At 74.6% G+C, this 113,063-nt stretch carries 103 protein-coding genes and 1 riboswitch (2 of these 104 cut by a window edge); of the genes, 73 read left to right on the forward strand and 30 right to left on the reverse strand.

Annotated features, from left to right (window positions below; genetic code table 11):
- The 5 genes from ACVMYR_RS25935 to ACVMYR_RS25955 all read left to right on the forward strand — a co-directional run.
- Window positions 1–1,332: the end of a helix-turn-helix transcriptional regulator gene (locus tag ACVMYR_RS25935; protein WP_457122996.1), read on the forward strand. Its footprint begins 1,590 nt before the window's first position; the window shows 1,332 of its 2,922 coding nt (coding positions 1,591–2,922); its start codon lies off the left edge, out of view; it ends in the stop codon at window positions 1,330–1,332.
- 135 nt (window positions 1,333–1,467) lie between these two features.
- Complete coding sequence (locus tag ACVMYR_RS25940; RefSeq protein WP_043968872.1) at window positions 1,468–2,238, forward strand: DUF5995 family protein; 771 nt, start codon at window positions 1,468–1,470, stop codon at window positions 2,236–2,238.
- 102 nt (window positions 2,239–2,340) lie between these two features.
- Entirely contained in the window at window positions 2,341–3,090 is a 750-nt protein-coding gene (locus ACVMYR_RS25945; RefSeq protein WP_198956764.1) for a phosphotransferase enzyme family protein, read from the forward strand.
- Window positions 3,091–3,183: 93 nt separating this feature from the next.
- Window positions 3,184–5,232: an amino acid transporter gene (locus tag ACVMYR_RS25950; protein ID WP_457122997.1), complete on the forward strand. Its 2,049-nt coding sequence runs from the start codon at window positions 3,184–3,186 to the stop codon at window positions 5,230–5,232.
- Window positions 5,233–5,419: 187 nt separating this feature from the next.
- Window positions 5,420–6,982, forward strand: coding sequence for a right-handed parallel beta-helix repeat-containing protein (locus tag ACVMYR_RS25955; RefSeq protein WP_077940044.1), 1,563 nt, complete (start codon window positions 5,420–5,422; stop codon window positions 6,980–6,982).
- Between the two features lie 170 nt (window positions 6,983–7,152).
- Here ACVMYR_RS25955 and ACVMYR_RS25960 read toward each other — a convergent pair whose 3' ends face one another.
- The 5 genes from ACVMYR_RS25960 to ACVMYR_RS25980 all read right to left on the reverse strand — a co-directional run bounded on the left by ACVMYR_RS25960 (window position 7,153) and on the right by ACVMYR_RS25980 (window position 11,480).
- Window positions 7,153–7,362 (reverse strand): hypothetical protein, encoded by a 210-nt coding sequence (locus ACVMYR_RS25960; protein WP_043968875.1) that lies wholly within the window; start codon window positions 7,360–7,362, stop codon window positions 7,153–7,155.
- Window positions 7,363–7,566: 204 nt separating this feature from the next.
- Window positions 7,567–8,316, reverse strand: a complete 750-nt coding sequence (locus ACVMYR_RS25965) for a helix-hairpin-helix domain-containing protein (RefSeq protein ID WP_431894723.1) — start codon at window positions 8,314–8,316, stop codon at window positions 7,567–7,569.
- 542 nt (window positions 8,317–8,858) lie between these two features.
- Complete coding sequence (locus ACVMYR_RS25970; protein WP_077940047.1) at window positions 8,859–10,208, reverse strand: FAD-dependent oxidoreductase; 1,350 nt, start codon at window positions 10,206–10,208, stop codon at window positions 8,859–8,861.
- A gap of 17 nt (window positions 10,209–10,225) precedes the next feature.
- Entirely contained in the window at window positions 10,226–10,576 is a 351-nt protein-coding gene (locus tag ACVMYR_RS25975) for a TcmI family type II polyketide cyclase (protein ID WP_043968878.1), read from the reverse strand.
- A 94-nt stretch (window positions 10,577–10,670) separates the two neighbouring features.
- Window positions 10,671–11,480: an AfsR/SARP family transcriptional regulator gene (locus ACVMYR_RS25980; protein WP_091280556.1), complete on the reverse strand. Its 810-nt coding sequence runs from the start codon at window positions 11,478–11,480 to the stop codon at window positions 10,671–10,673.
- A gap of 422 nt (window positions 11,481–11,902) precedes the next feature.
- Between ACVMYR_RS25980 and ACVMYR_RS25985 the strand changes: the two genes are divergently transcribed.
- From ACVMYR_RS25985 to ACVMYR_RS26015, 7 genes are all read left to right on the forward strand, one after another.
- Window positions 11,903–12,235, forward strand: a complete 333-nt coding sequence (locus ACVMYR_RS25985) for a TcmI family type II polyketide cyclase (RefSeq protein ID WP_353901828.1) — start codon at window positions 11,903–11,905, stop codon at window positions 12,233–12,235.
- A 121-nt stretch (window positions 12,236–12,356) separates the two neighbouring features.
- Window positions 12,357–13,085 (forward strand): SRPBCC family protein, encoded by a 729-nt coding sequence (locus ACVMYR_RS25990; protein ID WP_457122998.1) that lies wholly within the window; start codon window positions 12,357–12,359, stop codon window positions 13,083–13,085.
- A complete protein-coding gene (locus ACVMYR_RS25995) occupies window positions 13,078–13,509 on the forward strand; it encodes a cupin domain-containing protein (protein WP_077940052.1) in 432 nt (143 codons plus the stop codon). Before ACVMYR_RS25990 ends, ACVMYR_RS25995 begins: the two co-directional genes overlap by 8 nt.
- Window positions 13,506–14,834: a beta-ketoacyl-[acyl-carrier-protein] synthase family protein gene (locus tag ACVMYR_RS26000; protein ID WP_457122999.1), complete on the forward strand. Its 1,329-nt coding sequence runs from the start codon at window positions 13,506–13,508 to the stop codon at window positions 14,832–14,834. The genes ACVMYR_RS25995 and ACVMYR_RS26000 overlap by 4 nt, the downstream gene beginning before the upstream one ends.
- Window positions 14,831–16,120: a beta-ketoacyl synthase N-terminal-like domain-containing protein gene (locus ACVMYR_RS26005; RefSeq protein WP_457123000.1), complete on the forward strand. Its 1,290-nt coding sequence runs from the start codon at window positions 14,831–14,833 to the stop codon at window positions 16,118–16,120. Before ACVMYR_RS26000 ends, ACVMYR_RS26005 begins: the two co-directional genes overlap by 4 nt.
- A complete protein-coding gene (locus ACVMYR_RS26010; RefSeq protein WP_077940055.1) occupies window positions 16,117–16,434 on the forward strand; it encodes an antibiotic biosynthesis monooxygenase family protein in 318 nt (105 codons plus the stop codon). Before ACVMYR_RS26005 ends, ACVMYR_RS26010 begins: the two co-directional genes overlap by 4 nt.
- Window positions 16,435–16,836: 402 nt before the next feature.
- The gene (locus tag ACVMYR_RS26015; RefSeq protein ID WP_457123036.1) at window positions 16,837–18,231 is read left to right on the forward strand and encodes a class I adenylate-forming enzyme family protein; all 1,395 of its coding nucleotides are present in this window, start codon (window positions 16,837–16,839) and stop codon (window positions 18,229–18,231) included.
- A gap of 50 nt (window positions 18,232–18,281) precedes the next feature.
- On the opposite strand, the gene ACVMYR_RS26020 is transcribed toward ACVMYR_RS26015, so the two are convergent.
- Entirely contained in the window at window positions 18,282–18,947 is a 666-nt protein-coding gene (locus tag ACVMYR_RS26020; protein ID WP_431894617.1) for a 4'-phosphopantetheinyl transferase family protein, read from the reverse strand.
- Between the two features lie 15 nt (window positions 18,948–18,962).
- Between ACVMYR_RS26020 and ACVMYR_RS26025 the strand changes: the two genes are divergently transcribed.
- The 14 genes from ACVMYR_RS26025 (at window position 18,963) to ACVMYR_RS26090 (ending at window position 31,849) form a co-directional block, all read left to right on the forward strand.
- A complete protein-coding gene (locus ACVMYR_RS26025; protein WP_043968887.1) occupies window positions 18,963–19,229 on the forward strand; it encodes an acyl carrier protein in 267 nt (88 codons plus the stop codon).
- The gene (locus tag ACVMYR_RS26030; RefSeq protein ID WP_043968888.1) at window positions 19,229–19,474 is read left to right on the forward strand and encodes a hypothetical protein; all 246 of its coding nucleotides are present in this window, start codon (window positions 19,229–19,231) and stop codon (window positions 19,472–19,474) included. The genes ACVMYR_RS26025 and ACVMYR_RS26030 overlap by 1 nt, the downstream gene beginning before the upstream one ends.
- Window positions 19,467–20,561: a beta-ketoacyl-[acyl-carrier-protein] synthase family protein gene (locus tag ACVMYR_RS26035; RefSeq protein WP_457123001.1), complete on the forward strand. Its 1,095-nt coding sequence runs from the start codon at window positions 19,467–19,469 to the stop codon at window positions 20,559–20,561. The genes ACVMYR_RS26030 and ACVMYR_RS26035 overlap by 8 nt, the downstream gene beginning before the upstream one ends.
- 38 nt (window positions 20,562–20,599) lie before the next feature.
- Entirely contained in the window at window positions 20,600–21,142 is a 543-nt protein-coding gene (locus ACVMYR_RS26040) for a beta-ketoacyl synthase chain length factor (RefSeq protein ID WP_077940065.1), read from the forward strand.
- Window positions 21,139–22,755, forward strand: a complete 1,617-nt coding sequence (locus ACVMYR_RS26045; RefSeq protein ID WP_457123002.1) for a class I adenylate-forming enzyme family protein — start codon at window positions 21,139–21,141, stop codon at window positions 22,753–22,755. Before ACVMYR_RS26040 ends, ACVMYR_RS26045 begins: the two co-directional genes overlap by 4 nt.
- The gene (locus ACVMYR_RS26050) at window positions 22,752–24,020 is read left to right on the forward strand and encodes a beta-ketoacyl-[acyl-carrier-protein] synthase family protein (protein WP_077940059.1); all 1,269 of its coding nucleotides are present in this window, start codon (window positions 22,752–22,754) and stop codon (window positions 24,018–24,020) included. The genes ACVMYR_RS26045 and ACVMYR_RS26050 overlap by 4 nt, the downstream gene beginning before the upstream one ends.
- A gap of 59 nt (window positions 24,021–24,079) precedes the next feature.
- Window positions 24,080–25,195: a 4-hydroxyphenylpyruvate dioxygenase gene (gene hppD / locus ACVMYR_RS26055; RefSeq protein WP_457123003.1), complete on the forward strand. Its 1,116-nt coding sequence runs from the start codon at window positions 24,080–24,082 to the stop codon at window positions 25,193–25,195.
- Window positions 25,192–26,121, forward strand: coding sequence for a phytanoyl-CoA dioxygenase family protein (locus ACVMYR_RS26060; RefSeq protein WP_357751859.1), 930 nt, complete (start codon window positions 25,192–25,194; stop codon window positions 26,119–26,121). The genes hppD and ACVMYR_RS26060 overlap by 4 nt, the downstream gene beginning before the upstream one ends.
- A 2-nt stretch (window positions 26,122–26,123) precedes the next feature.
- Window positions 26,124–26,921 (forward strand): DUF3050 domain-containing protein, encoded by a 798-nt coding sequence (locus tag ACVMYR_RS26065; protein WP_431894605.1) that lies wholly within the window; start codon window positions 26,124–26,126, stop codon window positions 26,919–26,921.
- A complete protein-coding gene (locus ACVMYR_RS26070) occupies window positions 26,918–27,889 on the forward strand; it encodes a thiamine pyrophosphate-dependent dehydrogenase E1 component subunit alpha (protein WP_457123004.1) in 972 nt (323 codons plus the stop codon). The genes ACVMYR_RS26065 and ACVMYR_RS26070 overlap by 4 nt, the downstream gene beginning before the upstream one ends.
- On the forward strand, window positions 27,889–28,860 hold the full coding sequence (locus ACVMYR_RS26075; RefSeq protein ID WP_043968898.1) for an alpha-ketoacid dehydrogenase subunit beta: 972 nt from the start codon (window positions 27,889–27,891) through the stop codon (window positions 28,858–28,860). Before ACVMYR_RS26070 ends, ACVMYR_RS26075 begins: the two co-directional genes overlap by 1 nt.
- A complete protein-coding gene (locus tag ACVMYR_RS26080) occupies window positions 28,860–30,218 on the forward strand; it encodes an ATP-grasp domain-containing protein (RefSeq protein ID WP_176734229.1) in 1,359 nt (452 codons plus the stop codon). Before ACVMYR_RS26075 ends, ACVMYR_RS26080 begins: the two co-directional genes overlap by 1 nt.
- A gap of 115 nt (window positions 30,219–30,333) precedes the next feature.
- On the forward strand, window positions 30,334–30,927 hold the full coding sequence (locus tag ACVMYR_RS26085) for a TetR/AcrR family transcriptional regulator (RefSeq protein WP_077940063.1): 594 nt from the start codon (window positions 30,334–30,336) through the stop codon (window positions 30,925–30,927).
- An 85-nt stretch (window positions 30,928–31,012) separates the two neighbouring features.
- A complete protein-coding gene (locus ACVMYR_RS26090; protein WP_457123005.1) occupies window positions 31,013–31,849 on the forward strand; it encodes a TlpA family protein disulfide reductase in 837 nt (278 codons plus the stop codon).
- 25 nt (window positions 31,850–31,874) lie between these two features.
- On the opposite strand, the gene ACVMYR_RS26095 is transcribed toward ACVMYR_RS26090, so the two are convergent.
- The 4 genes from ACVMYR_RS26095 to ACVMYR_RS26110 all read right to left on the reverse strand — a co-directional run bounded on the left by ACVMYR_RS26095 (window position 31,875) and on the right by ACVMYR_RS26110 (window position 36,843).
- Entirely contained in the window at window positions 31,875–32,564 is a 690-nt protein-coding gene (locus ACVMYR_RS26095) for an SGNH/GDSL hydrolase family protein (protein WP_457123006.1), read from the reverse strand.
- 40 nt (window positions 32,565–32,604) lie between these two features.
- Window positions 32,605–33,651 (reverse strand): exo-alpha-sialidase, encoded by a 1,047-nt coding sequence (locus tag ACVMYR_RS26100; protein ID WP_457123007.1) that lies wholly within the window; start codon window positions 33,649–33,651, stop codon window positions 32,605–32,607.
- A gap of 211 nt (window positions 33,652–33,862) precedes the next feature.
- On the reverse strand, window positions 33,863–35,134 hold the full coding sequence (locus ACVMYR_RS26105; protein ID WP_457123008.1) for an MFS transporter: 1,272 nt from the start codon (window positions 35,132–35,134) through the stop codon (window positions 33,863–33,865).
- Window positions 35,135–35,241: 107 nt separating this feature from the next.
- Window positions 35,242–36,843 (reverse strand): AMP-binding protein, encoded by a 1,602-nt coding sequence (locus tag ACVMYR_RS26110; protein WP_457123009.1) that lies wholly within the window; start codon window positions 36,841–36,843, stop codon window positions 35,242–35,244.
- Window positions 36,844–37,223: 380 nt separating this feature from the next.
- Between ACVMYR_RS26110 and ACVMYR_RS26115 the strand changes: the two genes are divergently transcribed.
- The 6 genes from ACVMYR_RS26115 (at window position 37,224) to ACVMYR_RS26140 (ending at window position 43,639) form a co-directional block, all read left to right on the forward strand.
- Window positions 37,224–38,495 (forward strand): SGNH/GDSL hydrolase family protein, encoded by a 1,272-nt coding sequence (locus ACVMYR_RS26115; protein WP_077940077.1) that lies wholly within the window; start codon window positions 37,224–37,226, stop codon window positions 38,493–38,495.
- Between the two features lie 69 nt (window positions 38,496–38,564).
- Entirely contained in the window at window positions 38,565–39,782 is a 1,218-nt protein-coding gene (locus ACVMYR_RS26120; RefSeq protein ID WP_077940070.1) for a cytochrome P450, read from the forward strand.
- A gap of 13 nt (window positions 39,783–39,795) precedes the next feature.
- Window positions 39,796–40,803, forward strand: coding sequence for an alpha/beta hydrolase (locus tag ACVMYR_RS26125; protein ID WP_077940071.1), 1,008 nt, complete (start codon window positions 39,796–39,798; stop codon window positions 40,801–40,803).
- Entirely contained in the window at window positions 40,796–41,950 is a 1,155-nt protein-coding gene (locus tag ACVMYR_RS26130; protein ID WP_457123010.1) for an alpha-hydroxy acid oxidase, read from the forward strand. Before ACVMYR_RS26125 ends, ACVMYR_RS26130 begins: the two co-directional genes overlap by 8 nt.
- A complete protein-coding gene (locus ACVMYR_RS26135) occupies window positions 41,899–43,317 on the forward strand; it encodes an aminotransferase-like domain-containing protein (protein WP_457123011.1) in 1,419 nt (472 codons plus the stop codon). Before ACVMYR_RS26130 ends, ACVMYR_RS26135 begins: the two co-directional genes overlap by 52 nt.
- A gap of 61 nt (window positions 43,318–43,378) precedes the next feature.
- Window positions 43,379–43,639, forward strand: coding sequence for a hypothetical protein (locus ACVMYR_RS26140; RefSeq protein ID WP_043968905.1), 261 nt, complete (start codon window positions 43,379–43,381; stop codon window positions 43,637–43,639).
- 130 nt (window positions 43,640–43,769) lie between these two features.
- On the opposite strand, the gene ACVMYR_RS26145 is transcribed toward ACVMYR_RS26140, so the two are convergent.
- Entirely contained in the window at window positions 43,770–45,209 is a 1,440-nt protein-coding gene (locus ACVMYR_RS26145; protein WP_043968906.1) for a glycine hydroxymethyltransferase, read from the reverse strand.
- Window positions 45,210–45,227: 18 nt separating this feature from the next.
- Window positions 45,228–45,317: riboswitch (ZMP/ZTP riboswitch) on the reverse strand.
- Window positions 45,318–45,401: 84 nt separating this feature from the next.
- Here ACVMYR_RS26145 and ACVMYR_RS26150 point away from each other — a divergent pair.
- The gene (locus ACVMYR_RS26150) at window positions 45,402–46,250 is read left to right on the forward strand and encodes a metallophosphoesterase family protein (protein ID WP_396788636.1); all 849 of its coding nucleotides are present in this window, start codon (window positions 45,402–45,404) and stop codon (window positions 46,248–46,250) included.
- Window positions 46,251–46,326: 76 nt separating this feature from the next.
- On the opposite strand, the gene ACVMYR_RS26155 is transcribed toward ACVMYR_RS26150, so the two are convergent.
- The 5 genes from ACVMYR_RS26155 to ACVMYR_RS26175 all read right to left on the reverse strand — a co-directional run bounded on the left by ACVMYR_RS26155 (window position 46,327) and on the right by ACVMYR_RS26175 (window position 52,381).
- The gene (locus tag ACVMYR_RS26155; protein WP_077940074.1) at window positions 46,327–46,827 is read right to left on the reverse strand and encodes a hemerythrin domain-containing protein; all 501 of its coding nucleotides are present in this window, start codon (window positions 46,825–46,827) and stop codon (window positions 46,327–46,329) included.
- A 197-nt stretch (window positions 46,828–47,024) separates the two neighbouring features.
- Window positions 47,025–48,509 carry a S8 family peptidase gene (locus ACVMYR_RS26160; protein ID WP_431897998.1) on the reverse strand — a complete coding sequence of 495 codons (1,485 nt, stop codon included), beginning with the start codon at window positions 48,507–48,509 and terminating at the stop codon, window positions 47,025–47,027.
- Window positions 48,510–48,643: 134 nt separating this feature from the next.
- On the reverse strand, window positions 48,644–49,507 hold the full coding sequence (locus tag ACVMYR_RS26165; protein WP_077940080.1) for an NAD(P)H-hydrate dehydratase: 864 nt from the start codon (window positions 49,505–49,507) through the stop codon (window positions 48,644–48,646).
- Entirely contained in the window at window positions 49,491–50,222 is a 732-nt protein-coding gene (locus ACVMYR_RS26170) for a histidine phosphatase family protein (protein WP_457123012.1), read from the reverse strand. Before ACVMYR_RS26170 ends, ACVMYR_RS26165 begins: the two co-directional genes overlap by 17 nt.
- A gap of 50 nt (window positions 50,223–50,272) precedes the next feature.
- Window positions 50,273–52,381: an acyltransferase family protein gene (locus ACVMYR_RS26175; RefSeq protein WP_457123013.1), complete on the reverse strand. Its 2,109-nt coding sequence runs from the start codon at window positions 52,379–52,381 to the stop codon at window positions 50,273–50,275.
- A gap of 170 nt (window positions 52,382–52,551) precedes the next feature.
- On the opposite strand from ACVMYR_RS26175, the gene ACVMYR_RS26180 reads away from it, so the two are divergent.
- The 4 genes from ACVMYR_RS26180 to ACVMYR_RS26195 all read left to right on the forward strand — a co-directional run bounded on the left by ACVMYR_RS26180 (window position 52,552) and on the right by ACVMYR_RS26195 (window position 55,224).
- Window positions 52,552–52,782 carry a hypothetical protein gene (locus tag ACVMYR_RS26180; protein ID WP_043969572.1) on the forward strand — a complete coding sequence of 77 codons (231 nt, stop codon included), beginning with the start codon at window positions 52,552–52,554 and terminating at the stop codon, window positions 52,780–52,782.
- A gap of 171 nt (window positions 52,783–52,953) precedes the next feature.
- Window positions 52,954–53,280 carry a hypothetical protein gene (locus tag ACVMYR_RS26185; protein ID WP_077940086.1) on the forward strand — a complete coding sequence of 109 codons (327 nt, stop codon included), beginning with the start codon at window positions 52,954–52,956 and terminating at the stop codon, window positions 53,278–53,280.
- 68 nt (window positions 53,281–53,348) lie between these two features.
- Window positions 53,349–54,170 carry an SAM-dependent methyltransferase gene (locus ACVMYR_RS26190; protein WP_457123014.1) on the forward strand — a complete coding sequence of 274 codons (822 nt, stop codon included), beginning with the start codon at window positions 53,349–53,351 and terminating at the stop codon, window positions 54,168–54,170.
- Window positions 54,171–54,252: 82 nt separating this feature from the next.
- The gene (locus tag ACVMYR_RS26195; protein WP_396788403.1) at window positions 54,253–55,224 is read left to right on the forward strand and encodes a DNA polymerase domain-containing protein; all 972 of its coding nucleotides are present in this window, start codon (window positions 54,253–54,255) and stop codon (window positions 55,222–55,224) included.
- A 7-nt stretch (window positions 55,225–55,231) separates the two neighbouring features.
- Here the strand turns inward: ACVMYR_RS26195 and ACVMYR_RS26200 are convergent, their stop codons facing one another.
- Window positions 55,232–55,666, reverse strand: a complete 435-nt coding sequence (locus ACVMYR_RS26200; protein WP_228986267.1) for an Lrp/AsnC family transcriptional regulator — start codon at window positions 55,664–55,666, stop codon at window positions 55,232–55,234.
- Between the two features lie 144 nt (window positions 55,667–55,810).
- On the opposite strand from ACVMYR_RS26200, the gene pdhA reads away from it, so the two are divergent.
- The 5 genes from pdhA to ACVMYR_RS26225 all read left to right on the forward strand — a co-directional run bounded on the left by pdhA (window position 55,811) and on the right by ACVMYR_RS26225 (window position 62,887).
- Entirely contained in the window at window positions 55,811–57,037 is a 1,227-nt protein-coding gene (gene pdhA / locus ACVMYR_RS26205) for a pyruvate dehydrogenase (acetyl-transferring) E1 component subunit alpha (protein WP_077940087.1), read from the forward strand.
- Window positions 57,037–58,053 (forward strand): alpha-ketoacid dehydrogenase subunit beta, encoded by a 1,017-nt coding sequence (locus ACVMYR_RS26210; protein WP_043968913.1) that lies wholly within the window; start codon window positions 57,037–57,039, stop codon window positions 58,051–58,053. The genes pdhA and ACVMYR_RS26210 overlap by 1 nt, the downstream gene beginning before the upstream one ends.
- Entirely contained in the window at window positions 58,050–59,459 is a 1,410-nt protein-coding gene (locus ACVMYR_RS26215; protein ID WP_457123015.1) for a dihydrolipoamide acetyltransferase family protein, read from the forward strand. The genes ACVMYR_RS26210 and ACVMYR_RS26215 overlap by 4 nt, the downstream gene beginning before the upstream one ends.
- Before the next feature lie 276 nt (window positions 59,460–59,735).
- Window positions 59,736–61,415 carry a right-handed parallel beta-helix repeat-containing protein gene (locus ACVMYR_RS26220; RefSeq protein ID WP_457123016.1) on the forward strand — a complete coding sequence of 560 codons (1,680 nt, stop codon included), beginning with the start codon at window positions 59,736–59,738 and terminating at the stop codon, window positions 61,413–61,415.
- A 197-nt stretch (window positions 61,416–61,612) separates the two neighbouring features.
- On the forward strand, window positions 61,613–62,887 hold the full coding sequence (locus tag ACVMYR_RS26225; protein WP_353901859.1) for a L,D-transpeptidase: 1,275 nt from the start codon (window positions 61,613–61,615) through the stop codon (window positions 62,885–62,887).
- A 164-nt stretch (window positions 62,888–63,051) separates the two neighbouring features.
- Here ACVMYR_RS26225 and ACVMYR_RS26230 read toward each other — a convergent pair whose 3' ends face one another.
- Entirely contained in the window at window positions 63,052–64,071 is a 1,020-nt protein-coding gene (locus ACVMYR_RS26230) for an SMP-30/gluconolactonase/LRE family protein (RefSeq protein ID WP_457123017.1), read from the reverse strand.
- 189 nt (window positions 64,072–64,260) lie between these two features.
- Between ACVMYR_RS26230 and ACVMYR_RS26235 the strand changes: the two genes are divergently transcribed.
- On the forward strand, window positions 64,261–64,698 hold the full coding sequence (locus ACVMYR_RS26235) for an STAS domain-containing protein (protein WP_396788399.1): 438 nt from the start codon (window positions 64,261–64,263) through the stop codon (window positions 64,696–64,698).
- Between the two features lie 91 nt (window positions 64,699–64,789).
- Here the strand turns inward: ACVMYR_RS26235 and ACVMYR_RS26240 are convergent, their stop codons facing one another.
- Both ACVMYR_RS26240 and ACVMYR_RS26245 read right to left on the reverse strand, forming a co-directional pair.
- On the reverse strand, window positions 64,790–65,158 hold the full coding sequence (locus ACVMYR_RS26240; RefSeq protein ID WP_077940096.1) for an FKBP-type peptidyl-prolyl cis-trans isomerase: 369 nt from the start codon (window positions 65,156–65,158) through the stop codon (window positions 64,790–64,792).
- Between the two features lie 236 nt (window positions 65,159–65,394).
- On the reverse strand, window positions 65,395–65,970 hold the full coding sequence (locus ACVMYR_RS26245; RefSeq protein ID WP_396788398.1) for a hypothetical protein: 576 nt from the start codon (window positions 65,968–65,970) through the stop codon (window positions 65,395–65,397).
- A gap of 216 nt (window positions 65,971–66,186) precedes the next feature.
- Between ACVMYR_RS26245 and ACVMYR_RS26250 the strand changes: the two genes are divergently transcribed.
- Window positions 66,187–66,885 (forward strand): CBS domain-containing protein, encoded by a 699-nt coding sequence (locus tag ACVMYR_RS26250; RefSeq protein ID WP_077940092.1) that lies wholly within the window; start codon window positions 66,187–66,189, stop codon window positions 66,883–66,885.
- Between the two features lie 23 nt (window positions 66,886–66,908).
- Here ACVMYR_RS26250 and ACVMYR_RS26255 read toward each other — a convergent pair whose 3' ends face one another.
- Complete coding sequence (locus ACVMYR_RS26255; RefSeq protein ID WP_457123018.1) at window positions 66,909–68,033, reverse strand: DICT sensory domain-containing protein; 1,125 nt, start codon at window positions 68,031–68,033, stop codon at window positions 66,909–66,911.
- A gap of 191 nt (window positions 68,034–68,224) precedes the next feature.
- On the opposite strand from ACVMYR_RS26255, the gene ACVMYR_RS26260 reads away from it, so the two are divergent.
- Window positions 68,225–69,118, forward strand: coding sequence for a DUF2726 domain-containing protein (locus ACVMYR_RS26260; RefSeq protein ID WP_457123019.1), 894 nt, complete (start codon window positions 68,225–68,227; stop codon window positions 69,116–69,118).
- Between the two features lie 276 nt (window positions 69,119–69,394).
- Window positions 69,395–70,681 (forward strand): hypothetical protein, encoded by a 1,287-nt coding sequence (locus tag ACVMYR_RS26265; protein WP_229405387.1) that lies wholly within the window; start codon window positions 69,395–69,397, stop codon window positions 70,679–70,681.
- A gap of 213 nt (window positions 70,682–70,894) precedes the next feature.
- Here ACVMYR_RS26265 and ACVMYR_RS26270 read toward each other — a convergent pair whose 3' ends face one another.
- Complete coding sequence (locus ACVMYR_RS26270; protein WP_077940094.1) at window positions 70,895–71,242, reverse strand: histone-like nucleoid-structuring protein Lsr2; 348 nt, start codon at window positions 71,240–71,242, stop codon at window positions 70,895–70,897.
- A gap of 267 nt (window positions 71,243–71,509) precedes the next feature.
- Here ACVMYR_RS26270 and lon point away from each other — a divergent pair, with 267 nt between their 5' ends.
- A complete protein-coding gene (gene lon, locus ACVMYR_RS26275; protein ID WP_077940095.1) occupies window positions 71,510–73,840 on the forward strand; it encodes an endopeptidase La in 2,331 nt (776 codons plus the stop codon).
- Window positions 73,841–73,966: 126 nt separating this feature from the next.
- Here the strand turns inward: lon and ACVMYR_RS26280 are convergent, their stop codons facing one another.
- Window positions 73,967–74,476 (reverse strand): MarR family winged helix-turn-helix transcriptional regulator, encoded by a 510-nt coding sequence (locus ACVMYR_RS26280; protein WP_396788395.1) that lies wholly within the window; start codon window positions 74,474–74,476, stop codon window positions 73,967–73,969.
- Between the two features lie 110 nt (window positions 74,477–74,586).
- Here ACVMYR_RS26280 and ACVMYR_RS26285 point away from each other — a divergent pair, with 110 nt between their 5' ends.
- The gene (locus ACVMYR_RS26285; RefSeq protein ID WP_077940101.1) at window positions 74,587–74,958 is read left to right on the forward strand and encodes a DoxX family protein; all 372 of its coding nucleotides are present in this window, start codon (window positions 74,587–74,589) and stop codon (window positions 74,956–74,958) included.
- A gap of 49 nt (window positions 74,959–75,007) precedes the next feature.
- On the opposite strand, the gene ACVMYR_RS26290 is transcribed toward ACVMYR_RS26285, so the two are convergent.
- Complete coding sequence (locus ACVMYR_RS26290) at window positions 75,008–76,732, reverse strand: DEAD/DEAH box helicase (RefSeq protein WP_077940102.1); 1,725 nt, start codon at window positions 76,730–76,732, stop codon at window positions 75,008–75,010.
- A gap of 124 nt (window positions 76,733–76,856) precedes the next feature.
- On the opposite strand from ACVMYR_RS26290, the gene ACVMYR_RS26295 reads away from it, so the two are divergent.
- The 5 genes from ACVMYR_RS26295 to ACVMYR_RS26315 all read left to right on the forward strand — a co-directional run bounded on the left by ACVMYR_RS26295 (window position 76,857) and on the right by ACVMYR_RS26315 (window position 83,137).
- The gene (locus ACVMYR_RS26295) at window positions 76,857–77,378 is read left to right on the forward strand and encodes a 2'-5' RNA ligase family protein (protein ID WP_077940103.1); all 522 of its coding nucleotides are present in this window, start codon (window positions 76,857–76,859) and stop codon (window positions 77,376–77,378) included.
- Between the two features lie 171 nt (window positions 77,379–77,549).
- Window positions 77,550–79,784: a glycoside hydrolase family 9 protein gene (locus ACVMYR_RS26300; RefSeq protein ID WP_457123020.1), complete on the forward strand. Its 2,235-nt coding sequence runs from the start codon at window positions 77,550–77,552 to the stop codon at window positions 79,782–79,784.
- A 421-nt stretch (window positions 79,785–80,205) separates the two neighbouring features.
- Entirely contained in the window at window positions 80,206–81,171 is a 966-nt protein-coding gene (locus ACVMYR_RS26305; protein WP_077940105.1) for a DUF5715 family protein, read from the forward strand.
- 3 nt (window positions 81,172–81,174) lie between these two features.
- A complete protein-coding gene (locus ACVMYR_RS26310) occupies window positions 81,175–82,776 on the forward strand; it encodes an asparagine synthetase B family protein (protein ID WP_457123021.1) in 1,602 nt (533 codons plus the stop codon).
- 127 nt (window positions 82,777–82,903) lie between these two features.
- The gene (locus ACVMYR_RS26315) at window positions 82,904–83,137 is read left to right on the forward strand and encodes a DUF6289 family protein (RefSeq protein ID WP_077940107.1); all 234 of its coding nucleotides are present in this window, start codon (window positions 82,904–82,906) and stop codon (window positions 83,135–83,137) included.
- 49 nt (window positions 83,138–83,186) lie between these two features.
- Here the strand turns inward: ACVMYR_RS26315 and ACVMYR_RS26320 are convergent, their stop codons facing one another.
- Together ACVMYR_RS26320 and ACVMYR_RS26325 are read right to left on the reverse strand one after the other, a co-directional pair.
- Window positions 83,187–86,207, reverse strand: coding sequence for a carbohydrate binding domain-containing protein (locus ACVMYR_RS26320; RefSeq protein ID WP_457123022.1), 3,021 nt, complete (start codon window positions 86,205–86,207; stop codon window positions 83,187–83,189).
- A 238-nt stretch (window positions 86,208–86,445) separates the two neighbouring features.
- Window positions 86,446–87,711 (reverse strand): SLC13 family permease, encoded by a 1,266-nt coding sequence (locus tag ACVMYR_RS26325; RefSeq protein WP_431897703.1) that lies wholly within the window; start codon window positions 87,709–87,711, stop codon window positions 86,446–86,448.
- Window positions 87,712–87,861: 150 nt separating this feature from the next.
- Here ACVMYR_RS26325 and ACVMYR_RS26330 point away from each other — a divergent pair, with 150 nt between their 5' ends.
- Window positions 87,862–88,863 carry a linear amide C-N hydrolase gene (locus tag ACVMYR_RS26330; protein ID WP_431897705.1) on the forward strand — a complete coding sequence of 334 codons (1,002 nt, stop codon included), beginning with the start codon at window positions 87,862–87,864 and terminating at the stop codon, window positions 88,861–88,863.
- 136 nt (window positions 88,864–88,999) lie between these two features.
- Here the strand turns inward: ACVMYR_RS26330 and ACVMYR_RS26335 are convergent, their stop codons facing one another.
- Window positions 89,000–90,031 carry a hypothetical protein gene (locus ACVMYR_RS26335; protein ID WP_077940116.1) on the reverse strand — a complete coding sequence of 344 codons (1,032 nt, stop codon included), beginning with the start codon at window positions 90,029–90,031 and terminating at the stop codon, window positions 89,000–89,002.
- A 273-nt stretch (window positions 90,032–90,304) separates the two neighbouring features.
- On the opposite strand from ACVMYR_RS26335, the gene ACVMYR_RS26340 reads away from it, so the two are divergent.
- The 4 genes from ACVMYR_RS26340 (at window position 90,305) to ACVMYR_RS26355 (ending at window position 95,611) form a co-directional block, all read left to right on the forward strand.
- Entirely contained in the window at window positions 90,305–91,534 is a 1,230-nt protein-coding gene (locus tag ACVMYR_RS26340) for a sensor histidine kinase (protein WP_396793251.1), read from the forward strand.
- Window positions 91,531–92,196, forward strand: coding sequence for a response regulator (locus ACVMYR_RS26345; RefSeq protein WP_077940118.1), 666 nt, complete (start codon window positions 91,531–91,533; stop codon window positions 92,194–92,196). Before ACVMYR_RS26340 ends, ACVMYR_RS26345 begins: the two co-directional genes overlap by 4 nt.
- A 149-nt stretch (window positions 92,197–92,345) precedes the next feature.
- Entirely contained in the window at window positions 92,346–93,134 is a 789-nt protein-coding gene (locus ACVMYR_RS26350; RefSeq protein ID WP_091280760.1) for an ABC transporter ATP-binding protein, read from the forward strand.
- Window positions 93,131–95,611, forward strand: a complete 2,481-nt coding sequence (locus tag ACVMYR_RS26355) for an ABC transporter permease (protein ID WP_457123023.1) — start codon at window positions 93,131–93,133, stop codon at window positions 95,609–95,611. Before ACVMYR_RS26350 ends, ACVMYR_RS26355 begins: the two co-directional genes overlap by 4 nt.
- A gap of 3 nt (window positions 95,612–95,614) precedes the next feature.
- Here the strand turns inward: ACVMYR_RS26355 and ACVMYR_RS26360 are convergent, their stop codons facing one another.
- Together ACVMYR_RS26360 and ACVMYR_RS26365 are read right to left on the reverse strand one after the other, a co-directional pair.
- Window positions 95,615–96,877: a nucleotide sugar dehydrogenase gene (locus ACVMYR_RS26360; protein ID WP_043968941.1), complete on the reverse strand. Its 1,263-nt coding sequence runs from the start codon at window positions 96,875–96,877 to the stop codon at window positions 95,615–95,617.
- A gap of 141 nt (window positions 96,878–97,018) precedes the next feature.
- Window positions 97,019–98,416: a serine/threonine-protein kinase gene (locus ACVMYR_RS26365; RefSeq protein ID WP_457123024.1), complete on the reverse strand. Its 1,398-nt coding sequence runs from the start codon at window positions 98,414–98,416 to the stop codon at window positions 97,019–97,021.
- 425 nt (window positions 98,417–98,841) lie between these two features.
- Between ACVMYR_RS26365 and ACVMYR_RS26370 the strand changes: the two genes are divergently transcribed.
- The 12 genes from ACVMYR_RS26370 to ACVMYR_RS26425 all read left to right on the forward strand — a co-directional run bounded on the left by ACVMYR_RS26370 (window position 98,842) and on the right by ACVMYR_RS26425 (window position 108,598).
- Window positions 98,842–98,976 carry a hypothetical protein gene (locus ACVMYR_RS26370; protein ID WP_457123025.1) on the forward strand — a complete coding sequence of 45 codons (135 nt, stop codon included), beginning with the start codon at window positions 98,842–98,844 and terminating at the stop codon, window positions 98,974–98,976.
- A complete protein-coding gene (locus ACVMYR_RS26375) occupies window positions 98,966–99,595 on the forward strand; it encodes an RNA polymerase sigma factor (RefSeq protein WP_043968943.1) in 630 nt (209 codons plus the stop codon). Before ACVMYR_RS26370 ends, ACVMYR_RS26375 begins: the two co-directional genes overlap by 11 nt.
- Window positions 99,596–99,610: 15 nt before the next feature.
- Entirely contained in the window at window positions 99,611–100,429 is an 819-nt protein-coding gene (locus ACVMYR_RS26380) for a hypothetical protein (RefSeq protein ID WP_457123026.1), read from the forward strand.
- Window positions 100,430–100,554: 125 nt separating this feature from the next.
- The gene (gene egtA / locus ACVMYR_RS26385; protein WP_457123027.1) at window positions 100,555–101,790 is read left to right on the forward strand and encodes an ergothioneine biosynthesis glutamate--cysteine ligase EgtA; all 1,236 of its coding nucleotides are present in this window, start codon (window positions 100,555–100,557) and stop codon (window positions 101,788–101,790) included.
- Window positions 101,787–103,118 carry an ergothioneine biosynthesis protein EgtB gene (egtB, locus tag ACVMYR_RS26390; protein ID WP_457123028.1) on the forward strand — a complete coding sequence of 444 codons (1,332 nt, stop codon included), beginning with the start codon at window positions 101,787–101,789 and terminating at the stop codon, window positions 103,116–103,118. The genes egtA and egtB overlap by 4 nt, the downstream gene beginning before the upstream one ends.
- 31 nt (window positions 103,119–103,149) lie before the next feature.
- Window positions 103,150–103,899, forward strand: coding sequence for an ergothioneine biosynthesis protein EgtC (gene egtC, locus ACVMYR_RS26395; RefSeq protein WP_077940133.1), 750 nt, complete (start codon window positions 103,150–103,152; stop codon window positions 103,897–103,899).
- 55 nt (window positions 103,900–103,954) lie between these two features.
- Window positions 103,955–104,920: an L-histidine N(alpha)-methyltransferase gene (gene egtD / locus ACVMYR_RS26400; protein ID WP_077940134.1), complete on the forward strand. Its 966-nt coding sequence runs from the start codon at window positions 103,955–103,957 to the stop codon at window positions 104,918–104,920.
- A 230-nt stretch (window positions 104,921–105,150) separates the two neighbouring features.
- Entirely contained in the window at window positions 105,151–105,735 is a 585-nt protein-coding gene (locus ACVMYR_RS26405) for a TMEM165/GDT1 family protein (protein WP_077940135.1), read from the forward strand.
- A gap of 68 nt (window positions 105,736–105,803) precedes the next feature.
- The gene (locus tag ACVMYR_RS26410) at window positions 105,804–106,244 is read left to right on the forward strand and encodes a DUF1622 domain-containing protein (protein ID WP_077940136.1); all 441 of its coding nucleotides are present in this window, start codon (window positions 105,804–105,806) and stop codon (window positions 106,242–106,244) included.
- A complete protein-coding gene (locus ACVMYR_RS26415) occupies window positions 106,241–106,546 on the forward strand; it encodes a hypothetical protein (protein WP_091280427.1) in 306 nt (101 codons plus the stop codon). The genes ACVMYR_RS26410 and ACVMYR_RS26415 overlap by 4 nt, the downstream gene beginning before the upstream one ends.
- A gap of 41 nt (window positions 106,547–106,587) precedes the next feature.
- The gene (locus ACVMYR_RS26420; protein ID WP_077940137.1) at window positions 106,588–106,794 is read left to right on the forward strand and encodes a hypothetical protein; all 207 of its coding nucleotides are present in this window, start codon (window positions 106,588–106,590) and stop codon (window positions 106,792–106,794) included.
- A gap of 328 nt (window positions 106,795–107,122) precedes the next feature.
- Window positions 107,123–108,598: a polysaccharide biosynthesis tyrosine autokinase gene (locus tag ACVMYR_RS26425; protein WP_077940138.1), complete on the forward strand. Its 1,476-nt coding sequence runs from the start codon at window positions 107,123–107,125 to the stop codon at window positions 108,596–108,598.
- Here ACVMYR_RS26425 and ACVMYR_RS26430 read toward each other — a convergent pair.
- Window positions 108,579–109,133 carry an arsenate reductase/protein-tyrosine-phosphatase family protein gene (locus tag ACVMYR_RS26430; RefSeq protein WP_077940139.1) on the reverse strand — a complete coding sequence of 185 codons (555 nt, stop codon included), beginning with the start codon at window positions 109,131–109,133 and terminating at the stop codon, window positions 108,579–108,581. The two genes, ACVMYR_RS26425 and ACVMYR_RS26430, sit on opposite strands and share 20 nt — an antisense overlap.
- A 114-nt stretch (window positions 109,134–109,247) precedes the next feature.
- On the opposite strand from ACVMYR_RS26430, the gene ACVMYR_RS26435 reads away from it, so the two are divergent.
- The 3 genes from ACVMYR_RS26435 to ACVMYR_RS26445 all read left to right on the forward strand — a co-directional run.
- Complete coding sequence (locus tag ACVMYR_RS26435; RefSeq protein WP_091280410.1) at window positions 109,248–110,507, forward strand: glycosyltransferase family 4 protein; 1,260 nt, start codon at window positions 109,248–109,250, stop codon at window positions 110,505–110,507.
- Between the two features lie 87 nt (window positions 110,508–110,594).
- Entirely contained in the window at window positions 110,595–112,382 is a 1,788-nt protein-coding gene (locus ACVMYR_RS26440) for a DUF4012 domain-containing protein (protein WP_457123029.1), read from the forward strand.
- Between the two features lie 16 nt (window positions 112,383–112,398).
- On the forward strand, window positions 112,399–113,063 hold the 5' portion of the coding sequence (locus ACVMYR_RS26445) for a hypothetical protein (RefSeq protein WP_077940142.1). Its footprint extends 19 nt past the window's final position; the window shows 665 of its 684 coding nt (coding positions 1–665); it begins with the start codon at window positions 112,399–112,401; its stop codon lies off the right edge, out of view.

Below are 113,063 nucleotides of genomic sequence, written 5' to 3' on the forward strand. Positions count from 1 at the left end.
CGGGAGGCCCTGGAGCTGGCCGCGCAGGTGGAGGGGTCCGTCTCCGAGGTGGTGCTGGCCAGCATGGCGCTGGGCTTCAGCGAGGCCTACCTGGAGGACCCGGACGCCGGGCTGGCCGTCATGCGGGAGGCCCTCGACACCGCCGAGCGGGCCGGCCGGCCCGAGGACGTGGCCTGCGCGTACCTGCACCTGGCGGAGCTGCTGACCGGGCCGCTGAACATCCTTGAGGAGGGGGTGGTGGTGGCCCGCCGGGGCGCCGAGCGGGTCGCCGAGCTGGGGCTGGGCCGCACGTACGAGACCCGGCTGCTGGCCATCGCCACGAACGGGCTGTTCCGGGTGGGGCAGTGGGCGGAGGCGGAGAAGGTGGTCGCGGCGGCGCTGCGGCACCGCCCGTCCGGCGCGGACGCCGTCGAGCTGCTGCTGGCCCGCTGTCGGCTCTGGGTCGGGTACGGCGACATCGTCGCCGCCGACCGCGACCTGGAGGCCGTGGCCACCGTGCTGGCCGGCGGCGGCGCCCGGCACGTCATCCCGCTGCTGACCCTGCGCGCCGGGCTGGCCATGTGGCAGGGCCGGCACGACCTGGCCCGGCAGGCGGTGCAGCGCGGCCTCACCGAGGTCCGCTCCGACGACGTCGGCATCCTTGCCGCCCTGGTCTGGCACGGGCTGCGCGCCGAGGCCGAGGCGCACGCCGCCCGCGCCAGCGTCGACACCACGGCGGTGCGCCGGCTACGCGAGGTGGCCGAGCGGGTGGCCCGCAAGAGCGAGCACGCCGCCCGGCCGGTGCGCGACGTCGTCGACGGGTTCCTGGCGCTGTGCGAGGCCGAGGTCAGCCGCCTCGACGGCAGCGACCCGCAGCTGTGGGCCCGGTCGGTGACCGAGTGGGACCGCCGCCACCACCCCTACCCGGCGGCGTACTCGCGGCTGCGGCAGGCCGAGGCGCTGCTGGCCCGCCGCAGCCGCACGGCCACCGCCGGCAAGCTGCTGCGCGAGGCGTACCAGGTGGCGCAGGGGCTCGGCGCGGAACCGCTGAGCACCGAGATCCGCACCCTGGCGACCCGGGCCCGGGTGACGCTGGAGGACCGGGGCGCGACGGCCGAGGGGCGGTCCGTGGCCGGCGACGAGCCGTCCGGCGACGAGCTGACGATGCTGACGGCCCGGGAACGGGAGGTGCTCGCCGCCGTGGCCGAGGGCCTGACCAACAAGGAGATCGGCCAGCGGCTGTTCATCAGCGAACGCACCATCGGCGTGCACGTGTCGCACATCTTCGACAAGCTCCAGGTGCGCACCCGCGTGCAGGCCAGCGCGATCTTCCTGCGTAACCGTCCGGATTAGATCCTCCACGACGTACGCCCGTCGCCCGCTTATACGTCGTTCTACTGATCCGCCGCACGGACCACGGCTGAGAGGCTGTGCCCCGACGCCGCGGCACGGGAATGGCGCGGCGCGCAGGGGGGAGGACGAATGGGGATGGGCGAACCGGTCTGGGGCCCGGTGCACCAGGACATCGTGGGACTGCTCGCCGACCACCCGGCGGACGTGCCGGCGGTGGTCGACCACCTCACCAAGCTCCAGGACCTGCTGGTGCGGCTGCCCCCGCTGGAGCGCAGCTGCCCCCTGGCGGACTTCAACGAGCTGTACCTGACCATCACCACCAGCGTGCTGAACGGCCTGTACGACGACCGCTTCGCCGACCCGGTCTTCCTGGCCCGGCTCGACGTGGAGTTCGCCGCCCGCTACTTCGACGCGCTGCGCTACTGGACGGAGTCCAGCCCGGCCACCCCCCGGGCCTGGGCCTGCCTGTTCCGGCGGATGCGCGGCCCGGACGCCCGGCCGCTGCCGTCGGCCGCCGCCGGCGTGAACGCCCACATCAACTTCGATCTGCCGTTCGCGCTGGTGACCACGTTCGACAGCCTGGAGTCCGAGCCGGTCGACGGCACCGACCAGCACCGCGACTACCTGGAGATCAATCAGATCTTCGCCGAGCGGATCCCGGAGCTGCGACGCGGCTACCTGGACAACTGGCAGCTCATGATCGACATGCTCAACGGCGACATCGACGACTGGTACCAGGGCGAACTGGTCGAGTACACCCGCAACGTGGCCTGGCGCAACGCCCAGAAGATCTGGCGCTGCCGGCACGATCCGGAGGCCCGCGAGTGTGAGCGCGTACGGCTGGACGACAACGCCGCCGCGCTCGGTCGGCTGCTGCTCTCGCCCCTCGGGGCGTTCCTGCAGTAGCCGGGTACGGGGGGTCCCCGCGCTACCGGGGGGGAAGCGCGGGGACACCCCCTGTCCCGTAACGAGGTGGTGCACCGGCGGGCCGGCCGGCAGGATGGCGGGGTGAGCCACCACGAGGAGCCGCTGCCCGGCAACGCCACCGCCGGGGTGGTGCGGGTGGGTGACACCGTCCGCCGGCCGGCCGGCCCGTGGACCGACACCGTCGACGCCCTGCTGGCCCACCTGCACGACGCGGGGTTTCCCGGCGCGCCCCGCCCGCTGGGTCGCGACGACCGGGGCCGCCAGGTGCTGGAGTACGTGCCCGGCGCGGCCGGCGACGTCACCGGCACGTACACCCCGGGGGAGCTGGCCGGGATCGGGGCGCTCCTGGCCGACCTGCACCGCGCGGTGGCCGGCTTCGTGCCGCCGCAGCCGGCGGGGTGGCAGCGGGTGATCCCGCCGGACCGCGAGGATCTCGTCTGCCACCACGATGCCGCGCCGTGGAACCTGATCCGCTCGCCCCGGGGCTGGGTCCTGATCGACTGGGACTGTGCCGGGCCCGGGTCGCGGCCGTGGGAGCTGGCGTACGCGGCGCAGAGCATGGCCGGGATGCGGGCGGACCGGCCGGTGCCCGAGTCGGCGGCGCGGCTGCGGGCCCTCGTCGACGGCTACGGCCTCGACGGCCCGGAGCGGGCCGAGCTGCCCCGGATGCTCGGTCGACGGGCCCGCGCCATGTGTGACCTGCTCGAGGCCGGTGCCCGGGAGGGCCGGCAGCCGTGGGCGCGGATCTGGGTGGACGACGGACCCTACTGGCGGGCCACCGCCGACTACCTCGACGCCCACGTGGCCGCCTGGTCCGCCGCGCTGAGCTGACCGGCCACGGGCCAGCCTGACCTTCCTCGCCGTTCGGCCGGAGCGGGCGTCGGGTTGCGCCTACGGTCGGTGCAGGGCGTGGAGGGGGCGCGCATGGCGCAGCGGCGGGACGGCGGGCAGCCGAGGCGGACCCGGGGCCACCGGCGTGCGGCGGCCCCGGGCGACCCGGTGGTGGTCCCGGCCTGCGTCGACCGGGCGACCCGCCCCCGGCAGCCCGCCGGCCGGTTCGGCCGCTGGCTGTTCCAGCACCGGGTGCCGCCGGTCGGTCCGGAGACCGGGGAGGCCCAGGGCCGGGCGCACCCCTGGTGGCAGGTGATGTGCCTGACCGGGGTGGACTACTTCTCCACCCTGTCGTACCTGCCCGGCATCGCCGCGCTGGCGGCCGGGGCGCTCTCCCCGGTGGCGACGTTGCTGATCGTGGCGCTGACCCTGTTCGGGATGCTGCCGATGTACCGGCGGGTGGCCCGGGAGAGCCCGCACGGGCAGGGCTCGGTGGCGATGCTGGAGCGGCTGTTGCCGTTCTGGCGGGGCAAGGTCTTCGTCCTCGTCCTGCTCGGCTTCGTGGCCACCTCGTGGATCATCACGATCACGCTGTCCGCCGCCGACGCCACCGTCCACCTGCTGGAGAACCCGTACCTGCCGGCGTCGTTCCCGCGCGGCACCCTCGCCGCGGTGGCGGTGACCGTGGTGCTGCTGCTGGTCCTCGGCGGGGTGTTCCTGCTCGGGTTCCGCGAGGCGGTGACGGTGGCGGTGCCCCTGGTGGTGGTCTTCCTGGGGCTGAACGCGGTGATCGTCGCGGCGGGCGTGGCGGCGATCGTCGCGGACCCGGCGACCCTGGGTGACTGGACCGCCGCGCTGACGGCCGGCGGCGGCGGGGTCGTCGGCCTGGTCGGCCCGGCGGTGCTGGCGTTCCCGCTGCTGGTCCTGGGCCTGTCCGGTTTCGAGACCGGGGTGAGCATGATGCCGCTGGTGCGCGGTGACGGCCCGGACGCCGAGCGTCGGCTCGCCGCCCGGATCCGCAACACGCGCCGGCTGCTCACCGCCGCCGCGCTGATCATGTCGGTGTACCTGGTGGCCACGACCCTCGTCACCACCGTGCTGATCCCCGCGCGGGAGTTCCGGCCGGGCGGGGCGGCCAACGGCCGGGCGCTGGCCTGGCTGGCGCACGAGCGGCTCGGCGAGGCGTTCGGCACGGCCTACGACGTCAGCAGCGTGCTGATCCTCTGGTTCGCCGGCGCCTCGGCGATGGCCGGGCTGATCAACATCGTGCCCCGCTACCTGCCCTCGTACGGGATGGCGCCCGAGTGGGGCCGGGCGGTACGCCCCGTGGTGATCGTCTACACGCTGATCAGCATCGTGATCACCGTGGCCTTCCGCGCGGACGTCAACGCCCAGGCCGGCGCGTACGCGACCGGGATCCTGGCGATGATGGTCTCCGCCGCGGTGGCGGTGACGATAGCGACGGCCCGCGCCCGCCACCGGTTCGCGGCGGTCGGCTTCGCCGTGCTGACCGTCGTCCTGCTCTACGCCCTCACGGAAAACGTGGTCGCCAAGCCGGACGGCATCGCCATCTCCGGCCTGTTCATCGCGGGCATCATCGGCGTCTCGCTGATCTCCCGGGTCACCCGCACCACGGAACTGCGCGCCGACCGCATCGAGTTCGACGACGCCGCCCGCCGGTTCGTCGCCGAGTCCGTCGCCCACGACGGGCGGCTGCACCTGATCGCCAACAAGCGCGACAGCGGGGCGGTGAAGGAGTACACGGTCAAGGAGCGCGCGCAGCGCGGCATGAACCCGGTCCCGGGTGCCGCCGACGTGCTCTTCCTGGAGGTCGACGTGGTCGACCCGTCGGAGTTCAGCCGGGTGCTGCGGGTGCACGGGGTGGAGGTCGGCGGCTATCGGGTGCTGCGGGCGGCCAGCCCGGCCGTGCCGAACGCGATCGCCGCGATCCTGCTCGCGCTGCGCGACGCCACCGGGGTCCGCCCGCACGCGCACTTCGAGTGGTCCGAGGGCAACCCCATCGCCCACCTGCTGCGCTATCTGATCCTCGGGCGCGGCGACACCCCGCCGGTGGTGCGGGAGATCATCCGCAAGTCGGAGCGGGACCCGTCGCGCCGCCCCGGCATCCACGTCGGCGGCTGAGCGGCGGGGGACCTCCCCGGGGCCGACTGAATCACCCTCTCGACGTGAATCATACGTTTATTCACGTACGCCTGACTTGCCCGTTTCCTCTCCGTATCGTGACCTTCGGTGGCCCCCGCGAGGTACGCCACCCGGCGCCCCGTTCCGGTGCCGCCGCGTCATTTCGTGCAGGAGAGGCAGGACCGTGATGTTCACGTACCAGGGCAACCGGCGAGCGACGCCCAGCAGGCGACGGTCACGGTGGTTCTTAGCCGGCGGCGTGGTGGCCGGCAGCCTGGTGGTCGGCGCGGCCGGTGTCACCGGCGTCGCCGCCCTGGCCGCCGACCGCGCTCCCGGCGTCACCGACCAGGGGCAGCAGGCGGCGGCCGTGCGCGACGACGGCCCCGACGGGGGGCAGTGGACGAACGAGGGCGCCCCGGGCGGTCCCCGCCGGCCCGAGGGCAGGACGGAGGGGGCGGACGCCCCGGACGGCAAGCCGGAGGGCAAGCCGGACGGGCCGGGCACGCGCCGGCCGCCGCTGCTCACCGTGCCCTGCGACTCGGCCCGGCTCGTCGCCGCGCTCGTGCAGGCGAACGCGGAGGGCGGGGCGACGGTGCGGCTCGCGCCGAAGTGCACCTACACGCTCAGCCACGCCTTCCAGCAGCCCGACGAGTACGACGGCGGCATCCGCGACGCCCGGGAGGCCGCCGACGCCGCCGAGACCCCCGGGGACGCCGAACTGCCGCCGCGCCAGCCGGGCGACGACAACACCGGCCTGCCGGTGATCTACCAGGCGATCACCGTCGAGGGTTCCGGGGCGACCATCGCCCGGGGCGAGAACGCCGAGACCTTCCGCTTCTTCACGGTGCGCGACGGCGGCGAGCTGACGCTGCGCGACGTCACCCTGCGCAACGGCCGGTCCACCTCGGAGGGGGGCAGCGTCCACGTCGTGCACGGGGCCACGGCCGTCCTCGAACGCACCACGGTCGTCGGCAGCACGTCCGTCTCGCCGAAGGAGGGCGGCGGCGGGGTCTTCAACGACGGCAACATGGTGGTCCGCGAGAGCCGGTTCGTCGGCAACTCGGCCGCCGGCGCCGAGGGCAAGGGCGGCGGCATGCTCAACGGCGGCGTGCTGACCATGACGAAGACCGAGTTCCGCGACAACAGCGCCAACGGCTACGGCGGTGGGCTCGCCAACTACCGGGGCGCGGCCGACATCGCCACCACCATCCTCGCGCACAACATCGCCGGGCAGGGCGGCGGCCTGGCCAGCTTCTCGGCCCGGACGAAGGTTGAGGACACCCGGGTCGTGGACAACACCGCCAAGATCGGCGGCGGCATCGCCAACTCCGACGCGGTGCTGGTCCTGCGTGGCCTGGTCGTGCAGGGCAACACCGCCAGCGGCAACGGCGGGGGCATCTCCAGCGTCCAGGGCCTGCTGCCGATGGACGACAGCGTCGTCAGCGGCAACCACGCCCGGGGCAACGGCGGCGGCATCTTCGCCGACCGCTCCAACACCCTGGTACGCACCAGCGAGGTGAGCGGCAACGCCGCGGTCGGCGCGAAGTCCACCGGCGGCGGCATCTACACCGTCGCCGGGCAGCTCTCGCTGTTCAAGAGCAAGGTGGTCGACAACAGCGCGACCCTGCCCCCGGGTGGGATCTTCGCCGACCGGGCCCAGGTCAGGGTCGACGACGCCAGCGTCGTCATCGAGAACCGGCCCACCAACTGCGTGGGCAGCAAGGTCACGATCGCCCACTGCTTCCGCTGACCCACGCTCTCGGCTCGCCCCGCTCGACGCGGTCGGCGCGCACCGCTGCAGATCGTGGACGGTTCGGGTTCGCTCGTGACGGCAACTGTCCACGAAGCTCGCAGCAGACGCGAAGCGAAAGCGGCCCGCCCCCCGCAAGGGGGCGGGCCGCTCGTGCCGTGCCGCTCGTCCTACTTGGACGGCTCGGGAAGCTCGCAGTCGACCTTCGGGTTGGCGCCGATGTAGTTCAACGGCCCGGCGACGATGGTCACCAGGATGGTGCCCGCCTCGGCGCAGTTCGTGTCGTCGCCGTTGTAGTAGCCCCGCTGCCCAGCGGCGATGGCGCCGATGACCAGCCAGATGACAAGGATGATTCCCAGAATCGACGGGCCGCGCCGCATGGCTTCCTCCCGGGTAGTGGTGTTTTCGAGGTGAGCCCGATGTACCCAACCGCCACGAGCGGCTAAACGGCCGCTGCCCCGTCCGCACCTGCACGGACGGGGCAGCGATGTCGGCGGCACGCGGGGATCCCGGTGTCACCCGGAAGCGTGGCCCGCAACCCGCTGGCCAGCCCCGACTGGTGCTACGCCTTCGGGGCGGCCCCGTCAGGCGTCGGCGCCACCCGCCGGGAGCACCCGGTCGGCCTCGGCCGGCGCGCCGGCGAGGACCTTGGCCTGCTGGGGCCACGTGGCCAGGCTGGGCGCGGCCCGCAGGCCGGCGGCGCGGATCGTCTCCCGCAGGGCCGCCTCGTCGAGGTCGGCGAGTTGCCGGTAGGTGCGGATGCCGGCGTCCTGGAGCGCAGCGGCCATCTTCGGGCCGATGCCCTGGATACGACGGAAGTCGTCGGCCGACCCGGTGTCCGCCGCCGCCCCGGCGGCGACCGGCGCGGGCTCGGACTCGACCGGGGCGTCCTGCGCCTCGGAGCCGTCGGCGGTCGGCGGCAGGGCGTCGTCGACCGGGGTACGCGGCGCGGGGACGACGGGCGTCGCGGTTCCGGCTCCGGGCTCCGACACGGGCTCGGCCACGGCTGCGGGCTCCGACACGGGCTCGGCCATGGGCTCGGCCGGCAGGACGGGCTCGGCCGGCGCGCTCTCGGCCACCGGCGGGACGGCCTCGGCCTCGGCCTCCGCCACCGGTGGGACCGGCGCGGTCTCCACCGGCTCGACAGCCCCGGCCGCCGGCTCGGCGTCCGCGGTCTCCGCCACCGGCTCGGCGGGCGTCACGTCCAGCGGCTCGGCGACGGGCTCGGGCTCCGTGGCGGGCTCCGGCTCGGTAGGCGTCACGGCGACGGGCTCGGTAGGGGTCGTGTCCGTCGGCTCGGCCGGGGTCGTGGCGACCGGCTCGGGCTCCGTCACCGTCGCCGGCTCCGGGGCGTCGGCGGTGGTGTGGGCGTCGGCGGAGGCGACAGGGGCGGTGGCGGTGAAGGCGGCCGGGTCGGCGTCGCCGAGGACCCCGCCGGTCGGGGTGGGGGAGGCGGTGTCCGGGGTCGGCTGGTCGAGGACGGCGACCGGGGCCGACGCCGGCGCGACGGTCGCCTCCGGCCGCTGCTCGTCGACGGTGGCCTCGGGGGCGGGGCTGGACACCACCGCCACACCGGCGACCGGGTCACCCTCCACGATGGGCGTCGCGCCGGAGGGCGTCTCCTGCCGGCCACGCAGCGCCCATCCGGCCGCCGTACCCACCAGCAGTGCCAGGATCACGATCAGCCATTGCCCGAAACTCGACGGCACGTCGAACCTCCCTCTTTGAGAAGCATCGGTGAAAAGTCGCGAGAAAAATCCGTCGCAGCTTCGCACACGCGCCGTGTCGGCGACAGGGAGGTCCGGCGGCTTCCGGTGCTGGTGGGGCACTTCGAACCCGGGGTGGCACCGGGGCTACCGAGAGTGAGACGACGTCCTCAGTCCTCCTCGCCGCGATAGGTGTAGAAGTCGTCGACGAACTTGCGCCGCAGCCGGGGCACCCGACTGGTGATGCCGAAGTAGCCGCGCGCCCCGAGCAGCGCGAGCCGCCCGATCACCGGACGGTAGATCCGGTCGTCGCCGCTGGTGCCGCTGCGGTGCAGCGAGTCGTGCACGCGGGCGAACCCGTACGGCAGCATGGCGGCCTCGTAGTCGGCGACGGCCTGCACCAGGGTCTTCTCCCCGGCGGCGGCCAACCTGACCTGCCGGCAGAGCAGGGCGGCGTCGCGCAGGGCGGTGTTCGCGCCGACCCCGCGCCCCGGGGTCATGGTGTGGATGGCGTCGCCGAGCAGGGTGACGGTGCTGCTCTTCCAGGCCGGTACGGGCTCGGAGGTGGACACCCTGATGGGCAGGGCGCTGCCGGGGTCGCTGCGGGCCAGCAGTTCCCGCAGGTGGGGGTGCCAGTTGCGGGTGAGTTCCTGGGCGATCCGGACGAGGTCCTCCCCGCGTCGGCTCATGACGTCGGCGGGGAACCGGCGGGCCGTGCTCCAGATGATGAAGTTGATGTTGTCGCGGGTGGTGTCGTGGCGCAGGCCGGGCCAGCGGCGCAACAGGTCGGCGTCGGCGGCGGCGACGCCGGGCTTGACGTCGCCGTTGCGGTCCCACTTGAACTCCATCACGTGCAGCACGCCCATCGTCCCGCCCGCGCCGAAGACCAGCGAGATGCCCTGCGCGACGCGTTCGGGCAGCAGCGAGCGGGTGTGTTCGGTCAGCGGGATCCGGGTGGCGATGTTGATGGTGCCGGCGTCGCGGATCACCGCGTGCGGCAGGTACTGGCGGCGGACGGCGGAGTGCGTGCCGTCGGCGGCGACCAGCAGGTCGCCGGTCGCCGTGGTGCCGTCGGCGAAGTGCGCGGTGACCGTGCCGTCGTCGCGCTGGTCGTAGTGGGTGAACGTCTTGCCGAACTCGACGGTGTCCTCCAGGCCCGTGAGCAGGACCTGGCGCAGGGTCATCCGGGCGACCGAGCGTTCGGTGCCGACGTCGTCGGTGTCCGGGCGCAGCGGGAACGAGGCGGTCTGCCGCAGTCGCTCGGTGACGACGTTGAAGTAGCGGGGGCCGCGGGCGCAGGTGACGGCGAAGATGTCGAACAGTTCCGGCGGGAGGCACTCCCGCAGCGCCCTGCTGCCGGTGGGTCCGATGCCGACCCGGTAACCGAGCAGCCCGTCGGCGCGGGTGGTGTGCCGTTCGTGGACGGAGACGCCGATCCCGGCCCGGCGCAGCCCGTGGGCCAGGCAGAGGCCCCCGGTGCCGGCCCCGATGATCACCACGTGCGGTGGGTTGGCCACCATGGTCGCGGCCCTCCCCCTCAGCCGGCCGTGCCGGTGGCACCGACCGACGAGGTGGCGTCCCAGCTGTAGAAGCAGCCGGCGATCGCGTCGCGAGGCGAGCGCCAGGTCGGCAGGTACGGCGAGGTGTGCGCGGAGAGCCGCTCGTTGACCTGGAGGTAGAGCGGGTGGTTGCGGGCCGCGGCGAGGGCGTCGGCGTCGACGTCGGCGGTCTCCATCAGGTGTACGCACAGGTCGTGCAGGCAGTACAGGGAGCGGTGCCGGACCCCGGTGAGGCCCGGCAACTCCGTCGCGTCGGACTCGGCGAAGATCTGCGCCACGCGTCCCTCCGCGCCGGGGATGATCCTGCTGACGATCAGTAGACGACTCATGGGTCCCTCCCGCCGGCGGTGCTCCTGGATCAAGGTCGGGCGACCGTGGCACCGCTTCTGCGACCACCATGCCGACCGATCTGTCACGTTGCCGTCACCGTGGGTGTGTTTGCGGTGACGCGCCCGGCCTGCGCGGCTCGGGGGGCGTCGGGCGGCTGGCCTGCCGGATGGGCGCGAGCGTGTCGTGCAGCAGGGCGGTCATCGCCGGGGACGGCTCCAGGCGCAGTTCCCGCAGGAGCAGGTCGCGGTAGGCGTAGAAGGCGTGCACGGCCTCGAAGACGTTGCCCTCGGCGAGGTGGACGCGCACCACCAGCCGGTGCGGGGTCTCGCGTAGTGGTTCCGCCGCCATGGCCTCCAGCGCGGCCTCCAGGGCCTCGCCGTGCCGTCCCGCCGCGAGGTGGTTGCGGGCCACCTGTTCGAGCATGTGCAGCCGCAGTTGGCGCAGGCGTTCCCGTTCCAGCAGCACCCAGTCGTCGTACCAGCCGGGGAGCAGGTCGTGCCGGCCGGCGGTGAGGGCGGTGCCGGTGCTGCCCGGGTCGTCGCCGTCGCGGACGCGGGCGGCGGTGCTGGTCAGGTCGTCGACGTCGAGCCGTACGCGGGGGTCGAGGCGGGTGGTGTCGCCGGTGGTGACCAGGGGGCAGCACGGATCCTGGCGCAGCCGCCACAGCGCGGTGCGCAGCGAGGACAGTGCCCGTTCCTCCGGCGCCTCGGGCCAGAGCAGGCCGGCGAGGTGGCTGCGGGTGGCGCCGGGGCGCAGCCCGATGAGCGCGAGAACCCGCTGCAGGCCGCGCGGCACGACGACGGGGGTCTCGTCGTGCAGCAGACGGAAGCCGCCGAGCAGGTGCAGCGAGACGTCCGGGGCGGGGCCGTCGCCCGCGGTCGACGTGGGCGGATCAGCGGTCACGGCGGCACCCCCTGCACCGGACCTCGTCCGGACTCCTCGTGCGTCCCGGCGCGCTCGCCCGGGGGCGCCACTGTCTCCGGTGGCGCCACGCGGCGCGGCTCGGGCGTCGCGACCGCCGGGCTGGCCCGCTTGAAGATTAACAACAGTGATTACGGTGAGTCAACATGGGGTCAGGCGTGGCTGCTGCCATCGTGGACGGCGAAGTGCCCGCCAACTGCGAATATTTGTCGCCATCGGGGTCGTCTTCTCAGGCGGAGCATGGATTGTCCACAGGATTCATCAACGCAGCGTCACTGCTGGTCGTGTCGGTGGGTGGGCCGGCATTGACGCCTCGGTGACGGCGGTGCGCGCACCGTGGCGGCAGTCGTCCCGCGTGACGGCGAGTTCACGCCGCGCCGCCGCGCGCCCGAGGGAGGCAGTCCATGGATCGTTCGCTGATCGTCGCCAAGGTGGCACCCGACGCCGAGGAGCGGGTCGCCGAGATCTTCGCCGAGTCCGACGCGACGGAGTTGCCGCGCCTGGCCGGGGTCCGGCACCGGTCGCTGTACCGGCTGGGCGACCTCTACGTCCACCTGCTGGAGACCGAGCGGCCGGGGGAGACGGCGGTGGAGGGGATCCGGGAGCACCCCGAGTTCGCCCGGGTCAGCGCGCGGCTGCAGCCGTACGTCTCGCCGTACCTGCCGACCTGGCGCTCGCCCCGGGACGCCATGGCGCGCTGCTTCTACCGCTGGGACCACGGCGGGCGGCGGCCGTGACCCCCACCGTCGGCGGGCGGGTGCGGCCGCGCTGCGCCGGATGCGCCGCACTGGACGACGGGGGGAGTCCCGTTCGCGTCGCCGCCGCCGGTCCGTCCGGCCCCGACCAGAGGAGAAACTGATGACCGTCACCCACGGCCGCCCGCTCACCGCCGAGATCACCGAGATCCTGGTGGCGAACTGCGGCATGGACGCCGAGGCCGCGGCCCGGGAGCCCGAAGCGTCCCTGGAGGACCTCGGCATGGACTCCCTCGCCCTGCTCGAACTGTCCGCGGTGGTCGCCGACCGGTACCAGGTGCGCCTGCCCGAGGACGCCGCCCGGCTGAGCATCGCCGAGGTCGCCGATCTGGTGACCCGGGCGACCGACCCGCCCGGGCACACCGAGAACAGCATCGTCGTCGACGCGCCGCTGCGGCTGGTCTGGGAGCTGACCAACGACGTGGCGAACTGGCCGAACCTGTTCACCGAGTACGCCTCCGCGCAGATCCTCGAACGCGACGGCCGCACCGTGCGGTTCCGCCTCACCATGCACCCCGACGAGAACGGCGCGGTGTGGAGCTGGGTGAGCGAACGCACCACCGACTGGGAGAACCGCGAGGTGCGGGCGCACCGGGTGGAGACCGGCCCGTTCGAGTACATGCGCATCCACTGGCGCTACGACACCGAGCCGGAGGGCACCCGGATGACCTGGGTGCAGGACTTCGCGATGCACCCGAGCGCCCCGCTGGACAACGCCGGGATGACCGAGCGGATCAACACCAACAGCCGCGTCCAGCTCGCGGTCATCAAGGAACGGATCGAGCGGGCGGCGCGGGCCGGCTCCGCCACCACGGGAGGCGACGATGAGTGAGACCACCGCCCAGCGTACGACGGACGACCCGGCGTACCGGACGGTCGCCGCCCGCGACGTGCCGGCCGACCGGCGGCGCGGCGGCGAGCTGCGGGTGCTGCTCGGGCCGAAGACGGTCGGCAGCACCTCCGGGTTCATGGGGGTCGCCGCCCTCGCCCCCGGCGAGCGCATCGCCGAGCACTACCACCCGTACAGCGAGGAGTTCCTGTACGTGGCGCGGGGGGCGATCACCGTGGACCTGGACGACCGGCCGGTGCCGCTGGCCGCCGGGGAGGCGCTGCTCGTGCCGGTCAACGTGCGGCACCGGCTGCGCAACACCGGCGAGGAGCCGGCCGAGGTGGTGTTCCACCTGGGTCCTCTCGCACCCCGGCCGGAGCTGGGTCACGTCGACACCGAACCGGCGGAACAGCGGGGCGCGTCGTGACCGCGCGCCGCACGGTGGTGACCGGCATCGGGGTGGTCGCCCCGGGCGGCGTGACCCGGGACCGGTTCTGGAAGACGATCACGGAGGGGCGCACGGCGACGCGGCGGATCACGTTCTTCGACCCGTCGCCGTTCCGTTCCCGCATCGCCGCCGAGTGCGACTTCGATCCGGTCGCCGCCGGGCTCACCGAGGCCGAGCGGCGCCGCGCCGACCGGTACGTGCAGTTCGCCCTCGCCTGCTCGATCGAGGCGGTCGCCGACAGCGGCCTGGAGCTGACCGACGCGCAGCGCGACCGCGCCGGGGTGGTGCTGGGCACCGCCGTCGGCGGCACCATGGCCCTGGAGCAGGAGTACGTGACCGTCAGCGACTCCGGCAGCCGCTGGCTGGTCGACCACGACCGGGGCGGGCCGTACCTGTACCAGGCGCTCGTGCCCAGCAGCCTCGCCGCCGACGTGGCCTGCCGGCACGGGTTGCACGGCCCGGCGCAGGTGGTCTCCACCGGCTGCACCTCCGGCATCGACGCCATCGGGTACGCCCACCAGCTCATTGCCGACGGCGAGGCCGACATCGTCCTCGCGGGGGCGGCGGACTCGCCGATCTCCCCGGTCACCGTCGCCTCGTTCGACGCCATCAAGGCGACCAGCCCCGACAACGACGACCCGGCGCACGCGTCGCGCCCGTTCGACGCCGACCGGCACGGTTTCGTCCTCGCCGAGGGCGCGGCGGTGCTGGTGCTGGAGGAGTACGGGCACGCCCGCCGCCGGGGGGCGCACGTCTACTGCGAGGTCGCCGGGTACGCCAGCCGCAGCAACGGTTACCACATGACGGGGCTGCGCCCGGACGGGCTGGAGATGGGGCTGGCCATCTCGGCGACCCTGAAGCAGGCGCGGCTCATCCCGCGGCAGGTCTCCTACATCAGCGCGCACGGCTCCGGCACCCGGCAGAACGACCGGCACGAGACGGCGGCGTTCAAGCGGGCCCTCGGCGAGGCGGCCCACCGGGTGCCGATCAGCTCCATCAAGTCCATGGTGGGGCACTCCCTCGGCGCGATCGGTTCCATCGAGATGGCCGCCTGCGCCCTCGCCATCGAGTACGGCGTGGTGCCGCCGACGGCCAACTGGGCCACCCGCGACCCGGAGTGCGACCTGGACTACGTGCCGAACGTGGCCCGGGAGGTGCCGGTGGACGTGGCGCTGTCGGTGGGCAGCGGCTTCGGCGGCTTCCAGTCGGCGATGGTGTTCCGCCGGCTGGGTGGGACGGCGTACGGCGGGGCGACGCAGGGCGGCACCGCGCACGGCGGGGCGGCGTCGGGCGGGGCGGCGTGACCACCCGGGCGGTGGTCACCGGGATCGGGGTGGTCGCCCCGAGCGGCATCGGCGCCGAGGCGCACTGGTCCACGGTGGTGTCGCGGACCCGGCGCACCGGCCCGATCACCCTGTTCGACCCGGCGTCCTACCCCACCCGCGTCGCCGGTCAGGTGCCCGACTTCGAGGCGCTGACCTGGGCGGACAACCGCCGGCTGGTGCAGACCGACCGGTGGACGCACCTGGGGTTCGCGGCCACCCGGCTGGCGCTGGCCGACGCCGGGCTGCCCGAGCACGCCCCCGAGCCCTACGGGTACGCCGTGACCCTGGCCAGCTCGTCGGGTGGGAACCTGTTCGGGCAGCGGGAGCTGCAACGGCTGTGGGGCGGGCCGTCGCGCACCGTCGGGGCGTACCAGTCGATCGCCTGGTTCTACGCCGCCAGCGTCGGGCAGCTCTCCATCCACCACCAGTTCAAGGGGCCCTGCGGGGTGCTGGTCAGCGAGTCCGCCGGCGGGCTGGACAGCCTCGCGCACGCGGTGCGCACCGTGCGGCGGGGCACCCCCGTGGTGATCGCCGGGGCCACCGAGTGCCCGCTGAGCCCGTACGCGCTGGCCTGCCAGCTGCGGTCCGGGCTGCTCAGCGTCGCCGACGACCCCGCCCGGGCGTACCAGCCGTTCGACGCCGACGCCGCGGGGTACGTGCCGGCGGAGGGCGGCGCGGTGTTCGTGGTGGAGGAGCTGTCGCACGCCCTGGCCCGGGGGGCCCGCATCTACGGGGAGGTCACCGGCTGGGGGGCCACCCACGACGCCGTGCACACCGGCCCCGGCCGGGCCGGGGACCCCGTCCAGTACGCGCGGGCGATGCGGCTGGCCCTGGACCGGGCCGGCGTCACCCCCGACGACGTGGACGTGGTGCTGCCCGACGCGCTGGGCACGCCGGGCCACGACCGGGCCGAGGCCGACGCGCTGCGCGCGGTGTTCGGGGCCCGTCCCGTGCCGGTGACCACGGCCAAGCCGCTGACCGGCCGGGCGCACCAGGGCGGGTCGGCGCTGGACGTGGCCACGGCGCTGCTGGCCTTCGCCCACGACACGCTGCCCGCCTCCGCCGGCCCGGCCCGGCCGGCCGACGGCTGCGAGCTGGACTTCCTGCGGGAGCCCCGCCGGCCCGCGTCCCGGGTGGCGCTGGTGGCCGCCCGGGGGTTCGACGGTTTCAACAGCGCGCTGGTGCTGCGGGGCGCGGCGGCCCGCCCGGCACCGGCACCCCGCCGGGCGGCCGAGCCCGGCCCGACCCAAGGAGTGGCACGATGATCGAACAGCGGGCGCGGGTGGTCTTCCTGGTCCGGGTGCCGCAGCAGCGCACGGGGGACTTCCTGCGCGCCTACGAGGCCATCCGGCACCTGGTCGCCGAGGGGGTGCCGGGGCACCTGGTGGACCAGGTGTGCCGCTCGTCGGCCGACCCGGAGCAGTGGCTGATCACCAGTGAGTGGGTGAACCTGGCCGCGTTCGAGGCGTGGGAGCGCAGCCCGGAGCACCGGGACCTGGTCAAGCCGATGCGGGAGTGCTTCACCGACGCCCGGTCGCTGCGGTTCGTCGTCCACGCGCAGACGCCGGCCCTGGCCTGATTTCGCGGGCGGGGCACCCCGTCGCCATAAGATCGTGTATCTTCGATGGGTGGCTGCCGGTCGGCAGTCACCCATCGGCGTCAGGCCGACGTGGGGAGCCGTCAGGCTCCACGCGGGCAGGCGGTCGGGCCGAATCTGGGCAGGCTGCCGCCCGGGTGTGCCGGCTCTGCGGCGGGCAGGCTCCCGCCCCGCGGCGGCGACGTCGCCCACGGCCTCGCGGCCCCCGATCCTGCCCGGCGAACCGGCTGACCGGCAATCGGGCCGCACGACCTTTTTGATCTAGCCATTTGCATCTAGTAATGGTCTCGGCGGCTGTCGTAGTGTTCCGTCAGCACCCCGGAGGACGCACCACATTGGGCAGTTATGCCCATTTTCGATGCTGGGCGGTAGACCACAGTGACCATGGATCGTTCGGCAGCAGAATCTACAGTAGACCACCCTACCTGGGTTGACGACCTCTTGCTGGCCGGTCCGTCGGCCGAAGTTTGTCTGCGGCTGCCCGACCCGGTGGACCGGGGTACGCTGCGCCGGCTCGTCGCCGAGGCGCAGGCCCGGCTCACCGGCGCCGGACTGCGTCCCGGGGGCGCCGCCGCGCTGCGCCTGCCGCCGTCGCTGGCGTACGTGGTGAACCTCCTCGCCACCTGGCGCACCGGGGCCCAGGCGATCCTGCTCGACCACCGGCTCACCGACCACGAGGTGCAGGGCGCGCTCGCGCGGCTCACCCCGCAGGTCGTCGTCGCCCCGGTGCGCAGCGGCGGCGCCGCGCTGAAGATCTTCGTCGACGTCACCGAGGGCGTCACCGCCTACTCGGACCGGCCCGCCGGCAGCCCGCACGCGGTGATCCAGCTCAGCTCCGGCTCCACCGGACCATCCAAGGTGATCGGTCGCAGCGCCGCGTCCCTCGTCGCCGAGGTGCGCCGCTACACGCGCATCGACGGCGTGGCCCTGCCCGGCGAGCGGATCATCCTGCTGCCGTCCATGGTGCACGTGCTCGGTCTCGTCGGCGGGCTGCTCTACGGCCTGCACGCCCACGTGACGCTGGTGCCGCCGGACCGGCTCAGCGGCGACGCGGTGCTGGCCGCCATCGCCGCCGACGACACCCCCGCCACCGTGCTCGGCGTGCCGTTCCACATCGGACTGCTCGCCTCCACCCGGCCGACCGGCCCGCTGCCGCAGTTCAAGCGGATGACCACCGGCGGCGAGCTGGTCCCGCCGGCCGTCGTCAATGCGTTCGTCGACCGCTTCGGCGTGCCGCTGGGCAACATGTACGGGATGACCGAGGTCGGCGTCATCGGCACCGACCTGCACGGCTGGCACCGGCCCTCGATCGCCCCCGCCCCCGGGATCACCGTCCGCGAGTCGACCACCGGCGAGCTGTGGGTGAGCTGCCCGGACTCGCCGTACGTCGGGCTGTCCGACCCGGACCGCTGGGCCGACGGCTGGCTGCACACCCGCGACGCCGGCACCGTCGACCCCGGCACCGGCCTGGTCACCGTGCGCGGCCGGCTCGACTCGCAGGTCTCCGTCGGCGGGCTGAAGGTCGACCTCACCGAGGTCGAGGCCACCCTCGCCGGGCTGCCCGGCGTCGCCGCCGCCGTGGTCGTGCACGACGGCGACATCACCGCGTACGTGCAGCCGGACGGGCCGCTGTCGGAGGAGGTGCTGGAGAAGCTGCTCGCCGAGCGGCTCGCCGCCTACAAGCGGCCCCGCGTCCTGCACCTGCTCGACCGGCTGCCCCGGACCACCACCGGCAAGCTGGTCCGGTCGACCGAGGCGCTGCGGGCGGCCGCGCCGTGACCGGTCCGCTCCGGCGGCCCGTCGCGGTGCCCGCCGACCTGACTGATCGATCAGTCGATCACCAGCTCGACGCCGTCCGCCGGCCCGTCGACCGCCAGGGCCAGCACCAGGTCACCGGCCAGCACCAGGTCACCGGCCGGGACCGGCCCGTCGCCGGCCCGGCCGTCGCCTGCGGGCAGCCGGGGGTGGCCGACCCGCAGCCCACCGGACCCCGGGACGGGGCGCAGCAGCTCACCCGGGCCGCCGGGGACCGGCATCGGCCGGCGCAGGCCGCCGTCGCGCAGGCCGCGCCCGAGCGCCTTGCCGACCGCCTCCTTCGCCGTCCACAGCAGCAGGAACGCCTCGACGCGCTGCCCGGGCGGGCGTCCGCGCAGCCAGGCCGCCTCCTGCGGGGCGTACCAGCGGCGGGCCAGCGCCAGCGCGGGCAGCTCCCGGCGGCGCTCGACGTCGACGCCGACCCCGCCGCCGCGGCGGGCCGCCACCACCACGACCCCGCCGGTGTGGCTGACGCTCACCGGCAGCTCCACCGCGTCACCGGCGTCGACGAGTGGCCGCCCGGCCGCGTCGCGTCGCACCCGGATCTCCGCCTCCGCCCGGCCGAGCAGCGTGCCACCCGCGCGCCGCAGCAGCCGCCGGGCCGCCGCCGGCCGATCGCCGTCGGTACGGCCGAGGAACACGTACACGGTGTCCCGACCGGGCACCGCTGACTGGCTCACGGAAAGAGGTTAACCATGCGCGACGAGGTCCGTGCCTTCGTCATCTCCCAGCTCGACGACATGAACTACGACGTCGACGGCATCGACGACGACACCACCCTCGGCCCGGCCGGCGTCGACCTGGAGTCGCTGGCCCTGGCGGATCTGGCCGTCCGCGTCGAGGACCGCTACGGCCTGAAGTTCGCCGACGACGAGTCGGAGAAGCTGGCGCTGATGACGGTCGGCGAGTTCACCACGATGGTCGCCGACCGGGTCGCCGCGACGGCCGACGGCAACTCCTGATGGCCGGTCAGCCCGACCTGGGGCGAGCTGACCTGCTGACCATGCTCGCCGAGATGACCGCGAAGCCCGTCGACCAGGTGTCCGACCGGGTGGGCTCGATGGAGCTCGCCTGGCTGGTCCACCTCGTCGAACAGCGCTACGACCGCCGGCTCGACCTCACCGACGACCAGCTCGCCGGCATCCGGACGGTCGACGACGCCCTGGCGGTGTTCCACACCTGCCTGACCGCCCCCGCAGATGGCTGAGCGGGCCCCCGTACGGATCACCGGTGTCCACGCGCTCAGCGCCCTCGGCAGGGGCGCCGACGCCCAGCTCGCCGGGGTGCTCGCCGGCACCCCCGCGTTCCGGCCCGTCGGCCGCTTCGACACCAGCGCCCGGCGGGTCGGCGTGGCGGCCACCCTGGCGGACGCCGGCCCGCTGGCCGACGAACTGACCGAGGCGGTGCACGCCGCGTGCGCCGCCGCCGGGCTCGACACCGCCGGCCGGGCCGTCGCGCCGCTGCTGCTCGCCGCCCACGGCGGGACGGGCGTGCCGGCGCTGGCCGGGGAGCTGGCCCACCGGTGCGGGCTGGCCGGCGCGTCCCGGGTCTACACCAGCGCCTGCGTGTCGGCGTCCACCGCGGTCGCCGACGCCGCCGCGCTGATCGGCCGCGGCGACGTCGACCGGATCGTCGTCGCCGCCGGGTACCTGGTCGAACCCGACCAGTACGCGCTCTTCGACGCCGGCCGGGCCCTCGCCACCGACGGCGCGGTCCGCCCGTTCAGCGCCGGGCGGCGTGGGCTGCTGCTCGGCGACGGCGTGGCCGCCGTGGTGCTGGAGTCCGCCGCCGCGGCGGCCCGGCGGGACGCGCCGACGCTGGCCTCGGTGCTCGGCTGGGGCCGGGCCGGCGACGCCTACCACCCCTGCCAGCCCGACCCGCAGGGGCGCGGCCTGGCCCGCGCGCTCGGCGCGGCCCTGCGCCGCGCCGGCCTGCGCCCCGAGGACATCGGGTACGTCAACGCCAACGCCACCGGCACCGGCTACAGCGACGCCGCCGAGGCGGCGGCGCTGCGGCTGGCCTGGGGCGAGCACGCGCACCGGGTGCCGGTCAGCTCGACCAAGGCGCTGCACGGGCACGCGTTGGAGGCGTCCGGGCTGCTGGAGCTGGTGGTGACCGTGCTGGCCGTACGGCACGGGAAGCTGCCGGTCAACGCCGGCTGGCTCGGCCCCGACGAGGCGTGCCCGCTCGACGTCATCCGCGACGCGCCCCGCCCGGCCGCCACCGGTTACGCGGTGAGCCTCAACGCCGCGTTCGGCGGCGCCAACACCGCCCTGCTGGTCGGTGCGGCGTGACCGGCACCGGGGAGCTGCCGACGGCGACGGACGGCCGGCTGCGGGTGCTCGCGCAGGCGCGCTGGCCGGAGCCGGGCGACGCCGCCCCGCCGACCCTGCCCGGGTTCGTGCACTCGCGGTTCAGCCCGGTCGTCGCGGCCGTCGCCGACCGGTGCCTCACCCGACGCCACGGCGAGCGACCGGCCCCGGAACCGGCCGGCGGGCGGACCGCGGTGGTGCTGGTCAGCGCCGCCGGGGACCGGGCCAGCGCCGACCACGTGCACGCCACGGTCGCCGCCGGGGGGCGACCGGGCCCGCTGTTCTTCTTCCAGTCGGTGCCCAACAGCGTGGCCGGGCACGTCGCCGCGCGCTGGGGGCTGGGCGGGCCGGTGGTCTGCCTCGCGCCGACCGGGGACCCGCTGGCCGAGGGAACGGCCGAGGCGGAACTGCTGCTGAGCGACGGCGACGCCGACGAGGCACTACTGATCCTGATCGAACAGGCACCCGACGACGCCGGTGCGGGCGTCGAGGCCGCAGTGCCGGGCGACCCGCCCGGGACCGCCGCCGTCGCGGTGCTGCTGGGGGGAGGAGTCACACCATGAGGACCAAGGGACTGCGCGGCCTGCTGGCCGCCGACACCGAGCTGGGCGCCGGCAACGTGCTGGCCCGGGTGCTGGCGCACGGCGCCGACCCGGACGGCCCCGGGCTGACCTTCGACACGGAGGTCGACGGGCACCCCGCCGAGCGCCCGCTGACGCTCGGCCAGCTCGACGAGCGGGTCGCCGCCCGCGCCGCCTGGCTGCGCGCCCGGGGCGTCAAGCCCCGCGACCCCGTCGCCGTCTGGGCCACCGCCGCCGCCGACATGGTGCTCAGCTTCCTGGCGCTGACCCGCCTCGGCGCGATCCCCGCGCTGATGAACGGCAGGCTGCGCCCGGAGATCGCCGCCGAGTACATCCGCCGGCTGCGCGGCGCGGGCGTGCTCGCCGACGCCGCGCACACCGAGCTGCTGGCCGGGCACGACCTCGGCGCGCCGCTGCTCGGCACGCCCGCCGACGCCGGCACGGGCGACCCGGCCGCCGCCGGGGCCCACTACCGGCACCACCCCGACGACCCGATCGTCATCACCCACACCTCCGGCACCACCGGCGTGCCGAAGGCGGTGCTGCACTCGCACGCGAGCCTGTTCGCCGCCACCCGGCACCTGCTGTCCATGCCGCAGGCGCAGGGCACCCGCCGCATCCTCAACGCGCTGCCCGCCCCGCACACCGCGACCGTGCTCATGGTCAACCAGGCGCTGGGCAACCGGGCCGAGATGTTCCTGCTGTCCGACCAGGGCGGCGAGCGGGTCCTCGACGCGATCCAGCGCTGGCGGCCCGACGGCGTGTTCGGGTTCTCCGTCACCTGGGCGGAGCTGGCCCGCTTCGACCTGTCCGCGTACGACCTGGACTCGGTGCGGCTGTGGTTCAACACCGGCGACTGCTCGCACGAGCCGCACGTGCGCCGGCTCGTCGCGGTCGGCTCGCGGGACACCGTGACCCGCCAGGGCGTGGTGCGGGTGCTCGGGTCCGTGTTCATCGACGGGCTGGGCTCCAGCGAGATGGGCCACTCGATGTTCCACATCACCCACACCGCCGACACCGACCGGTACGGCCGCTGCGTGGGCCGCCCGTACCAGTTCACGAAGGTCGCCGTGCTCGACGCCGACGGCAACGAGCTACCCCCGGGGCAGGTCGGCTTCCTCGGCATCGACTCGCCGTCGCTGTTCCGGGGCTACTGGAACGACTCGGTCACCACCTACCGGTTCCGGCTGCGCGGCTGGTACCTCACCGGCGACCTGGTCTACGCCGACGCCGACGGGCGCTACTACCACCTGGACCGGGCCGTCGACTCCGTCGAGGTCGGCGACGGCCGACGGTTCTTCACCGCCCTGTCCGAGGAGCGGGTCCTCGCCGCCTGTCCCGACGTCACCGACTGCACGGTGGTGATCGTCAAGGAGGACGACCGCGTCGTCACCGACGTGCTGCTGGAGCTGGCGGCCGGGGCCGACCCGGGCGTCGACCGCACCGAGGCGGTGCGCGCCGCGCTCGGCGCGGACGTCGGGGCGACCCTGCGCCGGGTGGTGCCGGTGCGCTCCGAGGACATCCCGGTCACCGTCACCGGCAAGGTCCGCAAGGTGGTGCTGCGCGAGCGCTACCTGACCGAGTCGTCGTCGTGACCGCCCTCATCACCGGGATGGGCCTGCTGACCCCGGCCGGGCGGGGGGCGGGGGAGACCCTCGACGCCCTGCTCGCCGGCCGGTCCGGGCTGGTCCGCCCGCCGCAGGACCACCCGGCCCACGGGTCGCTGGAGGCCGCCGGGCTGCTGCCGGACATCGACCCGCGTACGGTCGCGTCCGGCCCGGAGACCCGGGTGCTGGACCGGATCGTCGTGCTCGCCCTGCTCGCCGCGGCCGACGCGCTCGCCGACGCCGGCATCGAGGTGGGCCGCGACGTCGACCCCGCCCGGATCGGCGTGATCGTCGGCGGCGTCGGCGGGATGGCCACCCTGGAGCGGCAGGTGCTGGCGCGGGCCGAGCGGGGCCGGGCGGCGGTCAGCCCGTACCTGCTCACCGGGATCCTGCCGAACATGCCGGCGGCGCGTATCGCCATCGCCCACGGCATCCGCGGCTACAGCTCGTCGGTCGGCACGGCGTGCGCCTCCGGCGCGCAGGCCGTCGCCGACGCGGTCCGGCTGATCCGGGCCGGGGAGGCCGACGTGGTGGTCTGCGGGGCCAGCGAGGCCCCGCTGTTCCCCACCTTCGCCGACACCTTCGGCAACGCCCGGGCCCTCGCCCGGGGCTGGGCCGACCCGGCCGAGGCGAGCCGGCCGTTCGACGCCCGCCGCAACGGGTTCGTCCTCGCCGAGGGCGCGGCGCTGCTGGTGCTGGAACGCGCCGAGCACGCCGCCGCCCGGGGCGTGGCCGGCTACGCCGAGGTGGCCGGGTACGGGGCGAACACCGACGCCCACCACCCCACCGCGCCCCGGCCCGACGGGGCGGGAGCGGCCGAGTGCATGCGCCGGGCCCTGGCCGGTGGCGCGGTGACGGCCGGCGACGTCGGCTACGTCAACGCCCACGGCACCGGCACCAAGCTCGGCGACATCGCCGAGATCACCGCCCTGACCGACGTGTTCGGCGAGGGCCGGGTGCCGGTCAGCTCCACCAAGGCGCTCACCGGTCACCTGCTCGGCGCGTCCGGGGTGCTGGAGGCCGCCGCCACCGCGCTGGCGCTGGGCCGGGGGCTGCTGCCGCCGACCTGGAACCTCGACGACCCGGACCCGGCCTGCCCGGCGGACCACATCCGCAAAGAGGCCAGGCGGGCCGACGTGGAACACGCGCTGACCAACTCGTTCGGCTTCGGGGGGCAGAACGTGAGCCTGCTGCTGCGGCGCACCGCCGGTGCGGGTGCGCGCGCCGCCGCGCCGGGAGGTGATCTCGCGTAACACCCCGGGCGGGGGAGCCCGGACGGCAGTCACGGGGGGACATGGGGAAGGGCTGGTAAATGGACATCCGTTCTATAGATCACATCGAACTCTTCGTGGGGGACGCCCGGCAGGCCGCCTTCTACTTCGGCACCGCCGTCGGGTTCCGCCTGGCCGGGCAGGGCGGCCCCGAGACCGGGTTGGCGGGGCAGCGGTCGCTGCTGCTGCGCCAGGCCGACATCCGGATGGTGCTCACCTCCGGGCTGACCGCCGGGCACCGGGCGTCGACGTACGTGCAGCGGCACGGCGACGGCATCGCCGTGGTGGCGCTGGAGGTCGACGACGCCGCCGGGGCGTACGCGGAACTGGTGGGCCGGGGGGCGACGCCGGTGACGCCGCCGGCCACCTTCACCGGCGCGGACGCCGAGGTCGTCACCGCCGAGGTGGCCGGCTTCGGCGACGTGCTGCACCGGCTGGTGGAGCGCCGGGGCGACCGGCGCGAGTTCCTGCCCGGCGCGTTCGAGACCACCGAGCCCACCGAGCTGACCGGCGACGACGGCCTGCTCGCCGAGATCGACCACCTGGCGATCTGCGTGCCGCCGGGGCAGCTCGACGCGACCGTCGCCCACTACGAGCGGGTCTTCGGCTTCGCGCAGATCTTCACCGAGCACGTCGAGGTCGCCGGGCAGGCGATGAACTCCACCGTGGTGCAGAGCCCGTCCGGGCAGGTCACCCTGGTGCTGCTGGAGCCGGACCGCAGCCACCGGCCGGGGCAGATCGACGCGTTCCTCACCGAGCACGCCGGTGCCGGCGTGCAGCACCTGGGGCTGCGCACCGACGACATCGTCACCGCCGTCGGCGCGCTGCGTTCCCGGGGCGTCCGGTTCGCCGGCACCCCCGGGGCCTACTACGACGACCTGGAACGGCGGGTCGGCCCGGTCGACGCGCCGCTGGACCGGCTGCGCGAGCTGAGCATCCTGGTCGACCGTGACCACGGCGGTCAGCTGTTGCAGATCTTCACCGAGTCGATGCACGTGCGGCGCACCCTCTTCCTCGAACTCATCGAGCGACGCGGGGCGCTGACCTTCGGCAGCGGCAACATCAAGGCCCTCTACGAGGCCAAGGAACGGGAGCTGGCCGCGGCGGGGGCGACCCCCGCCGTCGCGGCCGGCACGGCACAAGGGGTTGGGGCATGACCACCACACAGATCCACCCGGCGCTGACCGCGCAGGAGGAGGCGCTGCTGCCGTCCGACGAGGACGTGCGGCACTACGCCGAGCACGGTTGGTACCTGTCGAAGAAGCTGTTCACCGACGAGGAGGTGGACGCCCTCGTGGCGGCCACCGACCGGTACTACGACGGCGAGCGGGACCGCACCCTGCCGGTGCGCCCGCCGAAGCTCGCCTACTGGGACCCGTCGAAGGGCCCGGTGCAGCGGCACAACGACTACGTCCACTACGAGCACGACGGGATCGCCGCGATCCTGCGCAAGCCGCTGCTCGGGGCGGTCGCCGCCCGGCTCGCGCGGGCCGCCGAGATCCGGGTGTTCCAGTCCACGCTGATCTACAAGCCGCCGATCGACGGCGAGCCGTCGAACATCGTGCCCTGGCACTTCGACAAGCACTACTGGTCGTCCTCGTCGTCGGAGGACATGCTCACCGCGTTCATCCCGTTCCACGACTGCGGTGCGGAGATGGGCACGATCACCATGGTCGACGGGTCGCACCGGTGGAAGGAGATCGGCGCCGACGACACCGTCGTGCGGCACTTCGCCGAGCGCGACCGCGACCAGCTCGAGGAGATGCTGGCCCGCAACGCCGCGCACAACGGCGCCCAGATCCGCAAGATCCCCATGGTGATCCCCAAGGGACACGTGAGTTTCCACCACTGCCGCACTTACCACGGCAGCGGCGCGAACGTCAGCGGTCGCCCGCGCCGGGCGATCTCGCTGCACCTGCAGGACGGCGCGAACGCCTACCGGGAGTTCCCGCTCTCCGACGGCACCCTCGCCGCGTACAACCACGACGTGCTGGTCCGCCGCACCCACGACGGGCGGCCGGACTACGCGGACCCCGACTTCTGCCCGGTCATCTGGCGCGACCGCGCCCAGCAGGGAGGCTGACAATGTCACGGTACGACTGGGGTAAGACGCACCCGGGCATCGAGCGGTTGGAGCAGGCGGTGACCGACCGCCGCGACGTGGTGGTCAAGCACCCCCTCTACGCCAACCTGGACACCCACGAGGCGCTGGTGACCTTCATGGAGCACCACGTCTTCGCGGTCTGGGACTTCATGTCCCTGCTGAAGTCGCTGCAGCGGCAGCTCACCTGCGTGGACGTGCCGTGGATCCCCACCGGCCCGTCCGGCAGCCGCCGACTGATCAACGACATCGTGATGGTCGAGGAGAGCGACGAGCTCGGCGAGGGCTACATCAGCCACTTCGAGCTGTACGTGCGGGGCATGGCCGAGGCGGGGGCCGACACCGGCGCCGTGGACGCGCTGGTCGACCTGCTGCGTGCCGGCACGCCGGTGACCGAGGCGCTGGTGAAGGCCGGCGTGCCCGGCCCGTCGGCGGCGTTCGCCGCCACCACCTGGAAGATCATCGAGTCGACGCCGGTGCACTGCCAGGCGGCGGCGTTCGCGTTCGGCCGCGAGGACCTGATCCCCGACATGTTCACCCAGGTCGTCGCCGTCAACGAGCGCAGCCAGAAGCTGCACACGTTCGTCGACTACCTGGAGCGGCACATCGAGGTCGACGGGGAGCAGCACACCCCGATGGCCATGCAGATGCTCGCCGACCTGTGCGGCGACGACGACACCAAGTGGCAGGAGTGCGCCGACACGGTCAACCTGGCGCTCACCGCCCGCGCGCAGCTCTGGGACGACATCCTCGCCGCGATCAAGGAGGGTCGCCCGGCGTGACCCGCGACGATCCCGTCCGGCTGTACCGCACGGTGCGGCTGATCCGCCGGTTCGAGGAGCGGGCCGTCGACCTGGTCCGCGCCGGGGCGATCGTCGGCGGCATCCACCCGTACCTCGGTCAGGAGGGGATCGCCGCCGGGGTCTGCGCGGCGCTGCGCGACGACGACCTGGTCACCGGCACCCACCGCGGGCACGGCCACGTGCTCGCCAAGGGGGCCGACCCGGCCCGCATGCTCGCCGAGCTGCTGGGCCGCGAGACCGGGCTCAACCGGGGCCGCGGCGGCTCCATGCACGCCGCCGACCTCGCCGTCGGGGTGCTCGGCGCGAACGCCATCGTCGGTGCCGCCGGCGCGATCCTCACCGGAGCGGTGTGGGCGCGTCGGCGGCGCGGCGACGACCTCGTCGGGGCCACCTTCTTCGGCGACGGCGCGGTCAACGAGGGCATGCTGCTGGAGGCGTTCAACCTGGCCGCGCTGTGGCGGGTGCCGGTGCTGTTCGTCTGCGAGAACAACGGCTACGCCACCACCATGCCCGTCGAGGGCGCGGTGGCCGGCACGATCCCCGGCCGCGCCGAGGCGTTCGGCATGCCGGCGGCCGTCGTCGACGGCCAGGACCCCGAGGCGGTACGCGACGCCACGGCCGCCGCCGTCGCCCGGATGCGCGCCGGGGGCGGGCCGGAGCTGATCGAGGCCCGCACCTACCGGTTCGACGCCCACCACACCTTCGAGCACGCGGTACGCCTCGACTACCGCGCGCCGCAGGAGGTGGCCGCCGGCCGGTCCCGCGACCCGGTCGACATCCAGGGCGCCCGGCTGTCCGACGTGGACCGGGCCGCCGTCGACGCCGACGTCGAGGCGACCCTCGACGCGGCCCTGGAGTTCGCCCTGGCCAGCCCCGAGCCCGACCCGGCCGGCGCGCTGGCGCACCTGTACGCCAGCGGGCTGGTCGCCCGGACGGGAGGTGGCTGATGCCACGGCTGTCGTACCGCAAGGCCCTCACCCGGGCCCTGGCCGACGAGATGAGCCGCGACGAGTCGGTGTTCCTGCTCGGCGAGGACATCCGGGTGGCCGCCTCGAACGTCACCGCCGGGCTGCTGAAGCGGTTCGGGCCGGACCGGGTGGTGGACACCCCGCTGTCGGAGCAGGCGTTCACCAGCTTCGCCACCGGCGCGGCCCTGGCCGGGTTGCGCCCGGTGGTGGAGTTCCAGATCCCGTCCCTGCTGTTCCTGGTCTTCGAGCAGATCGTCAACCACGCGCACAAGTTCCCGCTGATGACGGGCGGGCAGGCCGAGGTGCCGGTCACCTACCTGGTGCCGGGCTCCGGCTCGCGCACGGGGTGGGCGGGGCAGCACTCCGACCATCCGTACAGCCTGTTCGCCCACGTCGGGGTGACCACCGTGGTCCCGGCCACCCCGGCCGACGCGTACGGGCTGCTGGTCTCGGCGATCCGGCACGTCGACCCGGTGGTGGTGTTCGCGCCGGCCGGGGCGATGGACGTACGCGCCGACGTGGACTTCGCCGCCCTGGCCCCGGTGCCGATCGGGCGGGGGCGGGTGCACCGGGCCGGCGACGACGTGACGGTGGTCGCCGTCGGGCACCTGGTGCACGACGCGCTCGCCGTGGCCGAGGAGCTGGCCGACCAGGTGTCGGTGGAGGTCTTCGACCCGCGCACGCTCTACCCGTTCGACTGGGACGGGCTGACCGCGTCCGTGGCCCGCACCGGGCGGCTGGTCGTGGTCGACGACTCCAACCGGTCCTGCGGGATCGCCGGGGAGATCATCGCGACCGTGGTGGAACGGGTGCGGCTGCTCGCGCCGCCCCGGCGGGTCACCCGCCCCGACGGCGCGGTGCTGCCGTTCGCCCCGGCGCTTGACCGGGCCGTGCAGCCCGGCCGCGAGCAGCTCACCGCCGCCATCCAACTCACCATGAAGGACGAGTGATGATCGACCCCAACTACCCGTGGCCGCCGCTGGACCAGGCGTGGAACGACCTGCCGGAGTCGACCCGCGCGGCGATGGTGGCCGCCGGGGCGGGCGCGTGGAAGGAGATCTTCTACGGCTGCGCGACCTACAACCAGACGTGGCGGCTGGCCCGGCCCCCGGTGATGCCGGCGGACGCGTTCCGCGAGCTGAACGAGGTGTGCGACCGGCTCGCCCAGCTCATCCTGGAGTCGTGCCAGCGGCGGGCCCGCACCGCCGGGGAGCTGACCCGGCTGCTCGGGGTGCCGGCGGAGGAGACGAAGCTGCTCGACACCGACGAGGTGCTGTCGGAGGCGCTGCTGGCCGCGTACCGGCCGGACGTGCTGATCTCCGGCGGGGTGCCGAAGTTCGTCGAGTACAACATCGACAGCAGCCTCGGCGGCGGCTTCGACGCCGACACGGTCGTCTACCGGTACGCGAAGCTCTACGCCGAGCGGGGCATCCTCGACGGGCTGGCGGTGCGGCCCGCCCCGTCCCTGCTGGACCAGCGGTTCGTGGCGATCCGCGACGAGCTGGGGCTGGCCGACGGGGCCCGGGTGGCGCTGCTGCTGGACTTCGACGCCGACTACCCGGGCCTGGAGACGCCGGACGACTTCATCCGGATCCTGTCCCCGCTGGCCGACCGGGCCCGCCACTTCGGCATCGACCTGGTCATCGCCCAGCTCAAGCTGGCGACCCTGGACGAGGACAAGCGGCTCGTCGTCGATGGCGCCCCGGTGGACGCGCTGTTCCGGCTCTTCGTGCCCAACCGGGTGCACGCCAGTGCGGGCCTGGACGCGGTCGCCGGTGCCCTCGCCGCCGGCACCCTGCCGATGTTCGTCAGCTCCGCCGCCTGGCTGCTCGGCAACAAGATCAACTTCGCCTGGCTGTGGGAGGACCTCGACACCCTGCCCGAGGCCGACCAGGCGCTCGTGCGCCGGTACGTCCCCCGCACCACCGCCCTCACCGCCGCCGAGCTGCCCCGGGCGCTGGCCGACCAGCACGACCTGGTCGCCAAGCCCGCCGACGGCTCCGCCGGCATCGGCGTGCTGCTGGGCCGCGAGACCGACCCGCAGCAGTGGGAGGAGGGGCTGCGCGCCGCCCTCGACGAGGGCGGCTACATCCTCCAGGAGTACATGCCGGCCGACCGGGTGGCGATGGACTTCGTGCGGATGGAGACGGGGGAGACGGTCACCGCCGACGTCCCGTACAGCCTCGCGCCCTACCTGTTCGGCCGCACCGGCTCGGGCGGCCTGGCCCGGGTGGGCTTCCCCGGCTGCGACAGCGTGCTCAACCTCGCGCGCGGGGTCCTGCTCACCGGCATCCTGCTCACCGACTGACCGCGGCGGGGCGGTTGCCGCGACGGCAGCCGCCCCGACCGTCGCCGCGATTCTTGACCGTGCGGTCAAGAGCCGCCTACGCTGTTGACCGCACGGTCAAGAAAGTGGGTGCGGCATGGCGCGGGACACGCGTGACAGGCTGGTCAGGGTCGCCCGTGACCTGGTGCACGGGGCCTCCCTGGCCGAGGTGAGCATCGACGACATCTGCACGGCCGCCGGGGTGCACCGGGGCAGCCTCTACCACTTCTTCCCCTCCAAGGAGGCCCTCGGCCTGGCGGTGCTGGAGGCCAACTGGGCGCTGATGCGGGCGCTGCTCGACGAGGCGTTCCAGGCGGAGGTCGGGCCGCTGGAGCGGATCGACCTGTTCGTGCGCGGCTTCGCCCGCAACCTGGAGTTGGCGCGCGAGCGGATGGGGGCCACCCCGGGCTGCCCCCTGGGCGGGTTGACCCTCGAGCTGGCGGCGCAACCCGGGCCGGGCCGCGAGCGGGCGGCGGCCATCCTCGACGAGTGGGCCGGCTACTTCGCCGACGCCATCCGCGAGGCCCGCGCTCGCGGCCAGCTCGACCGGGCCGTCGACCCGGGCGTCGCGGCGCGCCGGGTGCTGGCCTACCTGCAGGGCATGGCGCTGCTGGCGAAGGTGCACGACCAGCCGGCGCACGTCGCCACCGCCGCCGAGGGCGTGCGCCTGCTGCTGCGCCCCGCCGGCTGACCCGCCGTCCCCGCGACGGCGGGCTTCGCGCGCGCCCGCACTTGACCGAACAGTCAACTGTCTCGCCCCTTCGGAAGGAACCCCCATGCCCCACCTCCCGCGCGCCACCGCCCCCACCCGCCCCGACCCCGGCGCCGCCTACCGGTTCGACCGGTTCACCGTCCGGCTCCTGGTGGACGACCTGACCTTCGGTCGCGACGCCCCCGGTGCCGGGGACCCGGTGCCCGCCTTCGACCTGCCCACCCTGGACGGCGGCCGGTTCCGCAGCGGCGACCTCGGCCCCCGGCCCGTGCTGCTGGTCTTCGGCTCCCGCACCTGCCCGGTGACCGAGAGCGCCGGCCCGGTGCTGCGCCGGCTGTACGACGAGTACGCCGACCGCGTCCGGTTCGTGCTCGTCAACACCCGCGAGGCCCACCCCGGGGACGTGTTCGGGCAGCCGCGCACGGCCGGGGAGAAGCGGGCGCACGCCGAGGAGCTGCGCGACCGACACGGCGTGCCGTTCGAGGTCGCCGTCGACGACGTCGACGGGCGGCTGCACCGGGCGATGAGCCCGAAGCCGAACTCCGCGTACCTGATCGACCCCGGCGGCGTCGTGCGTCACCGCAGCCACTGGGCCAACGACGAGCGCAGCCTGCGTTCGGCGCTCGCGGCGGTCGTCGCCGGCCGCACACCGCCCCGGCCCCACAGCCGCCGCATGGCCGGCCCGCTGCTGCGCGCCGTCGGGCACCTGCCCGGGGTCACCGCCTTCGCCGGCCGCACGGTCGAGCGCGACGTGTGGCGGGCCGCCCCGCCGCTGGCCCTGCTCGGCCGGCTGTCCCGGCTGTTCCCCTGGCTCCCCGCCGACCGGCGCGGTCCGGCGGCGGTGGCGCTGCTCGGCGTCCTCCTGGCGGGCCTGGTGGCGGCCGTGGCCGCGCTGACCTGACCCGGCGTGCGTGCCGCGTCCGGCGTCAGCGCGGGCCGGACGCGGCCAGGTGCGCAGCCAGGCGGCGGACCGTCTCGGCGGCGGCGATGGCGTCGCTGCGGGCGCTGCCGTGCCGCCCGTCGCCGCTGTACAGCGTCGGGTCGGCCACCGCCGGGTGGTCGGTCAGGTGCACGTGCAGGGTGCCGAGCCGCTCGCCCAGGGCCCGGGTGTGCGTCGCCAGCCGGCGCATCCGCTCGCCCAGGCTCTCCCGCAGCCGCGCCGGCACCGCCGGGCTGTGCGACACGTCGAACATGCCCACCGTCACCACGTCCGCCCCCGCCTCCTGCAACCCGGCGACCATGGCGGCCAGCTCCGCGTCGACGGCGTCCGCGTCGTAGGCGGAGCGGAACGCGTCGTTGCCGCCGCACACCACCAGCGCCAGGTCCGGGCCGAACTCCACCGCCGGGGCGAGCTGGGTGGCGCGGACCTCGTGCGCCCGCAGCCCCCGCAACCCCAGATTGAGGTACGCCAGCCCGGGGCGGGCCGCGTCCAGCTCGGCGGCGATCCGGTCGGCCCACTGCACCTCCGGGTACCCGTCGACGGGCTCGCACAGCCCCTCGGCGACGCTGTCGCCGAGCACCACGAACCGCCGCCACGGGTGCCCGGCGAGCAGCCGCGCGCTCTCGCCCGCGCGCAGGCAGTACGGGTCGGTGGCTTCGGTGCGGCTCGACGGCATGATCGGCACGCTAGCCGACCCGCCCGCCGCGTCGACACCCCTACCCGTCGAGCGTCACCTCGGCCAGGTACACGCAGGTCCGCTCCTCGTGGGAGGAGTAGTAGCTGACCCGCAGCACCCCGTCGTGCCAGTCCAGCCCCGGGTAGCCGCAGTCGCCGCCGGAGGGCAGCGCCACCAGCTCGGTCAGGACGTCCCGGTGCGGATCGACGGCGCAGACGGCGGTGCGCGGGCCGCCGTCGAGCAGGCGTACCCCGGCGACGAGGCGGCCGTCGGGCAGCCCGAGCAGGGCCGGCCCGCCCACCCGCACCCCGAGGTCGGTCCACGTCCAGTGCCGGTACGGCGGGCGGGCCCGCCCGAGCTGGGCGGTGGCCGCCTCCCGGTCGCGGCGCAGCAGGCAGGTGGCGGTGCCGTCGGGGCCGAAGACCAGCCCGGACTCGTTGGGGTAGCCGCCGAGGAAGAGGGTGTCGACGACCGGCTGCAGGTCGAGCCCGTCGCCGCTGCGGTAGAGGCGGACGAACCGGGGCTCCCGGGTGGCGTACCCGATGCCGTACATGGCCCCGCCGTGCCAGGCCGCCTGCCACACCCAGATGTCGCGCTCGCCGACCGGCATCGGCTCGCCCCAGCGCTGCCCGTCGGCCGACAGCCAGGTCAGCGTGCGGAAGGCCTTCGCTGGCGCCGCGCCGCGCCCGGCCGCTTGCCCCGTCGTGTCGCCGGTGGCCGCGCCGTCCTCCGCGGTGGTGGCCGCGTCGTCTCCCACCGTGGTGGCTGCGCCGTCCTCCGCCGTGGTGACCGCCGCGGCGAGCAGTTGCAGCCGGCCGTCGGGCCGGGTCACGAACCGGGGATCGCGCAGGTCGGTGGCCGCCCGCTCCAGCCGGGCGACCGGGGACCAGTCCCGCCCGTCGGCGGAGGCGAGCACCCGGATCGCGCCGTCGGTGGAGAGGTGCCCGGCGCCCTCCCGGTACGCGCACAGCCACTGGCCCCGATGACGGACCAAATCGGTGAAGGCGTTGTGCCCGGCGGCGTCGCCGATCCGGCGCACGGTGCCGAGCCGGGCGGTGGCCACCGGGCTGTCGGTCGATGACGGCATGGTTCTCCTCGCGGGTCGCCGGTCCGGTCGCGCCCGGGGAGGCAGTCGGTGCGACCCGACCGGCCACGGTAGGCGCATCACCCGACGCGACGCGGGCCCGCCGGAGAACGCGGGGCGGACGCGGGGCGAACATGCGAGGAAGCCATGTCGGGCTGGTGGCGGTATCCCGGCGGCCGGACACCGCCACCAGCCCGACATGCCGAGCAGTCCCCTACCCGGCGGGCGGCGCGGCCGGCGGGGCGGCCGGGGCCGGGCGCGACCGGCCCGCGCGCAGCGGACCGGCGAGCAGCGGCCCCACGGTCAGCACCGCGCACAGCACCGCCATCACCAGCAGCGCCGGCTTGAGGCCCAGGACGGCGACCGACCAGCCGCCCAGCAGGGCGCCGACGGGCAGGCCGACGAACGCCAGCGAACCGGCGATGCCGAGCACCCGGGTCTGCAACGCGTCGGGCACCCGCTCGTAGAGCGTCGCCCCCAGCAGCGGGTTGACGGCGGCGATGCCGATGCCGGACAGGAACGTCACCACCAGCACCACCACGAGGTGATCGGTGACCGCCATGGTCAGCAGCCGGGGCGCGCCGCTCATCGCCGCGCCGACGGCGAAGACGAGCGTGCGGGGCAGCCTCGGGCCGACCATCGTGAACACCACGTTGCCCAGCAGCGCCCCCGCGCCGAACACCCCCAGCACCAGGCCGAAGCCGGCCGGGTCGCCGAGCACGTCGCGTACCCAGACGGGGATCCACACGGCCGTGTTGGCGGCGGCCATCATGTTCAGCGCGGAGACCACCAGCAGCATGGCCAGCAGCACCCGGTCGGTGCGCAGGTAGGCGAACCCGGTGCGCAGGGCCCGGAAGTAGCTCTCCCGGGGCGCGGTCGGCGCGTCGGCGGCCGGCGGGCGCACCAGCAGCCCGACCAGCAGCGCGCAGAGCGCGAAGGTGCCCGCATCGATCCAGATGGCCCGGGTCACCCCGACCCAGTCGATGAGCAGGCCCCCGATCACCGCGCCGAAGAGGGTGACGCCCCGGGCCAGGCCGTCGTAGGCGGAGGTGAGCCGGATCAGCTGCACCCCGGCGCGCTGCGCCGCCGGCCGGAACATGACGTGCTTGACCCGGTCGCCGATGCCGCGCAGCCCGCCGGCCACCGCGACGAGGGCGACCAGCGCCCCGAAGCCGAGCCACGGGGTCATCGCCACCACCGCCACGGCCGCCGCGCTCGCGGCGTCCACCACGATGGACGTACGGCGCACCCCGAACCGGTCCGCCCACGGCGTGGCCAGGGAACTCGACAGCATGTACGGCAGGAACTCCGCCGCCGCGACGATGCCCATCTTCGCCGGGCTGCCCGTGGTGGTCAGCACCAGCCACGGGATCGCGATGACGGAGATGCGGCTGCCCAGGTTGGAGATCAGGTCGGCGGCGACGAGGGTGACCAGTTCCCGCCGCGCGGCGGCCCGCTCCCGGTCCACGGCGCCTCCCTTCGCCACGCCGCCTCCCTTCGCCACGGCGCCTTCCTGCGCCACGGCCGCCGGGCCGGCCGTGGAACCGGCCGTCGCGCCGGCCTCTGCCCCGGTCTCGGGGACGGCCTCGGTCGTCACGCGGGGCTGCCGACCTGGTCGGCGGGGCGGCCGGCGGCGTACCGGGCCCGCAGCGCCAGCTTGTCGACCTTGGCCGACCGGTTCAGCGGCAGCGCGTCGACGAACTCCACCGCGCCCGGCGCCCACGTCTCGCTCAGCTCGGCGATGACCAGGTCGATCAGCTCCGACTCCGTCACCGTCGCGCCCGGCGCCGCCACCACGTACGCGTACGGCAGCTCGCCGGCCACCTCGTCGGGCACCCCGATCACGGCGGCGGCGCGCACCTGCGGGTGCCCGGCGAGCACGTCCTCGATGGGCCGGGAGTAGATCGGCCAGCTCCGCTGCCGGGTGAGGATCCGGTCGGCGAGCCGGTCGACGAGGTAGAGGTAGCCGTCGTCGTCGAGGTGGCCGACGTCGCGGGTGCGTACCCAGCCGTCGACGAGGGTCTCGGCGGTCAGCTCGGGCTGGCCGTGGTAGCCGGCGAAGCTGAGCTTCGTGCGCACCCACACCTCCCCGTCGACGCCCGCCGGCAGCACCGCCCCGTCGGCGTCGCGGATCTCCACGGCCACGTCCCCGTACGCCCTGCCGCAGGAACGCAGCCGCTCCGGGTGCTCCGGGTCCTCGGTCAGCCTTGGCTGGGCGGTGATCACGACGGCCTCGCTGAGCCCGTACACGATGCGCAGGACGGGGCCGAAGCGGGCGATCGCCTGGCGCAGGCGGGCGGGCGCGGCGGGCCCGGCGCCCACGTTGAACATGAACATGGCGGAGAAGTCCGCGCCGGGCAGGTCGGGGTGGTCGAGCACCTCGTAGAGCATCGGCGGGGTGACGAACGTCGAGTTGATCCGTTCCCGCCCGACGGTGGCGATGAACGCCGCCGGGTCCCACCGCTCGCGCAGGAACAGCACGCCGCCGCTGAACAGGTTGACCAGGGTGGTGATCTGGCCGCTGGCCAGCCACATCGGCGAGTGGGACAGGTGCCGCAGCAGCGGGATTCCGCCGGAGCGGAAGCCGGCGGCGAGGGCGAGGACCTGGCGGTAGAAGCTCTCCCGGTGGTGCACCAGCTTCGGGGTGCCGGTGGTGCCGCTGGTCTGCAGGAACGACTCCGGCTCCGGCACGTCGACGGGCAGCCCGGCACCCGCGTCGAGATCGGCGGTGGCGAGGTCGGGGCCCGGCGAGGCGGCGGTGAGGTCGGGGCCCGCGCCGCCGGGGCCGAGGCAGAACACGGGCACGCCGGCCAGGTCGGCGGCGATCCGCGGGCCGAGCCCGTCGCCGTCGCGAGCGTCGTAGACGAACGCCTCCGGCCGGGACAGCCGGACGAAGTCGTCGACCTCGCGGCGGGAGGTGACCGGGGCGACCCACATCGTCCGGCAGCCCAGCAGGTGCAGGGCGAGCTGCAGCAGCGGCCCCTCGACCGCGTTGCCGAGCATCACCAGCACGGCCGCGCCCGGGCGGACCCCGCCGCGCGTCAGCGCGCCGGCCATGCCGCGCACCTGCGCGGCCACGTCCAGGTAGGTCAGTCGGCGTCCGCCGCCCACCAGGGCCTCCCGGTCGCCGAAGCCGGCGAACAGCTCCAGCGCCTCGTGCACATAGGTGGTCGGTCGGTCGGCACCGTCGGTCATCGCCAGCCCCCATCAGCTTCCGGCGGCGGTCGGCGGCGGCCCGGCGGGGCGCCCGCGTCGACCGGCCGCGAGCGGCGTCCCGGCAGCTCAGGGCCGGGACGCGGCGACGGCGGCGCGCTTCGGCGACCGCACCGCCGCCAGCTTCGAGCGTAGGCCGCCCGGCCGCGCCGGGCACCGGGCCGATCGGTGCGCGGCCGCAGCTCGACGTCATTTGATCTTGTCGATCAGGTTGATTGACGCCTGTCAGGGGCGCGGCTAGGTTTCTGGACCATCGTCCAGGAGGCTGTCGTCAGTGGACGACCCTGGGCTGCCAACATGGAGGTTCAATGTCGACTCCGAACAAGTGGCGCTTGATAACGGCCCCGAAGAGATGGCAGGTGATCGCCGCTGCGGCCACGGCGCTGGTCGTGGGAGCGCCGGCCGTGGTGGCCACCGCCGGCCCGGACACCGGGAAGCGCCCCGGCGCACCCGTGTGGGCGGGCAGCTGGGCCGCCGCGGTGACCCGGGGCAACACGGTCGGGCTGACCAACACCGGCCTCAACAACCAGAGCATCCGGATGATCGTGCACACCACGGTGGGCGGTCCCCGGCTGCGCGTGCGGCTGAGCAACGTCTACGGCGAGCAGGCCGTGAAGGTCGGCCGGGCCACCATCGCCCGGCCGGACACGTCCACCCCGACGGACCTGTCGGACGTGGCCGCGCCGACCGTGAAGGAGCTGACCTTCAACGGCTCCGCGTCGGTCACCATGAACAAGGGCGGGGAGCTGCTCAGCGACCCGGTCGACCTCCCGGTCGGTGACCAGGAGGACCTGGTCGTCACGCTGTACTTCCCCGAGCTGACCGGGCCGGTGACCTTCCACGGCCAGTCGCGGCAGACCACGTTCATCGGCGCCACCGACCTCACCGGTGCCGCCGGCGGGACGGGCTTCACCATCCGCCCCGACTGCTGCTGGATGTTCCTGTCCGGTGTGGACGTGCAGCGCAAGCTCAGCCCCGGCTCGGTCGTCGTCCTCGGCGACTCCATCGCCGACGGCAACGGCAGCACGGTCAACACCAACCGGCGCTGGCCCGACCTGCTCGCCGACCGGCTGATCGACGCCCGCCCCGAGGTGCGTACCCCGGGCGTGCTCAACCTCAGCCTGGCCGGCAACCGGCTCAACCACGAGGGCACCGAGCCCGGCGCGGGCGGCTTCCCCGGCTACTACGAGCTGGGCCCGAACGCCCTGGCCCGGCTCAACGAGGACGTCTTCCCGCAGACCGGCGTGCGGACCGTCGTGACCCACCTGGGCATCAACGACATCTGGATGTCGGACGACTCCGCCGAGAAGATCATCGCCTCGCTGCGGCAGGTCAACCAGCAGGTCAAGGCCCGCGGCCTGACCAGCCTGGTGGCCACGCTGACCCCGTACGAGGGGCACGGCAACCCGGGGGTGTGGACCCCGGAGAAGGAGGCCACCCGCCAGGCTGTCAACGCGTACCTGCGTGGCAGCCACGAGTTCGACGGGGTGCTCGACTTCGACAAGGTGCTGCGCGACCCGGCCCAGCCGAGCCGGCTGCTGCCGGCGTACGACTCGGGTGACCACATCCACCCGAACGACCTGGGCAACCAGGCGATGGCCGACGCGGTGCCGCTGCGCCTGCTCGGTCTGTGACACCGGCGGGGCGGCGGGGGTGTTCCTCCCGTCGCCCCGTCGCCAACTTCCTGGGGAGGAAGCACCACCGTGGACGTCAAAGAGCTGCTCTCCGGCCTGTACAGCGACCAGGGCCGGCAGAACCCGTACCCCTTCTACGCGGCCCTGCACGAGCTGGGCCCGATCCGCGAGATCCCGAACCGCCCCGAGCACAGCACCGTCAGCGCCGTCGCCGGCGGGTACGACGTCGTCGACCAGGTGCTGCGCGACCCGGAGTGGCTCAAGCAGTCCCCGCCCGGCTGGGAACAGCACGAGATCCTGCGCACCTTCGAGTCGTCGATGATGTTCATCAACCCGCCCGACCACACCCGGATGCGGGCGGTGTTCGCCAAGACGTTCACCCCGCGCCGGCTGGGCGCCCTGGAGCCGGTGATCAGCCGGGTCACCGACACGCTGCTGGACCGGATGGCCGAGGCGGGCGCCGGCGGCGCCGAGGTCGACTTCGTGGCCGACTTCGCGTACCCGATCCCGGCGCTGGTGATGGCCGAGTTCATCGGCCTGCCCGAGGCCGACCTGCCCTGGTACCGCGAGCGGGTCGACTGGATCGACGACTTCCTCGACGTGGCCGGGGCGACCCCGGAGCGGCTGGCCAAGGCCAACACCGCCGCCGCCGAGCTGCGCGGCTACTACCGGGAGCGGATCGCCGAGCGCCGCCGCGCCCCCGGCGAGGACCTGATCAGCGGCCTCGTCGAGGCGCTCGACTCCGGCGAGGTGGACCTCACCGAGGACGAGCTGATCAGCAACCTCATCGTCCTGTTCAACGCCAGCTTCGTCACCACCGTCTACATGTTCAGCAACGGCCTGCCGCTGCTGCTGGAGCACCCCGAGGTGACCGCCGCCCTGCCCGGCGACGCCGAGCTGACCCGGGGCTGCGTCGACGAGGTGCTGCGCATGCAGAGCCCGGTGCACTTCCTGGCCCGGGCCGCGCCCCGCGACACCGTCCTGCACGGGGTCAAGGTCGCCGAGGGCGAGAACGTGATGCTGCTGATCGCCGCCGCCAACCGCGACCCGGCCCGCTTCCCCGACCCCGACCGGTTCGACCCGCGCCGCGCCGGCCCGCCGTCGCTGGCCTTCGGCGTCGGCCTGCACTTCTGCCTCGGCTCGGCGGTGTCCCGGCTGGAGGGCCAGCTCGCCCTGCCCCGCCTGTTCGCCCGCTTCCCCGGGCTGCGCATCACCCAGCAGCCCGTCTACAGCGGCAGCCTGTTCCTGCGCGGCATCGACAAGCTGTTCGTCACCACCGGCGAATAAAGGAGACCCACCCATGCCCCTGGACCCGCAGGTGGTCGCGTACCGGGCCGCGCGCGCGGCGGCCGGCGTCGCGCCGCTGTACACCCAGACCCTCGCCGCGGCGCGCGCGGCCGACCTGGCGGCCATCCGGGCCGGGGGCGGCGACGTCGAGCCGGTGCACGCGGTACGCGACACGGTCGTCCCCGGCCCCGCCGGTGACCTTCCGGTACGCGTGCACCGGCCGGCCGGGGCCGGCCCGCTGCCGACCCTGGTCTACTTCTTCGGCGGTGGTTGGACCCTCGGCAGCGTCGACACGGCCGACGGGATCTGCCGCCGGCTGGCCAACGCCACGGGCTGCCAGGTCGTCACGGTCGGCTACCGGCTCGCCCCGGAGCACCCGTTCCCGGCGGCGGTGCACGACTGCCACGCCGCCGTGGCCTGGCTCGCCGCGCACGCCGACGAGTTCGGGGCCGACCCGGACCGGCTGGCCGTCGGCGGGGACAGCGCCGGCGGCAACCTCGCCGCCGCCGTGACGCTGCTGGCCCGCGACGGCGGCGGGCCGGCGCTGGCCGCCCAGCTGCTGGTCTACCCCAACACCGACCAGCGCGAGCGCGTCGAACCGGCGGGGTCCGCCGATCCCGCTGAGTCCGCCGGGCCCGGCGGGGAGCAGGACCCGCTGCTGTTCAACCGGCACTCGGTGGCCTGGTACCGGGGGCACTACCTGCCCGATCCGGCCGACGCGGCGAACCCGCTCGCGTCGCCGCTGCTCGCCGAGGACCTGACCGGCCTGCCGCCGGCCCTGGTGATCACCGCCGAGTACGACCCGCTGCGCGAGGAGGGGGAGCGCTACGCCGACCGGCTGCGCGCGGCGGGCGTGCCGGTGGAGCTGGCCCGCTACCCCGGGATGATCCACGGGTTCTTCGCCATGCCGGGGGCGTTCGACGCCGGTCGGCACGCCCAGGACCGGGCCGCCGCGTTCCTGCGCGACCGGCTCGGCGTCGCCCCGGCGGTGCCGGCCGACGCGGGCGCGGTCGATGGCTGAACCGCTCGCCCCGGCCGCGCCCGCCCCGCCCGGCACCGCGCCTGCGGCCGCGTCCGCCGGTGCGGTGCCGTTCGCGGCGAGCCTCGCCGACTTCGCCGCGCTGGCCCGCGAGGTGCTGTCGCCCGAGGTGTACGACTTCGTGGCCGGCGGCAGCGGGGCCGAGACCGCCCTCGCCGCGAACCGGGCCGCCCTGGACCGGGTCGCCGTGCTGCCCCGGATGCTGCGCGGGATCGACCGGCCCCGCACCGACGCCCCGCTGCTCGGCCGGGCGCAGGCCCTGCCGGTGGCGGTCGCGCCGATGGCGTACCAGCGGCTCGTGCACCCCGACGGCGAGCCCGCGCTCGCGGCGGCGGCCGGCGCGGCCGGGGTGCCCTACGTGGCGAGCACCCTGAGCAGCGCCACCATCGAGCAGATCGCGGCGGCCGGCGGGCCGGTGTGGTTCCAGCTCTACTGGCTGCGGGACCGGGGGATGGTCCGCGAGCTGGTGGACCGGGCGCAGCGGGCCGGGTGCACCGCGCTCATGCTCACCGTCGACGTGCCGATCCTCGGCCCCCGGCTGCGCGACGTCCGCAACGGGTTCGCCCTGCCGCCGCAGGTGGCCGCCGCGAACCTGCCCGGCAGCCGCGACGACCTGGCGCACGCCGGCACGCCCGGCACCTCGGCCGTGGCCCGGCACACCAGCGCCGCGTTCGCCTCGGCCCTCACCTGGTCCGACGTCGCCTGGCTCCGGGGGCGCACGGACCTGCCGCTGGTGGTCAAGGGCGTCCTCGACCCCCGCGACGCGGTGCTGGCCGCCGACGCGGGAGCGGACGCGGTGGTGGTGTCCAACCACGGCGGGCGGCAGCTCGACGCCGCCCCCGCCGGGCTGACCATGCTGCCGCAGGTGCGCACCGTCGTCGGCGACCGGTGCGAGGTGCTGGTCGACGGCGGCATCAGCGGCGGCGTCGACGTGCTGCGCGCCTTGGCGCTGGGCGCGTCGGGGGTGCTGGTGGGCCGGCCCCTGCTGTGGGCGCTGGCCGTCGGCGGGCGGGCCGGCGCCGACGCCGCGTTCGCGCTGCTCGCGGCGGAGCTGCGCGACGCCCTCACCCTCGCCGGGTGCGCCGACCCGGCGGAGGCCCGCGACCTGCGTACGATCACGGAAGGCTGAACGTGGACGGTGGACGACCGGTGGACCTGAGCGCGCACGCCGACCTGGCTGTGGCCGATCTGGAGGTGGCCGACCTGCACCCGGCGGTCGGCGACCCCGCGCTGAACTCGATGAACTTCCTCAACGAGGTCGCCCAGCGCTATCCCGACGCGGTGTCGCTGGCCGCCGGCCGCCCGTACGAGGAGTTCTTCGACGTCGCCGACCTGCACCGGCACCTGGAGACGTTCCGCGCCCACCTGGCCGACGACCTCGGCTACGGGCCGGCGCAGGTGCACCGCGCCCTGTTCCAGTACGGCCGCACGAAGGGGATCATCCACGACCTCGTCGCCCGCAACCTCGCCGTCGACGAGGAGATCACCGTGGACCCGGAGTCGATCGTGGTGACGGTCGGCTGCCAGGAGGCGATGCTGCTGGTGCTGCGGGCGCTGCGCGCCGGCCCCGCCGACGTGCTGCTCGCCGTCGCCCCGACGTACGTCGGGCTGACCGGCGCGGCCCGGCTTGTGGACCTGCCGGTGCGCCCGGTGGCCGGCGGCCCGGCCGGGATCGACCTGGCGGACCTGCGCGAGCAGGTGCGCCGGGCCCGCGCCGAGGGGCTGCGCCCGCGCGCCTGCTACGTGATGCCGGACTTCGCCAACCCGTCCGGGGCGAGCATCGACCTGGCCGACCGGCGGCGGCTGCTGGACCTCGCCGCCGCCGAGGACCTGCTGCTGATCGAGGACAACCCGTACGGGTTGTTCCACGCCGACGGGGCGGGGCGGGTGCCGACGCTCAAGGCCCTCGACACCGGGCGGCGGGTGGTCTACCTCGGCTCGTTCGCCAAGACCGTGCTGCCCGGGGCGCGGGTCGGCTACGTGGTCGCCGACCAGCGGGTGCGCGACGCCGACGGGACCGTCGGGCCGCTCGCCGACCAGCTCGCCAAGATCAAGAGCATGGTCACGGTGAACACCTCGGCCATCGCCCAGGCCGTCGTCGGCGGGGCGCTGCTCGCCCACGGGTGCAGCCTCGTCGCCGCCAACACCCGCGAGCGCGCCGCGTACGCCCGCAACCTGCGCCACCTCGTCGACGGCCTCGCCCGGCGGTTCCCCGATCCGTCGCCGGTGCGGTGGAACGTCCCGGCGGGCGGCTTCTTCGCCGTGGTGAGCGTCCCGTTCCCGGTCGACGACGCGCTGCTGCGCCGCTCCGCCGAGGACTACGGCGTGCTGTGGACGCCGCTGGCCCACTTCTACGACGACACCGCGCCGGTGGCCGCGCTGCGGCTGTCGATCAGCGCCGTGACGCCCGCGCAGATCGACGCCGGCCTCGACCGGCTCGCCGCGCTGATCGCCGACGAGCTGGCCCGGTCGCCCGTCCCGGCGGCGCGGCGCTGACCCCGCACTGTCGTCGTTCCGCCACCCCCCGTGCGCCACGCGCCCGGGCGGACCGGCCATAATGGACCGCATGGTCGCATGGGAGTACGCACTGTTGGTCCGCCGCTACCAGGGGCAGGGGCGCAATTTCCACGTCTCGTTCGTGTGGTACGGCCCGGACGGGTCCCGCACCGACATCACCGCGTACGGCGACACCGCGATCGCGCACCTCAACCGGGCCGGCCGGGAAGGCTGGGAGCTGGTCTCCGCGGCCGAGGACGTGAACAACGTCCAGGGCAGCACCGAGGTCCACCGCTACCACCTCAAGCGCCCCATGGCCTGACCCGCCCTTTCGCTCTCCGGGGCGGCACGGCGGGACGCCGTGCCGCCCCGCCCCGGTGATCAAGAGAAAAGCGTCAAAGTCGATCTCGACGATGACGCCTTTCTCTTGATCAGCGAACAGGTGGGGGCGGTCAGGCCAGGGTGACCGAGGGGTAGAGGGGGTGGGTCGACAGGAGGTCGGTGGCCTGGCGGCTGACCTTGTCGGCCAGGGCCGGGTCCAGGACGTACTTGGCCTTCGACGGCGTGCCGTCGGCGTTCGACCCCGGCGTGGTCTGGCTGAGCACGGTGTGGATCAGCTCGGCTGTCGCGTCCATCTCGGCGGTGCCCAGGCCCCGGGTGGTCAGGGCGGGGGTGCCGATCCGGATGCCCGAGGTGTACCACGCGCCGTTCGGGTCCTGCGGGACCGCGTTGCGGTTGGTGACGATGCCCGAGTCCAGCAGCGCCTGCTCGGCCTGCCGGCCGGTCAGGCCGTACCCGGAGACGTCGATGAGCACCAGGTGGTTGTCGGTGCCACCGGTGACCAGCGTCGCGCCCCGGCGCAGCAGCCCCTCGGCGAGGGCCTGGGCGTTGTCGACGATGCGCTGCGCGTAGTCGGCGAAGTCGGGGCGACGCGCCTCGGCCAGGGCGACCGCCTTGGCGGCCATCACGTGCGGCAGCGGACCGCCGAGCACCATCGGGCAGCCCCGGTCGACCTGGTCGGCCAGCTCCGGGCCGCACAGCACCATGCCGCCGCGCGGGCCGCGCAGCGACTTGTGGGTGGTGGTGGTGACGATGTGCGCGTGCGGCACCGGGTCGAAGTCGCCGGTGAAGACCTTGCCGGCCACCAGGCCGGCGAAGTGCGCCATGTCGACCATGAACGTCGCGCCCACCGAGTCGGCGATCTCCCGCATGATCCGGAAGTTGACCTTCCTCGGGTACGCCGAGTAGCCGGCGACCAGGATCAACGGCCGGAACTCGCGGGCCGCCTCGGCGACCCGGTCGTAGTCGATCAGGCCGGTGGCCGGGTCGGTGCCGTAGCTGCGCTGGTCGAACATCTTGCCGGAGATGTTCGGCCGGAAACCGTGGGTGAGGTGGCCGCCCGCGTCCAGCGACATGCCGAGCATCCGCTGGTCGCCCAGCTCGCGGCGCAGCGCGAACCAGTCCTCCTCGGTCAGGTCGTTGACCTGACGCACCTGCGCCCGCTTCAGGGCCGGGGACTCCACCCGGTCGGCCAGGATCGCCCAGAACGCCACCAGGTTCGCGTCGATGCCCGAGTGCGGCTGCACGTACGCGTGCGACGCGCCGAACAGCTCCCGGGCGTGCTCGGCGGCGAGCGCCTCGACGGTGTCCACGTTCTGGCAGCCCGCGTAGAAGCGGCGGCCGACCGTGCCCTCGGCGTACTTGTCGCTGAACCAGTTGCCCATCGCCAGCAGCGTGGCGGGGGAGGCGTAGTTCTCGCTCGCGATCAACTTCAGCGACTCGCGCTGGTCTGCCAGCTCCGCCCCGATCGCGTCGGCGACCCGGGGCTCGACGGCGCGGATCACCTCGAGGGCGCTGCGGAAGGCGGTGGATTCGGCGTTCGGCGACGACATGCGACCTCCTGGTGACGTGCGGAAGGCCCAGGCGCTCGGCAGACGTCCTGATGACGGGACCGCTTCCCGATGGTTGTCCATCCCCACGCGCCAGTCACGGCCCGGCCCGATCCTACCCGGTCCGCCCTGGGGCGGGCCGGGCCGGACCACCTTCGGCGGTCTCCGCGTTCGCCGCGGCTCCCGTAGGATCGACTGGTGGTGGGGGAGGACGACGGGGCGCTGCTCGCGATCAGCGACCTGCATGTGACATACGCGGAGAACCGGGCGATCGTCGAGGGCCTGCGCCCCCGTTCACCGGGCGACTGGCTGCTGGTCGCGGGCGACGTCGCCGACACCGTGGCCGACATCGAATGGGCGCTGGGCCTGCTCAGCCGGCGCTTCGCGAAGGTGGTGTGGGCCCCGGGCAACCACGACCTGTGGACGCCGTCGAGCGACCCGGTCACCCTGCGCGGGGTGGCCCGCTACCGGCACCTGGTCGACGTCTGCCGCGCCCTGGGCGTGGTCACCCCGGAGGATCCCTACCCGGTGTGGCGGGGCCCCGGAGGGCCGGCGCTGGTCGTGCCGCTGTTCCTGCTCTACGACTACACCTGGCGGCCCGAGGGCCTCGACACCCGCGAGGCGGCCCTGGCCGAGGCGTACGCCACCGGCATCGTCTGCACCGACGAATACCTGCTGCACCCGGACCCGTACCCGAGCCGGCAGGACTGGTGCGCGGCCCGGCTCGCCGAGACGGCCGCGCGGCTCGACGCCCGCGATCCGGCGCTGCCGACGGTGCTGGTCAGCCACTGGCCGCTGGTGCGCGAGCCGACCCGGATCCTGCGCTATCCGATCTTCGCCCAGTGGTGCGGCACCGACGCCACCGCGGACTGGCACGTGCGCTACGGGGCCGCCGCGGCCGTCTACGGCCACCTGCACATCCCCCGCACGACCTGGCACGACGGGGTGCGCTTCGAAGAGGTGTCGGTCGGCTACCCCCGCGAGTGGCGACGCCGCTCCGTCCCACCGGGCCAGCTCCGCCAGATCCTCCCGCCCCCGGACTGATCCACCCCCTCCGATTCTTGGACAGTTGTCGTCACGAGCGGACGGCAACTGTCCAAGAATCGCGTGCGGGGCGCGGTCAGGCGGTGACCGCGTCCAGCGCCTTCTTGATCGCCTTCGGGGCGGTGGGGCTGCGCGGGGCGTCGGCGCGCAGCGCGAGCATCCGCTCGCCGATCTCCTGCAACTGCTTGCGACCGAGCGCCTCCCGCACCTTCGGGAACCACTCCTGCTCCTCCTCCTCGACGTGGTGCTCCACGTTCTCGATCAGCACCGTGGTCTTGGCGTTGAAGTGGTCGTCGTCGGCGTCCATGGTGGCCAGCTCGGCGCAGAGCAGGTCGGCCACATGGTGCTCCTCGTACGATTCGAGGATGTCGTCCTCCAGGTCCGGCAGCAGCTTGCGGACCTCCGGGTACATCACCTCGTTCTCCAGGTAGGTGTGCACCGTGAGGGCCTCCAGGATCTGCCCCACCAGCTTCTGCCGCTGGCTCGCCGGCCCGTCCTGCGCATCCTGGAAGGCCCGGAACAGGCGGCGCATCTCCTTGTGGTCCTCTTTGAGCACGACGATGGCATCGGTCGACACGGGTGGCCTCCTAGGTTCGGCTGATGATCGACCGGTACCCCGAGGTCACCACCGGAAACAGGCGTCACCCGATCGGTGGACGGTCCCGTCGCCCGCCCGCCCCCGGCCGGTGCGGCCCGGCCCACGGCGCGTCGCTGCCGGAAACACGCTGGTGGGGCCCGGCGAATGCCGGGCCCCACCAGTTTCCCGTCAGGCGGTCACTTGACCGCGTTGTACGCGTTGACGGTGCCCGCGCCGTAGAACCCGTTGCGGGCCCCGCCGGAGCAGGTCGCGTCGTACGCGTGCGGGCCCGTCGGGATCAGCGGGACCGGGTTGTACACGCCCGCCGGGCAGGAGCGGGCGACGGCGGTGCGCTCCAGGAACGACGCGAGCTGCCCCGGCGTCATCCCCGGGTGGGCCGACAGGGCCAGGGCGGCGACGCCGGTCGCGTGCGGACCGGACATCGAGGTGCCCTGCTTGTAGCCCCACCCGTTGGTGCGGGTGGCCGTGTTGAAGGTGGTGGACAGGATCGCGTCGGTGCTGGTCGAGCGGGTGCCCTGGGTGCGGAACCGGGTGTCGCCGCCCGGGGCCGTCACGTCGACGACGCCCTGCCCGTACGAGGAGTAGTAGCTCTTGTCCCCGGTCGGGCCGACCGCCGACACGGTCACCACGCCCGGCGCCTCGGCCGGCAGGTCGAGGCAGGCGTTGGTGAGGTTCTCGCGGGTCTCGGGCGTCCCGTTGTTCGGGCTGCCCTCGTCGGTGATCTTGTGCGCGAGGTCGTAGTTGGAGTTGCCCGCGGACGCCACGTTGAGCACGCCCTTGCTCTGCGAGTAGCGGATGGCCCGCTGCACGGCCTGCCACACCGGACGCTGGCGCGCGTCGTTGCGGCAGTTCAGCTCCCACGGGTCGATGTAGTAGCTGTTGTTGGTCAGCTGCATGCCGTGCTCGGCGGCCCACACGAACCCGCAGACCGCTGCCTCCGGGAAGATGTAGCCGTCGTCGTTGACCACCTTGACGGCGGCCACCTTGACGCCCGGGGCGACGCCGGTCACCCCGACGCCGTTGATCGCGGCGGCGATGGTGCCGGCCACGTGGGTGCCGTGGTCGGAGGTGGTCGGGTTCCAGGCGGCCTCGGTGGTGTCGGTGACACCGCCGACACAGGACGTGCTCTTGTCCCTGGCGATCTGGCTGGCCAGGTCCGGGTGGCTGGAGGAGATGCCGCTGTCGAGCACGCCGACGACCACGTCCGGGCTGCCGGTCGTGATCGCGTGGGCCTGCGGGACGCCGATCATCGGCATGTCCCACTGCTGCCCGTACAGCGGCTCGGTGGTCGGGTCGCCGCTGGCCGCGGCGGCGTCGGCCGCCGAGACCTCCACGGTCTCGCCCTCGTCGAGGGCGCTGCCGAGGCCGGTGGTGGCGGCCACCGACTCGACGCCGGCACCCTTCACCGCCGAGGCGAAGTCGGGGTTGGCCGACCGGACGACGAGCACGCCGATCTGGTGGTAGCTGGCCACCACCGTGCCGTTCGCGGCGGCGACCCGGGCCGCCGCGGCGTCGGTCGTCGCACCCTGCGGGGCGAGGACCAGGAAGGTGGTGTCGGGGCCGACGGCCGCCGCCGGGGCCAGTCCGCCGGTGAGGGCGAGACCGACGCCGAGCGTCACGGCGGACGCGGCGGCCAGGGTCTTGCGACGCAGGTTCTTCACACAGACTCCCAGGGGCTGTTCCAGCCGGCTCCGCGCCCCTGGTGGGGACGCGGCCGGCGGGAGGCGGACGGACGCCCGCCTCCGCTGGATGAGCGTCGGGAGCCCGGGCGGCGTTACACCGCCCCGGGGTGTGGTCAGACCGTGGCGAGGGTGTGCGGAATCTCGTCGAGCAGCTCGCGGGCGAGGAAGCCGATCCGGCCGAACCGGGGCACCAGGCGCTGCCCGCTGACCGCGTGCGCGAACGCCGCCCAGCAGGCCGCCTGCGCCGGCTCGGCGCCCCGGGACAGCAGGCCCGCCAGCAGCCCGGCGCGTACGTCCCCGCTGCCGGAGGTGCCCAGCCCCGCGTCGCCGCTCTCCTCCCGCCAGCACCGCCCGTCCGGTGCGGCGATGTGGCCGTAGAGAGAGACCACGGCGTCGTACCGGCGGGCCAGCTCGGCCGCCTCGGCGTCCAGGTCGTCGCCGGGGTCGCGGCCCAGCAGGTGCGTCGCCTCGGTCAGGTTGGGGGTCAGCACCACCGGGCGGCCCGAGTCGACCAGCAGGTCCGGTGCGTGGCTGAGCGCGCCGAGGGCGTACGCGTCGAGGACCAGCGCGGTCTGCTTCGGCGCGACGTCGAGCACCCCGCGCAGCAGTTCCCCGGTCGCGTCGATGTCCGTGAGCCCGGGGCCCACGGCCACCACGTCGGCGTCGGCCACCAGCCCGTCCAGCGGGTCGCCGGGGCGGCCCGCCACGGCCCCGTCGGTGGTCTCGGGCAGGCCCACGACCAGCGCCTCCGGCACCTGGATGCTCAGCGCGGCGGCGGTGGACTCGGCGGCGGCCAGTTGCAGCACCCCCGCGCCGGCCCGCAGGGCGGCCACCCCGGCCAGCAGCACCGCGCCGGGGGTGAACCGGGAGCCGCCGACGACCAGCACGGTGCCCCGGGCCTCCTTGCCCCCGGTCGGCACGGGCAGCGCCCACCGGCGCAGCAGCGCGGGGGTGATCACCTCAGACCGGTTCGGCATGGACCTCGTCCTCCCTGGTCGGGCGGGCTCCCTGCTGGCGCAGGTGGGTGACGTCGTTGAAGGTGTCGGGGACGAGCCGGCCCTCGGCGTCGGCGGTCCAGCCGGTGACCGAGCAGTTGGCGATCACGTGCTGGCGGGTCAGCGCCATCAGCTCCGGCTCGGTCAGCCCCTCCACGAGGTAGCGGAGCAGGAACACCAGCGCGTCGTGGCCGAAGAGCAGCACCCGCCGGTCGGCGTGGTCGCGGCGCAGGTCGCCCAGCAGGGCGCGCAGCCGCAGCGCCACGTCCGTCCACGACTCGCCGCCGGGTGGCCGGTAGTAGAACTTGCCCAGCCGGGCCCGGCGCTGCGCCTCGTCGGGGAACCGGCTGGCGACGCCGTGCCCGGTCAGGCCGTCCAGGACGCCCAGCTCGCGGTCGCGCAGCCGCTCGTCGCGGCTGACCGGGATGCCGGTGCCGTCGAGGGCCAGCTCGGCGGTGCGCACGGCCCGCAGGTACGGCGACACGACCGCCACGTCCGGCCGCCGCCGCTGCGGCAGCTCGGCCAGCCAGCGCCCGGTCGCCCGGGCCTGCTGCTCGCCGGTGGGGGACAGCGGCACGTCCGCGTCGCGGTGGGCCAGCCCGATCAGCTCCGCCCCCGTGCTCTCCGCCTCGGTCGCCGCGACGTTCGCCGTGCTCTCGCCGTGGCGCACGATCCACAGCGCTGCCAGTTCCGCCATGCGCCGCACCGTACCCGGCCGTCTCGGCCGGTAACCCTGGCCCGCGTGGCCTACTTCAGCAGCCCGGTCAGACGGGGACGGATGCGGTCGGCGAGGGTGCCGACGTAGGTGGCGGTGAGGTGGTTCTGGTCGCGGTAGATGAGGGCCCCGCCGATGACCGGGGCGCACGGATCCGCCGGGCAGATGGCGTCGTTGAGGTCGACCAGGTGCACGTCGTCCTGCCCGCCGACCGCCTTCTGCTGCGTCGCGCCGGCCCCCTTGCCGAAGGCGAAGTCGCGCGACGACGCGCACTTGGTCAGCTTCTTGGGGTTGGCCGAGACGCATTCCGGGACGTTCGTCTCCTGGTACGGGTTGTCGCGGAGCACGACGACGGGAACCGCCGCCCGGGTCATCTCCCGCCAGGTGGAGCGGAAGGCATCGATCACGACCGCCCCGGCCCGGTCTCTCGGCACCTCGTCGGGCGGGGGGAGGTACTCGGCGTTGCTCACCACGAGCAGGCTCGGCTTACCGGCGCCCGTGAGCGCGGCGCGGACGCTGCGGTTCCAGGTGGTGCAGGCGACGTTGGTGGCACCCCGGCGGGCCACGTCGATGTTGATGTACGGACAGGCCGACATCGTGTACGACAGCAGCCGCCAACCCTCGGCGAGCGCGATGAGGCGCAGGGCCGGCAGCCACTGCTCGGCATGCGAGTCTCCGGCCAGGGCGACCGTGACCGGCGAGTCCTTGTCGCCGTACTCGCAGGGCACCGCCTCGTCGTCACGCTGCGTCGGGCGGCAGAAGCCCGGTAGCCATTCCGGACCGTCCTTCAGGGCGAACATGGGGTCGGGGACGATCGAAGCGACGCGGTCGACCGCCCTGCCGTCGGGGTCACCGGCCGGCGGATCGCCGAGGACGGCGGCCCCGGGTGGGCCGTCCGGGGCGGCGGTGGCGCTCGCCCCCGCCAGCGGCGGCAGGGCCACCGGGGTCGGCGGCGCCTGCCGGGGTGGCCACACCGTGAGCTGGAACAGCAGGCCGGCGGCGACGGCGGCGCCCGTGCAGAGGGCGCCGACGCGCAGGGCGGCGGCCGGCTCCCACCGCAGCGCCGCGGACGTCCGGATCGGGTTCTCCACGAACCGGTAGGTGAGCGCGGCCGGCACGGCGGACAGCGCCACCACGCCGAGGGCTGCCTGCGTGCTGAGTTCGCCGAACCGCGCCTCGGCGGCGATCAGCAGCGGCCAGTGCCACAGGTAGAGCGAGTAGGACAGGGCGCCGACGGCGCGGATCGGCCGCCACCCGAGTGCGCCGGCCGGGCCGAACCGACCGGCGGCCTGCGCGCCCGCGATCACGGCGGCGGTGCCGACCGTCGGCAGCAGCGCCTGGTAGCCGGGGAAGGCCCGGTCGGGGTCGACGAGGAGGGCGGACGCGGCCACCGTGGCCAGTCCGGCCCAGGCGATCACGGCGGCCAGCGGCCGGGGCAGCCGGTGCACGCGGGTGCCGGCGATGGCGACGGCCCCGCCGAGGGCGAGTTCCCACAGCCGGGTGGTGGTGACGAAGTAGGCCGGCCCGGGGTCGGTCTGGCTCGCGTGGACCGACCAGGCGAACGAGGGCAGCGCGACGAGGGCGAAGCCGGCCATCAGGGCGCCCCGGCGCAGCCGGCGACGGCCGCCGAGCACGGCGAGGCCGAGCAGGAGCAGCGGCCAGCCGAGGTAGAACTGCTCCTCGACGCCGAGGGACCAGAAGTGCTGGACGATGCTGGGCGCCGCGTCGACGGCCCAGTAGTCGGTGGCCTGGACGGCGAGCCGCCAGTTCAGCCCGTAGGCGGCGCTGGCCACCACGTCCCAGGCGGTGTCGGCCCAGCGGGTGCGGGGCAGCAGGAGCCAGGTGAGCAGGAGGCTGGCCACCAGCACGACGGCCGCGGCGGGCAGCAGGCGCTTGGCCCGGCGGGCGTAGAAGCCGGGCAGGGAGATCCGGCCGGTGCGTTCGAGTTCGGCGACGAGCAGGCCGGTGATGAGGAATCCGGAGATGACGAAGAAGACGTCGACGCCGGCGAAGCCGCCCGGTACGAGGTCGCGCCCGGCATGGCCGACGAGGACCATGACCACGGCGAGCGCGCGCAGCCCCTCGATGTCTCCCCGGAAGGTCGACCGCGCGGACCCTTCCGGCGTGACTGGTAAGCGCATCCGATGCCCCGTTTCCCCTGATATCGACCAGTTGGCGACGTGTACAACGGGGCGGGACGGCGGAGGTTATCCCCGCCCGCCGCGCGGGGGTGGGCGCGTACGACCGGGCCCGGCGGGTAAGCGCGGGGCCGAACGGTAGCCGAGACACGGGGAGGTTGGCCGTGGCCACGATGGTCAGGGAGATCAGCAGTCCGGTGCGGGACAAGAACTACGACCTGATCCACGCGCTGCAGATGTCGCTGGAGCACGTCTACCGGATGGAGATCTACATCTCCGACGCCGAGGAGCGCGGCGACAAGGAACTCGCCACCTGGTTCCGCAAGATCCAGGAGAACAACCGCAAGGCGGGCGAGCAGGGCAAGCAGATGCTGATGGATCGGCTCCAGCGCGAGAAGAGCTGAGTCGGCCGCGCCGGCCGGGTGGACCGCGTCCACCCGGCCGGCGCGCACCTGCGGCACGGGGCAGCGCCGTGGCCGTACGCCCGGCAGAATGTCACCCGCGCCGCCGGTGGCCCCGGCGGCGCGGGTGTCGACGGGCGCCGGCCGCGGGCCGGCCGAGAGGGGTGCGCGGCGATGACGGTGGTCCGGGGTCTGCGCGAGGCGCTCGTGCTGTTCGTCGTCGCGCTGGTGGCGGTCGCCGCCGCCGCGGGCGTATGGACGGCGGTCAGCGGCGGCGAGTTCGTCTTCCGGCTCGGCGTCGCGCTCATCGTCGTCGGCACCCTGCTCGGGCTCACCGGCGACCTGACCCTGAGCCGGATCGGCATGCTGCCCGCCCGGGCGGCCTTCGGGTTGGCCCCCGAGCGGGAGGACGCGGGTGGCGGGCGGGTGCTCACCGGGGTCGGCATCTTCCTGTTCGTCTCGCTGCCGCTGATGGTCGTCGGGGTGGTGCTGCTGTCCTGACCCGACCCGATCGTCCGCCCGGCGCGGAGCTAGGCTGACCGGACATCCGCGACAGCCGAGGAGTTTTCGTGTCAGAGTCCGGCGACGTCGGGGTTCGCGACGGCGAACGGGTCGAGCCCATCGACACCTCGGTGGCGCACAACGCCCGGGTGTGGAACTACTGGCTCGGCGGCAAGGACAACTTCGAGCCGGACCGTCGGGTCGGCGACCACGTCCGCGCGATGTTCCCGGTCATCGGGGAGGTCGCCCGGGCCGACCGGCGCTTCCTCGCCCGCGCCGTGCGGCACCTCGCCGGCGAGACGGGCGTGCGGCAGTTCCTCGACATCGGCACCGGCCTGCCGACCGCCGACAACACCCACCAGGTCGCGCAGGCCGTCGCCCCCGACGCGCGGATCGTCTACGTCGACAACGACCCGATGGTCCTCGTGCACGCCCGCGCCCTGCTGACCAGCTCCGCCGAGGGCGCCACGGACTACGTCGAGGCGGACGTCCACGACCCGGCGTCCATCCTGACCGCCGCCGCCCGGACGCTGGACCTCGACCGGCCGGTGGCCGTGATGATGCTGGGCATCCTCAACTTCGTCCTCGACACCGACGAGGCCGTGGCGATAGTGCGCCGGCTGATGGACGCGATGCCCCGGGGCAGCTACCTGGCGCTCACCCATCCCACCGTCGAGCTGGGCGGCGAGGCGAACGTGCCCGCCATGGAGTTCTGGAACGCCAACGCCGCGCCCCCGATCCGCGCGCGCACCGGAGCGGAGATCGCCCGGTTCCTCGACGGCCTGGAGCTGGTGGAGCCGGGCCTGGTGTCGTGCGCGCGGTGGCGGCCGGACGACGGCGAGGATCCGGCCGTCGTCCCGCAGTACGGCTGCGTGGCCCGCAGGCCCTGACCGCGCCGGGCCGCGCCGCACGTCCGCCGGACCGCCCCCGACCTGCCTGCGCCCGTCGGCGCGGCGTCGTACGGTGGCAGTCGTGGCCACGGCGGCGCAGGAGATCAGGGTCGGGGAGCGGGTGGTCCGCGTCTCCAGCCCCGACAAGCCGTACTTTCCCGAGCGCGGCCTGACCAAGCTCGACGTGGTGCGCTACTTCCTCGCCGTCGGCGACGGGATCCTGCGCGCCCTGCGGGACCGCCCGACCATGCTGGAGCGGTGGCCCCGGGGCGTGTTCGAGGGTGCGCGGATCGCCACCCGGCAGAGCAACCGGGGCGACGCGTTCTACCAGAAGCGGCTGCCGGCCGGCGCACCCGACTGGGTGCGCACCGCCCACCTGACGTTCCCCAGCGGACGCACGGCCGACGAGGTCGCGCCCGGCGAGCTGGCGGTGGTGATCTGGGCGGCCAACCTCGGCACGCTGCGCTTCCACCCGTGGCCGGTCACCGCCGCCGACACCGAACGCCCCGACCAGCTCCGCGTCGACCTCGACCCCATGCCCGGGGTCGACTTCGCGCAGGTGGTCCCGGTCGCCCGCGAGCTGCGGGCGGTGCTGGCCGAGCGGGGGCTGGTCGGCTACCCGAAGACCACCGGCGGGCGGGGCCTGCACGTCTACCTGTCGATCGAGCCGAGGTGGGGCTTCGGCGACTGCCGCCGGGCGGTGCTGGCGCTGGGCCGCGAGCTGCAGCGCCGCCTGCCGCACCTGGTCACCACCACCTGGTGGCGCGAGCAGCGGGACCGGCCGGTCTTCGTCGACTACAACCAGATGTCGCGGGACCACACGATGGCCTCGGCGTACTCGATCCGGCCCACCCCGGCGGCGCTGGTCTCCGCGCCGCTGGACTGGGCGGAGCTGGACGACGCCCGGCCGGAGGACTTCGACGTGCTCACCCTGCCGGCGCGCTTCGCCGAGCGCGGCGACCCGCACGCCGGCCTGGACGGCCCGCGCTTCTCGCTGGAGCCGCTGCTGGAGTTGGCCGACCGCGCCGGCCTCGCGGCCCCGCCTGCGCACTGAGCCCGGCTCACGCCCACGGGCTGCGGGTGCCCTCGAACTCGTCGAAGACGAGCCAGCTGCGGGTGGACAGCACCCCGGCGATGCCCTGCACCCGGTCCAGCACCACGTCCCGCAGGGTGGCGTTGTCCGGCGCCCGGACCAGGGCGAGGACGTCGTGCTCGCCGCTGAGCAGCGCGACGTGCTCGACGTAGCGCACCCGGGCCAGCTCGGCCGACACCTCCCGCCAGGTGTTCTGCTGGATGGTCAGCGCGATGTACGCCGACGTGCCCAGCCCGGCCGGCTCGGGCGCGACCCGGGCCCGGAAGCCGGTGATCACGCCGTCGCGCAGCAGCCGCTCCACCCGCGCGTACGCGTTGGTCCGGGAGACGTGCACCCGCTCGGCGAGGGTACGGATGGAGATCCGCCCGTCGCGGGCCAGCTCGTCGAGGATGCGGCGGTCCACCTCGTCGAGCGGCCCGGCCGAACGTCCCGTACCGCCCTCCGTGCCCGGCTCCCCGGTGGTCTGCTGGCTCACATCCGGCCCTTTCCCCCGCCATTCGTCCCGCGTTCATCCCGCGTGTTGAGTCAATCATCCATCGGCAGGAGCATAGGTCCACCACAAGTCCAGGAGGTCCCCGCCGTGACGACCACACCCCAGGCGGTCCGCAGGGCATCCCCGCGCACCCGCCCGCCGGCCAAGAAGCCCACCAAGGCCCCCGCCCGCGAGCAGGCGGCGACCGACCCCGCCGCCGCCCTGCTGCCGCAGACCGAACCGGTGCGGCTGCTCGACCCCGACGGCACGCCCCGGCCGGCCCGCGCCGACTACCCCGAGCCGCCCGTCGAGGCCCTGCGCGAGATGTACCGCCGCATGGTCGTCGGCCGGCGCTTCGACACCCAGGCCACCGCCCTGACCAAGCAGGGCCGGCTCGCCGTCTACCCGTCCTCGCGCGGCCAGGAGGCCTGCCAGGTCGGCGCGGTGCTCGCCGTCCGCGACACCGACTGGGTCTTCCCGACCTACCGCGAGTCGATGGCGCTGGTCTCCCGGGGCATCGACCCCGTCGAGGTGCTCACCCTGCTGCGCGGCGACTGGCACTGCGGGTACGACCCCACCCGGGTGCACACCGCCCCGCAGTGCACCCCCCTGGCCACCCAGTGCGTGCACGCCGCCGGCCTCGCCTACGGGGAGGCCCACCAGGGCCGCGACACCGTGGCCCTGGCCTTCATCGGCGACGGCGCCACCAGCGAGGGCGACTTCCACGAGGGCGTCAACTTCGCCGCCGTGTTCAGGGCCCCCGTCGTGTTCTTCGTGCAGAACAACAAGTACGCCATCAGCGTCCCGCTGTCGCGGCAGACCGCCGCCCCGTCGCTGGCGTACAAGGGCGTCGGCTACGGCGTGCCCAGCGAGCAGGTCGACGGCAACGATCCCGTCGCCGTGCTCGCCGTGCTCACCCGCGCGGTCGCGCACGCCCGCGCCGGCAACGGCCCCTACCTGGTCGAGGCGCACACCTACCGGATGGAGCCGCACACCAACGCCGACGACGCCACCCGCTACCGCGACGGCGCCGAGGTCGACACCTGGCGCGACCGCGACCCGGTCGCCCGGCTGGAGACGTACCTGCGCACGCGCGGCGCGCTCGACGACGCGGCCGTCGCCGCGATCGCCGAACAGGCCGAGGCGTACGCGGCCGACCTGCGCGAGCGGATGCACACCCAACCCGAGGTCGACCCGCTGAGCCTCTTCGACCACGTCTACGCCACGCCGACCCCGCAACTGGTCGAGCAGCGGGAGCTGGTGCGCGCCGAGCTGGCCGCCGACCGCGAGGACGGGCGCTGATGGCGACCACCACCATGGCGAAGGCGCTCAACGCCGCGCTCGCCGACGCGCTGGCCGACGACGAGCGGGTGCTCGTCTTCGGCGAGGACGTCGGCAAGCTCGGCGGCGTCTTCCGGATCACCGACGGCCTGCAGGCCCGGTTCGGCGACAAGCGCTGCTTCGACACCCCGCTCGCCGAGGCCGGCATCGTCGGCTTCGCCGTCGGCCTGGCCATGTCCGGGCTGCGGCCGGTGGTGGAGATGCAGTTCGACGCGTTCGCGTATCCGGCGTTCGAGCAGATCGCCTCGCACGTGGCGAAGCTGCGCAACCGCACCCGGGGCGCGCTCGGCGTGCCCATGGTGATCCGGGTGCCGTACGCGGGCGGCATCGGCGGCGTCGAGCACCACTGCGACTCGTCCGAGGCGTACTACGCGCACACCCCGGGCCTGAAGGTCGTCACCCCGGCGACGGTCGCCGACGCGTACTCGCTGCTGCGCGAGGCCATCGCGGACCCGGACCCGGTCGTGTTCCTGGAACCGAAGAAGCTCTACTTCTCCAGCGCCGAGGCCGAGCTGCCGGCGGCCACCGAGCCGTTCGGCCGCGCCGTCGTGCGCCGGCCGGGCACCGACGCCACCCTGATCGCGTACGGGCCGGCGGTGCCGGTCGCCCTGGAGGCCGCCGAGGCCGCCCGCGAGGAGGGCTGGGACCTGGAGGTGGTGGACGTACGCACGATCGTCCCCCTCGACGACGCGACCATCGCCGCGTCGGTGCGCCGCACCGGCCGGTGCGTGGTGGTCAGCGAGGCGCAGGGCTTCGCCGGCGTCGGCGCGGAGATCGCCGCCCGGGTGCAGGAGCGCTGCTTCCACGCCCTGCACGCCCCGGTGCTGCGGGTGTCCGGCCTGGACATCCCGTACCCTGCGCCGATGCTGGAGCACACCCACCTGCCCGGCGTGGACCGGGTGCTCGACACGGTGGCGCGGCTCCAGTGGGACGACCGGCCCGACGCGCGCTGGCTGCCGCAGGGGAGCGCGGCATGACCGAGCAGGTGTTCCTCCTGCCCGACCTCGGCGAGGGGCTGACCGAGGCGGAGATCGTCGAATGGCGGGTCGCCGTCGGCGACACCGTGACGGTGGACCAGAGCGTGGTCGAGGTGGAGACCGCGAAGGCCGTCGTGGACGTGCCCTGCCCGTACGCCGGGCGGGTGGTGGCCCTGCACGGCGCGGCGGGCGAGACGCGCCCGGTCGGCCAGCCGCTGATCACCATCGCGCCCGCCGACGGCGAGCCCGCCGGGCACGCCACCTACCGGGAGGAGGAGCGCGCCGGCAGCGGCAACGTCCTCATCGGGTACGGCACCGGGCACGGCGCGGCGGGTCGGCGACGCCGCCGGCCCCGGCTCTCCGTCGCCCCCGAACCCGCCCCGGCCCCCGATTCCGCGCCCGCCCCGGCCCCCGCCCCGGCCCCCGCGCCCGTCGCGGCGGCTTCCGGGCCGGCGGCGGTACCCGGGGGCGCGGTCGCCCTGGTGATCTCCCCGATCGTGCGGCGGCTGGCCCGGGAGCACGGCATCGACCCGGCCACCCTGCGCGGCACCGGCCCGGGCGGGGTGGTGCGCCGCGCCGACGTCGAGGCGGCCCTCGCCGGCCCGGCCCCGGCGCCCCGGCCCACCCCGGTGCCCGACCGCCCCGACGCGGCCCCGACCGGTGGGGCCGACGGCCCGACCGCGGCGGGACGGGCCGCCGTGCCGGCGGGCGAGGAGGACCTGGTCGTCCCGCTCACCGGCGTCCGCAAGGTGATCGCCGACAAGCTCTCCCGCAGCCGGCGGGAGATTCCCGAGGTGACCATCTGGGTCGACGCGGACGCCACCGCCCTGGTGGAGACCCGCCGGGCGATCAACGCCGCGACCCCGGACGCGCCGGTGAGCCTGCTGGCCCTGCTGGCCCGGATCTGCCTCAGCGGCCTGCGGCGCTTCCCGCAGCTCAACGCGCGCGTCGACACCGAGGGGCAGCGGATCGTCCAGTCCCGCGGGGTGCACCTGGGCATCGCCGCGCAGACCGACCGGGGCCTGGTCGTCCCGGTGCTGCGCGACGCGCACCTGCTGACCACCCGGGAGCTGGCCGCGGCGCTGGCCGAGACCACCACCGCCGCCCGGGCCGGCACCCTGCCGCCGGCCCGCCTCACCGGCGGCACGTTCACCCTCAACAACTACGGCGTGTTCGGCGTCGACGGCTCCACCCCGATCATCAACCACCCGGAGGCGGCGCTGCTCGGCGTGGGGCGGATCGTGGACAAGCCGTGGGTCGTCGACGGGCAGCTCGCCGTGCGCAAGGTGACGCAGCTCAGCCTCACCTTCGACCACCGGGTCTGCGACGGCGGGGTGGCCGGCGGCTTCCTGCGGCACGTCGCGGACTGCGTGGAGCAGCCCGCCCTGCTGGTCGCCAACGTGTGAGCCGGTCCCGGCGGCAGCGCGCCGCCGGGACCGGAAACGCCCATTCCGTCCGCCCCGCCCTCCCTGCCGTCCCTTTTCGCTCGCGCCCCGCCGAATGGGCCGGAAATACGTTCCCGATCCGGATCGCCGCTCATTCACCGAGCATCCGGTCAGCTCGATCCGATCCTTTTCCCCTTCCGTTTCTCCCTGCTGTTGCCGGGAAATCCGCGCGGACGGCGACCGCCTGTCGTCCGTCCGCGACCGCCCGGTCGCCCGCCCGCGCGAGGGGAGAGCGCAGTGCCGTACCAGGGCCTGCCCGCCGCCGTCCGAGACCGTCGCCCGGCCGTCGCCGGGGCGCCGCTGCACTGCGACGCCACCCAGTACGGGCTGCGCGGCGACGGGGTGACCAACGACCAGCCGGCGCTCGCCGCCCTCGTGGACCGCCTCGGCGACGGCTACGCCGCCGACGGGCGGGCCCGGGTCATCTACTGCCCGCCCGGCATCTACTCCATCCGCGACGCGGGCACGGTCTGGCGCAGCGGGGTGTCCCTGATCGGGGCCGGCCCCGGCGCGACCCGGTTCCTGCTCAGCAACGAGGGCAACCGGGCCGACCCGACGCCGCTGGCGTTCTGGACCACCCTCCAGCACGGCGCGGACCGCGACCGGCACATCGCCGACTGCACCTTCGCCGACTTCGAGATCGACGGCTCCGGCGTGGCCATGGCCGAGTACAACTACCTCGCCAAGGGCCTCGGCCTGCAGTACGTGGTGCGCGGCGTCTTCCGCAACCTCTACATCCACCACACGGCGGCCACCGGCCTGGGCTGCGACTTCCTCCAGGACAGCCTGATCGAGGGGGTGGTGGTCGTCGGCTGCGGCCGCCTCGACAACGGCCAGGAGATGGGCGGCGCCGGCATCGGCGTCGGCATCGGCGGTTGGGGCACCGTGGAGCGGCTCACCATCGCCAACTGCACCGCGCTGGGCAACGGCACCAACGGCATCTTCCTGGAACTCCAGAAGGCCAACTGGCCGCCGCCGCGCGGCTACCGGATCGTCGGCTGCCACAGCCAGGGCAACCGGTTCGGCATCTCCGACTGGGGCGCCGACGGGCTGATCGTCTCCGCGTGCACGATGACGGGCAACCTGGAGGCCGGCTTCGACGTCTCCGCCGAGGGCACCTCCGGGGTCGCCGGCCGGGGCGGCCTGCTGGCCGACTGCGTCATCGACGGCAACGTCCGCGACGGCGTCAGCATGGGCAACACCCCGGGCCCGTACACGGTGCGCGGCAACCGGATCAGCGGCAACGGGGCGTACGGCTACCACGAGCACGACCTCGGGCACGGTTATCACGGCGCGGCGACGGACGTGGTGATCGACAGCAACGACTTCTGGGGCAACGGCCTCGATGCCATCCGGATCGACCGGCCGATGGTCGACGCTGTGCTGCTCAACAACCGCATCCGCAACAACGGCCGCCAGTGCGCCGGCGCGTACGGCGCGGGCGGCGAGTCCGTCCGCTACAACGAGCGGTCGCTGGTCGACCGGACCGCCGGCTGGCAGCACGACGGGCACCGGGGCAAGGTGCTGCGGGTCGGCAAGCGGGTCGCCCTGGTCGCCGCCAACGACGACACCGGGCTCACCCTCGCCCCCGTACGCCCCGACGCGTACACCGCCTGGAGCGGGGACACCCCGCTGCCGGGGACGGCGTACGAGCTGCCGCCCGCGCCGCAGTGCCGGGCCGGGATCACGGTCAACGCGCACGTCGACTCGGCCACCATCCGGGGCAACCGGATCTGGGACAACCACGACGAGCGCACCCAGACGCACGGGCTCTGGATCACCGAGCGGGGCAGCTGCGTGGGCTGCCGGGTCGAGGACAACGACCTGGCCGGCAACGCCGTGGCCGCCACCCGCCTGGACACCCCTCCCGTGGGCGGCCGGTGGGACCGCAACCACGGCGACCAGGACTGGGACTGACGGCGGGGCGAACCGGTCGTCCGTCGGCGGAAGGGCCGATCGGTGACACCGGGCCCTCCGGGCGCGGTTCACCATTTTCGACCCGCCGACGCCGAAACTGCCGACAATAGCTCCGCGCCTTTTCCGGAAACTGCACCGGGCCTCCCGTAACGCCGTACAGAATGTGGCCAAAGGGGAGCGGAAAAGGGGTGCGGAACATGGACGTGAGGCGGCGATTGACGCTATTGGCGGTAACCATCGCAGCCACACCACTGGTCCTCGGCGGATGCACCGCCGGGGAGAGGAAGGCCGCCGAGCGGGCCGCGCGGGTCGCGCCGCCGCCGGCGGTCGAGCTGACGCCCGCCGACCGGACCCGGGACGTCCCGGTCAGTGCCGAGATCGGCACGAGCGTGGCCCACGGCAGGGTCACCGGCGTCCGGCTCACCGACGACAAGGGCCGGCAGGTCGCGGGAGAGCCCCGGGAGGACGGGACGAGCTGGGTGCCCGGCGCTCCGCTGGCCGGCGGGCGGACGTACACCGCCGAGGTGACGGTGACGGGGGACGGCGGGAGGACCGCCACCCGCACGACGACGTTCACCACCGCGCCGAAGCCGACGAAGCCGGCGATCACCAGCACGCTCTACTTCACGGGCAACCAGACGTACGGCACCGCGATGCCCGTTACGGTGGCGTTCGACCCGGGGGTGCCGAAGGAGGCCCGCGCGGCGGTGCAGAAGCGGCTGTTCGTCAAGACCGATCCGCCGCAGCCGGGCACCTGGTCCTGGCTGGAGGACGGCAGCCAGGCCTACTACCGGGCGCCCGACTTCTGGCGGCCGGGCACGAAGATCAGCGTCCGCGCGGCGCTGGAGGGGCTGCCGATCGGCAAGGACCTGGTGGGCGACGCCGAGCACCGGGCCACCTCGAAGATCGGCCGGCAGGTCTCGGTCGACATCGACAACGCCAGCAAGCAGATGTCGGTCTTCCGCGACGGCAAGCTGGTCCGCCGGATCCCGGTCAGCCTCGGCAAGCCGAGCACGCCCAGCTCCAGCGGCAAGATGGTGATCATGGAGAAGCACGAGCGGACGACGTTCGACACCCGCGGCGAGCCCGACGGCGGGTACGTCGTCGACGTCGACGACGCCCAGCGGCTCACCTGGGGCGGGGAGTTCATCCACTCCGCGCCGTGGTCGGAGGGCGACCAGGGCTTCACCAACGTCTCGCACGGCTGCGCCAACGTCTCCGCCGCCGCCGCGGACTGGCTGATGGGCATCACCCAGGTCGGCGACCTCGTCACCGTCACGGGCACCGAGGTGCCGCTGCGGGCCGGCAACGGCTGGACGGCCTGGAACGTCAGCTGGGACGAGTTCGCCAAGGGCAGCGCCCTGCCCGTCCCGGCCGGGCTGCGGCCCAGCCCGCACACCGCGTCGCCGCACCCGGGGGCGGTGGCCGGCGGGGGTTCGCCCGCGCCGACGCCGTCGGCCAGCGGCGGCTGACCATCGGGAGGAACGGCCGCGGGTCGGCCCGTCACCGCACGGTGGCGGGCCGGCCCCTGTCGCGAGCGCGGAACGGGGGACGTCGCCCGACACGTGGCGTGTCGGCCGCTCCGGGCACGCGCCGCGCCGGACGGGGCACGCTCCGGGCACGGCCGGCCCCGGCTTCAGCCGAGCGGCACCCGGGCCACGCCGGTGCCGACCAGGGAGCCCAGCCAGAGCCGGTCGCCGTGCTGGCGTACCCCGGTGATCATCCAGTAGGCGCCGCGCGGGCCGTGCAGGGTCCGCAGCACCGCGCCCGCGCCGTCGACCAGCGCGACCAGCCCGTAGCGGCGCGGCTGCGGCCGGACCGCGTCGGGCAGCAGCGCGACCAGCTGCCGCAGCCGCGGGTGCGGCAGCAGCCGCTCCACCACCGGCAGCCGGGGGCTGGGCAGGGCGATCCAGTACGTCCCGTCGCCGACCCCGCAGAGGTTGTCCGGATATGCCGGCAGGTCCGCCAGCACGGTGGCCGCCCCGCCGGGCAGGTCGACCCGGAGCAGCCGGTGGGTGGTCGTCTCCACCAGGATCAGCGCGGACTCGTCGGGGGTGAGCGCGATCCCGTTGGGGAAGTAGAGCCCGGCGGCCACCACGTCCGTCCGCCCGGTGCCCGGATCGTAGGCGAGCACCCGCCCGTTGGGCCGGTGCTCCAGCAGGTCGTGCTTCCAGTGCGACAGGGGGAAGCGGTCCGAGCTGTCGGTGAAGTAGATCGTGCCGTCGCGGGCCACGGCGGCGTTGTTGGCCAGGTGCACCGGCGGTGCGGTGCCGGTCAGCTCGCGTACCGCCCCGTCGGGGGTGACCCGCAGCAATCCCCGGTACGCGTCGCAGACGACCAGGCTGCCGTCGCGCGGGTCGAGTTCGATGCCGAGCGGCCGGCCCCCGGTCTCCGCCAGCAGCCGCGCCGGGGTGCCCGCCGGCGCGTCGGCCGCCCACCACCAGAGCCGACCGTCCTCGTCCCCGCTGACCACCCGGCCGGCCGGGTCGACCACGACGTCCTCGGGACCGTGCGCGCCGTCGGGCAGCGGCAGCAGTTCCACCTCGTCGAGCCGACGGTCGTCGGGCGCCCACGGCCCGGTCAGCGGGGGCGGCACGGTGGCCGGCTCGCGGACGGGACGGATGGGCCGGGGCGCGCGGGGGCGGGATACCACCATCGGCCCATTCTCACCCCGGCACCGGCGGCCGGGGCGCGTCGTCCGGCGGCGTGTCGAGCGGTCCCGCGCAGCGCCCCCGGCCTCCTGCCAGGGGAGGAGCCGGGGCGGCTCAGGGTCAGACCCTGGGTGTACCCGGAGTCACTCCCGGGCAGGGCGGAAATGTCGGTGGGTGGGGCTAGATTCGTGGTCATGGAGCAGCGCAGCGATCGGTTCCACGTGCAGGTCGACGTGGGTGACGACGTGGTGGAGATGAGGGCGACCGGCGAGGTCGACATCGCCACGGTCGGCGTGCTGCGCTCCGCGCTCTGGGCCGCCCCCGCCCGGCCGCTGCTGCGGCTCGACCTCTCCGGCGTCCGGCTGCTCTCCGCCGCCGGCGTGCGGGCGCTGGTCGCCGCGCACCGCCGGGCCCGCGCGCGGGGCGGCGAGCTGGTGCTCGTCGACCCGGCCCCGATGGTGGCCCGGGTGCTGCACGTGACCGGCCTGGACCGGGTCATCCCGGTCCGGGCGGGCGCCACCGCCGCCCCCGTCCCGGCTGCGCCCGCGCCGCTGGCGTTGCCACCGGGGCTGCTGGTCCCGCTCGCCGCCGAGCGGGGCAGCGCGTCCGCGCCGCTGGTGTCGGCCGCCTGACCCGCCGGGCCGTCGGCTCGCTCCCGCCCCGCCGTTGCCCGGCCGGGGCCGCCGGCGGATGCCGACGCCCCCGGCCGGGGGAGCTGACGGGTCAGCGCACGCCGAGCAGGTCCACGACGAAGACGAGCGTCTCGCCCGGCGCGATCACACCGCCGGCGCCCTGGTTGCCGTACCCGAGGTGCGGCGGGATGGTCAGCTTGCGCCGGCCGCCGACCCGCATGCCGACGACGCCCTGGTCCCAGCCGGCGATGACCCGTCCGCCGCCGAGCGGGAACTCGAACGCGTCGCCCCGGTTCCACGACGCGTCGAACTCACGACCCGTCGAGTGGGCCACGCCCACGTAGTGCACGGTGGCCCGCTGGCCCCGCTGGGCCTCGGGGCCGTCGCCGACGACGATGTCCTCGATGACGAGATCGGCGGGCGGCGCGCCCTCGATCGGGCCGATTTCAGGCTTGTCCATGCCGTACGCCTCCTGCTCGGTGGTGCGTCCACTGCGGTCGTCGTCGATCCTGCCGGATCGTGATCCGCCGATCTCCATCGGTCCCTCGGCCGGCGCCCGGCGGGCCCGCCCGCCGCGACGAAACGAAGCGGGCCCGCCCGCCGCGACGGAGCGGGCGGGCGGTGGCCCGGAGGCACACGTGCCGGCGGGCGTCACCTTCGGAAGGTGACGCCCGCCGGGCCCGTGCTGTCTGCCGTTCACCTCAGCCAGGGGAACCGCTGGACGATGGCCAGCCGCTTCCAGGTCCGCCCGAGGCCGAGGGTGTCGCCCGCGCCGACCAGGGCGAGGACCGCCAGCACCGCGGCGTAGATGAGGTGGTCGTCCATGAAGGGGTTGTTCTCGGGGGGCAGGACGGCCGTCCACATCATCACCAGGAGCAGGCCGCCGGCGGTGGCGGCGATCCGCGTGCCGACGCCCAGCAGCAGGGCCACGCCGATCGCGGCCAGGCCGACCATGAACATCCAGTCCGCCCAGGCGGCGCCGGCGATCCCGTTGTAGAACCCCTTGAACGGGCCGGCCGCGCCGAAGCTCAGGAAGCCCTTGGTGGGGCTGCCGCCGTTGATCCAGGCGTTCTTCGCGGCGGTCTCGTGACCGAGGCCGAACATCTTGTCGAGGAAGGCCCAGAGGAAGGTCCAACCCAGCGCGAGGCGGATGCCGCCGAGGACGTACCGGGTGGCCCGCTCCCGGGTGGTCTCGCTCGTCCTGGTGGTCTCGGCCGCCGGCGCGGTGGTCCTGGCGGTGGTCCGCTCGATCGTCGCGGTCATGGTGTCCACGTCCCTTCCTGTCCTCGCACCGCGCTTCCCGGTGGCAGTTCCATTGGACATCCGGCACCCGGTGGGCCGTCAGGGCCGATGGGTCCGCTTCTGGCCGGGACCTTCGACCCCGGTCCACCCGGTCCGTCGGCCGTCCCGGCACCGGCCCACGGCCTCTGCCGACGGCCCCCGCACGCCCGTAGCGTCGGGCGTGACGACGGCGGCAGGGAGGTCGCGATGAGGACCTGGCAGGTGGGCGACGTGATGACCAAGGACGTCGTGACGGTGGGGGAGGAGACCCCGTACCGGCAGATCGTGGACGTGCTCGTGCGCCGGGGCATCAGCGGCGTGCCGGTGGTCGACGGGTTCCGCCGGGTGCTGGGCGTGGTCTCCGAGACGGACCTGCTGCACCGGATCGAACGGGTCGGGCACCCCGACGAGCGGCGGGTCTTCGAGGGCCGGCGTCGCCGGGTGGCCCGGGAGAAGGCCGCCGCCCTGGTCGCCGGGGACCTGATGACCGCGCCGGCGGTGACGACGTACCCGCAGGCGTCCCTGCCGGCCGCGGCGCGGCAGCTGGACCGGGACGCGGTCCGGCGGCTGCCCGTCCTGGACGACCTCGGCCGGCTGGTCGGCATCGTCACCCGTGGCGACCTGCTGCGGGTGCACCTGCGCACCGACGCCGAGATCCGCGAGGAGGTGGTGCGGGAGGTCCTGCGGCGGGTCCTCGCCGTGCGGGACGGACTGGTGACCGTGCGCGTGCGCGACGGCGAGGTCACCCTGGACGGGCGGCTGGACCGGCGCAGCGCGGTCGACCTCGCCGGCCGGCTCGCCGCGCAGGTCGGCGGCGTCGTCCGCGTCGTCAACACCATCGCGTACGACGTCGACGACGACGCGCTCGTCGAGCTCGCCGACGGCCAGGTCACCCCGGTGGCCTGACCGCCGGCCCCGTCCCGCCGCGCCTACGGCTGCCCGACGGGCACCTCGGCCGACTCGGGGGCCAGCCGGGCGACGGGCACCCCCTCCCGGGCGGCCCACCCGACGGCGTGTCGGACGTCGCCCACGGGCAACGGCCGGCGGCTGGTCACGGTGACCGCGGCGTGCACCGCGAAGGCCACGAACGGGTACGACCGGGCCAGGCCGGCGACCGCCTCGTGCACCTGACCGGCGACCGCCACCGCCTGCTCCTCGGTCAGCGCCGGCAGGATCAGCAGGTACTCCTGGTCGGACAGGCGCACCGCCCGGTCCACGGGGCGCAGCGGCGCGGTCACCGCCCCGATCACCGCCTGCGCCTCCCGGGCGGCGCTGCGGCGGCCGAAGCGCTCCGGCGTGCCCGCCGGCTCGTCCACGCGCACGCCGACCAGCGCCACCGGCAGCGTGCCCGAGGCGGTGACCCCGTCCGCTCCTGCCCACCGGCGCATCCCCGGCTCGTCCAGCAGCGGGGCCGGTTCCGCCAGGGCCGTGCCGCGGTCGCGCCCGCCCGGCCGGTGCGCCCGGGCGGCCCGTTCGGCGCGGGAGAACATCAGCCGCAACGCCGCCTCGCCCCGTGCCTCGCCGGGTGTGGCGGGCAGGTCCCGGACCCGGGCCAGGGTCTCCTCCACGGCGAGCCGGACCGCGCCGGGGAGCCGGTCGGCGAGCCGGTCGCGCAGCCGGACGACCTCGTGCAGCGCCTCGTCGCGGCGGAACCCCCACCGCCCGTCGAAGAGCCGACCCGACTCCAGCGTGGTCGCCTGCTCGACCTCCGCCCGGTCGTGGGCGACCAGGGCCGCGCCGAACCGGGGGGTCAGCGCGACCACGCTCCACTCCCGGGCGAGGTCCTCGGTCTCGTCCAGGGTCACGCCGCACGCGCCGGCCGGCAGCGCCTCCGGGCGCTGCCCGACCACGCCCACCACGGTCGCCGCCGCCGTGGCCGCGATCCGCTCGTAGACGGCCCGCTCGCGGTCAAAGTAGGGCATCCGCTGGAAGAGCGCGATCACCACGAGCGGGCCGTCCTCGGCGGTGGCCAGGGCGGCGCTCTCGATGGCGTGGGAGACAGCGACGAGGCTGCGCTTGGTCAGAAGTTCCGGAGCCCGTCCACTGTGCAGCACGCGCTGAGCCTAGAGAATCGGATCTCCGGTCGCATCCGTCGGGCCCCGGGCGGACCGGCGGGGCGCAAGCGTCTCCGCCGGGCCCGCGGTGGCCCGGACCGGTGACCCCGCGCGGGCCGCACCGGCGAGGTGGGCGTCGCGCTCGGCGGCCTAGACTCGGCCGTCGACGGCCCGACGGACGGAACAGGCGGATGACGCGCACCGGTAGTGATCACGGCTCCCTGCTGCGCCCGGTCGCGGCGTCGACCGGGCGGGCCCCGGTCCTCACCCGCGCCGGTCAGGTCGTGTTCGGCCCCCGCCGGCTGGGGGAGCTGGTGCACGGCCGTCCGCCGGGCGTCACGGGCCACCAGTGGAACTCGGCCGCCCGGGAGGGCTTCGACCACGTGGTGTGTGCCGGCGACAGCGGCCGTCCGCTGTTCGCCGTCGAGATCGGGCCGCCGGCCCCGGCCGGCTCCGCCGCGCAGCGCGCCGAGCGGATGAAGAACGCGGTCTGCGCGGCCGTCGGCCTGCCGGTGCTGCGGATCGTCTCGCCCACGTTGCGCGCCGCCGACCACGGCCGCCGGATCGTGGAGTACGTCATCGACGCGCGCGCCTACGCCGATGCCGTCTCGCCTCCGCCGGGGCAGGACGACCCGGCGGAGGTGATGCCCGTGGAGTTCCGGGAGATCGTCGGCCGGCTGCCGGACGGGCGCAGCGGCCACGTCAACGACCTCGGCGCCCTCGCCCGGGCGGCGGCCGTGGAGGCGTACGTGTCCCGCCGGCTGGTCGATCCGATCGTGCGGGGTCTGCACGTGCGCTGGACCGACGGCCCGGTGGAGGGCTGGAGCTGGGTGGAGGTGCGTCCCGGCCGCTGCCTGGTGGAACGGGTGCAGGTCGTCCAGCAGCGCTTCTCCTGCGGCGTGGACGCCGGCCGTCTCGCCGAGGACCTGGCGGCCGTGGCGGTCGGCGAGCGGCTGCGCGACGTCGAGGCGGTCGGACCGGATCTGGTGGCGCGCGACGAGTTGGACCGGGACATCCGCCGGCTGCGGGAGCGCCGCGACGAGATGCGCGACGGCTTCGCCTTCGACCACCTCTGCGCCGGCTGACCGACCTCGTCCACGAGAGTGACCAGCCCTTCCCGGCGCTCCGCAAATTTCCCGTATCCGGGTTGAACCGTGGCCGTCGCGGGTCCGTACTCCAGCCCGAATGGACACGGATCTCCCCGCCGCGCCGGCCGGCGCGACGACGATGAGGAAAGGGCATCGTCGGTCATCGACACGCGACCGGAACGTCGCAGTGATCCTCGCCGAGGCGTCCCACCCGAATTCATCGGTCCGACGGGGTCACGAGTCAACTACCGGATCGAGAAGGAGAGCAATTCGATGCGCAGGTCCCCACGGGCGCGCCGGTCATCCGGTAACGCACGGAGCAAGCGACTGCTGGCCGTTGTCGGCACGCTTGCGGTCTTCGGTGGAATCGTCGCCGTGACCCAGATCTCGTCCGCCGGGGACCGGCGGACGACCACCCGCGCCGCGGCGGCGTCGTGCGTGGCGCCCAGCCCCGGCGCGACCTCGAACATCGGCAGCAGCACGACCCAGACGTGGCAGAACGGCCGGTGGGTGCGCAACCACTGGGGTGACGGGCAGATGTCGGTCGCGGAGTGCCAGTCGGTCAAGGCCGGCGGCACCGCCACGAACGCCAACACCAACGCCGCCCCGGCCGGCTCGACGATCGCCTGCCCTGACGTCGCCAGCAAGCTGCCCCAGGTCCCGGCCGCAGCCAAGGCCGAGGTGGACCGCAACCTCGAGCTGCTCAAGACGCAGATCGACGAGGCGAACAAGCGGCTGGCCGCCGAGGGCCGCAACGGCGGGCAGTTCATCCAGAACGCGATCCTCGGGCCGCTGGCGGACAAGCGCCGGGCGACCCTGAGCCGCATCGCGACCGCCATCGGTCGGGTGGCGCAGCGGCCCCAGGGCCTCGAACAGCTCGCCACCTGCCAGCTCGCGGTCGGCGCCAACCCCAACGCCGGCAACAACAACGGTGGCAACAACAACGGTGGCCAGAACGGCGGGAACAACAACGGCGGCCAGAACGGCAACAACGGCGGCAACAACAACGGCAACGGCCTCGGCGTCCTCGCCAAGGACTGCGGCAACAGCCGGCTGCAGCCGCACGACGGCTTCCAGAACGGCAACCGGTGCGTGAGCACCGCGTTCGGCGAGGTCGGCGCGGCGGCGAACAACCCGTCGCTGCTGATCACGCAGTTCCCCAACCAGGTCCAGCGCAACCAGGCGTTCCAGCTGCGGGTCACCACCCGCAACCTGGTCCGGGACCGGTTCCTCGCCGCGGGCCAGGGCGGCTACTACCTGGAGAGCTCCCTGCTCAACGGGCAGGGCCTGGTGCGGGGGCACTTCCACACCGCCTGCCGGATGCTGAACAGCACCCGGCAGCCCCCGAACCCGCAGGACGTGCCGGCGTTCTTCGTGGCCACCGAGGACGGCCGGGGCGGCTCGCAGCCGGACGACGTCATCATCCAGGTGCCGGGCCTGCCGCAGGCCGGCACGGCGCAGTGCTCCGTCTGGGCCGGTGACGGTTCGCACCGTATCCCGATGATGGAGCGGGCCAACCAGACCCCGGCGATCGACGTGGTGCGGATCCAGGTCAACTGACCCGCCGGCCGCGCGCCGTACGCACATCCGGGCCGCCCGGGGCAGCAACCGCCCCGGGCGGCCCCGCGTCGCGCGCCGGGTCGTGGGCGGTGTGACCGGCAGGCGGTACGCCGCCGGAGCGGGGCCGTGGGAATTGCTACCGGGAAAAGCTCCGGGGCCACCGCCGAATCTCGGCGTGGCCCCGGTGTTCCGCGTGGTGGGCGCGGTGTCGGCTCAGCGGTTCTTGAAGGCCTCGACGACGGACACGGGGATCCGGCCCCGGTCGGAAATCTCGTAGCCGTTCTTGGTGGCCCATTCCCGGATCGCCCGGTTCTGCTCGCGGTCCATTCCCGAGACCGGAGCCCGGCCGGGACGGCGGGCGGTCCGGCCGGCCTCGACCGGCCCTCGGCCGATTCGCCGGCCAGCGTTGATGTAGGGGTCGAGCGCCTTCCGGAGGGTGCCGGCGTTCTCGTCGGACACATCGATGGTGTACGCCACGCCGTCCAGGCTGAACTCGACGGTCCGATCCGCCTTCCCGCCATCGAGGTCGTCAGTCAAGACGGTGATTACTTTCCGGGCCATCGCCAATTACTCCTTGTGTGGGGCGGGGTGTGTTACGAGTTTGACGTATCCCTGGGTAAATCCGCAAGAATATGCCCCGTTTGCATTCGGCGCGTCGACTTGTCGGTGATGCAATCCCGCTCCCCACGGTGGAATTTGCCAGTTCGGGTTCGCCCCGGGCGGCCCGCGCGGCGGGGGTCGGCGTGTCCCGGGTCACATTCCGGAACAACGGGAGCCGGCCCGGACTTGAGCCTGACACGCTCAAGTCAACGCGATGGCAGGTGTTCGATGGCAACTCTTCCGGTACTACCCCTCACCGACGCCGTCCTGCTGCCCGGCATGGTCGTCCCGGTGACCCTCGACCCCACCACCCAGGCCGCGGTCGATGCCGCGCGCGCCACTGGCGACAAGAAGGTCCTCGCCGTGCCCCGCATCGACGGCGAGTACGGCTCCGTCGGCGTGATCGCCACCATCGAGAAGGTCGGCCGGCTGCCCGACGGCGAGCCGGCCGCCGTGGTCCGCGGCCTGTCCCGGGCCCGGATCGGCTCCGGCGTCCCCGGGCCCGGCGCCGCCCTCTGGGTCGAGGCGACCGAGCTCGACGAGCCCGCCCCGGCCGGCAGGGCCCGGGACCTGGCCCGCGAGTACCGCGCTCTGATGACCTCGGTCCTGCAGCAGCGCGGCGCCTGGCAGGTCATCGACGCCATGGAGCGCATGACCGACCTCTCCGAGCTGGCCGACGCGGCCGGCTACGCGCCCTGGCTCACCCTGGCGCAGAAGACCGAGCTGCTCGCCGCCGCCGACGTGACCGCCCGGCTGGAGCTGCTGGTCGGTTGGGTGCGTGAGCACCTGGCCGAGCAGGAGGTCACCGAGCAGATCAACAGCGACGTGCGCGAGGGCCTGGAGAAGACCCAGCGCGAGTTCCTGCTCCGCCAGCAGCTCGCCGCGATCCGCAAGGAGCTCGGCGAGGACTCCCCGGACGGCTCCGCCGACTACCGGGCCCGGGTGGAGGCCGCCACGCTGCCGGAGAAGGTCCGCGAGGCGGCGCTGCGCGAGGTCGGCAAGCTGGAGCGCGCCAGCGACGCCTCCCCGGAGGCGGGCTGGATCCGCACCTGGCTCGACACGGTCCTCGAGATGCCGTGGACCACGCGTACCGAGGACAACACCGACCTGGCCGCGGCCCGCGCCGTGCTCGACGCCGACCACGCCGGCCTGGCCGACGTCAAGGACCGCATCCTGGAGTACCTCGCGGTGCGCAACCGCCGCGCCGAGCGCAACCTCGGCGTGGTCGGCGGGCGCGGGTCCGGGGCGGTGCTCGCCCTCGCCGGCCCGCCCGGCGTCGGCAAGACCAGCCTCGGCGAGTCCGTGGCCCGGGCGCTCGGGCGCAACTTCGTCCGGGTCTCCCTCGGCGGCGTCCGCGACGAGGCGGAGATCCGGGGCCACCGGCGCACGTACGTCGGCGCGCTGCCCGGCCGGATCGTCCGCGCCCTGCGTGAGGCCGGCTCGATGAACCCGGTCGTGCTCCTCGACGAGGTCGACAAGCTGGCCGTCGGGTATTCCGGCGACCCCGCCGCCGCCCTGCTGGAGGTGCTCGACCCGGCGCAGAACCACACGTTCCGCGACCACTACCTGGAGGTCGACCTCGACCTGTCCGACGTGCTCTTCCTGGCCACCGCCAACGTGGTGGAGACCATCCCCGGCCCGCTGCTGGACCGGATGGAGCTGGTCACCCTCGACGGCTACACCGAGGACGAGAAGGTCGCCATCGCCCGCGACCACCTGCTGCCCCGGCAGCTCCAGCGGGCCGGGCTGACCGCCGAGGAGGTCACCGTCGCCGACGACGCCCTCACCCTGATCGCGGGGGAGTATACCCGGGAGGCCGGTGTGCGGCAGCTCGAACGGGCCCTGGCGAAGATCCTGCGCAAGGTCGCCGTCGCTCTGGCCGACGACCCGACCCCGGTGCGGGTGGACGCGGACAACCTGGCCCGCTACCTGGGGCGGCCCCGGTTCACCCCGGAGTCGGCGGAGCGGACGGCGGTGCCCGGTGTGGCCACCGGCCTCGCCGTGACCGGCGCGGGCGGCGACGTGCTCTTCATCGAGGCCACCAGCATGGAGGGCGAGCCGGGTCTGACGCTCACCGGCCAGCTCGGCGACGTGATGAAGGAGTCCGCCCACATCGCGCTGTCGTACCTGCGCTCCAACGGGCGTCGGCTCGGCATCGACCCGAACGCCCTCGCCGGGCGGCGGATCCACCTGCACGTCCCGGCGGGCGCGGTGCCGAAGGACGGGCCGAGCGCCGGCATCACCATGGTCACGGCGCTGGCGTCGCTGGTGACGGGCCGGCCGGTGCGCCCGGAGTTCGGGATGACCGGCGAGGTGACCCTCTCCGGGCGGGTGCTGCCCATCGGCGGGGTGAAGCAGAAGCTGCTCGCCGCGCACCGGGCCGGCCTGACCGAGGTGATCATCCCGGCGCGCAACGAGCCGGACCTGGACGACCTGCCGGCCGAGGTGCGCGGGGCGCTGACCGTGCACACCCTCGCCGACGTGGCCGACGTGCTCGCCCTGGCGCTGCGCCCGGCCGACGCCGACACCCGCACCGATCCGGCCCTCACGGCCGCCTGAGGGGTAAGCAGGGGCCCCTTGTTATCGCTCTTCCGATAACAAGGGGCCCTGCAAACAAGCCTCGCCCCGCGCGGCAGCCGACCGGTGGTGGGGCGGGGCGGCAGGCGCGGGGTGGGGTGGCCGGGGTCAGCGCCCGTCGGCGGTGCTCCCGCCGTGGTCGGACGACGCCGGGCAGTCGCCGGGCGGGGCGAGGCGGCTCAGCAGCGCGGCGGTGATCTCGCCGAGCTGCGTGACCTGGGTCGGGGTCAGCGCGTCGAAGACGAGCGAGCGGACGAGAGCCACGTGCCCCGGGGCGGCCGCGGCGAGGTGCGCGTACCCGGCGTCGGTGAGCACGGCCACGCACCCGCGGCCGTCGTCGTCGGCGCGCTCGCGGCGTACCCAGCCCCGGCGTTCCAGCCGGCCGACGAGGTGGGACAGGCGGGACTGCGAGCCGTTGGCCAGGGCGGCCAGCTCGCTCATCCGGCGCGAGCGCCCGGGGGCCTCGGCGAGGGTCGCCAGCACCCCGTACCCGAATCGGGTCAGGTCGGCGTCGCGCTGCAACTGCCCCTCGAGCTCGTTCGGCAGCAGCGTGAGCACGGCGAGCGTCCGTCGCCAGATCTCCTGCTCGCCGTCGGTCAGCCAGCGGGTGGGTTCCATGTCGCCAGCCTACCGAATACTTGACGCTTCAAGTATCTGCTCGTACGGTGGTCCTTGAAGCGTCAAGTATCTCGCCCGCCCACGCGGCGGTCCGCCATGGAGGCATCCCCATGAACATCGCCCTCTGGGCCCTGCAGATCCTGCTCGCCCTGGTCTTCGCCGGGGCCGGGCTCACCAAGGTCACCCAGCCCAAGGAGAAGCTGCGCGAGAAGATGGGCTGGGTCGAGGGGGTGCCGGACGGCGCGGTCAAGGCCCTCGGCGCGCTGGAGGTCCTCGCCGCGATCGGCCTGGTCCTGCCCGCCCTCACCGGCATCGCCACCGTGCTGACGCCGCTGGCCGCCGTGGGCGCAGCGATCGTGATGGCCGGCGCCGTCGTCGTGCACGCCCGGGCCAAGGAGTACCCGCCGGCCGCGTTCACCGCGCTGCTGCTGGTCGCCGCGCTCGTCGTCGCCTGGGGGCGGTTCGGCCCGTACGCGTTCTGACCGGCCCGGCCGGCCCGCGCCGTGGGCGCGGGCCGGCCGCCCGTGCTCGTCAGGGGCGGTCGCGGTCGCGGCGTACCGTCGTCTTGCGGCCCTTGATGGTGCTGTTGCGCAGCCCGGCGATCACCTCGTCCGCCACGGCCGCCGGCACCTCGACCAGCGAGAACCGGTCGGCGATCTCGATCGAGCCGATGTCGCGCCCGCTGACCCGGGTCTCCCCGGTGATCGCACCGACCAGGTCCTGCGGGCGCACCCCGGCGCGCCGGCCCAGCCCGATGAACACCTGCGTGGTGCCCCCGGAACGGGGCCGCCCGGGCCGCCGTTCGCCGCCGCGCCCCTCCTGCCCGGGGCGCCCCTCGCGCTGCGGGCGGACCGCGACCTGCGGGATCTCCTCCTCGTCGTCGTCCGAGCCCGGGGAGGCGGCCTCGTGGGCCAGCTTCACCGCCGCGAGCGCCACCTCCATCATGTCGAACTCGTCCGACAGTGACTCCACGATGACCCGGAACGGCTCCAGGTCGTCCTCCAGCAGGCTCTCCCGCAGCGCCGCCTGGGTCAGCTCCAGCCGCCGGGTGCGCAGGTCGGCCACCGTGGGGATCTTGTCGATGGCGATGCGCTGGCCGGTCACCCGCTCGATGGTCTTGAGCATCCGGTGCTCGCGCGGCTCGGCGAGGGTGATCGCCACCCCCTCCCGGCCCGCCCGCCCCACCCGGCCGATGCGGTGCACGTACGACTCCGGGGCCGACGGCACGTCGTAGTTGACCACGTGGGTGAGCTGCTCGACGTCCAGCCCCCGGGCCGCCACGTCGGTGGCCACCAGCAGGTCGGCCGTGCCGGCGCGCAGCCGGCCCATCACCCGGTCCCGCTGCTCCTGGCTCATCCCGCCGTGCAGCGCCTCGGCGCGGTAGCCCCGGCCGTTCATCGTCTCGGTGAGCCGGTCCACCTCCTCCCGGCTGCGGCAGAAGACGATCGCCGCGGTCGGCGACTCCACGTCCAGCACCCGGCCCAGCGCCGCCGGCTTGTGCGCGCGCGCCACGATGTACGCGCTCTGCCGCACCCGGGGCGTCTCGCCGGCCACCGGCTGCTCCCGGCCGATCTGGATCCGCACCGGGTCGGTCAGGTGCTGGCGGGCCATCCCGTCGATGCGCGACGGCATGGTGGCCGAGAACAGCACCGTCTGCCGCTGCTGCGGGGCGTGCTCCAGGATCGCCTCGATGTCCTCGGCGAAGCCCATGTCGAGCATCTCGTCGGCCTCGTCGAGCACCACCGTGGCCAGGCCGCCCAGCCGCAGGGTGCCCCGGGCGATGTGGTCCAGCGCCCGGCCCGGGGTCGCCACCACCACGTCCACCCCCAGGTCCAGGGCGCGCAGCTGCCGGCCGATCGGCTGGCCGCCGTAGATCGGCAGCACCCGGGCGCCCAGGTCCTTGCCGTAGCGGTGGAACGCCTCCGACACCTGCACCGCCAGCTCCCGGGTGGGCACCAGCACCAGGGCCACCGGCTCCCCGCCGGTCCGCCCGTCCGGCATCCGCTGCAACAGCGGCAACGCGAACGCGGCCGTCTTGCCGGTGCCGGTGGCCGCCTGACCGAGCAGGTCCCTGCCGGCCAGCAGGGGCGGGATCGCCTCCCGCTGGATCGGGGTCGGCTCCTCGTAGCCGAGGGCGGACAGCGCGCCGAGCAGTTCGGCGCGTAGCCCGAGGTCGGTGAAGGCGCTTGCCTCGTCTTCGACGCCGGGGGAGTGCGGGTCGGTCGGTGGATCCTGCCGTGCGGGTGCGGAGCTCATGCGACAAGCTTTTCATTCCCGCCCCGCCCGGGTTTCGCCGACCGGCGTAAACCGCGCCGCGCGTCACGTCCGACGCCGGCCGGCGGTTCTCCGGGGCACCCACCCGCCGGTTAGCCTGGCCGTCGTGCGTACCGTCGAACTGGTCTGCTGCCCACAGCTGGAGGCCGCGGTGCGTGCCGGATGGGACCGGCTCGCCGCCGCCGGCCTGCCCAGCCTGGCCCGCAACACCCACCCCACCAACCGTCCGCACCTGACGCTCGCGGCGGTCGACGAGTTCCCGCCGGGCACCCGCCGCCGGCTCGCCGCGCTCGTCGGGCGGGCCCTGCCCCTGCCGGTACGCCTCGACCGGATCGCCGTTCTCGACGGCAGCGCCCCGCTGGTCTGGCTGCTGCGCCCGGAGCCGGCCCTGACCGCCCTGCACGAGGCGGTCTGGGACGTCCTCGCCGGGGCCGACGGGCAGCGCCCCTGGCACGCCCCGGGGCGGTGGGTCCCGCACCTGAGCCTGGCGCTGCGCTTCCGCGCCGCCGACCGCCGGCTGGCCCGGGCAGTGGTCGGCGTGGACCGGCCGGCCGGGGAGTTCGTGGCCGCCCGCAGCTACGACGGCGCCACGAGGACGGTCGGCCTGCTCGGCTCCGCCGGGAGCTGATCTCGACGCGTCCCGCGGCACGAAGGTGCGACGGTGGTCGATCGCCTTCCCGTGCGGTGATGGCCTAGGGTTGGTCCAGCGCTCCCGTCGACGGTCTGTCCGACCGCCCGGCGGCTTTGTGCTGGGCAGGTCCGGCAGGTGGTCAACCCGACGCACCCCGGAAGAGGAACGATGCCCCTCCGCAAGCGCCCGGCCGCCATAGCGGCCGCCACCCTGCTCACCCTGAGTGCCCTGGCCGTCGTGCCGTCCATCGCGGCCGCCGCTCCCGACCCGGGCGGCCCGGTGAAGGTGAACCAGGTCGCGTACGTGCCCGGCACCCCCAAGCAGGCCACCGTGGTCAGCACGTCGACCAGCCCGCTGGCCTGGACCCTGCGCAACGCCGCCGGCGCGACCGTCGCCTCCGGCCAGACCACCGTACGCGGCGCGGACGCCCTCTCCGGCGACAGCGTCCACGTCGCCGACTTCTCCGCCTACGACACCGTGGGCAGCGGCTACGTGCTCACGGTCGGTGGGAACAGCAGCCACCCCTTCGACATCTCCGCCGACGCGGTGCGCCGGCTGCGCACCGACGCGTTGGCGTTCTTCTACCACCAGCGCAGCGGCACGCCGATCGAGTCGCGGTACGTCGGCTCCCGCTACTCCCGCCCCGCCGGGCACGTCAACGTCGCCCCGAACCAGGGCGACAACGCGGTGCCCTGCCGCACCTCCTGCGGCTACACCCTCGACGTGCGGGGCGGCTGGTACGACGCCGGCGACCACGGCAAGTACGTCGTCAACGGCGGCCTGGCCACCTGGCAGCTGCAGAACATCCACGAGCGTGCCCTGCACGTGACCGGGGCCGACCGGGCCGGGCTCGCCGACGGCACGCTGGCGATCCCCGAGCAGGCCAATGGGGTGCCCGACGTGCTGGACGAGGCGCGCTGGGAGTTGGAGTTCATGTTGAAGATGCAGGTGCCCGACGGGCGCACGAACGCCGGCATGGTGCACCACAAGATCCACGACCAGAACTGGACCGCGCTGCCGACCCGGCCGGAGTTGGACAGCCAGCCCCGGCTCCTCGCGCCGGTCAGCACCGCCGCGACCCTGAACCTGGCGGCGACCGCCGCGCAGGCGTCGCGGCTGTGGAAGTCCTACGACGCGACCTTCGCCGCCCGGGCGCTCGCCGCCGCCGAGAAGGCGTACGCCGCGGCGAAGGCGAACCCGAACCGGCTGGCGCCGGCCACCGACAACACCGGCGGCGGCGCGTACGAGGACAACAGCGTGGGCGACGAGTTCTACTGGGCGGCGGCCGAGCTGTACGCCACCACGGGCGCGGCCGGCTACCGGGCCGACGTGACCGGTTCGTCCTACTACAAGGGCACCAGCTTCGCCAACCGCGGCTACGACTGGAGCTGGACGGCCGGGCTCGGCGACACCACCCTGGCCCTGGTGCCCAACGGCCTGCCTGCCGCCGACCTGGCCGCCACCCGGGCCGCGATCGTGGCCTTCGCCGACCGGCTGCTGACCCAGACGGCCAGGCAGGGCTATCCGGCCCCGGGCAGCGGCGACGGGACGTACTACTGGGGCTCCAACGGCGCCGTCGCCAACAACGGCAACGTCCTGGCCCTCGCCTTCGACTTCACCGGCCAGCAGAAGTACCGCGCCGGGGCCTACGCCGCCTACGACTACCTGCTCGGCCGCAACCCGCTGAACCAGTCCTACGTGGCCGGTTACGGCGAGAAGCCGGTGCGCAACGTGCACCACCGGTTCTGGGCCAACCAGAACGACTCCTCGCTGCCCACCGCGCCGCCCGGCTCGCTCTCCGGCGGGCCGAACAGCCAGCTGCAGGACCCGGTGGCCGTGGCCCAGCTCTCCGGGTGCAAGCCGCAGAAGTGCTACGTCGACGACATCGAGGCGTACTCGGTCAACGAGGTGGCGATCAACTGGAACTCGGCGCTGGCCTGGCTGGCGAACTGGGCTGCGGAGCGGGCGGGCACCGGCGGCACGACGCCGGAGCCCACCCCGTCGCCGACCGTCTCGCCCTCGCCGACCGTCTCGCCGACGGTCTCGCCCACGGCCACGCCGACGCCCACGACCACGCCGCCGGCGGGCGGCTGCGCGGTGACGTACACGTCGAACAACTGGAGCAACGGCTTCAGCGGCAACCTGACCGTCACCAACAGTTCGGCCGCGACGTGGCCGTCGTGGACGCTGACCTTCCGGTTCACCGCCGGCCAGCAGATCAGCCAGGGCTGGTCCGGAAAGTTCAGCCAGAGCGGCGCCGAGGTCACGGTGACCAACGAGAGTTGGAACGCGGTCGTCGCCCCGGGCGGCTCGGTGAGCCTCGGGTTCAACGCCTCCCACACCGGCGTCAACCCGACCCCGGTGGGCTTCGCCGTCAACGGCACCGCCTGCACGCTGCGGTGACCGGGTGACCCGGTGACGAGGATGCCGGCCCCGCCGGCCTGATCCGGGTCCGTCGCCGATCCGGCCCTTCGCATGTGCAGTCGGTGAAGGGGGCTGCGGGATCGACGACGTTCGGCGAAACTGGTCAGGGGCCTCTTCCGATCGGAATCGAGGCCCGGGCGGACGGCCGGGGTGCCGCACCCACCCCGGCCGTCCTGCTCCATGCGGCGCCGCACCACCACCGAAGCGGCGTGGCAGCAGCGGCGGCTCAGTGGCAGACGCGCGCAGGTAGCCGAATCCGACGGTCCCCGTGGCTCCGCGCTGCCGTCGTACGGCGCGCATTCGGGGGAGATGGGAAGAATGTTCGGCCTGTGCCGGCTACTCGTGGTTACGGTGCTTTTGACAGCAACCGCGCCGTGTCGTACCGGGAGAGGACCCGACCATGCGAGTGCCCAGCCGAAGCTCCGGCCAGCAGCCCGGCACCTCCGTCGCGTCCACCGCACCGGCGCGGCGCGTGCCGCGGGGCGTCGCCCCCCGCCCGGCCCCGCCGACGCCCGACCTCGACGCCTACCGGGCCGCCGTGACGGACCTGCTCGTCGAGGTCGGCGCGTTGGCCGACCCGGACTCGGCGGGGGCCCGCCAGGTGCTGCTCGACGAGCGGCTGCGTGAGCCGGCGATCGCCGCGGTGCTCGACGCCACCGCCCAGGGCCTCGTCGGCGCCCGGGAGACGCTGCTGCTGGAGATGGCCCGCTACCAGCCCAGTCCGCGCAGCTCCGCCGGTGACCTGGCCGCCCTCGTCCGGATCTACCTGCTCTCCCGCATCGACGTGATGTGGTGGCGCGACGCCACCACCTTCATGACCGACGCGCAGGTCCACGCCAGCAGCGAGCTGGTCGACCTGGAGTGGCTGCGCCGCCGCGACCTGCTCCGCTTCCGCTACCAGGAACAGCCCGCCACCGTCGTCGGCCGGGGCGTGCGGGCGGTGCGCCGCCGGCTGCTGCCGGACGCCCGGCCGCGTACCGCCGGCCTGAAGTTCCGCCGGGCCCGGCGCGAGGTGATCGGCCTGCTCAACGACATCGGCCGCGAGTTCGCCCGCAGCGCCCCGCCCGGCACCCCGCCGCTGTGGGTGACCAGCCTGGTGCGCAGCGCCGAGCACCAGCACCGGCTGCGCCGCCTCGGCTACGCCGCGATGGTGCCCAGCGGCCACTGCCTCGGCTACGCCGTCGACGTGGAGATGTCCTGGTTCCAGCGGTTCGGCGCCCGGGACGTGCTGGCCGGCCTGCTGCGGGCCCGCCAGCAGGCCGGGGAGATCAACGTGGTCGACGAGGGGCAGGCCTGGCACGTGTGCCTCGCGCCGGCCGCCCGGGCGCGGTTCCGCCGCGCGTACGAGGCCGAGATGGGGGTCTGAGCCGTGTGCGGCATCGCTCTGAGCCTCGGCCCCGAGGCCGACCCGGCCACCTTCCGGCGGATGCTGGCCGTCCTCGCCCCGCGCGGCGAGGTGACCGAGACCCGTCGGGAGGCGGGCCTGCTCGCCGGCACCCGCCGGCTGCGGATCGTCGACCGGGAACGGGCGGTGCAGCCCTGGGTCTCCGCCGACGAGCGCCTCCTGCTCTGTTTCAACGGCGAGGTCTTCAACCACCGGGAGCTGCGCGTCGAACTGACCCGGCTGGGGCACGCGTTCCGCAGCGAGAGCGACACCGAGGTGGTGCTCGCCGCCTTCGAACGCTGGGGCGAGGACGCGGTGCGGCGGCTGCGCGGCGAGTACGCCTTCGTCGTGGTCGAGCGGGCCACCGGCCGCGCGTACCTGGCCCGCGACCCGCTCGGGGTGAAGCCGCTGTACTGGTCCCGGGTGCCGGGCTGCCTGCACCTGGCCAGCGAGGTCAAGGCCCTGGTGGGGCACGGCGCCCCGGTCGCCGAGGTGCCCCCGGGGCACCACGGCTGGGCCGAGCCGGGCGGCCACGTCCGGCTGCGCCCGTACGTCGACCTGCTCACTCTCGGCGACGGGCTGCCCGTGGTGGACGACCCGGACGAGGCCGCCCTGCTCGTCCGGGCCGCCCTCACCGACAGCATCCGGATGCGGCTGGACACCGACCTCACCGTCGGCGTGGTGCTCTCGGGCGGGCTGGACAGCTCGCTCGCCCTGCTGCACACCCACCAGCTGCACCCCGACTGCGTGGCGGTGACCGTCGGGGCGCCGGGCAGCCCCGACGTGGCGTACGCCCGGCGGCTCGCCGCCGACCTGGGGGTGCCGCACGAGGTGATCGAGCTGCGTCCGCGCGACATCCGGCTCGCCGACGTGCGGGAGGCCATCCGGATCTCCGAGCTGACCGAGTACGGGGACATCATCAACGCCGTGGTCTCGGTGCCGATCTTCCGGCGGCTGCGTGACCTGGGCGTCAAGGTGGTGCTCACCGGCGACGGCTCCGACGAGCTGTTCGGCGGCTACCCCATGTACCACCAGGTCGGCCCCGAGCGGGCCCGCCGGCTGTTCCTGCACAAGATCCGCAACCTGTGCCGTACGGAGTTGCAGCGGGTGGACCGCGCGAGCATGGCCCACGGGGTGGAGGCGCGGGTGCCGTTCCTCGACCTGAGCGTGGTGGAGTTGGCGATGCGGCTGCCGCTGGAGCTGAAGCTGCGGGAGGGCCAGGAGAAGTGGATCGTCCGCCGGGCGTTCGCCGACGTGCTGCCCGATTACGTGCGGCGGCGGCCGAAGAACCCGATGTCGTACTCGTCGGGGCTGCACGAGCGGGCCCGGCTCTACAAGCCGCTCTTCGCCCGGCTGCACCGCTCCTTCGGCTACGACCTGCTCGACCCGGTGCGCCGGGACTTCGACAGCGTGCTCACCCGCTGCGGCAACGACCTGGACCGGGCCATCGCCGACGGGCTGGCCAGGCCGGACTACACGGTGCTGGAACACGCCCGGGACCTGGTGGGCGCGGCGAAGTGGAACGCCGCGCCGGTGGTCCGCCGGCTGGTCGGCCCGCGCGCCACCCGCCGGACCCCGGTCGGCTGACGAGCCCACCCCTACGGCCGTTGCCCCAGCCACTGTGGACCACTACGTTGATCGATACACAGGCGGCCGGTGGGACGACGAGTCACCCCGGGCGTGACGCCCCACCCGTCGCCGGAAGGGGACCCGCGTGATCCGCCGCGTGCTGCTGACCGCCGCCCTGGTGGGCGCCTCCGTGCTCGTCGTGCCGGGCTCGCCCGCGCAGGCCCGCGCCTGCCGGATCGACCACGAGTGCGTGACCACCTACTACTCCGACTCCAGCCACACCACCGTGCTGGGGGAGAAGTACGAGAGCTGCTCCGGCACGGTCTACACCTGGGGTGTCCGCTCCGGCTACCCGACGTTCGTCGAGAGCCCCTGCTGAATCCGGCTGCCTGTGGTGGGGCGGCTCGGCGGCCGCCCCACCACACCCGTCACCGCAGGTAGGGGCCGGTCTCGCCGATCTTGCCCGGGGCCGGGTTGCCCGGCAGGTCGAGCACGTACACCCGCAGGTTGCCCTGGCCGCTGACGGTCGCGGTCAGCGTCCCGTTGCCGACGGTCTGCACGTCGCCGGTGACCGCGTCGACGTACCGGCCGTTGGGCACGCCGGTGAACGTCGCGCTGCCGGAGACCGTGACCAGCGCGAAGCTGTCCACCGCGCCGGAGGTGAACCGGCGCTTGTACGCCATGGAGCCGCTGATCCCCTCGGTCGAGTACTGCCCCTTCTGCAGGGCCGGCACCGCCCGGCGGATCTGGTTGAGCCGCTGCACGTGCTTGACCAGCGGCTTGCTGAGCGTCGTGGCCACGGCCCCGGTGGCGGAGCCGACCTTGCCGAAGTCCGTCGCGGTGACCGTGCCCTGGAGATGGTCGCCGTAGTAGGCCCGGCCGGTGGTCGCCAGGGGGCAGGTCGGCCCGCAGTCGATCTTCGCGCCCTTCTGGAACTCGATCTCGGAGCCGTAGTAGAGCGTCGGGATGCCCCGGAACGTCCACATCAGGCTCATGTTCTCCGCCCAGGCGTCGGTGCCCCCGGTGTAGCGGGTGTTCGACTTGTTCGGGCCGTAGTCGTGGCTGTCGACGTAGACGACGTTGTAGGTGGCGTCGTTGTAGCTGTCGTCGGAGTCCCTGCCGTTGCCGTACGCGTTGTGGGCATCACCGAAGTTCATGTGCATCCGCATGTCGATGACGTTCATGCCGGAGAACTTCGAGTGGTCCGGGGCGTGGTAGGTGTTGCCGCGCAGGAACGCGTTGTCGCTGGTGGGCTGCCCGGCGGGACCGGCGAGCTGCTCGTAGTCGTACTGCTCGATCGCGGCCTTGACGTCGTCGGGGCTGTATTCCTTGCGCTCCTTCCAGGTGAAGAACTGCGCCGAGTGGTTGACCGACCCCCGGTTCCACTTGTCGTTGACGAACGCGGCGACCTCACCGAAGACGTAGAAGTCCTTGCCCTTCTCGCCGTGTTTGGCCAGGGCGTGCTGCTGGATCGCCGGCAGGAAGCGGCGGTTCCAGGTCACCCGGGGGATGTGCACGGCCGTGTCGATCCGGAAGCCGTCCACCCCCATGTCGATGTACCGGTTGTACGCGTCGATCAGGTACTTCTGCACGGTCGGGTTCTCGGTGTTGAAGTCGGCCAGGTCCTCGTGCAGCCAGCAGCTGCGCGCGTCCTCGCCCTCCCAGTTGCCGATCCAGCACTGGTGGTAGAGGTCGGCCGGGAAGAGCTTGCTGGTCGGGGTGGGCCACTGGCACTCGTACAGCTTGAAGCCCTCCGGGCTGGTGCCGTTGGGCGTGCCCCAGCGGGGGCACTGGTTGCCGGCCGGCGCGGCGGTGGACCAGACGTCCCCGTTGTACGGGCGGCCCTGGGCCAGCGCGTTCTGCGCGGGGGTCAACTCCGGGTCGGTGCCGGCGTGCTCCACCATGGGGTCGTACTCGCGGCCCGCCTCGGGCTTGCTGTACATCCACTTCCACTGCTCGTCGCGCACCCCGTACACCGTGGGGGTGAACAGGCCCTTGGCGCCCCAGCGGGAGCTGTGGTTGTAGACGACGTCCTGGAAGATCTTGATGCCCTTGCCGTGCGCGGCGTTGATCAGGTCCTGGTAGCTCGCGCCGGGGCTCTCCAGGCGCGGGTCGACCCGGTAGAAGTCCCAGCCGTGGTAGCCGTGGAAGTCGTAGTCGGAGCGGTTCAGCACGACCGGGGTGATCCACAGGGCGGAGAAGCCGAGCCCCTTGATGTAGTCCAGCTTGTCGATCAGGCCCTTGAAGTCGCCCCGGAACATCGGGTCGTCGTTCGCCGCGTTGCCGGACTTCACGTGCTGGCTGCCGCCCCGGTTGTTGGTGCTGTCGCCGTCGGCGAACCGGGCGGTCATCACGAAGTAGATGGTGTCCTCGCGGGGGTCGCCGCCCAGGGGGCTGCCGGCCGCCGCCGGCGGCGGGGCGTCGCCGGTGGTCGCCGCGGCCGGTGCGCTGGCCGCCGAGGTGTTGCCCGCCGCGTCGTACGCCCGCACCGTGTACTCGTAGCGGGTGTTGGCGGTCAGCGTGCCGTCGACGTGGCTGGTGCCGGTGGTGGTCACCGTGACCGTGCCCTCCGGCCCGCCGGTGCGGGTGAGCCGGTAGCCGGTGACGGCCCGGTCGTCGGTGGCCGCCGCCCAGGACACCGCCACCCGCAGGCCGTTGGCGGTCGCGCCCAGCCCGGTGGGGGTGGACGGGGCGGTGGTGTCGGGGGTCTCCGGGGCGCACGGCGCGCTCGCCCCGGCCGTCACCACGCCGGCCTTGACCGTGCTCACCCCGGCGCCGATGGTGTAGTCCGCGCCGTTGTTGTTGTCCCAGGTCCCGGTGCCGTTGTTGAACGCCGCCTTCAGCGTCGCGGCGCTGCCGAGGTCGACCACGCGGCGGGCCCACCCGGTGCAGCCGGCCTCCATCGGCACCCCGGGCACGGCGGTCCAGGCCCCGCCGGCGGGCTGGTAGTGGATGTTCGCGCTTGCCCAGCCCCGGGTGGCGAGGTGGTACCAGACCTCGGCGGTGCGGGTGGCCGGCGTTCCGGTCGGCGCGGGGGTGGCCGTCGGAGTGGGCGAGGGGGTGCCGGCGCACGGGTCGGACGTGCCGACCACGCCGCCGGAGACGGTCACCGTCCCGGTGCCGGTGCGGTAGTTCGCGCCGTTGTTGTTGTCCCACGCGCCGGCGTTGTTGTTGAAGACCACCTGGAGGCCGGTGGCCGAGCCGGCGTCGATGGTGCGCTTGCGCCAGCCGGTGCAGGCGGCCTCCATCGCCACCCCCGGGACGGCCGTCCAGGCGCCGCCGTCCGGGGCGTAGTGGATGTTGACGGTCCCGGTCCAGGCGGTGGGGGGTCGGTAGTAGACGGTCACCGTGTTCGCGGCGGCGGCCGTGCTGAGCGGGGCGAGCCCGACGGTGAGGCCGGCGGCCAGCGCGGCCCCGATCATCCGTCGTCGTCCGGTGCGGCGGGGCATCGGACCTCCTCGGGGGTGGGCGTCGGCGTGGCCGACGGGGGTGATGGGGTGCGGAAGGCCGTCGGCCCGGGGGAGGGCCTGTCCGATCCGAGCAAGCGGATGACGTCATCCGGCAGGGATCGGCGAATCCTTCTGCAAGTTCTTGCAAGTGGCGAGAAAGTTACCACCATCAACCTGTGGACACCAGATGTTCACAACCGCTGCGCGCCGAACCTCCGGCGTGGGTGGTGCCCCCGGGTCAGCCGGTGAGCAGCAGCGCGCCCACGCCGGCGGCCGTCGCGGCCACGGCGAGCAGGGCACCGGCGGCCAGGAACCGGCCCAGCGGCACGGCCACCCCGGCGGCCCGGCAGCGCTCGTACCACAGCAGGGTGGCCAGCGACGCCCACGGTGTGACCAGCGGGCCGGCGTTCGTGCCGATCAACAGGGCCAGCAGCCGGGTCGCGTCGCCGGGCGGGAGCACCGCCTCGCCCGCCACGTACGCGGGCAGGTTGTTCACGACGTTGGACAGCAGCGCGCCCGTCCCGCCGGCCCGCAGCGCGCCGAACGCCCCGCTGTCCGGGCCGAGCAGCACGCCGACGACGTCGTCCAGCCCGTACCGGCCGAGGGTCTGCACCACCAGGAACAGCCCGGTGACGAAGACCAGCAGCCGCCACGGCACCAGCGCCGGGCGCAGCGCGGCCCGGTTGCGCGCGGCGAAGCCGACCAGCACCAGCCCGGCGGCCGCCGCGGAGGCGATCCCCACCTCCACCCCGGCGAGGATCCCGGCCACGAGGAGCAGGCAGCCGGCGAGCGCGATCCGGTACAGCACCCGGTCGGCGGGGACGTGCGGCCCGGGCGCGACGAACCGGTCGACACCGCGCCGCCCCCGGCGCCAGTAGCCGACCCAGAGCAGCGCCATGGTGGCCGCGATCGTGGCGGCCTGCGGCAGCGCCATCCGCGCCGCGTACGACAGCGGGTCGAGGTCGACCCGGTCGGCGGCCAGCAGGTTGGTCAGGTTCGACACCGGCAGCAGCAGGCTCGCCGTGTTGGCCAGCCACACCGTGGTCAGCGCCAGCGGCAGCGGCGGCATGCCCAGCCGCCGCGCCAGCGCCAGCATCACCGGCGTGAGCAGCACCGCCGTGGTGTCGAGGTTCAGCGCGATCGTGGTGGCGGAGGCGAAGCCGACGCAGAGCACGAACAGCGCCGGATAGCTGCCCCGGGCGGCGCGGGCCAGCCGCCCGGCCAGCACGTCGAACACGCCGGCCACCGCTGTCAGTTCGGCCAGCACCACCACCGTGCCGAGGAACAGCAGCAGCGGCAGGATGCGCCCCAGGGTGGCCACGGTCTCGGCGCGCGGCAGCAGGCCGGTCAGCGCGCAGGCCGCCCCGACCAGGGCCAGCGCCAGCGCGACCCGGTCGAGCGGGTGCAGCCGGCGCAGCCGCTCCAGCGGCCGGCGGGGGACGCGGCCGGTCGGTGCGGTCGGCTCGCCCCCGGTGCGTGCGGTCGGCTCGCCGTCAGGGTCCACGGCGGCTGATCCTCGCACGCCGGCCGGGCGGCCCCGGCGGTCCGCCACGCCGCTGTGACCGGGCCCTCCCGCTGCCGTCGGGCGAACCGCCCCGCCGGCCGTCGGACCGTGGTGGACAACGGTCGATGGCTGACCTAGCGTTCAGCCATCATGCGTAGGACCTTCCTGGGTGCCGGCCTGGCCCTGCTGCTCGCCGCCACCGCCTGCTCCGCCCCCGAGACCGCCGCCGCCCCGCCGCCGCCGTCGGCCGGCACGCCCACCGCGTCCCGGCAGGACCCGGCGCAGGCCGACCGGACCCTGGCCAGCCTGCGCCGGGTCGACGACCTGCCGATGTGGGAGATGACCTACGTCGGCGACTACGACCCGACCGTCGGCACCGACGCCGCGCCGCCCAGCCCGTTCGGCTGCTCGCTCTTCGCCGCCTCCGGCGACCCGAACCGCCCGCTGTTCGCCCGCAACTTCGACTGGGACGCCAACCCGGCACTGGTGCTGCGCACCGACTCGCCGGACGGGTACGCCACGGTCTCGCTGGTGGACATGTCCTACCTCGGCGTCGGTGCCGACCCCACCGGCGACCGCCGGCTGCTCAACGCGCCGCTGCTGCCGTTCGACGGGATGAACGAGCGGGGGCTGGCCGTCGGGCTGGCCGCCGACGACGGGGCCACCGCCCGCGCCGAGGCGGGCAAGCCCACGGTCGGTTCGGTACGCATCCTGCGGCTGGTGCTCGACCAGGCCGCCACGGTCGACGAGGCCGTCGCCGTCTTCGGCCGGCACAACCTCGACTTCGACGGCGGGCCCCCGCTGCACTACCTGCTCGCCGACGCCACCGGCGCGTCGGCCGTGGTCGAGTTCGTCGACGGCGCGATGCGGGTCGAGAAGGGGCAGGGCGGCTGGCAGGCGCTGACCAACGTGCCCGTCGTCGGCGTACCCGAAGAACGCCGGCGCACCGACCACCGCTACGGCGTGCTCGCCGCCGCCCTGACGAAGGCCGGCGGGGTCGTCGACGACCGGGCGGCGCTGGAACTGCTCAACGACGTGCGGCAGGGCCACACCCGCTGGTCGGTGACCTACGGGCTGCGCACCGGCGAGATCCACCTGCGCACGGCCACGGGCACCGAGCGGGAGTACCGCCTCCCGGTGACCCTGCCCTAGCCCGGCTGCCCACGGGCGACACGGCTGACCGCCGCCACGAGCGATCGTGGCGGCGGTCAGCCGCGTCGTACCGGTGTGGCCGGCGGGCCGGAGGGGATCCCGGCCCCCCGGCCCTCCGGTCCGCCGACCCGCCCGGTCAGCCCTTGCGGGGCTCGAAGGTGTAGTCCACCCCGCCGACGTCGAAGCTCTCCCCGAGCTTGCGCGCCGGGCCGACCTGGACGACCTGGAGGGTGTACGCCTTCTGCAGCGTCTCGCTGGTGGCGAAGCTCAGCTTCACGACGGGCCGCTCCTCGGGCTTGATCAGCAGGCCCTTGATCTGCGCCTTGTACGGGTCGACGATCTGGATGGCGCTGCGGCCGACGACCTGGATGCCCTCACCCTGACCGCCGGCGGCCCGCCAGCGCTCGAACAGCTCCGGCCCGAGGTCGGCGACGACCTTGACGCCGGGGGCCGGCTCGCCGAGCGGCCGGAACGCGAGGTCGAACGGGGCCGGCTCGGCCAGGGCGTTCGCCAGCGCGTACGGGCGGTCGGTGACCACGCCGCCGCCCGCCGGGACGGTGTTGGCGTTCTTCCAGGCGATGTTGTTGTTGTACTGCGTGTTGATGGAGGTCGCGGTGCCCTCGAACAGCATCGGGTCGGTCGCCGACTCCCAGCGCAGCAGCAGGCAGAAGTGCCCGATGGAGGGCACGTTCGGCCAGGCGATCGACGTCGTGGTGACCCCGGGGGCGACGGGCAGCGTCTTGGAGCCGATCGGCGTCCAGTGCATCGGCCAGTTCGCGGCGCCACCAGAGGTGGTGTAGTACGCCTTCAGCGTCCCGTTGCCGATTCCGGAACCGTACGGGCCATTGTTCCGCAGGTTCACGAAAATGTAGCTCGTCGATCCGACGATCGGGTTCGTGTGCGACGCGCACTCGACCGCGGTGGGGCAGATCTTGATGTCCGGGCTGTTGAAGAACGACGAGTAGATGGCCCCGTGCGGCTCGAACCCGGTGTCCGACGCGATGTCCCGCATGTAGACGTCGGTGCGGGCGTTCGCGGTGAAGTCGCCCTTGTCGATCGCGGCCGTGGCGGTGCCGCTCACGGAGAACGCGAGCGCGGCGGTCAGCAGGGCGCCGAACAGCAGTCGGGCCGTACGCCGCGGGCGTGGACGTGCCAGCGCGATTCTCATGTGCTGATTCCCCTTCGATGGTGGTGGTGATGGGTCGAGTGGCGGAGAATTGCTCCGGCGACCCGGCGCGACAACTGTATTTCAGTGGCCGCCGTAAATGGAATGGTCGAGATTGACGATTGCTCAAAGGGCGTCCGCATTTGCCGGGGAGGTGGCAATTCCCGGATACGGCGGAACGTGAATCTGAGAAGTGCGCCCCGCGAGGTATCAACGGCGGCGCAGGCGACTCCTGTACACCCTGGCCCTCCGTCGGACCCGCGCCCCGTACGCTCGGTGACCGTGAGGCGGATCCTGTTCGGCCGGCCGTTGCGCAGCGTGGCCTTCGACGTGGCGGTCTCCGGCTTCGTCGTGCTGGTCGGCCTCGCCGGGGGCGTCAACCAGCCCGGCGGGTGGCGGGCCACGGGCGTCGCGGCGGCGATGGCCGCCGCCCTGCTGTTCCGGCGCGCCCACCCCTCGGCGGTGGGGGCGGCGGTCGCCGTGCTCGCCGGGGTCCAGGTGGTCGCCGGGTGGGGCCCGCTGGCCTTCGACGTGGCCGTGCTGATCGCCCTGTACAGCGTGGTGAAGTACGCCGAGAGGCTGGCCGCCGGCATCGTCGCCGGCGTCGTCGCCGCCGTCGGCGTGGTGCTCGCCGCGCTCCAGATCGAGGCGGCCGTCGCCTGGTGGGCCTCGGCGATCTGGTTCGCGCTGATGACCGGCGCGGTCTGGCTGATGGGGCTGAACGTGCGTACCCGCAGGCTCTACGTGCTGAGCCTGGAGGAGCGCGCCGCGACCCTAGAGCGGGAGCGGGAGGCCGAGGCCCGCGCGGCGGTGGCCGAGGAACGCACCCGCATCGCCCGCGAGCTGCACGACGTGGTGGCCCACAGCATGGCCGTGATGATCGTGCAGGCGGACGGGGCCCGCTACCTGTTCGACCGGGACCCGCAGACCGCCCGGGAGGCGGTGCGCGTGGTCGCCGACACCGGCCGGCAGGCGCTGGAGGAGATGCGCCGCCTGGTCGGGGTGCTGCGGGAGACGAGCAGCCCCGGGCCGGCGGACGGGCCGGACGGCGCGGCGGCCCCGGCGCTGGCGGCGGAGCCGACGCACCGCCGGCCGGCCCTGGTGGAGCTGCCCGAACTGCTGGACCGGTTCCGGGCCGCCGGGCTGCGGGTCGACGCGACGGTCACCGGCGAGCCGCCGGCCCTGCCGCCCGGCCTGGAGCTGACCGTCTACCGGGTGGTGCAGGAGGCGCTCACCAACGCCCTCAAGCACGCCGGGGTCGGCGCGACCGCCACGCTGGGCCTGACCCACACCCCCGACGCCGTCGTGGTCCGGGTCGTCGACGACGGGCGGGGCCGCCCCGTGGTCCGCCCCGCGCCGTCCGGCGGTCACGGCCTGGTCGGCATGCGCGAGCGGGTGACCGTGTACGACGGCAGCCTCACCGTCGGCCCCACGCTGGCCGGGGGGTGGCAGGTCGAGGCGCGGCTGCCGCTACGGTCGAGCACCGGGACGGAGGTGGCGGCATGACGGTCCGCGTGGTGATCGTGGACGACCAGGCGCTGGTGCGCGCGGGGTTCCGGATGGTGCTGGGCTCCCAGCCCGACCTGACCGTGGTCGGCGAGGCCATCGACGGGGCGGACGCGCTGCGGGTGCTCGACCGCGTCGAGGCCGACGTGGTGGTCATGGACATCCGGATGCCGACGATGGACGGGGTGGAGGCCACCCGGCGGATCTGCGCCGACCGGCCGGGTGACCTGCCCCGGGTGCTGGTGCTCACCACCTTCGACACCGAGGCCGACGCGTTCGCCGCCCTCCAGGCCGGGGCGAGCGGATTCCTGCTGAAGAACGTGCCGCCGGAGGAACTGCTGGCCGCGATCCGGGTGGTCGCCCAGGGCGACTCCGTGGTGGCCCCGTCGATCACCCGCCGGTTGCTCGACCGGTTCGCCGGTCAGCTCGGCCCCGGCCCCGCCGCCGATCCCCGGCTCGCCCAGCTCACCGAGCGGGAACGCGAGATCCTGCTGCTGGTGGCCCAGGGCCTGTCCAACGCGGAGATCGCCGCCCGGGTGCACGTCGCCGAGGCGACCGTGAAGACCCACGTGGGGCGGATCCTGGCCAAGCTGGGGCTGCGCGACCGGGTGCAGGCGGTGGTGCTGGCGTACGAGAGCGGTCTGGTCACCCCCGGCGGCTGACGGCGGGTACGCCCCAGGTCGTACGGGGCCGCGCCGTGGGGACGCCTCCGGGCGCAGGCGGGGCGAGCGTGCGGGCGGACGCGGCGGGCCGGTGCCGCCCATAGCGTCGACAGGTGTCCGCAACCACCACCTGCACGGGGAGCACCGACGTGTCCGTACCACCTCCCGCGTTCGCCACCGCCGGCGTCGCGGTCACCGCCCGCGGCCTGCGCAAGGAGTACGGCGCCGGCCAGGCGCGGGTCGTCGCCCTCGACGGCGTCGACGTCGACTTCGCCGCCGGCCGGTTCACCGCCATCATGGGCCCGTCCGGGTCCGGCAAGTCCACGCTCATGCACTGCCTCGCCGGCCTCGACCGGCCCACCGCCGGCACCGTACGCATCGGCGACGCCGACACCGGCGGGCTCGACGACCGGCGGCTCACCCTGCTGCGCCGCGACCGGATCGGCTTCGTCTTCCAGAAGTTCAACCTGCTGCCCGCGCTGACCGCCGAGGAGAACGTCGTGCTGCCGCTGGCCATCGCCGGCCGCCGCCCCGACCCGGCCTGGCTGCGCCAGGTCGTCGCCGCCGTCGGGCTGGCCGACCGGCTGCGGCACCGGCCCGCCGAGCTCTCCGGCGGCCAGCAGCAGCGCGTCGCCGTCGCCCGCGCCCTGATCACCAAACCGTGGGTGATCTTCGCCGACGAGCCCACCGGCAACCTCGACTCCCGCTCCGGCGCGGAGGTGTTGCGGCTGCTGCGCGAGGCCGTCGACACCCTCGGCCAGACCGTCGTGATGGTGACCCACGACCCGACCGCCGCGAGCCACGCCGACCGGGTGGTCTTCCTCGCCGACGGCCGGCTGGTCCGCGAGTTGGTCGCGCCCACCGCGGAGGCCGTCCTCGACGCCCTCGCCCACCTCGACCAGGCCCCGGCCGGCGCGGCGACGGGGGGCCGGCGGTGACCGGGCTGACCCTGCGCACCATGCGCGCCGACGCGCTGCGGCTGCTGCTGTCGGCGCTGGCCGTGGTACTCGGCGTCGCGTTCGTCGCCGGCACCCTGATCCTCACCGACGGGATGAAGCGCCGCGCCTACGAGAGCGCCGGCGTCTTCGACCGGCACACCGACGTCGCCGTGTACGCCGGGCGGGACCCGATCCCGCCCGCCCTCGTGGAGCGGGTGCGCGCGGTCGACGGGGTGCGGGCCGCCGCCGGGGAGCTGACCGGCTCCGCCGGGGTCGTCGGCTCCGACGGCCGGCCCGTCCTCGGCTACGCCGTCGCGGCGGCGATCCCCACCGAGGCGGCCCTGCAGTCGTACGACGTGGTGGCCGGGCGGCTGCCGCAGCGCCCCGGCGAGGTGGTCCTCGACGCGCCGACCGTCGCCGAGGAGGGGTTCACCCTCGGCGGACCGGTGCGCGTGGGCGGCAGCGGGGGCGCGGCCCGCGCGTACACCCTGGTCGGCACGGTCGACGTGGCCGGCACCGCCCGGGACGTCGGCGGGCCGTTCATCGGCCTGGCCGGGCCCGACGCCCTGGCCGTGACGCGACAGGAGGGCTACGGGCGGATCATGGTGGCCGCCGCGCCGGGCGTGTCGGCGGCGGAGCTGGCCGGGCGGGTGGCGGCCGTGGCCGGCGGCGGCGTGACGGTGAAGGACCGCCAGGCGGTCCTCGACGCCGCCGTCGACGACGCGGTCCGCGACCTGAGGCAGTTCAACCTGCTCCTGCTCACCTTCGCGGCGGTGGCCGTGGTGGTGGCCGGGTTCGTCATCGCCAACACCTTCGCCATCGTGCTCGCCCAGCGCACCCGGCGCACCGCGCTGCTGCGGCTGGTCGGGGCGACCCGGGGGCAGGTGCTGCGGGCGACGCTGCTGGAGGCGGCGGCGACCGGACTGGCCGCCTCGGCGCTCGGGGTGGCGGTCGGCGCGGGCGTGGCGGTCGGCCTGGACGCCCTGCTGTCCGCGTTCGACGTGCCGATGGCCGGCGGCGGGATCACCGTCACGGCGCCGACCGTGCTGGTCTGCCTGCTGCTGGGCACCGTCCTCACCGTGGCCTCGGCCGCCGTGCCGGCCTGGCGGGGCACCCGCGTCGCGCCGGTGGCCGCGCTCACCGACGCGGCGGTGCAGCCCACCCGCCGGGCCGGCCGCGTCCGGCTGGCCGCGGGCGCGCTGGTCCTCGCCGCCGGGGTGGCGGCGCTGGGGTCGGCCGGGGCCGTCGGCCAGCTGCCGCTGGTCGCGGCCGGCGGGATGCTGGCGTTCTTCGGCATCGTGCTGTTCGGGCCGGTGCTGGTGCCGGCGCTGGTGCGCCTGCTGGGCGTCCCCGCGCGCCGGCTGTTCGGGGCGACCGCCGGCCTGGCCGTGGCGAACGCCGTGCGCAACCCGCGTCGGATCGCCGCGACCGCCACCGCGCTGGTCATCGGCATCGGTCTGGTGTCGGCGTTCGTGGTGGGCGCGGGCAGCGCCAAGGCCAGCATCGAGCGGGCCGTGGACCGGCAGATCGGGGTGGACGTCGTGGTGGTCGGCGTCGGCGGGAGCCTGCCCGGGCCGCTGGTCGACGAGTTGGCCGCCCGCCCCGAGCTGGGCGTCGTGCACGAGCTGCGCGGCCGGGTCAGCGACGGGGTCGAGCTGCGGACCGCCCGCCCGGCGCTGGTCGGGCGCACCCTGACGGCCGTGGACGCCGGTGACGCGGGCCGGCTCGGCCCGGGCCGGGTGCTGGTGCACCGGGAGCTGGCCCGGGCGCGGGGCTGGTCGGTCGGCGACACCGTCACCCTGGCCGGACAGCCGTTCACCGTGGCGGCCGTCGTCGCCGCCGACGGGTCGGCGCTGGCCGGCGGCCCCGTGCCGGCCGGGCACGTGGTCGACGTGGTCGACACCGACTTCTCCCGCCTCTTCCCGGCCGAGCGCGGCCACCTCGCCGAAATCGACCCGGCCGCCGGGGTGAGCGCCGAGCGGGCCCGGGCGGCCGTCGAGTCGGTGGTGGCCCGCTACCCGACGGCGAACCTGGTGGACCAGGCGACGTACAAGGAGTCGCTCACCGGCACCATCGACATGGTGCTGGCGTTCGTCGTCGCCCTGCTCGGCCTCGCCGTGGTCATCGCCCTGGTCGGCGTCGCCAACACGCTCAGCCTGTCGGTGGTGGAGCGCACCCGGGAGAACGCGGTGCTGCGCGCCGTCGGGCTGACCCGGGGCCGGATGCGGGCGATGCTCGCCGTGGAGGCGGCGCTGATGGCGCTGGTCGGCGCGGTCCTCGGGGTCGGCCTCGGCATCGGCGTCGGCGCGGGCGCGATGGCGGTGGTCACCCGGCTCAGCGGCGAGTTCACGCTGGTGCTGCCGTGGGGACGGCTCGGGCTGATCATCGCGGTGGCGGTGCTGGCCGCGCTGGCCGCGTCGGTGCTGCCGGCCCGCCGCGCCCTCGCCCGCCCGATCGTCACCAGCCTCGGCGACTGAGCGTCAGAGGCGCTCGACCGTCGGGCCGTGGCAGCGGTTGCGGGTGTCGAAGACGTACCGGGCGTGCCGCACCACCAGGTCGTAGTCGAGGCAGTCGTGGTCGGTTACCACCACCACGGCGTCGGCCTCGCGGAGCTCGCGCTCGGTCAGGCCGACCACGACAACGCCGCCGGGCAGGTGGTGCGGCTCGGCGTACGGCTCGACCGCCCGGACCTCGGCGCCGAGGTCCTGCAGGCGGCGGGCCACGTCGACGGCGGGGGAGTCCCGCATGTCGCCGGTGTTCGGCTTGTACGCCAACCCGAGCAGCAGCAGGCGGGCCCCGCTGACCGCCCGCCCGGCCCGGTTGAGCCCGTTCATGATCCGTCGGACGACGTGCTCGGGCATCTCGTGGTTGACGTCGTTGGCCAGCTCGATGAACCGGAACTGCCGTCCCAGCCGGCGCTTGACCTGCCAGGACAGGTAGCACGGGTCGATCGGCAGGCAGTGCCCGCCGACGCCCGGGCCGGGGCGGAAGGGCATGAACCCGAACGGCTTGGTCTCGGCGGCCTCGATCGCCTGCCACACGTCGATGTCGAGGTGGTGGCTGAGCATCGTCAGCTCGTTGATCAGCGCGATGTTGACCTGGCGGAAGGTGTTCTCGATCAGCTTGGTCAGTTCCGCGACCCGGGTGGAGTCCACCGGCACGGTCCGCTCGACCAGCCGCCGGTAGAACGCGTCGACCCGCTCCCGGGAGGCCGCGTCGACGCCGGAGACCACCTTCGGGGTGTTCTCCAGCTTCCACACCGGGTTGCCGGGGTCGATCCGTTCCGGGCTGTAGCCGAGGTGGAAGTCGCCGGGGGCGGTCAGCCCGCTGGCCGACTCCAGCAGCGGCCGGAGCAGCTCCTCGGTGGTGCCGGGGTACGTGGTCGACTCGAGGATCACCGCGCAGCCCGGCCGCAGGTACGGCCCGATGCCGCCGCCGGCCTGCTCGACGTAGCTCAGGTCGGGCACGCCGTCGCGCAGCGGGGTGGGCACGGTGATCACGCAGATGTCGAAGCCCTCGGCGTCGGCGTACTCGGTGCTCGGGCGGTACCGTCCGCTGCCCAGCGCCCGGCCGAGCCGGTCGGCGGGGATGTCCTCGACGAAGGACTCGCCCGAGGCGAGGCGCTTGACCCGGTCGGCGTTGACGTCGAGGCCGACGACGTCCATGCCCGCCTCGACGGCGCGCATGGCCAGCGGCAGGCCCACGTATCCCTGGCCGATGACGACCAACTTCTCAGCGCTCACCCATGGCTCCCGCGGCAGACGACGGAACGTACCTCATCGTCAGCGTAAGTGAGGTTCTGGGTTTTAAGTCCGATTTGGTGAAGGTGGGGTCGGTGGGGCGGCCGTCGCCCGGCCGAGCCCCCGGACCGGCCGGGGCCGGGGTCAGTCCCCCTGGGCCGGCGGTTCGGCCGGGGTGCTGGCCGTGGTGGGCGGCGGATCGGCCGGCGTGCTCGCCGTGGTGGGCGGCGGGTCGGGCGGGGTGCTGGCGGTGGTGGGCGGCGGGTCGGCGGGCTTGGTGGGCGGCGCGCCCGTCGGTTCCGGCGCGGCCGAGTCGCTCGGCTGCGGGGTCGGCGTCGGGGTGACCGACGCCGAGGGGCGACCCCCGCCGGGCCGGAACGTGCGGTCCGGGTCGACCACGGCCTCCTCGCTGGCGGCCGAGTCGTCAGAGCCCGGCGTCGGGTCGGCCGCCGGGGCGGTCGGCCCGTACTTCGTGGCGGGGGCGTCCGCGTTCGTCGCGGCGCCGAGCGCCGCGGCCAGCGCGATCCCCGCGACCGCCACCGCCGCGAGCGCGCCGACCAGGGTGCCGCGCCGGCCCGTGCGGCCGACGAAGGTGCGCGCCGGCGCGGCCGTCGGCCGCACCGGCGGCAGGTCGTCGCGGGTGCTGTCTAACCCGTTCCGGGCGCCGACCGGCGTGCGCGGCGACACCGGCACGGTGCTGGTGGGTGCGGAACTGTCGGCGATGGTGGCCCGCGCGGCCTCCGCCATCGCCGCGCCGCTGGCGTACCGCGCCGCCGGGTCCTTGGCCAGGGCGCGGGACACCAGGTCCCGCACCGGCCCGGGGATGTCGGTCGGCAGCTCCGGCGGCTCGTCGTCCAGATGCCGCACGGCGACCTGCAGGGGGTTGTCGCCGGTGAACGGCGGCCCGCCGGTCAGGCAGCAGTAGGCCACCGCGCCGAGGGCGTAGATGTCGGTGGCCCCGGAGACCGGTCGGCCCGCCGCCTGCTCGGGTGCCATGTAGAGCGCGGTGCCCGGCACCGCGTTGGTGCTGGTGATGCTCGTGACGTTGGTCGACCGGGCGACCCCGAAGTCGACCAGGACGACGGTGCCGTCCTCCTGCACCAGCAGGTTGCTCGGCTTGACGTCGCGGTGGACGATGCCGCCGGCGTGCGCCGCGTGCAGCGCCTGGGCGGCCTGCGCGACGATCGACATGGTCTCGGCCACGCCGAGGTGCCCCGCCGCCTCGATCCGCTTGGACAGCGGCTCGCCCTCGACGAACTCCATCACCAGGTAGTCGGCCCGCCCGCCGGTGGGCAGGTCGTCCTCGCCGCAGTCGTAGACCTGCACGATGCCCGGGTGCCGCAGGGCGGCCATGATGCGGGCCTCGGCGCGGAACCGGGCGATGAAGTCCGGGTCGGAGACCAGCGCCGGCAGCAGGACCTTGACCGCGACCCGCCGGCCGAGGATCTGGTCCGTGGCCCGCCAGACGTCACCCATGCCGCCGGTGGCGACACGGTCGTCCAGGCGGTACCGACCGCTGAGTACGACTCCCGAAGACAACACAGCAATACCGTACCCAGAGCGCGCCCGGCTCACTTCTCGCGCTCCGGCCGGACCGACCGGAGCGACGGGGCGGCCGGGGCGGCCGGGCGGCCGTCGGGCCGGCTCGCCCGTGATCGACTCGCGACCACCTGTCACAGGTTGCCCGAGCCGGTGCCGTGGCCTGGCCGAACGGGGGAGGGCCCGAATGTCGCGCCCGGCCTGCGCAGACAGTGGCGTCCGCGGCCCGCGCCGTGTCACATCGACTCGCCGTGTTCACCGTTTGATAATTCTCACTCTTTCTCCGGGAGGCATTGACTTGTCCGCCCGGCACCCCGCTCCTAGCGTTAGCGCGGCTCCGGCCAGCCGGGCGCCCCGGGTGGGCACCCTGCCGACGGCCGCGCCGGGTGGTGGTCGTACGCGCCGTCCGGGCGCGTACGGTGTCGGGCGTGATCAGGGTCAGCGGGGGGCTGGTGGTGCGGAAGGAGGTCCGGCTGCCGGGCCAGGTCGGTGCCGTGCGCGTCGCTGCCGACGTGCCGCCCACCGACGCCGGGCAGGGGGAACGGCGTACCCATGACGAGTGAACTGAACGAGGCGGTCGTCGCGGCGCAGGCCGGCGACGAGGACGCCTTCCGGTTCCTCTACCGCACTCTCCAGCCCGGCCTGCTGCGCTACCTGACCGCGCTGGTCGGCGCCGACGCCGAGGACGTGGCCTCGGAAACCTGGCTGCAGATCTCCCGGGACCTGCCCACCTTCACGGGCGGGGAGTTCCGGGCCTGGACCGTCACCATCGCCCGGAACCGGGCTATGGACCACCTGCGCCGGCAGCGCCGCCGGCCCTCGCTGCCCGTGCCGGTGCAGGCGCTCGCCGACCTGGCCGGTGACGCCGACACGGCCGAGCGGGCCGGCGAGACCCTCGGCACCGAGGCCGCGCTGGCGCTGATCGCCACCCTCCCGCCCCGGGAGGCCGAGGCGGTGCTGCTGCGCGCGGTGATCGGCCTGGACGCCGAGAGCGCCGGACGGGTGCTCGGCCGGCGGGCCGGCGCGGTGCGCACGGCCGCTCACCGGGGCCTGCGCCGCCTCGCCACGCTCCTGCAGCGCCAGGACCCGACCTCGGAGGCCGCTCCGTCCGCGACGCCGCCCCGCCCCCGCCCCGGCCGGCCGACGCCCGGCGCGCCGTACGTCGAGCAGGCGGACGGCTGACGTGAGGGGAAACCGATGAGCTTCCGGCAGCCCGACCGGCCGGACCTGCCCGCCGACCGGGCGGCGTCCGACCGGCTCCTCGACTCCGCGCGCCACGGCCGCGCGGGCGACGACGGCCGTCCCGCCGACCCCCTGGCCGACCTGCTCGCCGCGGCGGCGGCGCCGGCCCGCCCCGGTGAACTCGCCGGCGAGGAGGCGGCGCTCGCCGCGTTCCGGGCCGCCCGCGCCGCGCCGGCGACGCCCCCGGCGCGCGCGCCCCGGCGGCGCCGCCGCAGGATCGGGGCGGTCGCCTGGATCGGGGCGGTCGCCGCCACCGCGACCGCCGGTGTCGCCGTCGCGGCGGTCGGCCTGGACCGCGCCGACGAGCCCGCGCCCGCGCCCGCCCCGAGCACCGCGCCGGCCGACCCCAGCGCCTCGGGCCCCACCACCGCCGGCCCCACCGCCCCGGGCCCGGCCGGCGCCCCGTCCGCCCCCGGCGGCGGGACCGCGACGCCGGGCAGCGCCGGGCCGAGCACGTCCGCCGGGGCCGCGCCGCCACAGACGCCCGGCGTCACCCCCGGCCCGGGCCGCTCCGGGGCCGCCGCGAACCTGCCCGGACTGTGCCGGGCGTACCTGGCCAAGCCGGCCGCGCAGCGGGCGAAGGCGCTGACCACCCCGGCGTACGCGCCCCTGGTCGCCGCCGCCGGCGACGCCGCCGAGGTAGACGCGTTCTGCCGCCGCCTGGTCCCCGACGCCGACCCCGCGGCCACGCCCGCCGCCCGCCCCACGCACACCGGCCGGCCGGCGTCGAAGGCCACCCCCACTGCGGGCACGGACACCACCGCCGAGGACTGATCCCGAAACATCTGTTACGGCAAGGCGAGCGGAATTCGTCTGCTAGACAGAAGATGGTCGCAGCGCGGACGCCGGGGCCGGTAAGGGTCACGTTGTTCCGCCCCGACCGAGGGAGGGATCGTCTCGTGGTGACGTCACCGGAGCTGGACCGGACCACCCCGCTGCGGGGGGTGGACGACGCGGTCCGGCACATCGCCCGGATCTGCTTCAAGACCGGCCCACCGACCCGCACGGGTGTCGAACTGGAATGGACCGTGCACGACGCCGCCGACCCGGCCCGCCCGGTGGACCGGGAGCGGCTCCGGGCGGCCCTCGGGCCGCACAGCCCCACCACCATCCACGACTCCAGCCCCGCCGCACCGCTCCGGCACGGCAGCACCGTGACCGTCGAGCCCGGTGGCCAGCTCGAGATCTCGACCGCGCCGCGCTCCTCGGTCGCCGCGCTGGTCGACGCCACGAACGCCGACATCGCCCAGGTCACCGACCTGCTCCGCGCCGCCGGCCTGACGCTCGGGCGCACCGGCATCGACCCGTGGCGGCCGCCCCGGCCGGTCGTCGACACCCCGCGCTACCACGCCATGCGCTGCGTCTTCGACCGCCGTGGCCCCGCCGGCCGGACCATGATGTACAGCACCGCCGGGCTCCAGGTCTGCCTGGATGCCGGCGAACCGGACCAGGTCGCCGCCCGCTGGGCGGCGGCCCACGCGGTCGGCCCGCCGCTGCTCGCGGCGTTCGCCACCGCCGACCGGCACGCCGGGCGGCGCACCGGGTGGGCGTCCGCCCGGATGGCCGCGTGGCTGGCCATCGACCCGGCCCGCACCCGCCCCGTCTGGTCGCCGCAGCAGCCCGACGCCGATCCGGTCGCGGCGTGGACGGCGTACGCGCTGGCGGCCCCGCTGCTGTGCCTGCGCGACGACGAGGCCGACTGGACGCCGCCGCCCGGGGTGACCTTCGGCGACTGGATCACCGGCGTGCTGCCCCGGCCGCCCACCACCGACGACCTGGACTACCACCTGAGCACGCTGTTCCCGGTGGTACGCCCCCGCGGCTACCTGGAGATCCGCTACCTGGACGCCCAGCCGGGGCCGGACTGGCGGCTGCCGCTGGCGGTGCTCGCCGCCCTGCTCGCCGACCCGGCCACGGTGCGCCAGGCGGTGGCCACGGCCACGCCGGTCGCCGACCGGTGGCACGAGGCGGCCCGCCACGGCCTCGGCGACCCGCCGCTGGCGCGGGCCGCCGCCGACCTGCTCGACCTGGCGCTGGCCGCCCTGCCCCGGCTGGACCTGCCGGCCGACCTGCACGACGAGACGACCCGAGGATTACGGCGGCGGCTGGCCGCCACGGAGAGGGGATCGCGGTGACGACCATCCACGAGCTCGGCGCGGAACAGCTACGCACCCGCATCGCCGCCGAGCTGGAGCGCACCCGCGCGAGGACCGCCGGGCTCACCGAGGCGGTCGACGACGCCGACCTGATGCGTCAGCACTCGCCGATCATGTCGCCGCTGGTCTGGGACCTCGCCCACGTCGGCAACCAGGAGGAGCTCTGGCTGGTCCGGGACGTCGGCGGGCGCGAGCCCGTCCGCCGGGACATCGACGACCTGTACGACGCGTTCAAGCAGCCCCGCCGCGACCGCCCGGCGCTGCCGCTGCTGCCGCCCGCCGAGGCCCGCGCCTACCTGGCCACCGTGCGGGACAAGGTGCACGACCTGCTCGACCGGGTGCCGTTCACCGACCGGCCGCTCGTCGCCGACGGGTTCGCCTTCGGCATGATCGTCCAGCACGAGCAGCAGCACGACGAGACGATGCTCGCCACCCACCAGCTGCGCGTCGGCCCGCCGGCGCTGTACGCCCCGGACCCGCCGCAGCCGCGCGCCCGGGTGGCCGACGAGGTCCTGGTCCCTGCCGGGGAGTTCACCATGGGCACCTCCACCGACCCGTGGGCGTTGGACAACGAGCGCCCCGCGCACCCGGTGGACCTGCCCGCGTACGTCATCGACGCCGCCCCGGTCACCAACGGCCGCTACCGCGAGTTCATCGCCGACGGCGGGTACGACGACCCGCGCTGGTGGAGCGAGGCCGGCTGGGCGCACCGCACCGAGGCTGGGCTGACCGCCCCGATGCACTGGCGGCGCGACGGCGACGGCTGGGGGTACCAGCGGTTCGGCCGGTGGTCGCCGGTGCGCGACGACGAGCCGGTGGTGCACGTGTGCTGGTACGAGGCGCAGGCGTACGCGGCGTGGGCCGGCAAGCGGCTGCCCACCGAGGCGGAGTGGGAGAAGGCGGCCCGCTGGGACCCGGCCACCGGCCGGTCCCGCCGCTACCCGTGGGGCGACGGGGAGCCGACCGCCGAGCAGGCGAACCTCGGGCAGCGGCACCTGTGGCCCGCGCCGGTGGGCGCCTATCCGGCCGGGGCGTCGCCGCTGGGCGTGCACCAGCTGATCGGCGACGTGTGGGAGTGGACGTCCAGCCCGTTCCGCGGCTATCCGGGGTTCGCCGCGTTCCCGTACCGCGAGTACTCGGAGGTGTTCTTCGGCGACGACCACCGGGTGCTGCGCGGTGGCTCCTTCGGCACCGACCGGGCCGCCTGCCGGGGGACGTTCCGCAACTGGGACTACCCGATCCGGCGGCAGATCTTCAGCGGCTTCCGCTGCGCCCGCGACGCCCGCCCGGACGAGTCGGGCCGGTGAGGGCCGGCCACGTCGCCGCCGGGGCCGCCTGATGTGCCGGCACCTGGCGTACGTCGGGCCGCCGGTGAGCCTGCGCGCCCTGCTGTACGACCCGCCGCACTCCCTGGTGCGGCAGTCCTGGGCGCCCCGGGACATGCGCGGCGGCGGGACCGTCAACGCCGACGGCTTCGGCGTCGGCTGGTACCCGCCCGGCGGCGGCGAGCCGGTGCGCTACCGGCGGGGCACGCCGATCTGGGGCGACGTGACCCTGCCGGGGCTGGCGGCGGCGACCACCAGCGGCGCGGTGCTGGCGGCCGTCCGCTCCGCCACGGTCGGCATGCCGGTGCTCGACACCGCCGCCGCCCCGTTCGCCGAGGGGCCGTGGCTGTTCAGCCACAACGGGGTGGTGCGCGGCTGGCCCGACGCGGTGGCCGCGCTCGCCGGCCGGCTGCCCGTACGCGACCTGCTCACCCTCGACGCGCCGACCGACTCGGCGCTGCTGTGGGCCCTCGTGCGGCACCGGCTGCGGGCGGGCGAGGACCCGGCGCGGGCGGTCGCCGCCACGGTGGCCGAGGTCGCGGCGGCGGCCCCCGGGTCCCGGCTCAACCTGCTGCTCACCGACGGGCGCACCGTCGTGGCCAGCGCCGCGGGCCATGCGCTGTCGGTCCGGCAGACCCCGGGCGCGGTGCTGCTGGCCTCGGAACCGCACGACGACGACCCCGGCTGGCAGGCGGTGCCGGACGGACGGCTGGTGGTGGCCACGGCGGCCGGGGCGCGCGTGGCCGCCCTGCCCGCCGGCTGAGCGGCGACCGGCCCGCACAGGTGGGAAACGACACGACCGACGGAGGGGACACCCGATGAGCGCGGAACCGCTGGAGATCTACCTGGAGGAGCAGGACCTGGGTCGCAGCCTGCGCGACGACGTCCGCACGGGGCTGACCGCGTGGCCGAAGTGGCTGCCGCCGAAGTGGTTCTACGACGCGCGGGGCAGCGAGCTGTTCGAGGAGATCACCCGCCTGCCGGAGTACTACCCGACCCGGGCCGAGCGGTCCGTGCTGGCCGAACGGGCCGGCGAGATCGCCGAGCTGACCGGGGCGAAGACCCTGATCGAGCTGGGCTCCGGCTCGTCGGAGAAGACCCGGCTGCTGCTGGACGCGTTCACCCGGCGCGGCGGGCTGGGCACCTTCGTGCCGCTGGACGTCTCGGTCAGCGCCCTGAAGCAGTCCACCGAGCAGATCGCCACCGACTATCCCGGCCTGCGGGTGCGCGGCATCGTCGGTGACTTCACCCGCCACCTCGACCGGCTGCCCACCGGCGGCCGACGGTTGGTGATCTTCCTCGGCGGCACGATCGGCAACCTGCTGCCCGCCGAGCGGGCCGGCTTCCTCGCCGCCATGCGCGCGTCCCTGGAGCCCGGCGACTGGCTGCTGATCGGCACCGACCTGGTCAAGGACCCGTCGATCGTCGTACCCGCATACGACGACGCCGCCGGGGTGACCGCCGAGTTCAACCGCAACGTGCTGCGGGTGGTCAACCGGGAGCTGGGCGCCGACTTCGACCCGGAGGCGTTCGCGCACGTCGCCCTCTGGGATCCGGAGCGGGAGTGGATCGAGATGCGGCTGCGCGCCGAGCGTCCGGTCCGGGCCCGGGTGCTCGACCTCGACGTGGAGTTCGCCGTCGGGGAGGAACTGCGCACCGAGGTGTCGGCGAAGTTCCGCCCCGAGGGCATCGCCGCGGAACTCGCCGCGGCCGGCTTCACCGCCCGGGAGTTCTGGACCGACGCCGACGGGCTGTTCGGCGTGACCCTGGCCCGCGCCGACTGAGCAGCGGTCCGCGCCGCCCCGGTGCTCAGGCGGCGCCCCCTGGTGGGGTAGGGTGGTGGCGCGAAGGGGAGTAGCCCCCAATGTCGTGGTCGACACACTGGTGCGTTCCGCATCCGGCCACGCGGCCCCACCCTCGGGTGGGGCGGGCGAGACCTTCGACCCAGGCTGTCTACAACAGCCGGGTCGAGGGCGCCCCACACCCCCGGCCCGGTGTTCTCGGGAAGGGTGTCATGGAAGGTTTCCTCGTCGCGCTGGCGGTCAGCTTCGGCGTCATCTTCGTCGCCGAACTCGGCGACAAGTCCCAGCTGATGGCGCTGACGTTCGCCACGCGGTTCAAGCCGATCCCGGTGCTCATCGGCATCACGGTCGCCACCGCCGTCGTCCACCTGGCCTCGGTCGCCATCGGCTACGGGCTGGGCGCCGCCCTGCCCACCGGCTGGATCTCGCTGATCGCCGGCCTCGCGTTCCTCGGGTTCGGCGCCTGGACGCTGCGCGGGGACAAACTCACCGAGGAGGAGAAGCGCAAGGCCGAGCGCGGTGGCAAGTCCGCCGTCGTCGCGGTCGGCGTGGCCTTCTTCCTCGCCGAGCTGGGCGACAAGACGATGCTCGCCACCATCACCCTCGCCACCAGGTACGGCTGGTTCGGCACCTGGCTCGGCTCGACCCTCGGCATGGTGGCCGCCGACGCGCTGGCGATCCTGGTCGGGCGGCTGCTCGGCCGGCACCTGCCCGAGCGCACCATCCGCTACGGCGCGGCGATCCTCTTCGCCATCTGCGGTCTGTGGCTGATCTTCGAGGCCGTCGCCGAGCTCTGACCTTCGAGGCCGTCAGCCGAGCCCGGCTGACGGCGACTACCCACCGGCGGGCCGGGTAACGGCCCCGGGTGAGCTGGGACGACATCCTGCGTACCGGCGACCACCTGGCGGTCGCCGTCGTGGAGGTCGCCGGCGCGGCGGTCATCTTCGTCGGCGCGGTCTGGGCGGCGCTGCGGTTCGTGGCCGAGGGGCTGCGGCACCGCAGCGCCGCCGTCTTCACTCCCATCCGGTTGACCCTCGGCCGGTTCCTCACCCTCGGGCTGGAGTTCCAGCTCGCCGCGGACATCCTGCGTACCGCCGTGTCGCCGACCTTCGACCAGATCGGCAAGCTCGCGGCCATCGCCACCATCCGGACCGCGCTGAACTTCTTCCTGCGCCGCGAGATCGCCCAGGAGCAGCGCCAGATCGATCCCGAGCGGCCGTCGTCGTCGCCGGCACCCGGCCCGTCCGGCACGGCGCAGCCGGCGACTCCCGACCCGTCCGCCCCCGAGCCCGGGGACCGGTCGTGACCGCCCCGCTGCCGTCGGTCGTGACCGCCGCGGCGCTGCTCACCGGCCTGGTGACCCTGGCGACGACCCGGTCGTGGCGGCGCGCGCTGCGCGTGCTGCTGGACCTGTTGACGGCGGCCGGGCTGCTTCGGCTCGCCGGCGACCAGGGTTGGACGCAGCTGGCGGGGGCCGCCGCGGTCGTGGCGCTGCGCACCGCACTGTGGCGGGTGGTCGTGCTCACCGCGCCGGCGGCCGGGGCGCGGCGGCCCGCCGCCGGACAACACCGAGCGCGCTGCGGAGCGGACGATCACGCCTTACGGTGAGCGACAAGAGGCGATTCTGGCGATATATGGAGGTAAAAGGCATGAGTCGGCACGACGAGCCCAACGAGTACGGTTTCGCCGGCGGCGCCACCGCCCCCGAGCCGCCGGCCGGCGGCCGACCCGACGAGCAGGCCCTGGCCGAGGAGGTCGCGGTGCCCGGCGACGACCTCACCGAGCCGTTCAGCGACGCGGTGACCGAGGAGACGGACCAGGCCGAGGAGGACGAGCCGGCCGAGCGTCGCCGCTAAGACATCAGCCGGGGGCCGCCGGGCGCACCGGTGGCCCCCGGCCGTCCGTCCGGAGGCCAGTCCGTGCGCCCTCGTCCGCCGGGCCGTCCCCCGCGTCACCCCGGCCGTCCGAATCGAGTTGGTCCAGCGTACGGAGAAGTCCGCGATAACTGGGCGAGTGCCGATTTCATCCTTATTGCCGTCTTTGGGAGTTTGGATCCTCTACAGTCGGTTCGACCGGATGCGCTGGTGGGGTCGACCGACTGCAACAGGATCGCCCCGTGATTGCTGAGGGAGCTTTGGTGCTTGACATGTCGACCGCACGGACCGGACGGGGGCTTCGCGGCTGATGGACGTTCGTGATTTCCTCCGGACCGTCCGGCGCAGCTGGTGGGTGGTCCTGCTCTCCGTCATGGTGGGCCTCGCGGTGGCCGCGCTGGTCACGGTCCGGACCCCGCCCCGCTACGCGGCCTCGGTGAGCTTCTTCGTCACCACCCCCAACCAGGGCGTCACCGACGCCTACCAGGGCAACGTCTTCATGCAGCAGCGCGTCAAGTCGTACGCCGACCTGCTGCAGAGCGACCGGCTGGCGCAGAAGGTCGTGGGCAAGACCGCGCTCGGGCTGACCGCCGAGGAAGTGCAGGCGCGGGTCAGCGCCGCTGCCATCCCCGACACCGTCCTGCTGCGTGGCACCGTCACCGACACCGACGCCACCCGCGCGCTGCGGCTGACGGAGGCGATCACCGCCCAGTTCATCGAGCTGGTCAAGGAGGTGGAGTCCGCCGGTGAGGGGCGGACCCCGCCGGTCAAGGTCGAGGTGATCAGCGGCCCCCGGGTCGGCTCCAGCCCGGTGTCGCCCAACCCGGCCCGCAACCTGGCCCTCGGCGCGCTCGGCGGCCTGCTCGCCGGCATCGGCCTGGCCCTGTTGCGGACCCGGTTGGACACCCGGCTGCGGGACTCGGTCACCCTCCAGCGCGCCACCGGCAGCCCGCTGCTCGGTGAGATCCCGTTCGACGCCGCCGCCCGCACCGCCCCGCTGATCGTCGGGGACGCGGCCACCACCCCCCGGGCCGAGGCGGTACGCAAGCTGCGCACGAACCTGCGCTTCGTCGACGTGCACGAGCCCGCCCGGGTGATCGCGGTGACCAGCGCGTTGCAGGGGGAGGGGAAGACCACCCTCTCCTGCAACCTCGCCATCGCCCTCGCCGAGGCCGGCTGGCGGGTCGCCCTGGTCGACGCGGACCTGCGCCGGCCGAAGGTGGCCGAGTACCTGGGCATGGAGGCCGGCGTCGGGCTGACCGACGTCCTGCTCGGCGACGTCAACGTGGGCGACGTGGTGCAGCGGTGGGGCGACAAGTCCCTGCTCGTGCTGCCCGCCGGCTCGGTGCCGCCCAACCCCAGCGAGCTGCTCGGCTCCAAGGCGATGGCGGACCTGCTGCTGGTGCTGCGGGAGTCGGCGGACATCGTGGTCATCGACACCGCTCCGCTGCGTACCGTCACCGACGGCGTGGTCGTCGCCGTCCAGGCCGACGGGGCCCTGATGGTCAGCCGTTACGGCCGCACCGACCGTGGTCAGGTCGGCGCCGCCGCGCAGGCGCTCCAGGCGGTCTCCGTGCGGCTGCTGGGCTGCGTGCTGAACATGGCCAAGCTCGGCCGCGCCGAGACCTACCAGTACGAGAACTACCGGGTGGAGGTGCCGGCCGGGCCGGCCGCCGCCCCGCCGAGCCACATGGACACCGCGCCGGCCGCCCGCGGCGGCGGGTTCCCCGGCCCCGAGCAGACGATCCCCGACCCGACGCAGGAACTCACCCGGCTGCCTCGATGAGTGCCGCAACCGGTGCCAGCGATCGCTCGATCTCCTGCGCGCAGCGCCGGAAGTCGGCTGGCCTGCCGCCGATCGGGTCGAGCAGGTCGTCCTCGGCCGGGGCCGCCGGTTGCAGCAGCCCCCGGGCCAGGGCCGCGGCCCGCACCGCCGCCCGCAGCGCACCGACGTCCGCGCCGTCCGGCGTCCCGGCTGCCCCGGCGAGCCGGCCGAACTGGCGCAGGGTGAAGGTGCGGTGCAGGGCGGCGGGGAGCAGGGAGACGCAGGCCGAGCGTTGGCGTCGGGTGGAGGTCAGCACCAGCGCGGCGTCGGACAGGTGGGCGGTGGTCAGCGCCCGACTGCGGAACTCGGCCGGGTCACGCCCCGTCTCGGCGGCCACCTCGGCCGCGTACGGGTGCATGGGCCGCCCGTCCACGGCGTCGGTGCCGGCGCTGGCCACCTCGACCGGCAGCTTCGCCATGAGCTGCCCGGCCAGGTATTCGGCCATGGGCGAGCGGCACAGGTTGGCGTGGCAGACGAACAGGATGCGGTCGGCCATCGGTGGTTCTCCCGGCGTTCTGGTCGCGGTGGGACCCGTGGAATCGTATGCGCCCGCCGGCACGTTCCGTGTCCACGCCGCGCCGGTGGGTCATCGTCGGGCCGGGAGGACCCGGTGAGGATCGGCATCCTGTCCTACCACTTTCCGCCGGAGCCGGCGTTCGTCCCCGGCAGCCTGGCCGAGCAGTTGGCCGCGCGCGGCCACGAGGTCCGCGTGCTGACCGGCTTCCCGGACTATCCCGGCGGTCAGGTCTATCCGGGCTGGCGGCAGCGGTGGCGGTACGAGACCCGCAGCGAGCGGCTCACGGTGCGGCGGGTGCCGCGCTGGTCGGCCGGGGACGCCTCCGTGCGTGCCCGCGTGGCGGGATGGCTCTCCTTCGCCGCGAGCGCCGGCACGATCGGGCGGGGTCACCTGGCCGGCGTCGACGTGCTCTACGTCCACCAGCTCCCTGCCGCGACCTTCGCGGCGGCCGGCCTGCTGCGGCTGCTGGGCACGGTGCCGACGGTGCTGCACGTGCAGGACGTACACCCGGAGTTGGAGGCACAGGGCGCGACGCCGACGCCGTGGGCCGCCCGGGTGGCCGCCGCCACCCGGTGGCTCTACCGCTCGGCGGACCTGGTCGCGGTCGCCGCGCCCGGCATGCGCGACCTGGTGGTCGCCGGCGGCGCCGATCCGGGGCGGGTGCGGCTGGTGCTCAACTGGACCGACGAGCGGCTGTTCCATCCGGCCGAGCCGACCCGGGAGGCCCGCCGCCTCGTCCGGGGCGACGGGCGTTGCGTGGTGATGCACGCCGGCACCATCGGCGCCCGGCACGGGCTGGAGACGGCCGTGCGCGCCGCCGCGCCGCTGCGCGGCACGATGGACCTGGTCCTGGTCGGCTCGGGCCCGGGCGAGGAGCGGGTCCGGCGGCTCGCGGCGGAGCTGGGCACCGACAACGTCCGGTTCGTTGCACGGCGCTCGCCGCTGGAGATGGCCGACCTGTACGCCGCCGCCGACTACCAGCTGGTGATGCTGCGCGACCTGCCGGAGCTGCGCGGGACGATTCCCGGCAAGCTGCAGGCCGCGTTCGGCTGCGCGGCGCCGGTGGTGGCGTCGGCGGGCGGCGACACTGTCGAGATCGTGGAGCGCGCCCGGGCCGGGCTGTCCTGCCCGCCGGAGGACTGGGCCACGCTGGCCGACCGCTTCTGGCTGGCCGCCACCATCCCGTCGGCGGCCCGGCTGGAGATGGGCCGCCGCGGCCGGGAGGCGTACCTGCGGGACATGTCGCTGCACGGCGGGGTGGACGCCGTCGAGCGGCTGCTCCACGACGCGGTCGACGCGCGGCGCAGCCGCGGGGCCGCCGCGCGGACGCGCCGGCCGGAACCCCCGGCCTAAATCCACCATAACGGCGCGAAGTGGGCGAAGCGCGTGCTAGAAAATGATGAATCGTCATTTCTGTCCGTTTTCTGAGTGGAGTGGGCGTTGAGTGAAACCGAGCAGCCTCGCCGCCGAGGGCGACGGTCCCGGCGGCGAGCCAGGGCCCGCGCCCGTCGTGCCCTCCTCGCCGGCCTGGTCGTCGGTTCGCTGGCGCTGCTGAGCGCCGGCTGGGTGGGCTTCCGGGGCTGGCAGGCCCGCACCCACCTGCTCAACGCCGCCGCCCTGGCCCAGCAGCTCAGCTCCGAGGTGGTGGGCGCCGACACCGAGCGGGCCCAACGCACCCTGTCGGCCCTGCAGGTGCAGGCCGGCGCGGCGCGTGACGCCACCGACGACCTGGGCTGGCGGGCGGGGCAGCACACCCCGTTCGCCGGGGACGACCTGACGGCGGTGCGTCAGATCGCGGTGGCCATCGACGACCTCGCCCGGGAGGCCTTTCCCACCCTGCTGCGCACCGACCTGTCGACCCTGCTGCCCGGCAAGGGGCGGCTGGACGTGCCCCGGCTCAAGGCGGTCGCGGCGGAACTCACCGCCACCGACCAGGTGGTCCAGCGCACCCACGCCCGCCTCGCCGCCGTACCCACCGACGCCCTGGTCGCGCCGGTACGCGACGCCGTGGCCGAGCTGCGTGAACAGCTCGACCAGTTGGCCACCCTCACCCGGGCGGCCGACGGCGCCGCCCGGCTGCTGCCGCCCCTGCTCGGCGCGGCCGGCCCCCGCAGCTACCTGATGGTGTCCCAGAACCCGGCGGAGCTGCGCGCCACCGGCGGGATGTTCGGCGCGTACGCCGTGATCGAGGCCAAGGACGGCCAACTCCGGATGGGCACCCAGGGCACCAGCGCCCAGCTTGGCCTGTTCGACCCGCCCCTGAAGCTGAAGCCGGAGATCCGCAACCTCTACACCGACCTGCCGGGCATGTACCCGGCGGACGTCAACCTGACCCCGCACTTCCCGACCGCCGCCGCCCTGTTCCGCCAGATGTACCGCGAACGCACCGGCGACACCGTCGACGGCGTCCTCGCGGTCGACCCGGTGGTGCTGTCCTACCTGCTCAAGGTCACCGGCCCCGTCCCGGTGCCGGGCCACACCACCCTGGTCGGCGACAAGGCGGTGCGGACGCTGCTCTCCGACGCCTACCAACGGATGGACGCGGTGGAGCAGGACGAGTTCTTCGCCGCCTCGGCGACGGCCGCCTTCGACACCTTCTTCACCCGCGAGGTGGACCCCCGGGCGTACCTGTCCGTGCTGGACCGGGCCATCACCGAACGGCGCGTGCTGTTCTGGAGCGCCCACCCCGAGGAACAGCGGGTCATCGAGGGCAACCGGCTCGCCGGCTCGCTGCCGGAGAAGGAGGACGTGCCCACCGTCGGCGTCTTCCTCAACGACGGCAGCGGCGCGAAGCTCGGCTACTACCTGCGCCCGGCCGCGACGCTGACCGTCGGGGGGTGCCGCCCCGACGGCCGCCGCGAACTGCGGCTGCGATTCACGCTGCACTCGACCGCGCCGAAGCGCGGGCTGTCGACGTCCGTGCTCGGCCTCGGCCTCGCCGGCGACCCGTACACCGCCCGCACCCTGGTCTCCGTCCACAGCCCGGCCGGCGGCGCGGTGCTGCGCACCCGGCTCGACGGCACGGAAGTGCCCGTCGGCAGCGGCACCGAGCGCCGCCGGCAGGTCGTCGTCGCCAACGTCGAGGTGCGCCCCGGCGCCACCCGGGCCCTCGAGGTCGACGTGCTGACCGGCAGGACCGGCAGCGCCACCGGCGACGCCGACCTCTGGCTCACACCGACCGCCACCCCATGGACCACCCACATAGATCCCGCACCACACTGCGATTAGTAGGAGGGAACCCATCATGCGGCTATCCCGCATCATCATGGCGCTCACGATCGGCCTTGCCGTCGTGGCCGCGCCGACCGCGGCGGGGGCGGCGCAGCCGCAGCCGACACCGTCGCCGACCGGCTCACCACAGCCGACACCGTATCCGCCGCAGCCCCCGGTGCTGACGGTGAACCCGTCGACGGTCTACGTCGGCGACACGGTCACCCTCAGCGGTTTCGGGTTCGGGCCGAACGAGGTCGTCGACATCACCGTCACGATCACGCCGCTGGCCGCCGGCCTGCCCGGCCAGTCCACGGTGCGTCGCAGCGACGGCAGCACCGTCGCGATGGCGCCGGTGGCCTACCGGGCGGCGGCACCGACCCACTTCACGGTCGTGACCGACGGGGCGGGGAACTTCACCACCACCTACACGCCGGACACGCCCGGGCAGTACCTGTTCACCGCGGTCGGCCAGACCACGGGCCGGACGGCGAGCGCCACGCTGACCGTGCTTGCGCGGCCCCAGCCGTCGCCGTCGCCGACGTACCACCCGACGCACAAGCCCTGGCCGCCGCACGGCGGAAAGCTGCCCGTGACGGGTGACAACCTGGGCACCCCGCTCGCGGTCGGCGGCGGCCTCGTCGGGGTCGGTGTGGTGCTGATGCTCGCCGGCCTGGCCTGGCGTCGCCGGGCACGCTT

The sequence above is a fragment of the Micromonospora sp. PTRAS2 genome (genome assembly GCF_054052245.1).

Bases quoted from the DNA above. Each gene is read 5' to 3' on its own strand.
- ACVMYR_RS25955 (WP_077940044.1), top strand. From the start codon at position 5,420: ATGTTCACGTACCAGGGCAACCGGCGAGCGACGCCCAGCAGGCGACGG.
- ACVMYR_RS26260 (WP_457123019.1), top strand. From the start codon at position 68,225: ATGACGCGCACCGGTAGTGATCACGGCTCCCTGCTGCGCCCGGTCGCG.
- ACVMYR_RS26100 (WP_457123007.1), bottom strand. From the start codon at position 33,651: ATGCCGTCATCGACCGACAGCCCGGTGGCCACCGCCCGGCTCGGCACC.
- ACVMYR_RS26235 (WP_396788399.1), top strand. From the start codon at position 64,261: ATGGAGCAGCGCAGCGATCGGTTCCACGTGCAGGTCGACGTGGGTGAC.
- ACVMYR_RS26030 (WP_043968888.1), top strand. From the start codon at position 19,229: ATGGCCGGTCAGCCCGACCTGGGGCGAGCTGACCTGCTGACCATGCTC.
- ACVMYR_RS26180 (WP_043969572.1), top strand. From the start codon at position 52,552: ATGGTCAGGGAGATCAGCAGTCCGGTGCGGGACAAGAACTACGACCTG.
- ACVMYR_RS26280 (WP_396788395.1), bottom strand. From the start codon at position 74,476: ATGGAACCCACCCGCTGGCTGACCGACGGCGAGCAGGAGATCTGGCGA.
- ACVMYR_RS25970 (WP_077940047.1), bottom strand. From the start codon at position 10,208: ATGGTGGCCAACCCACCGCACGTGGTGATCATCGGGGCCGGCACCGGG.
- ACVMYR_RS25960 (WP_043968875.1), bottom strand. From the start codon at position 7,362: ATGCGGCGCGGCCCGTCGATTCTGGGAATCATCCTTGTCATCTGGCTG.
- ACVMYR_RS25985 (WP_353901828.1), top strand. From the start codon at position 11,903: ATGGATCGTTCGCTGATCGTCGCCAAGGTGGCACCCGACGCCGAGGAG.
- ACVMYR_RS26425 (WP_077940138.1), top strand. From the start codon at position 107,123: ATGGACGTTCGTGATTTCCTCCGGACCGTCCGGCGCAGCTGGTGGGTG.
- ACVMYR_RS25975 (WP_043968878.1), bottom strand. From the start codon at position 10,576: ATGAGTCGTCTACTGATCGTCAGCAGGATCATCCCCGGCGCGGAGGGA.
- ACVMYR_RS26305 (WP_077940105.1), top strand. From the start codon at position 80,206: ATGCGAGTGCCCAGCCGAAGCTCCGGCCAGCAGCCCGGCACCTCCGTC.
- ACVMYR_RS26140 (WP_043968905.1), top strand. From the start codon at position 43,379: ATGGACCGCATGGTCGCATGGGAGTACGCACTGTTGGTCCGCCGCTAC.
- lon (WP_077940095.1), top strand. From the start codon at position 71,510: ATGGCAACTCTTCCGGTACTACCCCTCACCGACGCCGTCCTGCTGCCC.
- ACVMYR_RS26330 (WP_431897705.1), top strand. From the start codon at position 87,862: ATGCGTAGGACCTTCCTGGGTGCCGGCCTGGCCCTGCTGCTCGCCGCC.
- ACVMYR_RS26015 (WP_457123036.1), top strand. From the start codon at position 16,837: ATGGATCGTTCGGCAGCAGAATCTACAGTAGACCACCCTACCTGGGTT.
- ACVMYR_RS26345 (WP_077940118.1), top strand. From the start codon at position 91,531: ATGACGGTCCGCGTGGTGATCGTGGACGACCAGGCGCTGGTGCGCGCG.
- ACVMYR_RS26320 (WP_457123022.1), bottom strand. From the start codon at position 86,207: ATGCCCCGCCGCACCGGACGACGACGGATGATCGGGGCCGCGCTGGCC.
- ACVMYR_RS25990 (WP_457122998.1), top strand. From the start codon at position 12,357: ATGACCGTCACCCACGGCCGCCCGCTCACCGCCGAGATCACCGAGATC.
- ACVMYR_RS26335 (WP_077940116.1), bottom strand. From the start codon at position 90,031: ATGAGAATCGCGCTGGCACGTCCACGCCCGCGGCGTACGGCCCGACTG.
- ACVMYR_RS26170 (WP_457123012.1), bottom strand. From the start codon at position 50,222: ATGGCGGAACTGGCAGCGCTGTGGATCGTGCGCCACGGCGAGAGCACG.
- egtD (WP_077940134.1), top strand. From the start codon at position 103,955: ATGAGCGCGGAACCGCTGGAGATCTACCTGGAGGAGCAGGACCTGGGT.
- ACVMYR_RS26045 (WP_457123002.1), top strand. From the start codon at position 21,139: ATGAGGACCAAGGGACTGCGCGGCCTGCTGGCCGCCGACACCGAGCTG.
- ACVMYR_RS26185 (WP_077940086.1), top strand. From the start codon at position 52,954: ATGACGGTGGTCCGGGGTCTGCGCGAGGCGCTCGTGCTGTTCGTCGTC.
- ACVMYR_RS26130 (WP_457123010.1), top strand. From the start codon at position 40,796: ATGGCTGAACCGCTCGCCCCGGCCGCGCCCGCCCCGCCCGGCACCGCG.
- ACVMYR_RS26230 (WP_457123017.1), bottom strand. From the start codon at position 64,071: ATGGTGGTATCCCGCCCCCGCGCGCCCCGGCCCATCCGTCCCGTCCGC.
- ACVMYR_RS26240 (WP_077940096.1), bottom strand. From the start codon at position 65,158: ATGGACAAGCCTGAAATCGGCCCGATCGAGGGCGCGCCGCCCGCCGAT.
- ACVMYR_RS26380 (WP_457123026.1), top strand. From the start codon at position 99,611: ATGAGCTTCCGGCAGCCCGACCGGCCGGACCTGCCCGCCGACCGGGCG.
- ACVMYR_RS26225 (WP_353901859.1), top strand. From the start codon at position 61,613: ATGGACGTGAGGCGGCGATTGACGCTATTGGCGGTAACCATCGCAGCC.
- ACVMYR_RS25950 (WP_457122997.1), top strand. From the start codon at position 3,184: ATGGCGCAGCGGCGGGACGGCGGGCAGCCGAGGCGGACCCGGGGCCAC.
- ACVMYR_RS26025 (WP_043968887.1), top strand. From the start codon at position 18,963: ATGCGCGACGAGGTCCGTGCCTTCGTCATCTCCCAGCTCGACGACATG.
- ACVMYR_RS25940 (WP_043968872.1), top strand. From the start codon at position 1,468: ATGGGCGAACCGGTCTGGGGCCCGGTGCACCAGGACATCGTGGGACTG.
- ACVMYR_RS26300 (WP_457123020.1), top strand. From the start codon at position 77,550: ATGCCCCTCCGCAAGCGCCCGGCCGCCATAGCGGCCGCCACCCTGCTC.
- ACVMYR_RS26145 (WP_043968906.1), bottom strand. From the start codon at position 45,209: ATGTCGTCGCCGAACGCCGAATCCACCGCCTTCCGCAGCGCCCTCGAG.
- ACVMYR_RS26060 (WP_357751859.1), top strand. From the start codon at position 25,192: ATGACCACCACACAGATCCACCCGGCGCTGACCGCGCAGGAGGAGGCG.
- ACVMYR_RS26250 (WP_077940092.1), top strand. From the start codon at position 66,187: ATGAGGACCTGGCAGGTGGGCGACGTGATGACCAAGGACGTCGTGACG.
- ACVMYR_RS26110 (WP_457123009.1), bottom strand. From the start codon at position 36,843: ATGACCGACGGTGCCGACCGACCGACCACCTATGTGCACGAGGCGCTG.
- ACVMYR_RS26095 (WP_457123006.1), bottom strand. From the start codon at position 32,564: ATGCCGTCGAGCCGCACCGAAGCCACCGACCCGTACTGCCTGCGCGCG.
- ACVMYR_RS26175 (WP_457123013.1), bottom strand. From the start codon at position 52,381: ATGCGCTTACCAGTCACGCCGGAAGGGTCCGCGCGGTCGACCTTCCGG.
- ACVMYR_RS26215 (WP_457123015.1), top strand. From the start codon at position 58,050: ATGACCGAGCAGGTGTTCCTCCTGCCCGACCTCGGCGAGGGGCTGACC.
- hppD (WP_457123003.1), top strand. From the start codon at position 24,080: ATGGACATCCGTTCTATAGATCACATCGAACTCTTCGTGGGGGACGCC.
- ACVMYR_RS26405 (WP_077940135.1), top strand. From the start codon at position 105,151: ATGGAAGGTTTCCTCGTCGCGCTGGCGGTCAGCTTCGGCGTCATCTTC.
- ACVMYR_RS26165 (WP_077940080.1), bottom strand. From the start codon at position 49,507: ATGCCGAACCGGTCTGAGGTGATCACCCCCGCGCTGCTGCGCCGGTGG.
- ACVMYR_RS26265 (WP_229405387.1), top strand. From the start codon at position 69,395: ATGCGCAGGTCCCCACGGGCGCGCCGGTCATCCGGTAACGCACGGAGC.
- ACVMYR_RS26010 (WP_077940055.1), top strand. From the start codon at position 16,117: ATGATCGAACAGCGGGCGCGGGTGGTCTTCCTGGTCCGGGTGCCGCAG.
- ACVMYR_RS25995 (WP_077940052.1), top strand. From the start codon at position 13,078: ATGAGTGAGACCACCGCCCAGCGTACGACGGACGACCCGGCGTACCGG.
- ACVMYR_RS26090 (WP_457123005.1), top strand. From the start codon at position 31,013: ATGCCCCACCTCCCGCGCGCCACCGCCCCCACCCGCCCCGACCCCGGC.
- ACVMYR_RS26285 (WP_077940101.1), top strand. From the start codon at position 74,587: ATGAACATCGCCCTCTGGGCCCTGCAGATCCTGCTCGCCCTGGTCTTC.
- ACVMYR_RS26065 (WP_431894605.1), top strand. From the start codon at position 26,124: ATGTCACGGTACGACTGGGGTAAGACGCACCCGGGCATCGAGCGGTTG.
- ACVMYR_RS26080 (WP_176734229.1), top strand. From the start codon at position 28,860: ATGATCGACCCCAACTACCCGTGGCCGCCGCTGGACCAGGCGTGGAAC.
- ACVMYR_RS26270 (WP_077940094.1), bottom strand. From the start codon at position 71,242: ATGGCCCGGAAAGTAATCACCGTCTTGACTGACGACCTCGATGGCGGG.
- egtC (WP_077940133.1), top strand. From the start codon at position 103,150: ATGTGCCGGCACCTGGCGTACGTCGGGCCGCCGGTGAGCCTGCGCGCC.
- ACVMYR_RS26430 (WP_077940139.1), bottom strand. From the start codon at position 109,133: ATGGCCGACCGCATCCTGTTCGTCTGCCACGCCAACCTGTGCCGCTCG.
- ACVMYR_RS26375 (WP_043968943.1), top strand. From the start codon at position 98,966: ATGACGAGTGAACTGAACGAGGCGGTCGTCGCGGCGCAGGCCGGCGAC.
- ACVMYR_RS26420 (WP_077940137.1), top strand. From the start codon at position 106,588: ATGAGTCGGCACGACGAGCCCAACGAGTACGGTTTCGCCGGCGGCGCC.
- ACVMYR_RS26210 (WP_043968913.1), top strand. From the start codon at position 57,037: ATGGCGACCACCACCATGGCGAAGGCGCTCAACGCCGCGCTCGCCGAC.
- ACVMYR_RS26290 (WP_077940102.1), bottom strand. From the start codon at position 76,732: ATGAGCTCCGCACCCGCACGGCAGGATCCACCGACCGACCCGCACTCC.
- ACVMYR_RS26085 (WP_077940063.1), top strand. From the start codon at position 30,334: ATGGCGCGGGACACGCGTGACAGGCTGGTCAGGGTCGCCCGTGACCTG.
- ACVMYR_RS26125 (WP_077940071.1), top strand. From the start codon at position 39,796: ATGCCCCTGGACCCGCAGGTGGTCGCGTACCGGGCCGCGCGCGCGGCG.
- ACVMYR_RS26035 (WP_457123001.1), top strand. From the start codon at position 19,467: ATGGCTGAGCGGGCCCCCGTACGGATCACCGGTGTCCACGCGCTCAGC.
- ACVMYR_RS26075 (WP_043968898.1), top strand. From the start codon at position 27,889: ATGCCACGGCTGTCGTACCGCAAGGCCCTCACCCGGGCCCTGGCCGAC.